110 protein-coding genes, 1 tRNA gene, 2 pseudogenes and 2 riboswitches (1 of these 115 running past the window's edge) are annotated in these 115,343 nt (G+C 61.0%); of the genes and pseudogenes, 36 read left to right on the top strand and 77 right to left on the bottom strand.

What is annotated here, in order from left to right; genetic code table 11:
* The 17 genes from KI811_RS13255 to alr form a co-directional block, all read right to left on the bottom strand.
* Positions 1-503, bottom strand: partial view of a glycosyltransferase family 2 protein gene (locus tag KI811_RS13255; protein ID WP_214186956.1) — the 5' portion only. 448 nt of this gene lie to the left of the window's left edge; the window shows 503 of its 951 coding nt (coding positions 1-503); its start codon is at positions 501-503; the stop codon falls past the left edge of the window.
* Positions 504-511: 8 nt separating this feature from the next.
* Entirely contained in the window at positions 512-2,011 is a 1,500-nt protein-coding gene (locus KI811_RS13250) for a hypothetical protein (protein WP_214186955.1), read from the bottom strand.
* Positions 2,011-3,042 (bottom strand): glycosyltransferase, encoded by a 1,032-nt coding sequence (locus KI811_RS13245; RefSeq protein ID WP_343213605.1) that lies wholly within the window; start codon positions 3,040-3,042, stop codon positions 2,011-2,013. The genes KI811_RS13250 and KI811_RS13245 overlap by 1 nt, the downstream gene beginning before the upstream one ends.
* Positions 3,043-3,070: 28 nt before the next feature.
* Entirely contained in the window at positions 3,071-5,329 is a 2,259-nt protein-coding gene (locus tag KI811_RS13240; RefSeq protein WP_214186954.1) for a hypothetical protein, read from the bottom strand.
* Between the two features lie 84 nt (positions 5,330-5,413).
* Positions 5,414-6,118, bottom strand: coding sequence for a cytochrome c3 family protein (locus KI811_RS13235; protein ID WP_214186953.1), 705 nt, complete (start codon positions 6,116-6,118; stop codon positions 5,414-5,416).
* A gap of 384 nt (positions 6,119-6,502) precedes the next feature.
* The gene (locus KI811_RS13230) at positions 6,503-7,606 is read right to left on the bottom strand and encodes a 6-bladed beta-propeller (protein ID WP_214186952.1); all 1,104 of its coding nucleotides are present in this window, start codon (positions 7,604-7,606) and stop codon (positions 6,503-6,505) included.
* A gap of 66 nt (positions 7,607-7,672) precedes the next feature.
* Positions 7,673-8,665: a cytochrome c3 family protein gene (locus KI811_RS13225; protein ID WP_214186951.1), complete on the bottom strand. Its 993-nt coding sequence runs from the start codon at positions 8,663-8,665 to the stop codon at positions 7,673-7,675.
* Between the two features lie 11 nt (positions 8,666-8,676).
* Positions 8,677-9,687: a cytochrome c3 family protein gene (locus KI811_RS13220; RefSeq protein WP_214186950.1), complete on the bottom strand. Its 1,011-nt coding sequence runs from the start codon at positions 9,685-9,687 to the stop codon at positions 8,677-8,679.
* A 178-nt stretch (positions 9,688-9,865) separates the two neighbouring features.
* A complete protein-coding gene (gene ccsB / locus KI811_RS13215; protein WP_214186949.1) occupies positions 9,866-10,720 on the bottom strand; it encodes a c-type cytochrome biogenesis protein CcsB in 855 nt (284 codons plus the stop codon).
* A gap of 18 nt (positions 10,721-10,738) precedes the next feature.
* Positions 10,739-12,097: a cytochrome c biogenesis protein ResB gene (resB, locus tag KI811_RS13210; protein ID WP_214186948.1), complete on the bottom strand. Its 1,359-nt coding sequence runs from the start codon at positions 12,095-12,097 to the stop codon at positions 10,739-10,741.
* A 193-nt stretch (positions 12,098-12,290) separates the two neighbouring features.
* Entirely contained in the window at positions 12,291-12,563 is a 273-nt protein-coding gene (locus tag KI811_RS13205; protein ID WP_214186947.1) for a cytochrome c7, read from the bottom strand.
* 141 nt (positions 12,564-12,704) lie between these two features.
* Complete coding sequence (gene purE / locus KI811_RS13200; RefSeq protein ID WP_214186946.1) at positions 12,705-13,214, bottom strand: 5-(carboxyamino)imidazole ribonucleotide mutase; 510 nt, start codon at positions 13,212-13,214, stop codon at positions 12,705-12,707.
* A gap of 41 nt (positions 13,215-13,255) precedes the next feature.
* Positions 13,256-14,527, bottom strand: coding sequence for a phosphoribosylamine--glycine ligase (gene purD, locus KI811_RS13195; protein ID WP_214186945.1), 1,272 nt, complete (start codon positions 14,525-14,527; stop codon positions 13,256-13,258).
* 94 nt (positions 14,528-14,621) lie between these two features.
* Positions 14,622-16,187 carry a bifunctional phosphoribosylaminoimidazolecarboxamide formyltransferase/IMP cyclohydrolase gene (purH, locus tag KI811_RS13190; RefSeq protein ID WP_214186944.1) on the bottom strand — a complete coding sequence of 522 codons (1,566 nt, stop codon included), beginning with the start codon at positions 16,185-16,187 and terminating at the stop codon, positions 14,622-14,624.
* Positions 16,188-16,321: 134 nt separating this feature from the next.
* Positions 16,322-17,638, bottom strand: coding sequence for an ASKHA domain-containing protein (locus tag KI811_RS13185; protein ID WP_214186943.1), 1,317 nt, complete (start codon positions 17,636-17,638; stop codon positions 16,322-16,324).
* Positions 17,625-18,656, bottom strand: coding sequence for a selenide, water dikinase SelD (gene selD / locus KI811_RS13180; RefSeq protein ID WP_214186942.1), 1,032 nt, complete (start codon positions 18,654-18,656; stop codon positions 17,625-17,627). The genes KI811_RS13185 and selD overlap by 14 nt, the downstream gene beginning before the upstream one ends.
* A gap of 5 nt (positions 18,657-18,661) precedes the next feature.
* Positions 18,662-19,801 carry an alanine racemase gene (alr, locus tag KI811_RS13175; RefSeq protein ID WP_214186941.1) on the bottom strand — a complete coding sequence of 380 codons (1,140 nt, stop codon included), beginning with the start codon at positions 19,799-19,801 and terminating at the stop codon, positions 18,662-18,664.
* A gap of 146 nt (positions 19,802-19,947) precedes the next feature.
* Positions 19,948-20,050: riboswitch (TPP riboswitch) on the top strand.
* Between the two features lie 62 nt (positions 20,051-20,112).
* Between alr and thiD the strand changes: the two genes are divergently transcribed.
* From thiD to KI811_RS13145, 6 genes are all read left to right on the top strand, one after another.
* A complete protein-coding gene (thiD, locus tag KI811_RS13170; RefSeq protein ID WP_214186940.1) occupies positions 20,113-21,606 on the top strand; it encodes a bifunctional hydroxymethylpyrimidine kinase/phosphomethylpyrimidine kinase in 1,494 nt (497 codons plus the stop codon).
* A 32-nt stretch (positions 21,607-21,638) separates the two neighbouring features.
* Complete coding sequence (gene thiC / locus KI811_RS13165) at positions 21,639-22,949, top strand: phosphomethylpyrimidine synthase ThiC (protein ID WP_214186939.1); 1,311 nt, start codon at positions 21,639-21,641, stop codon at positions 22,947-22,949.
* 242 nt (positions 22,950-23,191) lie between these two features.
* A tRNA-Thr gene (locus tag KI811_RS13160) sits at positions 23,192-23,266 on the top strand.
* Positions 23,267-23,438: 172 nt separating this feature from the next.
* Positions 23,439-24,098, top strand: a complete 660-nt coding sequence (locus KI811_RS13155; protein ID WP_214186938.1) for a hypothetical protein — start codon at positions 23,439-23,441, stop codon at positions 24,096-24,098.
* 347 nt (positions 24,099-24,445) lie between these two features.
* Entirely contained in the window at positions 24,446-25,042 is a 597-nt protein-coding gene (locus KI811_RS13150; protein ID WP_214186937.1) for a hypothetical protein, read from the top strand.
* An 18-nt stretch (positions 25,043-25,060) separates the two neighbouring features.
* Positions 25,061-25,627 carry a FlgO family outer membrane protein gene (locus KI811_RS13145; RefSeq protein WP_214186936.1) on the top strand — a complete coding sequence of 189 codons (567 nt, stop codon included), beginning with the start codon at positions 25,061-25,063 and terminating at the stop codon, positions 25,625-25,627.
* A 224-nt stretch (positions 25,628-25,851) separates the two neighbouring features.
* On the opposite strand, the gene KI811_RS13140 is transcribed toward KI811_RS13145, so the two are convergent.
* The 6 genes from KI811_RS13140 to KI811_RS13115 form a co-directional block, all read right to left on the bottom strand.
* The gene (locus KI811_RS13140; RefSeq protein WP_214186935.1) at positions 25,852-27,267 is read right to left on the bottom strand and encodes an FAD-binding oxidoreductase; all 1,416 of its coding nucleotides are present in this window, start codon (positions 27,265-27,267) and stop codon (positions 25,852-25,854) included.
* A 123-nt stretch (positions 27,268-27,390) separates the two neighbouring features.
* Positions 27,391-28,986: an FAD-binding protein gene (locus tag KI811_RS13135; RefSeq protein ID WP_214186934.1), complete on the bottom strand. Its 1,596-nt coding sequence runs from the start codon at positions 28,984-28,986 to the stop codon at positions 27,391-27,393.
* Between the two features lies 1 nt (position 28,987).
* A complete protein-coding gene (locus tag KI811_RS13130; RefSeq protein WP_214186933.1) occupies positions 28,988-29,662 on the bottom strand; it encodes a 2Fe-2S iron-sulfur cluster binding domain-containing protein in 675 nt (224 codons plus the stop codon).
* Between the two features lie 142 nt (positions 29,663-29,804).
* Positions 29,805-30,038: a hypothetical protein gene (locus KI811_RS13125; RefSeq protein WP_214186932.1), complete on the bottom strand. Its 234-nt coding sequence runs from the start codon at positions 30,036-30,038 to the stop codon at positions 29,805-29,807.
* A gap of 47 nt (positions 30,039-30,085) precedes the next feature.
* A complete protein-coding gene (locus tag KI811_RS13120) occupies positions 30,086-30,478 on the bottom strand; it encodes a response regulator (protein WP_214186931.1) in 393 nt (130 codons plus the stop codon).
* 56 nt (positions 30,479-30,534) lie between these two features.
* Entirely contained in the window at positions 30,535-30,750 is a 216-nt protein-coding gene (locus KI811_RS13115) for a hypothetical protein (RefSeq protein ID WP_214186930.1), read from the bottom strand.
* Positions 30,751-31,298: 548 nt separating this feature from the next.
* On the opposite strand from KI811_RS13115, the gene KI811_RS13110 reads away from it, so the two are divergent.
* Positions 31,299-32,222, top strand: coding sequence for a hypothetical protein (locus KI811_RS13110; protein ID WP_214186929.1), 924 nt, complete (start codon positions 31,299-31,301; stop codon positions 32,220-32,222).
* A gap of 21 nt (positions 32,223-32,243) precedes the next feature.
* On the opposite strand, the gene KI811_RS13105 is transcribed toward KI811_RS13110, so the two are convergent.
* The 7 genes from KI811_RS13105 to KI811_RS13075 form a co-directional block, all read right to left on the bottom strand.
* Positions 32,244-33,011 (bottom strand): M90 family metallopeptidase, encoded by a 768-nt coding sequence (locus tag KI811_RS13105; RefSeq protein ID WP_214186928.1) that lies wholly within the window; start codon positions 33,009-33,011, stop codon positions 32,244-32,246.
* A 130-nt stretch (positions 33,012-33,141) separates the two neighbouring features.
* On the bottom strand, positions 33,142-34,383 hold the full coding sequence (locus KI811_RS13100; protein WP_214186927.1) for a methyl-accepting chemotaxis protein: 1,242 nt from the start codon (positions 34,381-34,383) through the stop codon (positions 33,142-33,144).
* A 73-nt stretch (positions 34,384-34,456) separates the two neighbouring features.
* Positions 34,457-37,957: an alpha-amylase family glycosyl hydrolase gene (locus KI811_RS13095; protein WP_214186926.1), complete on the bottom strand. Its 3,501-nt coding sequence runs from the start codon at positions 37,955-37,957 to the stop codon at positions 34,457-34,459.
* Complete coding sequence (locus KI811_RS13090) at positions 37,954-38,358, bottom strand: glutaredoxin family protein (protein ID WP_214186925.1); 405 nt, start codon at positions 38,356-38,358, stop codon at positions 37,954-37,956. The genes KI811_RS13095 and KI811_RS13090 overlap by 4 nt, the downstream gene beginning before the upstream one ends.
* 52 nt (positions 38,359-38,410) lie before the next feature.
* Positions 38,411-40,321: an Lnb N-terminal periplasmic domain-containing protein gene (locus KI811_RS13085; protein WP_246551744.1), complete on the bottom strand. Its 1,911-nt coding sequence runs from the start codon at positions 40,319-40,321 to the stop codon at positions 38,411-38,413.
* 275 nt (positions 40,322-40,596) lie between these two features.
* Positions 40,597-41,061: a DUF3015 family protein gene (locus KI811_RS13080; protein ID WP_214186923.1), complete on the bottom strand. Its 465-nt coding sequence runs from the start codon at positions 41,059-41,061 to the stop codon at positions 40,597-40,599.
* Between the two features lie 76 nt (positions 41,062-41,137).
* The gene (locus KI811_RS13075) at positions 41,138-41,995 is read right to left on the bottom strand and encodes an alpha/beta hydrolase (RefSeq protein ID WP_214186922.1); all 858 of its coding nucleotides are present in this window, start codon (positions 41,993-41,995) and stop codon (positions 41,138-41,140) included.
* A gap of 187 nt (positions 41,996-42,182) precedes the next feature.
* On the opposite strand from KI811_RS13075, the gene KI811_RS13070 reads away from it, so the two are divergent.
* Positions 42,183-43,814: a sensor histidine kinase gene (locus tag KI811_RS13070; RefSeq protein ID WP_246551743.1), complete on the top strand. Its 1,632-nt coding sequence runs from the start codon at positions 42,183-42,185 to the stop codon at positions 43,812-43,814.
* A 91-nt stretch (positions 43,815-43,905) separates the two neighbouring features.
* Here KI811_RS13070 and KI811_RS13065 read toward each other — a convergent pair whose 3' ends face one another.
* Positions 43,906-45,318, bottom strand: coding sequence for a sigma-54-dependent transcriptional regulator (locus tag KI811_RS13065; RefSeq protein WP_214186921.1), 1,413 nt, complete (start codon positions 45,316-45,318; stop codon positions 43,906-43,908).
* A 480-nt stretch (positions 45,319-45,798) separates the two neighbouring features.
* Here KI811_RS13065 and KI811_RS13060 point away from each other — a divergent pair, with 480 nt between their 5' ends.
* The 14 genes from KI811_RS13060 (at position 45,799) to KI811_RS12995 (ending at position 57,062) form a co-directional block, all read left to right on the top strand.
* Positions 45,799-46,038 (top strand): hypothetical protein, encoded by a 240-nt coding sequence (locus tag KI811_RS13060; RefSeq protein WP_214186920.1) that lies wholly within the window; start codon positions 45,799-45,801, stop codon positions 46,036-46,038.
* A 31-nt stretch (positions 46,039-46,069) separates the two neighbouring features.
* Positions 46,070-46,462 (top strand): response regulator, encoded by a 393-nt coding sequence (locus KI811_RS13055; protein ID WP_214186919.1) that lies wholly within the window; start codon positions 46,070-46,072, stop codon positions 46,460-46,462.
* A gap of 49 nt (positions 46,463-46,511) precedes the next feature.
* Positions 46,512-46,742: a hypothetical protein gene (locus KI811_RS13050; RefSeq protein ID WP_214186918.1), complete on the top strand. Its 231-nt coding sequence runs from the start codon at positions 46,512-46,514 to the stop codon at positions 46,740-46,742.
* Between the two features lie 63 nt (positions 46,743-46,805).
* Positions 46,806-47,858 carry a cytochrome c3 family protein gene (locus KI811_RS13045; RefSeq protein WP_214186917.1) on the top strand — a complete coding sequence of 351 codons (1,053 nt, stop codon included), beginning with the start codon at positions 46,806-46,808 and terminating at the stop codon, positions 47,856-47,858.
* A gap of 2 nt (positions 47,859-47,860) precedes the next feature.
* Complete coding sequence (locus KI811_RS13040; protein WP_214186916.1) at positions 47,861-48,535, top strand: cytochrome b/b6 domain-containing protein; 675 nt, start codon at positions 47,861-47,863, stop codon at positions 48,533-48,535.
* A 175-nt stretch (positions 48,536-48,710) separates the two neighbouring features.
* A complete protein-coding gene (locus KI811_RS13035) occupies positions 48,711-49,700 on the top strand; it encodes a cytochrome c3 family protein (RefSeq protein ID WP_214186915.1) in 990 nt (329 codons plus the stop codon).
* A 121-nt stretch (positions 49,701-49,821) separates the two neighbouring features.
* The gene (locus tag KI811_RS13030; protein WP_214186914.1) at positions 49,822-50,670 is read left to right on the top strand and encodes a HAMP domain-containing protein; all 849 of its coding nucleotides are present in this window, start codon (positions 49,822-49,824) and stop codon (positions 50,668-50,670) included.
* Positions 50,671-50,682: 12 nt separating this feature from the next.
* Positions 50,683-51,240 carry a menaquinol oxidoreductase gene (locus KI811_RS13025; protein WP_246551742.1) on the top strand — a complete coding sequence of 186 codons (558 nt, stop codon included), beginning with the start codon at positions 50,683-50,685 and terminating at the stop codon, positions 51,238-51,240.
* Between the two features lie 118 nt (positions 51,241-51,358).
* Positions 51,359-51,464: riboswitch (TPP riboswitch) on the top strand.
* 99 nt (positions 51,465-51,563) lie between these two features.
* Positions 51,564-51,761: a sulfur carrier protein ThiS gene (thiS, locus tag KI811_RS13020; RefSeq protein ID WP_214186913.1), complete on the top strand. Its 198-nt coding sequence runs from the start codon at positions 51,564-51,566 to the stop codon at positions 51,759-51,761.
* 15 nt (positions 51,762-51,776) lie between these two features.
* On the top strand, positions 51,777-52,559 hold the full coding sequence (locus KI811_RS13015; protein ID WP_214186912.1) for a thiazole synthase: 783 nt from the start codon (positions 51,777-51,779) through the stop codon (positions 52,557-52,559).
* Positions 52,552-53,193: a thiamine phosphate synthase gene (thiE, locus tag KI811_RS13010; RefSeq protein ID WP_214186911.1), complete on the top strand. Its 642-nt coding sequence runs from the start codon at positions 52,552-52,554 to the stop codon at positions 53,191-53,193. The genes KI811_RS13015 and thiE overlap by 8 nt, the downstream gene beginning before the upstream one ends.
* Before the next feature lie 3 nt (positions 53,194-53,196).
* Positions 53,197-54,156 carry a tRNA modification radical SAM protein MnmL/YtqA gene (gene mnmL / locus KI811_RS13005; protein WP_214186910.1) on the top strand — a complete coding sequence of 320 codons (960 nt, stop codon included), beginning with the start codon at positions 53,197-53,199 and terminating at the stop codon, positions 54,154-54,156.
* Positions 54,157-54,195: 39 nt separating this feature from the next.
* Positions 54,196-54,852, top strand: coding sequence for a fumarylacetoacetate hydrolase family protein (locus tag KI811_RS13000; RefSeq protein WP_214186909.1), 657 nt, complete (start codon positions 54,196-54,198; stop codon positions 54,850-54,852).
* Between the two features lie 515 nt (positions 54,853-55,367).
* Positions 55,368-57,062, top strand: a complete 1,695-nt coding sequence (locus tag KI811_RS12995; RefSeq protein WP_214186908.1) for a methyl-accepting chemotaxis protein — start codon at positions 55,368-55,370, stop codon at positions 57,060-57,062.
* Positions 57,063-57,071: 9 nt separating this feature from the next.
* Here KI811_RS12995 and KI811_RS12990 read toward each other — a convergent pair whose 3' ends face one another.
* From KI811_RS12990 to recO, 5 genes are all read right to left on the bottom strand, one after another.
* Entirely contained in the window at positions 57,072-59,162 is a 2,091-nt protein-coding gene (locus tag KI811_RS12990; protein WP_214186907.1) for a methyl-accepting chemotaxis protein, read from the bottom strand.
* 194 nt (positions 59,163-59,356) lie between these two features.
* Positions 59,357-62,023: a pyruvate, phosphate dikinase gene (ppdK, locus tag KI811_RS12985; protein ID WP_214186906.1), complete on the bottom strand. Its 2,667-nt coding sequence runs from the start codon at positions 62,021-62,023 to the stop codon at positions 59,357-59,359.
* 140 nt (positions 62,024-62,163) lie between these two features.
* Entirely contained in the window at positions 62,164-64,227 is a 2,064-nt protein-coding gene (glyS, locus tag KI811_RS12980) for a glycine--tRNA ligase subunit beta (protein WP_214186905.1), read from the bottom strand.
* 90 nt (positions 64,228-64,317) lie between these two features.
* Positions 64,318-65,187, bottom strand: coding sequence for a glycine--tRNA ligase subunit alpha (glyQ, locus tag KI811_RS12975; RefSeq protein ID WP_214186904.1), 870 nt, complete (start codon positions 65,185-65,187; stop codon positions 64,318-64,320).
* Positions 65,188-65,323: 136 nt separating this feature from the next.
* On the bottom strand, positions 65,324-66,058 hold the full coding sequence (gene recO / locus KI811_RS12970) for a DNA repair protein RecO (protein ID WP_214186903.1): 735 nt from the start codon (positions 66,056-66,058) through the stop codon (positions 65,324-65,326).
* A 303-nt stretch (positions 66,059-66,361) separates the two neighbouring features.
* On the opposite strand from recO, the gene KI811_RS12965 reads away from it, so the two are divergent.
* Positions 66,362-67,621 carry a porin gene (locus KI811_RS12965; protein ID WP_214186902.1) on the top strand — a complete coding sequence of 420 codons (1,260 nt, stop codon included), beginning with the start codon at positions 66,362-66,364 and terminating at the stop codon, positions 67,619-67,621.
* Between the two features lie 61 nt (positions 67,622-67,682).
* Here KI811_RS12965 and KI811_RS12960 read toward each other — a convergent pair whose 3' ends face one another.
* The 5 genes from KI811_RS12960 to KI811_RS12940 all read right to left on the bottom strand — a co-directional run bounded on the left by KI811_RS12960 (position 67,683) and on the right by KI811_RS12940 (position 72,884).
* Positions 67,683-68,126 (bottom strand): tetratricopeptide repeat protein, encoded by a 444-nt coding sequence (locus tag KI811_RS12960; protein WP_214186901.1) that lies wholly within the window; start codon positions 68,124-68,126, stop codon positions 67,683-67,685.
* Positions 68,127-68,343: 217 nt separating this feature from the next.
* Entirely contained in the window at positions 68,344-69,333 is a 990-nt protein-coding gene (locus tag KI811_RS12955) for a zinc-dependent alcohol dehydrogenase family protein (protein WP_214186900.1), read from the bottom strand.
* Between the two features lies 1 nt (position 69,334).
* A complete protein-coding gene (locus KI811_RS18915; RefSeq protein WP_214186899.1) occupies positions 69,335-70,477 on the bottom strand; it encodes an HAD-IA family hydrolase in 1,143 nt (380 codons plus the stop codon).
* Positions 70,474-70,959: a dihydrofolate reductase gene (locus KI811_RS12945; RefSeq protein ID WP_214186898.1), complete on the bottom strand. Its 486-nt coding sequence runs from the start codon at positions 70,957-70,959 to the stop codon at positions 70,474-70,476. The genes KI811_RS18915 and KI811_RS12945 overlap by 4 nt, the downstream gene beginning before the upstream one ends.
* Entirely contained in the window at positions 70,956-72,884 is a 1,929-nt protein-coding gene (locus KI811_RS12940; RefSeq protein WP_214186897.1) for a carbon starvation CstA family protein, read from the bottom strand. Before KI811_RS12940 ends, KI811_RS12945 begins: the two co-directional genes overlap by 4 nt.
* A gap of 224 nt (positions 72,885-73,108) precedes the next feature.
* Between KI811_RS12940 and KI811_RS12935 the strand changes: the two genes are divergently transcribed.
* From KI811_RS12935 to KI811_RS12925, 3 genes are all read left to right on the top strand, one after another.
* Positions 73,109-74,473, top strand: coding sequence for a sigma-54-dependent transcriptional regulator (locus KI811_RS12935; RefSeq protein WP_214186896.1), 1,365 nt, complete (start codon positions 73,109-73,111; stop codon positions 74,471-74,473).
* Between the two features lie 211 nt (positions 74,474-74,684).
* Entirely contained in the window at positions 74,685-74,900 is a 216-nt protein-coding gene (locus tag KI811_RS12930; RefSeq protein ID WP_214186895.1) for a Franean1_4349 family RiPP, read from the top strand.
* Between the two features lie 74 nt (positions 74,901-74,974).
* Positions 74,975-76,636, top strand: a complete 1,662-nt coding sequence (locus tag KI811_RS12925) for a methyl-accepting chemotaxis protein (RefSeq protein WP_214186894.1) — start codon at positions 74,975-74,977, stop codon at positions 76,634-76,636.
* On the opposite strand, the gene KI811_RS18910 is transcribed toward KI811_RS12925, so the two are convergent.
* From KI811_RS18910 to KI811_RS12895, 6 genes are all read right to left on the bottom strand, one after another.
* Positions 76,617-77,489 (bottom strand): EamA family transporter, encoded by an 873-nt coding sequence (locus tag KI811_RS18910; protein ID WP_214186893.1) that lies wholly within the window; start codon positions 77,487-77,489, stop codon positions 76,617-76,619. The two genes, KI811_RS12925 and KI811_RS18910, sit on opposite strands and share 20 nt — an antisense overlap.
* Before the next feature lie 72 nt (positions 77,490-77,561).
* Positions 77,562-78,440: an AraC family transcriptional regulator gene (locus tag KI811_RS12915; protein WP_214186892.1), complete on the bottom strand. Its 879-nt coding sequence runs from the start codon at positions 78,438-78,440 to the stop codon at positions 77,562-77,564.
* Positions 78,441-78,599: 159 nt separating this feature from the next.
* Complete coding sequence (locus tag KI811_RS12910) at positions 78,600-79,154, bottom strand: cysteine hydrolase family protein (RefSeq protein WP_214186891.1); 555 nt, start codon at positions 79,152-79,154, stop codon at positions 78,600-78,602.
* A gap of 220 nt (positions 79,155-79,374) precedes the next feature.
* Entirely contained in the window at positions 79,375-79,902 is a 528-nt protein-coding gene (gene hemG / locus KI811_RS12905; RefSeq protein ID WP_214186890.1) for a menaquinone-dependent protoporphyrinogen IX dehydrogenase, read from the bottom strand.
* Positions 79,903-79,994: 92 nt separating this feature from the next.
* Entirely contained in the window at positions 79,995-80,639 is a 645-nt protein-coding gene (locus tag KI811_RS12900; RefSeq protein ID WP_214186889.1) for a hypothetical protein, read from the bottom strand.
* Positions 80,640-80,683: 44 nt separating this feature from the next.
* Positions 80,684-82,516: a GAF domain-containing sensor histidine kinase gene (locus tag KI811_RS12895; protein ID WP_246551741.1), complete on the bottom strand. Its 1,833-nt coding sequence runs from the start codon at positions 82,514-82,516 to the stop codon at positions 80,684-80,686.
* Positions 82,517-82,820: 304 nt separating this feature from the next.
* Between KI811_RS12895 and KI811_RS12890 the strand changes: the two genes are divergently transcribed.
* Complete coding sequence (locus tag KI811_RS12890) at positions 82,821-83,525, top strand: YkgJ family cysteine cluster protein (protein WP_214186888.1); 705 nt, start codon at positions 82,821-82,823, stop codon at positions 83,523-83,525.
* On the opposite strand, the gene KI811_RS12885 is transcribed toward KI811_RS12890, so the two are convergent.
* The 9 genes from KI811_RS12885 to KI811_RS12845 all read right to left on the bottom strand — a co-directional run bounded on the left by KI811_RS12885 (position 83,511) and on the right by KI811_RS12845 (position 90,364).
* On the bottom strand, positions 83,511-84,104 hold the full coding sequence (locus KI811_RS12885; RefSeq protein ID WP_214186887.1) for a DNA-3-methyladenine glycosylase I: 594 nt from the start codon (positions 84,102-84,104) through the stop codon (positions 83,511-83,513). The two genes, KI811_RS12890 and KI811_RS12885, sit on opposite strands and share 15 nt — an antisense overlap.
* Before the next feature lie 47 nt (positions 84,105-84,151).
* Positions 84,152-84,937, bottom strand: a complete 786-nt coding sequence (locus tag KI811_RS12880) for a class I SAM-dependent methyltransferase (protein WP_343213604.1) — start codon at positions 84,935-84,937, stop codon at positions 84,152-84,154.
* A 41-nt stretch (positions 84,938-84,978) separates the two neighbouring features.
* On the bottom strand, positions 84,979-85,452 hold the full coding sequence (locus KI811_RS12875) for a YehS family protein (protein WP_214186885.1): 474 nt from the start codon (positions 85,450-85,452) through the stop codon (positions 84,979-84,981).
* Positions 85,449-86,195 carry an RluA family pseudouridine synthase gene (locus tag KI811_RS12870; RefSeq protein WP_214186884.1) on the bottom strand — a complete coding sequence of 249 codons (747 nt, stop codon included), beginning with the start codon at positions 86,193-86,195 and terminating at the stop codon, positions 85,449-85,451. The genes KI811_RS12875 and KI811_RS12870 overlap by 4 nt, the downstream gene beginning before the upstream one ends.
* 40 nt (positions 86,196-86,235) lie before the next feature.
* The gene (locus KI811_RS12865) at positions 86,236-86,736 is read right to left on the bottom strand and encodes a DUF4124 domain-containing protein (protein WP_214186883.1); all 501 of its coding nucleotides are present in this window, start codon (positions 86,734-86,736) and stop codon (positions 86,236-86,238) included.
* 54 nt (positions 86,737-86,790) lie between these two features.
* Complete coding sequence (locus KI811_RS12860; RefSeq protein ID WP_214186882.1) at positions 86,791-87,267, bottom strand: hypothetical protein; 477 nt, start codon at positions 87,265-87,267, stop codon at positions 86,791-86,793.
* Between the two features lie 101 nt (positions 87,268-87,368).
* The gene (locus tag KI811_RS12855) at positions 87,369-88,370 is read right to left on the bottom strand and encodes a type I restriction enzyme HsdR N-terminal domain-containing protein (protein WP_214186881.1); all 1,002 of its coding nucleotides are present in this window, start codon (positions 88,368-88,370) and stop codon (positions 87,369-87,371) included.
* Positions 88,371-88,463: 93 nt separating this feature from the next.
* The gene (locus KI811_RS12850; protein WP_214186880.1) at positions 88,464-89,615 is read right to left on the bottom strand and encodes an ATP-binding protein; all 1,152 of its coding nucleotides are present in this window, start codon (positions 89,613-89,615) and stop codon (positions 88,464-88,466) included.
* Entirely contained in the window at positions 89,612-90,364 is a 753-nt protein-coding gene (locus KI811_RS12845; protein ID WP_214186879.1) for a class I SAM-dependent methyltransferase, read from the bottom strand. Before KI811_RS12845 ends, KI811_RS12850 begins: the two co-directional genes overlap by 4 nt.
* A 122-nt stretch (positions 90,365-90,486) precedes the next feature.
* Here KI811_RS12845 and KI811_RS12840 point away from each other — a divergent pair, with 122 nt between their 5' ends.
* The gene (locus KI811_RS12840) at positions 90,487-92,001 is read left to right on the top strand and encodes a B12-binding domain-containing radical SAM protein (RefSeq protein ID WP_214186878.1); all 1,515 of its coding nucleotides are present in this window, start codon (positions 90,487-90,489) and stop codon (positions 91,999-92,001) included.
* Between the two features lie 11 nt (positions 92,002-92,012).
* Here the strand turns inward: KI811_RS12840 and KI811_RS12835 are convergent, their stop codons facing one another.
* The 4 genes from KI811_RS12835 to KI811_RS12820 all read right to left on the bottom strand — a co-directional run bounded on the left by KI811_RS12835 (position 92,013) and on the right by KI811_RS12820 (position 96,284).
* On the bottom strand, positions 92,013-92,318 hold the full coding sequence (locus tag KI811_RS12835) for a HigA family addiction module antitoxin (protein WP_214186877.1): 306 nt from the start codon (positions 92,316-92,318) through the stop codon (positions 92,013-92,015).
* An 11-nt stretch (positions 92,319-92,329) separates the two neighbouring features.
* Positions 92,330-94,807, bottom strand: a complete 2,478-nt coding sequence (locus KI811_RS12830; protein WP_214186876.1) for an endonuclease MutS2 — start codon at positions 94,805-94,807, stop codon at positions 92,330-92,332.
* A 181-nt stretch (positions 94,808-94,988) separates the two neighbouring features.
* Positions 94,989-95,351 (bottom strand): peptide chain release factor family protein, encoded by a 363-nt coding sequence (locus KI811_RS12825; protein WP_214186875.1) that lies wholly within the window; start codon positions 95,349-95,351, stop codon positions 94,989-94,991.
* 3 nt (positions 95,352-95,354) lie between these two features.
* Positions 95,355-96,284: a DMT family transporter gene (locus KI811_RS12820; RefSeq protein WP_214186874.1), complete on the bottom strand. Its 930-nt coding sequence runs from the start codon at positions 96,282-96,284 to the stop codon at positions 95,355-95,357.
* A 129-nt stretch (positions 96,285-96,413) separates the two neighbouring features.
* Between KI811_RS12820 and KI811_RS12815 the strand changes: the two genes are divergently transcribed.
* Positions 96,414-97,052: an O-methyltransferase gene (locus KI811_RS12815; RefSeq protein ID WP_246551740.1), complete on the top strand. Its 639-nt coding sequence runs from the start codon at positions 96,414-96,416 to the stop codon at positions 97,050-97,052.
* Between the two features lie 30 nt (positions 97,053-97,082).
* Entirely contained in the window at positions 97,083-97,496 is a 414-nt protein-coding gene (locus tag KI811_RS12810) for a hypothetical protein (RefSeq protein WP_214186873.1), read from the top strand.
* Positions 97,497-97,661: 165 nt separating this feature from the next.
* Here the strand turns inward: KI811_RS12810 and KI811_RS12805 are convergent, their stop codons facing one another.
* The 5 genes from KI811_RS12805 to KI811_RS12785 all read right to left on the bottom strand — a co-directional run bounded on the left by KI811_RS12805 (position 97,662) and on the right by KI811_RS12785 (position 103,462).
* Positions 97,662-98,519, bottom strand: coding sequence for a L,D-transpeptidase (locus KI811_RS12805; RefSeq protein WP_343213603.1), 858 nt, complete (start codon positions 98,517-98,519; stop codon positions 97,662-97,664).
* Positions 98,520-98,564: 45 nt separating this feature from the next.
* Positions 98,565-99,305, bottom strand: coding sequence for a DUF4197 domain-containing protein (locus tag KI811_RS12800; RefSeq protein WP_214186871.1), 741 nt, complete (start codon positions 99,303-99,305; stop codon positions 98,565-98,567).
* Positions 99,306-99,411: 106 nt separating this feature from the next.
* On the bottom strand, positions 99,412-100,440 hold the full coding sequence (locus KI811_RS12795; protein ID WP_214186870.1) for a GGDEF domain-containing protein: 1,029 nt from the start codon (positions 100,438-100,440) through the stop codon (positions 99,412-99,414).
* Positions 100,441-100,601: 161 nt separating this feature from the next.
* Positions 100,602-103,280, bottom strand: a complete 2,679-nt coding sequence (gene polA / locus KI811_RS12790; protein WP_214186869.1) for a DNA polymerase I — start codon at positions 103,278-103,280, stop codon at positions 100,602-100,604.
* Positions 103,277-103,462, bottom strand: coding sequence for a DUF4177 domain-containing protein (locus tag KI811_RS12785; RefSeq protein WP_214186868.1), 186 nt, complete (start codon positions 103,460-103,462; stop codon positions 103,277-103,279). The genes polA and KI811_RS12785 overlap by 4 nt, the downstream gene beginning before the upstream one ends.
* 272 nt (positions 103,463-103,734) lie before the next feature.
* Here KI811_RS12785 and KI811_RS12780 point away from each other — a divergent pair, with 272 nt between their 5' ends.
* Positions 103,735-103,908, top strand: a complete 174-nt coding sequence (locus tag KI811_RS12780; protein ID WP_214186867.1) for a hypothetical protein — start codon at positions 103,735-103,737, stop codon at positions 103,906-103,908.
* A 133-nt stretch (positions 103,909-104,041) separates the two neighbouring features.
* Positions 104,042-104,485, top strand: coding sequence for an Hsp20/alpha crystallin family protein (locus KI811_RS12775; protein WP_214186866.1), 444 nt, complete (start codon positions 104,042-104,044; stop codon positions 104,483-104,485).
* 49 nt (positions 104,486-104,534) lie between these two features.
* Here KI811_RS12775 and larE read toward each other — a convergent pair whose 3' ends face one another.
* From larE to KI811_RS12750, 5 genes are all read right to left on the bottom strand, one after another.
* On the bottom strand, positions 104,535-105,344 hold the full coding sequence (gene larE / locus KI811_RS12770) for an ATP-dependent sacrificial sulfur transferase LarE (protein WP_214186865.1): 810 nt from the start codon (positions 105,342-105,344) through the stop codon (positions 104,535-104,537).
* An 85-nt stretch (positions 105,345-105,429) separates the two neighbouring features.
* On the bottom strand, positions 105,430-106,353 hold the full coding sequence (gene cysK, locus KI811_RS12765) for a cysteine synthase A (RefSeq protein WP_214186864.1): 924 nt from the start codon (positions 106,351-106,353) through the stop codon (positions 105,430-105,432).
* Between the two features lie 15 nt (positions 106,354-106,368).
* Positions 106,369-106,833, bottom strand: coding sequence for an RrF2 family transcriptional regulator (locus tag KI811_RS12760; protein ID WP_214186863.1), 465 nt, complete (start codon positions 106,831-106,833; stop codon positions 106,369-106,371).
* Positions 106,834-106,977: 144 nt separating this feature from the next.
* Positions 106,978-107,376, bottom strand: coding sequence for a cytochrome C (locus KI811_RS12755; protein ID WP_214186862.1), 399 nt, complete (start codon positions 107,374-107,376; stop codon positions 106,978-106,980).
* Between the two features lie 86 nt (positions 107,377-107,462).
* On the bottom strand, positions 107,463-107,672 hold the full coding sequence (locus tag KI811_RS12750; RefSeq protein WP_214186861.1) for a hypothetical protein: 210 nt from the start codon (positions 107,670-107,672) through the stop codon (positions 107,463-107,465).
* A gap of 152 nt (positions 107,673-107,824) precedes the next feature.
* Here KI811_RS12750 and dapF point away from each other — a divergent pair, with 152 nt between their 5' ends.
* The 4 genes from dapF to KI811_RS12730 all read left to right on the top strand — a co-directional run bounded on the left by dapF (position 107,825) and on the right by KI811_RS12730 (position 111,074).
* On the top strand, positions 107,825-108,673 hold the full coding sequence (dapF, locus tag KI811_RS12745; RefSeq protein WP_214186860.1) for a diaminopimelate epimerase: 849 nt from the start codon (positions 107,825-107,827) through the stop codon (positions 108,671-108,673).
* An 87-nt stretch (positions 108,674-108,760) separates the two neighbouring features.
* Positions 108,761-109,174, top strand: coding sequence for an HIT family protein (locus tag KI811_RS12740; RefSeq protein WP_214186859.1), 414 nt, complete (start codon positions 108,761-108,763; stop codon positions 109,172-109,174).
* 202 nt (positions 109,175-109,376) lie between these two features.
* Entirely contained in the window at positions 109,377-110,246 is an 870-nt protein-coding gene (locus KI811_RS12735) for a deoxyribonuclease IV (protein WP_214186858.1), read from the top strand.
* A gap of 3 nt (positions 110,247-110,249) precedes the next feature.
* Positions 110,250-111,074: a nitroreductase family protein gene (locus tag KI811_RS12730; RefSeq protein WP_214186857.1), complete on the top strand. Its 825-nt coding sequence runs from the start codon at positions 110,250-110,252 to the stop codon at positions 111,072-111,074.
* A gap of 50 nt (positions 111,075-111,124) precedes the next feature.
* Here the strand turns inward: KI811_RS12730 and KI811_RS12725 are convergent, their stop codons facing one another.
* The 7 genes and pseudogenes from KI811_RS12725 to KI811_RS12695 all read right to left on the bottom strand — a co-directional run.
* On the bottom strand, positions 111,125-112,462 hold the full coding sequence (locus KI811_RS12725; protein WP_214186856.1) for an HD-GYP domain-containing protein: 1,338 nt from the start codon (positions 112,460-112,462) through the stop codon (positions 111,125-111,127).
* Positions 112,463-112,620: 158 nt separating this feature from the next.
* Positions 112,621-113,004: a hypothetical protein gene (locus KI811_RS12720; RefSeq protein ID WP_214186855.1), complete on the bottom strand. Its 384-nt coding sequence runs from the start codon at positions 113,002-113,004 to the stop codon at positions 112,621-112,623.
* A gap of 121 nt (positions 113,005-113,125) precedes the next feature.
* A complete protein-coding gene (locus tag KI811_RS12715; protein ID WP_281874741.1) occupies positions 113,126-113,605 on the bottom strand; it encodes a hypothetical protein in 480 nt (159 codons plus the stop codon).
* A gap of 73 nt (positions 113,606-113,678) precedes the next feature.
* Positions 113,679-114,005: a type II toxin-antitoxin system HicB family antitoxin gene (locus KI811_RS12710; protein ID WP_214186854.1), complete on the bottom strand. Its 327-nt coding sequence runs from the start codon at positions 114,003-114,005 to the stop codon at positions 113,679-113,681.
* Positions 114,002-114,142, bottom strand: a pseudogene (locus KI811_RS12705) (type II toxin-antitoxin system HicA family toxin); the annotation flags it as partial. The pseudogene KI811_RS12705 and the gene KI811_RS12710, both read right to left, overlap by 4 nt.
* Before the next feature lie 36 nt (positions 114,143-114,178).
* Positions 114,179-114,601 (bottom strand): hypothetical protein, encoded by a 423-nt coding sequence (locus tag KI811_RS12700; protein WP_214186853.1) that lies wholly within the window; start codon positions 114,599-114,601, stop codon positions 114,179-114,181.
* A gap of 137 nt (positions 114,602-114,738) precedes the next feature.
* A pseudogene (locus tag KI811_RS12695) lies at positions 114,739-115,266 on the bottom strand (transposase); the annotation flags it as partial.
* Positions 115,267-115,343: the final 77 nt, after the last annotated feature.

Here is a 115,343-nt window from a genome sequence, read left to right as displayed (position 1 = left end):
TTGACCCCGTCGAGAACCTCCCTGCGGTAGGCCTTGAGGGTGCAGCCGTAGTCATGGAGATGGACCCCGGTCATGCGTGAGATGAGCCCATTGGCGATAATGGAAGGGAGCCGGCGGTTGATGAAGGTGTCCTGGCGATCCTTGCGCCAGCCGGAAACCACGTCGTACCCTTCGTCGATCTTCGCCAGGAGCATCGGGATGTCGGCGGGGTCGTTCTGGAGGTCGCCATCCATGGGGACGACAACTTCTCCCCGGGCGGCGTCGAAGCCGGCGGCCATGGCCGCTGTCTGGCCGAAGTTGCGGCGGAAGCGGATCACCTTCACCCGCGGGTCCCTCTCCGCAATCTCCCGCAGGAGCACGAAGGAACCGTCGCTGGAGCCGTCGTCCACCAGGATCAACTCGTAGTCGACCCCTGCCCCGGCCATGGCTTCGCTTACCCGGCCATGGAGATGGGGGATGTTTTCTTCTTCGTTGTAGATCGGTACGACAATGCTCAAGTCCACCAAAAACCTCACTGAAGTCCCTTCTGCGCGGCAAACCGCTCGCGGAGGGCGGGAAGATACAGCCGAATCTGGGCGGCTTCCTCGGGATATTCCATGGCGCCGAAGGAGGCGAACATCTCGTAGTTTCGCACCGCCTCGGCCAGGTTGCCGAGCCGCTCCTGGGCCTTGGCCAACGTCACGTAGGCCCTAGTGTTGAAGCGGTTGAGCCGGAGCGCTTCCTCGGCATGCCCCACCGCTCTCCCGTAATCGCCGGTCAGCAGATAGCTCAGGGCCACCGTCTCCTGCACCCACGTGGAGTCCGGATTTACCGTGACTGCATGCCGCCAGAGGGTGTGCTCGTTGCGCCAGTATCCGTTTTGTACCACGGTGAGCCCGGCAAACACAACCAGGACCAGGCATGTTCCGGCCACGAACAGCCGTTTCGGCCACCGCTGCAGCAGCCCGGCCAGAACAAGGCCGATGCCGGGAAGGCAAAGATACATGTAACGGTCTGCCGCAAGATAGCCAACGGGAACGAGGTCGGATATCGGAAGCCAGAAAACGATAAACCATCCGATGCCCAGCGAAACAAGGGGAAGACTGCGGCGAACCGATGCGGCACAGGCTGCCGCTCCCGCCAGCAGCGTAAGCGACAGCAGCGCCTGCGGTTGCCAGAGGCTTTCGGAGAGCTGGAAGGTATACTCGGGTGCCAGGCCCGCCGGCAGGATGATCTTGCCGAGATAAAACCCGAAGGCCTTCATGGCCCCCATGAAGAGGGGGATGTAGCTTTGGGAAGCGCCGAAGCTGTTTTTGGAATAGACCGTCAGCAGCTGGTCTGCCGAGAATATCCACCGGAAGAAGTAGATGAACACTGCACCGGCTACAATGGAGACCGCCAGCGCGAGAAGGGGTTTTCGCAGCAGCACCCGCTTTTCTCGCTCGACCAGGAGTAGTTCCCAGAGGACCGCCACAAGGGGAAGCGTCACTGTCGTTTCGTTGGAGAGGAGTGCGCCGCCATAGGCGATGAGAGCCCCCACGCGGAGCAGAAGGCGTCGAGCCCCGACGGACGTGAAACTCTTCACGTAACAGAGCAGGGAGCCAAGGGAGAAAAAGAGGGCCAGCAGTTCCTTGCGGTTGGCGATGCTGGCGACCGACTCAGTCTGGAGGGGATGCACCAGAAAGAAAAGCGCTCCGAGAAGGGCAACGGGAAGTTCGACCCCGAAGGCGTGAAAAAGGAGCACCAGGAGGAAGCCGTTCACCCCATGCCAGGCCAGCTGCTGAACCCGATAGCCTGCCGGCTTGTCACCGAACAGGATGTGGTCGGGAATATAGGTCAGTTCCCTCATGGGTCGGCCGAGCCGCTTATTCTCCAAAAAACCGCTGAGAGAATGGGCGTCAGGGTTCTTCAGGACGACGGGGGGATCGTCATAGGACCACTGATTGACAAACGTATTCCCGAAAACCGCGGACGTGACCAGCAGCAGGAAGAGCAACACTATGCCCTTGCGGGGGGAGCTGATGAGACTCATCACCGGGCCTCCGGAAAATGTTCGGCCCAGGGGAAGCCGAGCGCCTTCACGCGGCGGAGCGAAACGTCGGCCGGCGCCCCCCCTTGTTGGGCAAAGCGCGGAAACAGCAGCCCCTTTGCGAACCCGAAACCATAGCAGAGATGGAGGGACGGATAGAGGACCATGAGCCAGGGGATGGCCGAAAAGAGCCGTTTCCCGGCGGCGCCAGCCAGGGAAGATACAGCGGCGACAGCACCGTAGATGCAAAGGGGAAGCAGGGCCGGCCACCACGGAAGCAGCGGCAGCAGGAGAAGATAGGCGAGAAAGAGCGTCGGCAGGAAATCGACCACCGAACGCACCCCGGCGATCCTCGTTTGTTCGCCCCGCCCCCGGCCATACCCGCAGAACTGGCGGAAGAACGCCCGCAAGGTCGGGCGCTGGCTTCTCTGCACAGCCAACTCCGGATCATGGCGAAGGCCCAACCCCGCTTGTGCGATGCGGTCCAGGAGTTCGTTCTCCTCGTTGGGATAGAGCCGCTCGTCAAGCCCCCCCATGGTTACAAAAATTTCCTTCCGGAACGCCAGATTGCAGAGGATCAGTTCCCGTTCGCTCGTGGCCCGGGCCGTGCCGGCCGCGCGATAACGGTTACGGGCTCCGCCGCCCCCCAGCGGCGACGCCAGGGCAATCCCAACAGCCCGTTGGAAGAGCGTGTTAGTCCCGGGGGTGAGGGACGGCCCCCCCACGACCGCCACGGACGGGTCGGCAAAGTGCCGGGCGGCGCGCTGCAGGAATCCGGGTTCGGTCAGGGAGTCGTCATCCAGAAAGTAGAGCACTTCGCCCGTGGCCTCGGCGGCAGCCAGGTTGCGCTGGCGGCTCGGTTTTCGCCCTTCGGCCACCAGAACCTCGAAGCGCTCCGCCGGGTAGTCGACGCTTTGCCGGAGCCGTTCGAGGGCGCGCACGACTCCGGCCGGCTTGACCGGGATGATTATGGTAAAGGTAAGAGAATCGTCCATGATGACAAAAGAAAAAACCGGGGTTAACCCGGTCTCCATGCATTGGTCAGGTAATAAGGCGACGCGGTCAGAACAGCTTTTTCACGTTGGCGGCAATCCGCTTTTCAATCCGATTGTCATCACCGTTGCGCCGCCCATAGGAATATTCGAGATTCGCCTGGAACTTGCGGAAATTAAGACCAACCACCCCTGTGTAGTACTGCTCGGTGACACCGGACGGGTCAATCAGCGAGAAACGGGCGTCTCCCCCCAGAAACAGGCTGCGCAGAGGGTAGTAGCGGGCTCCAAGGGTAAAGCGGCGGGTGGTATTGACGTCGGAGTTCAGTATCCCGAAATTTTTTGTGCGATTATAGGTGAACTCCTCGTAAAGTTCCATCAGTTTCCTGCTGATGCCTGAACTTGCGTAGATCGAATATCCGAGACGCTGCCTCAGGTCGATGAACTCGCTCTTGGCATTCGCATCAATGTCTCCCACGCTGTAGGTATACGTAAGGAGCCCCTCAAGGTGGCGGTTTGGACGATATTCGACCGTACCGATGCTCTCCATATAGTTCAGCGACTGACCGTCAATCATCCTGATGTTGTAGCTGTTTCGTAACCGCGCCAGGAACGTGGATACGTTGTAGTCGATGGAGTTGCGGAAGGTGGTGAGATAGTCGGTTCCACCCTGTGACTGCATCAGAATATCCTCGCTCACGGAGAAGCTGATCGAGGTGCGGGAAGTGGGACTCCACGAACTATTCACCGTCGTTACGGAGCGGACATATTCGTCAATGTCGTTGTTACGGCGCTGGAAAGAGGTTCCCGATCCGGAGATGCCCGAATTGCCGCCATAGAAGCCGCTGTTGATGGTGATCGTATTATTGTTGAAGTCCTTGGGGTTGCTGCCGCTTGCGGAGGAAAGGTCCTCGGTCACATCTAGCCGGAATGTGGGGGAGGCGGTATAGGCAACCCGACCGGTAAGGTTTTGGTTCAGATACCCCCCACCTCCGGAGTTGTTGTCGAGGGAATCGAAATACTTGATCGTGTAACTCCCCGCCACGCTGTAATCCCTCGAAAACCGGGCTGTGCTCGCCGTTTCGACTCCCCCCTCAAGGGAGAGGAGCTTCGATCCGTAGTTCGTGGAGGTTTCAGCCTTGGCCGATACTCCCAGGGTAAAGGGAGCGCGCCTGAGCATGTCGGCGCGGAGCGCTCCGCTGTAATCGGAATTGTTGACCACATTGCCGCCGAGTTCCCGAATCCTTTTCTCGTTGGCGTAGAGGCTTCCCTTCCACTCAATGTCGGCGCCGATGACCCCTCTTCCATAAACGGGTATCATCCGCTCAAGGGTTATCCCCGTTCGGTCCACAAGGCGCGAAAAACGGGAGAAGGTGCGGGCATCCCAGTCCCTGCGGGTAGCAATGGCAAAGACATTAAGGTCGTAGGCCTCGAAAGAATCGACCGGCGTGGCGCTGTCGTGTTTGGTGAACTGGCCGTCGGCGGAAATCTTCAGCCAGTTGGTGAGGTCGATCCAGCGCCTGGTCAGGGCCTGATCGATGGTTCCCAGTTGCACCTGGGTCTCCTTGAACGACTGGTTCGGGTTGATGTTGTCGATGAAATCGGTGGTACGGTAATGGAACCAGTTGTCGCGCTTGTTGAGGCTCACGAACGCCAGGCGGCGCATCCGCGTATCAATGGGAGAGAGGCTCTTCAGGTCACGGACGATATCGTCCCTGTAGTCGAGCATGACCAGGGGGATGTGCCGGAAAATGGCGTTGTAGCCGTTGGTCAAACCGCTCTTGACACCGAAAAGAAGCGTAGCACCGCTGGTAATGCGGGTCCCGTCCCGGAGGTCCGAGACAAGGCGTGAATCGATGATATTGCTCCCCCCCCGGAGCGTCAGGTCCTGATAGAGGGCGATCCGGTTCATGTCGTAGCTGTAGGCCCGCAGCCTGAGAGGAAGTTCCTGAGGATCGACGATCACCTCGCCCCGGTACAGGAGATGGCCGGCACTGGCGGACCGGCTGTCACTGCCCGGAGGGATGACGACGTTCGCCGGCGATTTGATCTTGGTGTCAAAAGAACCCCACTCATAGCCGAGGGACAGATCGTAGCGACCGACCCTGCCATTGTAGAGTTCCCCTCCCGTTGCGTACATCAGCGAATAGCGATGATAGAAGGAACTACCCTCCACGGCCTTTGCCCCGTTCACTTCGGCATCATAGCGCGTGTATCCCAACTCCGCCTCGCCCGATAGTTGCGCCTGAACGGGAGTTGGTGCCCCGACTGCCGCAGCGAGGAGGAGTGACAGCGCCAGAAGGCCTATGTGAAAGCGTCTCTGATTCATGTGGTCATTGAAGGGCGCCGGCCCAGGCTGAAAGAGCGTAAAAAAAGGGTGGACCGGAGTCCACCCTCCATCCTTAGCAGCCGCTTACTTGATGTGGCAACCGAGGCAGAGCTTGCTGCCCGCCATAGTGGTGCGAAGGAACGGCGGATCGGTGTTGTCGTGGACGGCGTGGCAGCTGCCGCACTCAAGGGTCGTGGCGCCACGCCCCGACTTGAAGAGCGGGAAACCGTTCGTCACCGAGCCGGTCTTCATGGTGGCGCCGGTGACCGTACCGATGTTGGGGTCGGCGCCGCTCGTCACCAGGAAGTTGACTGGGTGGTCATCGGCGAGGTTCGTGGTGAGGTTATACTTGCTGGCACCATCCAGATGCCCTGCGCTGGTTCTCCCGGCAACATCGGCAACCGTAATGCCCGTGGGCTGGTCAACCGGGTTGTTGTGTACCGCTGCGGCACCCAGAGCGGTGCTGCCGTCGTGACAGCTCATGCAGAAGAGGGAGATGGAATCGGTGGTGAAGCCGTTCTTCACCGGGGTGTTCTGCATACTCACGGAAGAGTAGAGGGTAAAACCTGTGGCGACCGGGTTATTGCGGTTCCAGAGCGGAATATTCTGCGTGGCATTGTGGGGGGTATGACAGTAGACGCAGATCTGGTCGGTGTTACCCTTGACGGTGGCAGCACTGCCGCTGCTCAGGTCGTGCTTCGAGTCCTTGATCGAGGTGGCTGCCGAGGCCGCCCCCGCGATCGCCATGGCCAAAACCATGGCCAAGCCTATCCTTGCTTTGCTTCTCATCGTCTTCTCCTTTCCCGTATGGGTGCTGTGTAGTTACTTCATTCGGCAAGTCGATAGTAAGTTTCGTCCAACAATCTGCAAACAGCACGCCAACTTGCCCAACAAACGACATACAGAAAAAAACGACGGACTATTAATCACTTTCGCCTCTGAGCACATCAAGAACAGCACACCATGCATTACAGGAAGTTATCAGCCCATTTCCGCACAGCGTCATACCCAGCCATTTAACGTTACATATTTTTGACACCGGCCATAACCTCCGATTTTACAGGAACCAGCCATCACAACAGACGAGTCATTCCGGCGAGATAGCCATTTTTAAACAAAAAAAGCCCCCGGAGCCAATGGCGCCGGGGGCTCTGTCCAACCGGTGAACAAAAGCTATTTTAGACCCTCCCCTTCCATCCGCAGCCCGGGAATCGGATTACGAGCCAGGAAGGCATCGGAGAAGTACTGGAATACCTGGAAGCGACGATTGAGCTGGTCGACCACATAGACGAAGTCTTTGTCGTCAATATATATCCCCTGGGGAATAACAAACCCGCCGGGGGCCTGCTTGCCGCTGGTAATGGACGAATAGAGTCCTCCCACCGTAAGAAGATACTCGCCGTTGGTCCCGAAAATGACCAATTTGTGCCCCTTCCCCTCGGTGACATAGATGTGATCCTCTGAATCGACTGCGACCCCCTTGATGATCTGAAAATCTGCCGGCCCATCTCCCCGTTGACCGAACTTGCGCAGGAACTTCCCGTCGCTGTCGAAGATCTGGATGCGGGCATTCATAGCATCGGCCACAATGATTTCCCCTTGATGGTTAAGGGTAACCGCAACCGGGAAATTGAACTCGCCGTCCCCGCCGCCGCGCTTGCCGATGGTCGTGATGAGGTTTCCCTGCATGTCAAGGACGACAAGCCGGTGTTCGCGCGTGTCAACCACCAGCATCCGCTGACGTTTTTCGTCCAGAGCGACGCTGCCGTTACGTGTCACATGGGGCTTCGTGTCGACAACGCGACGCGGCGTTCCATCACTGTCAAAAATCAGGATACGGCCTTTATTGGAATCGGAAACATAGATCAACCCCTTGGAATCGCCAGTAACGGCCACCGGCGACGTAAACTGAATTGACGCATTTTCCCCTCCCAGCATTGCAACCTGCCGCTCCTTCATGTCGAAGACCATGACCCCTTGCAGACCAGGGTCAGCCACAAAGACCTTCCCCTTGCCGTCAGAGTAGATATCGACCGGCTTGGTGAGACTCATTCCCTCCTCGCCCCCGACTATCTTCTCCATGAACGCAGCAAATCCCTCCTTAGGGAAGTCGTTCTGGTTGCTGTAAGCTCCCAGCCACTCGAGTCGGGGGCGCTCAGGAAGTGGCGGCCAGAAAAAGCGTTGCTCACTCTTTACCTGCTGACCGGCACAGCCGGCAAAAAATGCCGCCATTGCCGCAACGACAACAAACTTGCTGATGAATCGGTGAATTTTCATATTCTCTCCTCACTCCTTGAGAATGTAATCGCCCCAGGAAGGTTTTACCGGTCCCCAGTCACTAGATTATTTATTATGACACATCTGGCAAAGCAGCAAACGATCTTCGGCGTTATTCACGAAGAAATACCGCACATCTCCTGCATGGGGGTTGTGGCATGAGATGCACGACATCTCCCGGCCGGTCTTGGGGGCCGACGGGTCCTTTGCCCCGCTTACCGGGTGTCCAGTACCAGTGGTTGTGCGCACCACGTGGGGAGTTTTCTTGATGGATTCGTGACACGACAGACAGAGCTCATTGATGGGAGCCTTGAGCTGGGAGTAATTGGCGCTGCCGTGGGAATCGTGGCAGACCTCGCACATCCCGCCGGCAATGGGGCCGTGGATATACTTCCGCTTGGCAAACTCGGCGGCCTTGTCGCCATGGCATTCGTTGCACAGGGCCGCCTCCCGCTTGGTCACCGCGAACCGGGGAGTCGCCTTTTCCTTGTGGCAATAGCCGCAGGAGTAGGTACCGGCGGGGCCATGGACGAATTTCACGTCGAGCATTTTTCGGTGGCAGCCGATGCAGGGGTTTTCCTTGGCCAGGGTGCTCAAGGACTTGTCGGACGAGGGGGCCATGTCGTGACATCCGACACACCGGGCCTCCAAATCCGGCTGGTGAAACGAATTTGCCTTGAATTCCGGAGGAATATCGGACGCTTTGGCGCCAGGAGCAAAGTAGACCGATGCCTGGGCAGCTTCCGCCCGGTTGTTGCCGATAAAGGTTTCCACCGTCACTTCATTGCGACCCCGATCCCACACCGGTTGAACGATTAGAATATCCTGGAAGGCCCGTCGGTACTCCGGCGAGCCGACCACGAGGAGATCGCTGACAACGCCGTTTACCCCGACACGGACGCCGGTGACCTCGGTGCTGTTCAGCTTGAGTATCAGATGATTGGAGTTCTCTACCCAGGTATTCGGCGCGGGATAGATAAAGGAGACCCCCCCGAACGCCACGGCTGCCCACCCGAGAAACACAGCTGTCACGACTCCTGTTATCCCTTTACGGGACATGGTTCCTCCATCTAGGGATTTCTCACTGCACGAAGCCGGTCGTACGACTTGGGCTTGTGACACCCTGCCACACAGGTGCCCCCAGTGTCGGTTTTCGTATAACGGATGGGAATCTCCCACGTGCCGAAACCGGGAATCCTCTCCTTGATGAGCCGCGGCTGCCGTGCCGCATGGGGATCGTGACAGGTCTTGCACGAACGTCCCTTGTCGGGCTTGTTGATGTGAAGATTGTGCAGGTTACGGTCGCCATTACGGAATCCGGTAATGGTATCGGTGCGCTTGTCCTGGGCAAGATCCTTTGTGTGACAGTCGAAGCAGAGGGCAAAGTTTTCCTGGGCATAGGGGAGATAGAACTGCTCGGGAAAAGCGTTTTTCAGAATCTTGTAAAAGGGCGAACCATGGGGGGCGTGACAGTCGGTACACCCGCCTTCGGCTACCGGACCATGAATTGACACCCCCTCTGCCATTTTTTTGTCATGGCAGATAAAACAAAGCCCTGCGCCACCTCCCTTGAGGAGCGCGCGATTATCGGACTGATGGGGGTCGTGGCACCCGAGGCAGGAGCCTTCAGCCACCGGCGCATGACGATGCGTTGCCTTGAATTTTTCCGCATCATGACAGCCGAAGCAGAGCGCTGCCCCGCCAGCCTTGAGCTGCATCGGGTAGGGGGACTGGTGCACATCGTGGCAATCGAGGCATGCCCCCTTGGCTACAGGCGGGTGGACCACCTTCTTATCAGCCTTTCCTTCGTGGCAGACATAGCAAAGCTTCGAACCTTCGGCAACCAGGCGGAAGGCCCCGCGCTGCTTCGGATGCTCCAGGCCGGTGGGGTTATGGCAGGAGATACAGTCATCGGACCCCACGGGGCCATGCACAAACGCCTCCCGCACCTTGCTCTTATGGCAGCGGGTACCACAACCGTCAGGCACTCCGGGCAGTGAAGAGGCAGCAGCAACGCCGCCCGTCAACAGCAGCCAGAATGCGGCCGCGATAACGGAAAGGAAGAGGGAGGATGCTGTCATGGGACGTATGCTTGGCTCCGGGGAATAATCTAGGGAATGTGCCATTGAAGTTTACGTGGGCTACACCCCGCCGTAGCTCTTAATGCAAAATGGCTGCCGTCCCGAGGCGGGACACAAAAAACCCGGCCTGTGGGATATCGCAGGCCGGGCATGGGGAGGTGATTCCCTTTTGAGAAGGCTACCCTCCTCCACCGTAGCTGTGGAGCCCGGAAAGGAACAGGTTAACCCCGAGATAGCAGAAAATTGTTGCGGCAAATCCGACAATGGAAAGGATGGCCGCCTTCTTGCCGACCCACCCGCGGGTGAAGCGGGCATGGAGGAAGGCGGCGTAGATGAACCAGACGATGAGGGACCAGGTTTCCTTCGGGTCCCAGCTCCAGTAGGTACCCCAGGCGTAGTTGGCCCATGCGGCGCCGGTTATGATGCCGAGAGTAAGAAGCGGAAAGCCGATGATGATCGCCTTATAGTTAAGGTCATCGAGAATTTTTATGGACGGAAACATGGCGATTATTCCGCCGGACTGGGCGCTCCCCACCGACTCATCCTTGCCCGCCTTAATAAGATACATGATGGAAATGCCGCAGGCCACCGCGAAAGCGGCATAGCCCAGGAAGCAGGTGATGACGTGGTAAAGGAGCCAGTTGCTCTGAAGCGCCGGCACCAGTGGCTGGATGCCGCTATCCATCCCCAACTGGGCCCAGGCCATCCCGAGAAGTGCAAAGGGAACCACGAAAGCGCCCACGACCCGGTACTTGTACTTGAGGTCAATGATTCCGAAGATAAGGATGATGGTCCAGGCGAAAAAGACGACCGACTCGTAGAGGTTCGACAGGGGGGCATGGCCCATCCCGATGTCGTAGGATTCTTTCCAGCGAAGCAGAATCGCGGCAGAGTGGACGATGAAGCCGAAGTATGCCGCAAGGCTTCCGGCAAGTCCCACGTGCTTGCTCTTCACCGCCAGAAATGTGAAGAAGGCGAGCATGGAAACCAGGTAGGAAAAAGTTGCGATATTGAACAGCATGGAACTGGTCATTGAGTGGTCCTCCGCCCGTTACTGTTGTTTCAATTTGTCGACCAGCGCATCAAAGGCAAGCTGGAAGCCCGGTTGGTTCTTGTTCGCACTGCCGCCAAGGGTGACCTCCCCCTTGCGCACCCGAATCCAGACACGCCTGTGGGACATGAAGAATGCCATGCAGCAGCCGGCAACCATGAGGAAACAACCGGCCCAGACGACCCACACCCCAGGGTCCTTGGCCACCTGGAGGCCGGTGAACATCTTTTCTTCGGAGCCGTCATAACTGAAGATCAGATCGCCGCCACGCTGGGCATCGAACTCGGGGTAATTCTGGAAGACAATGAAGACCTGGGGGGCGCCGCCTCCCTTGGGGGTCACTTCGATTCGCGCGGCCGGCCCCTGGAACTGGGGAATGAACTTGCTCACCTCCTGGGACGACTCGAGAACCTGCATGGTTGAGCCGTCGGAGAGAAGTTTTCGCTCACCCTGTTGGATTGAAATCTTTACCGGCGCACCACCTTTTCGCTCGCGGACCGTGAAATGGTAGAGTCCCGCGTCCTCGGCCGGCCTGTAGCTCGCCTGGTAGAAGGTGATCCCTTTGTAGGTGAGTGGATCGTTGACGATGACCGGCCGCTTGTCGAACACCACCTTGCCGCCGTCGATGACGGTCAGGAGGCTCTTGAACTCCTTCGGAGCGCCGGTATCGTAGAACGAAACCGTAAATTTATCGCACCGGACGGTGAAGCCAAGATCAATCGGCTTCATGTCCGCACGGTTGTGAACGACCGACGTGCTGGTGCCCTCGGCGATTTCGACGTAGGCCTTGTACCCGAAGAATGAGCCGATGAGGGCACCAATAAAGATGACGATAATGCTCAGGTGGACCACATAGACCCCGAGCCGGCTGTAGGGAGACTTCTGGGCAAAGAGGTGGAACTCGCCGTCCCGCTCGGTCACTACCGGTTCGGCAAACGCCCCCTTGAGAAAGGCCACCATCTTGTCCCGAAGCGCTGCGGCATCACCGTCCATCCTGAAGTCGTGGGTCAGGCTCAGTGTTTTTTCAAATTTGTCATCCATGACAAGGGTAGGCTCGGAAATGGCCTTCCAGACCCTCGGCAGGCGTTTGATGGAACAGGCAACAATATTGACCGTAAAGAGGTAGAGGAGCAGGATGAACCACCAGGAGTGGTACATGTCGAAAAAGCCGAGTGCCTGGTAGAACTTGTATTTCCCCGCACTGATCGTCTGTAGATACTCGGGGGGAGGAGTCCCCTGCGGGATGATCGTGCCGATGATCGATGTGGCTGCCAACAGGATGAGAAGGGATATGGCAAGTTTGAGAGAGCAGAAGAAATCCCAGAGGGTTTCCAAAAAGCCGCGATTGCTGGTTGTCAACGTAACGCTCCCAGGTTCCTATGGATTTAGTCAAAAAAAATGTCCTCGCGGACGGTTCTCATTATAAGCAAAGTTCGCGCGAAAAAACAAATATTTAATTTTTTCTCACACAAAATCAACAAAAAAGAAAGGGGATAACTGTCGTCCGTTATCCCCTTTCCGTTACCGCAGGTAACGCCGGATTGCTACACTATTACTTCTTGTGGCAATCGCCGCACTTGGTCGGACCCTTCTTCATTTCTTCGTGGCAGCCTTTGCAAGTCTTGTGAGCCCAATCCTTGCCAAAGCCCTCGATCTTGCCCGCGCCCTTCTCGTGGCACTTCTTGCAGTTGCCCACCACTTGCTGGTGCTTTTTGTGCGGGAACTTGACGTCACCGTTCTTTGCCTTGAAGGCGATATCGTCAGCGGCGAAGGCAAGGCCGGCGCAGAAGACGGACAGGGCAAGAGATGCGATGATTCTTTTCATTGTTGTACCCCCTTTTACTTTGAAGCGTTTGGTAAAAAACCGTCTGAAACTTATACCCGAGCAATTTTGTTTGTCAAGAGCAACCCTGCAAGTCAAAAAGTTGTCCATTCCGGTTGAAATGCAAATAATTACTACACAGAACTAGGATCTGCGCAATCGCTCCTGGAGAGCTTTGTCTTTCGCCTCCACCTCGTCGGCCATGGCCTGCTTGTGGGCAATAAGCTCCGCGGTGAGCGCCGGGTCGCCGAGGGCAATGATCTGCACCGCAAGAAGTCCTGCGTTTTTGGCCCCAGCCTTGCCGATGGCCATGGTGGCCACGGGGATTCCGCCCGGCATCTGGACCATGGCGTAGAGGGCATCGACGCCGTTAAGGGCTCCGCCGGGGATCGGCACGGCAATGACCGGCAGAACGGTATCGGCGGCGATAACCCCCGCCAGGTGGGCAGCCATGCCGGCACCGGCGATGATCGCCTTGACCCCCCTTCCCGCAGCGCCTGCAGCCAGTGCCGCAGCCTTCTTCGGCGAACGGTGAGCCGAGGCGACGCGCATCTCCCACGCCACACCGAACTCGTCGAGAACCTTCGCCGCCTCCTCCATGATGGAGAGGTCCGAATCGCTCCCCATGACAATAAGAACCTGTGGATTACCCATACGTACCCCTTGTGGTATGAAGTCTCGATTCCGTGCGCCGGTTACCGCTTCAGCGCCTTTGCCCCGATATCCTTCCTAAAATGGACCCCTTCCCAGCAGATCTTCCCGACCCCCTGATAGGCCCGATCGATGGCGTCCTTCACGGTGTCGCCGAGGCCGGTAACCCCCAGCACCCGACCTCCGGCAGTGACGATCTTCCCGTCCCCGGCAGCAGTGCCGGCGTGGAAGACGAAGAGGTCATCGATGGCGGCAGCCTCGTCGAGCCCGCGGATCTCGTCCCCCTTCCGGTAGTCCCCCGGATACCCCCCGGCTGCCATGACGACGCAGACGGCCGCCTTGTCGTGCCACTCGATGGCAACGCCCGACAAGTCACCCCTGGCCACGCCGAGGAGCACCGGCACGATGTCCGACTTCATCCGCATAAGAAGCGGCTGGCACTCGGGGTCGCCGAAACGGGCGTTGAATTCCAGCACCTTCACGTCGCTGCCGTTGATCATGAGCCCCGCATAGAGGACCCCCCGGTAGGGGCGTCCCTCAGCGGCCATGCCGTCCACGGTCCGGCGCATCACCTCGGCCATGGCGAAGTCGTGGATGGTTTGGGTAACCACCGGCGCGGGCGAATAGGCCCCCATGCCCCCGGTATTGGGCCCCTGGTCGCCGTCGAAGACCGCCTTGTGGTCCTGGGCGCTGGCCAGGGGAATGATAGTCTTCCCGTCGGTAAAGGCAAGGAACGACGCCTCCTCTCCCACGAGGAACTCCTCGATCACCACCCGGGAACCGGCTGAGCCGAAGGCGTTGCCGGAGAGCATGTCGTTCACCGTTGCCACCGCCTCGTCACGGCTCTGGGCAATGATGACCCCCTTGCCGGCAGCTAGGCCGTCGGCCTTGATGACAATGGGGACGCCGACCTTGTCGATGAAGGCGACAGCCGGCTCCACCTCGGTGAAGACGTCGTAGGCGGCCGTGGGGACGCCGTACTTTTTCATGAGATCCTTGGAGAACGCCTTGCTCGCCTCGATGATGGCCGCGTTCCTCCGGGCGCCGAAGACCAGAAGACCATGTTCCTCAAAGAGATCGACAATGCCGAGGGAGAGCGGCAACTCCGGCCCCACCACCGTAAGGCCGATTTCCTTTCCCTTGGCAAAGGCCAGGAGGCCGGGGAGGTCGTCCACCGCCAGGGGGACATTCTCGGCAATGGCGCCGATGCCGGGGTTACCCGGGGCACAGTAGACCTTTTCGACCAAAGGGGACTGGGCGATCTTCCAGACAAGGGCGTGCTCCCGCCCGCCGCCGCCGACAACGAGTACTTTCATATATAACCTCCGGAAGAATTCAGGAGTCAGAATTCAGTAGAAAACCAAAACCCCTGACTCCTGTATTCTGAATTCTTGATTCTTCTGCTTGCCTTCAGTGCCTGAAATGCCGCATCCCCGTGAAGACCATGGCCATGCCGTGCTCGTCGGCGGCGGCGATCACCTCGGCGTCGCGCATGCTTCCGCCGGGCTGGATGACCGCCGTGATCCCCACGGCGGCGGCATTGTCGATGCCGTCGCGGAAGGGGAAGAAGGCATCGGAGGCCATGACCGCCCCCTGCACCTGGAGCCCCGCGTGCTCCGCCTTGATGGCGGCGATGCGGGCCGAGTTGACCCGGCTCATCTGGCCGGCCCCGACGCCGATGGTCATGCCGTCCTTGCCGTAGACGATGGCGTTGGACTTCACGAATTTGGCCACCCGCCAGGCGAACTGGAGGTCGATCATCTCCTGCGCCGTGGGCTGGCGCTTCGACACCACCTTCAGCTCGGCCGAGAGGGCCAGATCGGTGTCCTGGACCAGAAGCCCGCCGTTCACCCGCTTGAAATCGAGGCGCTGGGCCGGCTGGGCCGGCCATACGCCGCACTCCAGGAGCCGGACGTTTTTCTTGGCCGCCACCACTTCCACGGCCCCCGGGGAAACCGCCGGAGCGATGATCACCTCCACAAACTGGCGGTCGCAGATGGCCTTGGCCGTCTCGGCGTCCAGCTCGCCGTTGAAGGCGATGATGCCGCCGAAGGCCGATTCGGGGTCGGTGGCATAGGCCCGGTCGTAGGCCTCCAGGAGGTTCTTCCCGATGGCCACGCCGCAGGGGTTCGCGTGCTTCACGATGACGCAGGCGGGCCCTTCGCTGAACTGCTTCACGCACTCCAGGGCCGCGTCGGTATCGCCGATGTTGTTGTAGGAAAGCTCCTTCCCCTGGAGCTGGCGGGCCGTGGCCACCGACGCCTCCTTCACCTGCCGCTCCACGTAGAAGGCGGCCGACTGGTGGGGGTTCTCGCCGTAGCGCATCTCCTGGGCCTTCTTGAACTGGAGGGTGATGGTGTCGGAATATGCGGCCACCCCCTCCCCGGTCCGGGCGCCGAGCCAGTTGGAGATAGCGCCGTCGTAGGCGGCGGTGTGCTGGTAGACCTTCACCGCCAGGCGGAAGTTGGTCTCCTTGGCAACCGAACCGCCGGAGGCCTTCATCTCGTCAAGGACCGTCCGATAGTCGGCCGGGTCCACGATAACCGTCACATCAGCGTTGTTCTTGGCCGCGGAGCGGAGCATGGTGGGGCCGCCAATATCGATGTTCTCGATGGCGTCCTCAAGGGTGCAGGCAGGGTTGGCCACGGTGGCCTCGAAGGGGTAGAGGTTCACCACCACCATGTCGATGGGGAGGATGCCGTGCTCTTTCATGGTAGCCACGTGCTCCGGGTTGGAGCGCATCCCCAGGAGCCCGCCATGGACTTTCGGATGGAGGGTCTTCACCCGTCCGTCGAGCATCTCGGGGAAACCGGTGTGCTCGGAAACGTCCTTCACCGTCAGGCCGGCTTCCCGGAGCAACTTCGCGGTGCCGCCGGTGGAGAGAATCTCGACGCCGTAGCCTGCTAGTTCCCTGGCGAACTCGACGATGCCGGTCTTGTCGGAGAGACTGATAAGTGCCCGTGTAATTTTTGCCATGGTTGTATGCTCCTTGAAAATCTGAATTATCCACGGATACGCGGAGGCACGGAGAAGACAAGAAAAGAGAAAGGGGACAAACAGAGTAAGCGGACAGAACCCGAATCCATGCCTAACTCTGATCCCCCCAGATTTTAAATTCTCAGCTTTTCTCCGTGGCTCCGTGTCTCCGTGGTGGATGGTCTACGGAATTGTGGGAAATTGATATGCTGCAGAAAGTGCTTCTCGAAGGCAGGGGTGCCGGAAAGCGGTATGACACGGAGCTCCCCGGCAAGGCGGTCGACCGCCGCAAGCCCCCCGGGAGCAAGGAGCGCGCGCTCGACGCCGCACAGTGCCCCCTCCCGGACGAAACGGGTCGTTTGTACCATGTTTTCCGTGAAGATTCCAATGGTTTTTAGGCTTACCGGATCGAGGACAGCACCGAAGGAACCGGTAAGAACCACGCTCCCCACCTCCCCGCTTCCGATACCAGCCCGATCGAACAGAACCTCCATGCCGGCCCGGATTGCCCCCTTGGCCAGTTGCACCTGGCGGATGTCCTCCTGGGAAAGCCAGACCGTCCTCGTCGCGTCCCGATGGAGCACGAAGGCCAGCTCATCCCCCATGGTCGTGACCCGGTTGCCGATACTCGACGGGATCGCCTCCGGCGGCAGGAGCCGCCCGGTGGGGTCGATGACCCCCTGATCGAGGAGCAATGCAATGGCCGAAAGGACGCCGGAGCCGCAGATGCCAGTGGCCGGTTTCCCCCCGACGGTCGTGATGATGAGGCGCTCACCGTCAAGAGTCACCCCGCTGATGACACCGGGAAGGGCCGCCATGCCGCACGAGAGGTTCCCCCCCTCAAAGGCGGGGCCGGCCGCTGCGGAGGTGGCGAGGAGCTTTCCGTCCGCCGCCAGGGCGATCTCGCCGTTGGTTCCCAGATCGAGGTAGAGGGAGGGACCAGAGGGTGTGGAAAAGACGTCGGCAACACCATGGAGAAACGCCACGGTATCCCCGCCGACAAAGCCGCCGGGGAGGGGAAAGAGGAAAACTTCCGCCGGAAGGTCCCAGCCAAGTTCGGAGGGGGGAACGGTTTTGCCGGCGATAAAGAGGGGACGGTACGGGGGGAATGCGAGGGAGGTGACCGGAAAGCCCAGAAGAAGGTGCTCCATGGCAGGGTTGCCGGCCACCGCCACGGCGACAAGATTGTCAGTCGACCTCCCGGCGCTCTCCAAAAGCTCATGGGCCAGGCGGCGGATCTCACCGCGCACCAGTTCCGCCATCCGGTGCCGGGCCTCCTCCGACCGGCAAGCGGCATCGAGGCGCGAGACCACGTCGGCGCCGAACTCCCGCTGGGGATTGAGGCTACCGGCCACGGCCAGGCGCTCGCCGCTGACCGTGTCGAGGAGTGAGGCGGCCAGGGTCGTGGTGCCGAGGTCAACGGCGATGGCAAGCCGATCAGACAATGGCAACGGCGTGCTCCCGGGCGGGGAGGACCTCCCCCACGGCAACGGCGAAGAGCCCCTGGTCCCGGGCCATGGAGAGGAAGGAGTCGGCGGATTTCGGCGAAAGGGTGATGAGGAGTCCCCCGGAGGTCTGGGGGTCGAAGAGGGGGATGAGCCGGTCTTCCTGTGCGGAGGAACGTGCAACGAACGGTGCATAGTGGTCACGGTTGCGGTAGCAGCCGGCAGGCACGAGACCATCGGCCACCAGGTCCATGATCCCTCCCATGACGGGAACGGCATCTAGGGCGATTTCGAGGGTCACGCCGGCCCCCCGGGCCATCTCGCAGGCATGACCCACCAGGCCGAAACCGGTGACATCGGTGCAGGCGCTGGCCTCGCACTCCAGCATGAGCCCGGCGGCAGCAGCGTTTAGAGCCGTCATCCAACGGATCGCCTCGTCGGCAACGCCGGGTGCAACCATGTCGGCCTTGATGGCCGTGGAGACGATCCCTGTCCCCAGGGGCTTGGTGAGGATGAGCCGGTCGCCGGGTCGAGCCGTGCTGTTGCGCACGATCCGCCCGGTGCTGATGAGGCCGGTGACCGAGAGACCGTACTTCAACTCGTGGTCCTCCACCGTGTGCCCCCCCACAAGGCAGGCCCCCGCCTCCCGCACCGCGTCGAGGCCGCCGGCCATGATGTCGGCCAGGATCTGTCCCGGCAGGGTGCAGGCCGGGAAAAAGGCCAGGTTCATGGCGGTAACCGGCCGTCCCCCCATGGCGTAGACGTCGGAGAGGGCGTTGGCCGCCGCAATCCGGCCGAAGGTGAACGGGTCATCCACTAGAGGAGTGATGATATCCACCGTATCCACTAGGGCAAGCCCCTCCCCTATCCGGTAGACCCCCGCGTCGTCGGCGGTCTCCGGCCCCACGAGGAGGTTCGGATCGTCTCCCTTCCCCAGGATGCCGCTCAGTGCGTCCTCCAGGCCCGCCGGGCCCAGTTTGGCCGCTCAGCCGGCCGCTTTGACGAGGGATGTCAGCTTGATCATCACAATCACCGGGTCGCGTTCAGGTAGACCCGCGGCACCCGCTTACTGATGCCGCAGAAGATTTCGTAGGGAATGGTGCCGGCCCATGAGGCCAGTTCCTCGGCTCGAACACAGTTTCCCTCTCGGTCGCAGCCGAGGAGCGTCACCTCGTCCCCTACGGCCACGCCGGGGACGGCGGTCACATCCACCATGATCCAGTCCATGCAGACAGTCCCCACCACCGGGGCCCGCTCGCCCCGGATGAGGACCTCCCCCCGGTTGGTCAGTGCCCGGCTGTAGCCGTCGGCGTATCCCACGGGAACGCTGGCGATGAGGCGCCGGTCCGGGGCCGTGTAGCGGCGGGCGTAGCTGATGCTCGTGCCGGGTTCCACCCACTTGAGCATGGCCACGGTGCTCCGTAGCCGCATGATGGGGCGAAGCGCCAGCTTCCCCTCGAAGTCAGCCGACGGAAGCGCCCCGTAGAGGACGATGCCGGGGCGGGCCAGATTGCAGAAGGGGAGATCCATGCCGAAGGCAGCGGCGCTGTTGGCGATGTGGACGTAGCGTGGGTCGAGCCCCAGGGACCGCGCCTCTGCCACCGCCTGGGCGAAGGTTGCAGCCTGGCGCTCCGAGAAGCGGCGGCCGTCCTCGTCCAACTCATCGGCGGAGGCGAAGTGGGAGATGATTCCCTCCAGTTCCACGGACTTCATTTCCCGCAGTTCCCGGAAAAAGGCCGGGGCCTCGGCGGCGGCGACCCCGAGACGCCCCATGCCGGTATCAATCTTCACGTGGATCTTCGCCTTGCGGTAGAGACGGGCGGCGGTGTCGTTCAGGACCCGCGCCTGGTCCAGGGAGAAGACGGCGGTAGAGAGGTTGAAGCCGACGCACTTGCGCTCCTGCCCCGGGTAGACCCCGCCGAGGATCAGGACCGGCCGGTCGATGCCGCTCTTGCGCAACTGGATCCCCTCGGCCAGAAACGCCACGCCGAAGGCGGTCACCCCCAGGGCCTCCAGCTCCCGGGAGATGTCCATGAAGCCGTGGCCGTAGGCATCGGCCTTCACGATGGCCAGGAGGCCGCATCCGGCGGGAACGGCGCGCTGCACCTGGGCGAAGTTATGGCGCAGGGCGGCAAGATCGATTTCGGCAATGGTGGGGCGACTGTCCATGCCCCTTTTCCTACCACTTCTCCCCGGTGGTGTAAAGCACGAACCTGCCAACAATGGCACTCCCCTTGAGAGGGGAAACCTCCCGGGGTCAACGGGTTAAATCCATTGACTTAACGGGAAAATTCGGTTAGTTTTGTCTACACGAAACAGCCTGCTGGGGGAGTTCTTCGAGAACTGAGACGGGCCCCGCCCGAACCCTTACCACCTGATCCGGGTAATGCCGGCGTAGGGAAGCGGCCAGAGACCTCGTTTACCTCGTTGAGTTCTGGGACCGTGACCATCGTCACGGTTTTTTTGTTTGGGAGATCACCATGGGCAGCAACGGCCACAATCTTCGGCTGGTCGTCAACCGCGACAAGCAAGACTCCCCCATCCGGGGGCTGTACCTGATCACCGACCACGGCGACCGTCTTGCGGAGCGGGTCGAGGCGGCCATCGACGGCGGGGTCCGCATCGTCCAGTACCGGAACAAGGGAAAGGACCGCGCCCAGCGCTACGCCGTAGGGGAAGAGCTGCGGGATCTCTGCCGCCAGCGGGGGGTGATCTTCATCGTCAACGACGACCTGGATCTGGCGCAGCAGCTCAAGGCCGACGGCATCCACCTGGGACAGGAGGACGGCGACCCCCGCATTGCCCGGCGCGAGCTGGGACCGGGGAAAATCATCGGCGTCTCCACCCACACCATGGAAGAAGCCCTGGCGGCCCAGGCAGCGGGAGCCGACTACATCGGCTTCGGCGCCATGTTCCCCACCAACAGCAAGGAGATCGAGCACCTGGTCGGACCCGAGGGGCTCGCCGCCATCCGCAGCCGGATCATGATCCCCATCGTCGCCATCGGAGGGATCACCCGGGACAACGGCCCGCGGGTGGTCGACGCCGGGGCCGACGCCCTGGCGGTCATCTCGGCGGTCCTCGCCCATCCCGACCCGTTCCTGGCAGCAACGGAACTGGGGCTCCTCTTCAACCGCCGCGCGGCATACCCCCGGGGAGCGGTCCTCACCGTTGCGGGAAGCGATTCAGGGGGCGGAGCCGGCATCCAGGCCGACCTCAAGACCGTGACGCTGCTGGGGAGCTACGGATCATCGGTCATCACGGCCCTCACGGCCCAGAATACCAGGGGGGTCTCGGGCATCCACGGCGTCCCTCCCTCTTTCGTGGCCGAACAGCTCGATGCGGTCCTTTCCGACATCCCCGTGGACGCGGTGAAGACCGGCATGCTCTTTTCCGCAGAAATCATCGCCACCGTGGCCGAAAAGCTGGCCGAGTACCGGAAGCGGATCGTGGTGGTGGATCCGGTCATGGTCGCCAAGGGAGGCGCACCCCTCATCGACCGGGGGGCCGTGAACGTCCTCAAGGACCGCCTCATGCCCCGCACCTACCTCCTCACCCCCAACATCCCCGAGGCGGAACGGCTCACGGGGCTCACCATCGTCGACGAAGAGGGAATGCAGGAAGCGGCCCGGCGCCTCTTCCGCCTCGGTGCGCGCAACGTCCTTGTCAAGGGGGGGCATCTGGTGGCCGGTGATGCGGTGGATATCCTCTTCGACGGCTCCGCCTTCCACCGCTTCACCGCCCCCCGCATCCTCAGCAAGAACACCCACGGAACCGGCTGCACCTACGCCTCGGCCATTGCCACCTACCTGGCCCAGGGAGAGCCGCTCCGGGAGGCCGTCGGCAGGGCCAAGGAGTTCGTAACCGTTGCAATCCGCCTGGGCCAGCCCCTGGGTAGGGGGCACGGACCGGTGAACCACCTTCTCGCCGCAGACGAAGTCAGGGACCGGAATCCGGAGACCGAGAACCAGTAGAACCCCCATACACAATCAAGGAGTATCAGCACATGGCAACAACGCAGCTTGAATACGCCCGCCAGGGAATCATCACCGACAAGATGAAGGAGGCCGCCCTGGCCGAGGGGGTTTCCCCCGAGTTCATCCGCGAGGGGATCGCCGCCGGCACCATCATCATCTGCCACAACATCAAGCACGGCAACGGCCGCCCCCTGGCCGTAGGGAAAGGGCTCCGCACCAAGGTGAACGCCAACATCGGCACCTCGGCCGACGACACCGACATCACCAAGGAGCTGGAGAAGGCCCGCGTTGCGGTGCGCCACGGCGCCGACGCCATCATGGACCTCTCCACGGGCGGCCCCGTTGACGAAATCCGCCGCGCCATCATCGCCGAGACCAGCGCCTGCATCGGAAGCGTCCCCCTCTACCAGGCAGCCCTGGACGCGGTCCGCACCAAGAAGAAGGCCATCGTCGACATGACCGTGGACGACATCTTCGAGGGGATCATCAAGCACGCCGAGGACGGGGTCGACTTCATCACCGTCCACTGCGGCGTGACCCGCTCCACCGTGGAGCGGATGAAGAACGAAGGGCGGCTCATGGACGTGGTATCCCGGGGCGGCGCCTTCACCGTGGAGTGGATGGCCTACAACAACTGCGAGAACCCCCTCTTCGAGCACTTCGACCGGCTCCTGGAGATCACCAAGGCCTACGACATGACCCTCTCACTGGGTGACGGCTTCCGTCCGGGCTGCCTGGCCGACGCCACCGACCGGGCTCAGATCCATGAGCTGATCATCCTGGGTGAGCTGACCCAGCGGGCCCAGGCGGCCGGCGTCCAGGTGATGATCGAAGGGCCGGGCCATGTACCCCTCAACCAGATCGAGGCCAACATCCTTCTCCAGAAGCGACTCTGCCACGGGGCCCCCTTCTACGTCCTTGGCCCCCTGGTCACCGACATCGCTCCGGGCTACGACCACATCACCTGCGCCATCGGCGGGGCCATCGCCGCCTCGGCCGGCGCCGACTTCCTCTGCTACGTGACACCCAGCGAGCATCTGCGCCTGCCGAGCGTCGAAGACGTCCGCGAGGGTGTCATCGCCTCCCGCATCGCGGCCCACGCCGCCGACATCGCCAAGGGAGTCAAAGGTGCCATGGAGAAGGATATCGCCATGGCCAAGTGCCGCAAGAAGCTCGACTGGGAAGGGCAATTCAACCTCTCCCTCGACCCGGAGAAGGCCCGGCGGCTGCGGGCCGAATCGGGGGTTGCCGAGCACGGCGCCTGCACCATGTGCGGCGAGTTCTGCGCCTACAAGGTCATGGACGACGCCATGGAAAAGCAGCGGGCCGCCGGCCACTAAGGGACTCAGAACAAACAAATATACCGTTTTACATCTCATCTTCAGGCCATCTTTGCCGCTCCCTCAATCGCAATATCCTCGACGTAGCCCTGCTACGCCTTGCGGTTTTGCTCAATCAGGAACGACAAATTTGTCCCAAATCTGAGCGAAAAACTTGGCATATCCGTTTATTCCGAGTCCCTAAGCGGCCGATTAGCCGTTGACTTGACGGACAAAGTACGGTATTTATTTTTTCCTCATTCGCCACCGTAGCACAGGGGTAGTGCAGCCGATTCGTAATCGGCAGGTCAACGGTTCAAATCCGTTCGGTGGCTCCACCAACAACTAAGGTCCACGGCTTTTCGCCGCGGGCCTTTTTTGTTTCCCTCCCCGCCCCCCACAGCAGTCGCCACCATTGCCTTACTTGTACTCGGGCCGCCCTATGATATTTTATGAATGTATTTATGCATGGCGACGCTGAAACGATACAGCGGGATGAGGGAGGCAGCAATGAAACGAGCGATTTTCGCGGCAATGATGGTCTGGCTCGTCATCGCCATGACCGGCTGTGGCGATGGCCACAGCAACCCGCCTCAGACCTTTGTTTCGCAGATTCTCAGCGACCCGGCCTTTGACGGCGACATTGAACAGACTTCACTCAATTCCTTCACGATAACCCAGGGGATGTCTTCAACCGTCCAAAGCGTCTTTGCCGGCATTGATCCCGTGGCACTCACGGAATTCCGGGCATTTCTCGACTTTCCCCTGAGGGGTACCGGTGGAGTCCCGACTAACGCCATTGTCGATTCGGCATTCCTCGACATAGTCATAAACAGCATCCAGCCCGCCAACGGCGTCATACCGATTCGCATCGAGCTCGTATCCTTTCAGCCGCCGACATTGCTCTCAACCGATTTCGACCGTACGCTCCAGCCGCCCCTGGCCTTCATCACCGTCGTGCCGCCGATTTCTCAAACCGACGTCGGCAGGCACGTTTCGGTTGACGTGACCCCACTCATGGTGGAAGCGCAACGACTGGGACTGACCGACTTCCAGGTGAGGATTTTAGAGGATCTGGGACCTGTTTCCCCCGGCCTCATCGAAATTTCCGACACCACCGGCGCGAACCGGGGGGTTCTGGCGCCACTGCTGCAGGTAACCTATTTCTGACAATTCGAAAGAGCTGGAGCGGGAACTGGCCAGCGACAGGGCAACCAGCCTGAACGCCAACATCACCTCCCGCTAAATGATCAACTGGATTCATGCAGGCGGTGCTCATCAACCTCTCTCCCTAGGTATGTGTCGTTTTTTTGGGCTCTAAATCCCCTTGAGACTCAATGCAGTTTTTAATTTTTTTGTTTACATTAAACAGTTTAACTGTATTATTTTTGTGTCTCAAGACGTTGCATATTTTCGGGAAACTGCCTGAAACAGCATTAGTTTCTATGATGACGGCAGGTTGCATTCCTAACAGACTTGGCTGAAGTGAATCGCAAACACATCTCTGCGGAGGGAACATGAAAAATTTCGCTATGTTATTTTTACTTGTATTGCTGGCATCTTGCGCCCAAGTACCCCGACAGGCAAGTTACCCCCTCAATTACCAGAAAACCATGCAAGCCAGTGAGCATTGGAACGATTTAGCATGCAGAATAGCTGCAAAGGTGCAGCCTGCTGTTTCTCCAGACAATCCAGTTTTTATTTCGGATTCGGACGTTTCGCCGTTCGGAATTGCAATGAGATCATTTCTGAAAACACAACTCCAGAAGCGGGGTATCCATACTACCGAAAACAGAAGTAACTCTTATGAACTCGTATGGGAAGTTCAACAAGTATATTTTAACGCTGATAGATTTAACCATGGTCACGGTCTGCCGATTGGTTTATCTGACGTTATTCAGAATATATTCATTGGAGGAGTGGACTTTGATTTCTATAAACCACATTCTGAAATCATAGTATCATTCGAGCTTTTACAGAAGGACAAAGACCTTCAACTCAGCGTTTTCCCTGTTAGGGATACATATGTATTTTATGTGAACGACTATGATAGAGATAAATATATTAAAGAAAAAACTCTCGAATACCATGAGTATAAACTGACATCAAATTGACAGCCAAGGAGGCATAACGTGAGAAAAGTAACTATATTATTAATATTGATATGTAGTGGATTGCTTACCATGGCTGGCTGTGCATCAAATAAAAACAATATTTTGGATTCTCAATCAGCCAATGTTTTGCCTGATAGCGATATAGTTAAATCGGCTTACACTATAGCAGATGGATTGTTGTCTCAATTAAAAGCCAATATACATAAAGACAGCGCAATTATTGTAACATCATTTGTGAATATAGACAATTTAAAAGAATCTTCTACCACTGGTAGAATGCTTGCCGAACATGTAGCTTCAAGACTATCTCAAAGAGGGTATAAAATTATTGAGATGAGACTCAGAACTTCATCTGTTTTCATGGAAGAAGGCAAGGGAGAGTTTCTTTTGAGTCGTGATTTGCAAGAAGTCAGCAAAAATCAGAACGCTGCTGCTGTAGTCGTAGGGACTTATGGGGCATTTGCCAATGGCGAACTATCTGTTTCTGCTCGCATAGTTAGCCCATCAGACAGCGTTATAATATCATCGTGCGACTACGTTTTAGCCAAAATAGACAAACCAAAAGAAAGGGTTAGTGCTTGGTAGTTGTGTATATCACAAGTAAAGTCTGCTCTTGTGTATTCTGCGTCGGTCTGGACTTCCTCCCGATTTTTCTAGACTGAAGCCTGTCAAAAACTCTTCATAGCTTTTTATTAGACAAAAGCCCCTTGCAGAGACAAATTAATCTCTGCAAGGGGCTTTTTTGTAACAAATTCTTGTCTCCTCAAAACCGAAGAGAAATCAAATTTGTGGAGAGTGGCCGTATAGTTTCAAACCGGCTTGATGTTACGGTTCGTGCGGAAGACATTCTCCGGATCCCACTTTGCCTTGACCCGGGCGAGCCGCTGGAGAGCCTTGCCGAGGGCGGCCTCGGTGCGTTCGGGCCCTTCGTCCTGGGTCAGGAAGTTGATGTAGGTGCCTCCAGTCGAGAACTGCTTCATCTGGTTCCACGCCTCGCGGGCCCATTCGATGTTCGCCGCGTCATCCTCCGCCCGCTCCCATGAACCCGCCACATTGAGAACGTAGCGGGCGTCGCGGTTTCCCATGGGGGAATGCTCGGCATCAAGCCGGTTCAGGGCGCCTCCTATCTGGAAGAGGATCACGGCGGAGTTGGGGGAACGGATCTTTGCCGCATGCTCGATGGCCTTCTCGCACAGGGCCGGTTCGATGCGGGGGAGATACTCGCTCTTCCAGTAGTAGCGCCGTCCCTTGGGCTGCGTGGCGTCGAGGAGTGACTGCAGCTGCGCGTAGGGCCGACGCACGAGGATATCCCCGACGGGGCTACCGAACGTCTTGATGGGGGCGACGGCCTTCTCCCCTTCCTCGGGTGTCCCGCTGTGGCAGGCGAGCAACGCCACGATGAGCTTTCCGTGCATCTCCTTCGGAAGCCACGGCGCAGGGGGTGCCGGACGCATGAACGCTACGAGGGTGAGTTCGGGGGGCGCCTCCTCGGCCAGGGTCCGGTACAGTTCAAGCACACCGGGTGCCTCGCTTGCGGGCCAGGCCACGATCCCGCCGACGACCTCAGGCCCGACAGGGTAGAGACGGTAGTCGATGCCGGTCACGACGCCGAAGTTCCCGCCGCCCCCCTGCAGAGCCCAGAAAAGGTCGGGATTCTCTTCGCTGCTCGCCCGCACCAGCCGCCCGTCGGCGGTCACCATGTCCATCCCGGCAACGTTGTCCGACGTCCACCCCCAACGCCGCGTCAGGTAGCCGAACCCTCCGCCGAGGGTAAGCCCCGCGACGCCGGTGAGGGAGATGAAACCGAGGGCTGCGGCGAGTCCATGGAGCTGGGTTTCGCGGTCCACGTCGCCGAGAATACAGCCGGCCTGGGCGTGGGCCACCTTTCTCTGCGTATCCACCCAGACGCCGCGCATGGGCGACATGTCGAGCATCAGGGCGCCGTCGGCCGTGGCGAGCCCCGCGATATTGTGCCCTCCCCCCTTGATGCAGAGGAGGAGATCGTTTTCCCGCGCAAACCGCACGGAGGCGATCACATCGGCGGTGCCGAGGCAGCGCGCGACAATGGCGGGCCTTCTGTCGATCATGCCGTTCCAGACGGTCCGGGACTCCTCGTAGCCGGCATCGCCGGGAAGAAGCACCGCCCCCCGGATTCGCGTCCTGAAACTGTCGACGGCGTCCTGTTTCAGTTCGATCTCGCGACCATCCTTGGTCATTGCTTTCATAAGCGGCCTCCATGCCGATGGATCTCTGGGCCTGTCCACTGGCCCGGTACTGTGTCGGATGTCACCCGGCTTCGCTCCGCGTGCCCCTCGCACCGCCGATGCGCCATCCGACACGGATTCAAGTTACAGCTTGCTCACGATGAACTCGGGGAAGAGGGTAGGCGATGTGGCAACGCTGGATATCCGCAGCGACTTCAGCCGGTCATAGTAACGATACACATGGCCGAGGGTCACATTGCCCGGCACGTTGTACTTGCGCTTTGCCGCCTCAAGCCCCGCTCTGCGGCCGAACACGAAGATATCGAGCAGCGAGTTCCCCATGGCCCGGTTCCGGCCGTGGATTCCCCCCGCAGCCTCGCCAGCCGCGAAGAGATTTCTCACCGTGGTCTCGCCCGTCTCGTCGATGAGGATTCCGCCGTTCTGGTAGTGGAGGGTGGGATAGGTCAGGAGGGGCCGTTTGGAGATGTCGATCTTCACCCGCATGAAATGCCGGTACATGGAGGGGAAGCGCCTCTTGAGAAATCCCGTGCCGTGGGTCTCTTCGATGAGGGGGGTGTCGAGCCAGACACCGACCTTCCCGCTCGGCGTCCTGACGCCGTTTCCCTCCTCGCACTCCCGGATGATGGCGGCGGAGCAGGCATCCCGTGTTTCCAGCTCGTTGATGAACCGCTCCCCCTGCGCATTCACCAACTGGCCGCCGAGGCTCCGGGCCGCCTCGGTCACCAGGACCCCTACCATGTGGTCGGGGAACATGACCCCGGTCGGGTGATACTGGAACGAGTCGATCCCCTCCAGCCTGGCCCCGGCGCGGTAGGCGAGGACAATGGCATCCCCGGTGGCGCCGAAGTTGTTGGAGGAGGGAAACCCCTGGAGGTGAAGCCGCCCCGAGCCGCCGGTCGCCAGGATGACCGCCCGGGCCCGCACCACGAAATGCCGCTTTCTCCCCAGGTCGAAGAGCACGGCGCCGTTGCACTCGCCAAACCCGTTGGTGGTGAGTTCCACCGCCGGGGCGAATTCCATGACTTCGATCCCCTCCCCCTTGCGGATCTCGTCCTTCAGCACCTTCATGATGTTCAGGCCGGTATAGTCGCCGATGGAGATGATCCGCGGGGCGGTGATCCCCCCGGCCTTGCGGGTGGCGAGATTCCCCTCCTCGTCCCGGTCGAAGTCGACGCCGATCTCCAGAAGCCACCTGACGATGGCCGGCCCGTCCTCCACCATGGTCTTCACCAGCTCCCTCTTCCCGGTGAATTTCCCCGCCGCCAGGGTGTCGACAAAATGCCTGACGGGTGAATCGTCCCCGTGGACCGACGCCTGCAGCCCGCCAAGTGCCATGATGGTGTTGGAGTTGCCCAGCCGCAGCTTCGTGGCCAGGATGACCCGCGCCCCCATGCTCTCGGCGAAGAGGGCCGCCGTCACTCCCGCCCCCCCTCCGCCGAGAACCAGCACATCCGTGTCGAATTCGGGGTCAAGATTGATCTTCGAGTGGTCCAGGTCGCTGAATGCCTCCAGGAGGTCGGCGATCTCGTGGGTCGTGCGGTCGCCCCGGTTGGCGCCGATACGCAGGTTCCGAAATCCCGCCTCCCGGTAGTCCGGATGGTAGCGCCTGAGGAGCCCCTCCGTCTCTGTGCCGGGGAGCTTTGGCAGCGCCTCCCCTTTCCGCTTTTCCCGGGTGGCGTCGACAATGGCTATGGAATCGCGCAATGACTCGGGATACATGCTACAAGCCCTCCATGGCCGCGCAGAGGGCCTTCAGCTCATCATCTCCCATGGCGGCGATCCGGCTCCATTCTGTCTCGTAGGCCAATGATTCCACTTGGGCCAGCCGCTTTGCGAGATTGGGGGGAAACGGCCGCTCCCTGGCCAGGGCCCGCTGGATATAGAGGGCCACATACTGGGGCGCGATGCTCCTGGGGCAGCGGGAGGCACAGAGACCGCACATGATGCAGTCGGTCACCCGGGATGCCGCGGCCTCGTAATCCCCATCCTTGGCGAACTTCATCACCCCTGCGACGTTGATCCACTCCGGGCAGACGTTGCACGCCCCGCAGTCGTTGCAGGTGTAGAGCTCGGGATAGTGTGCCCCCAGTTCCTCCAGGGGATGCGCCATGGCCTCCATTGCGTAGCGGGCAGCCCGCGATGGAAAACAGGGCATCATGATGACATTCAACCCTTCCTCCGCCACCTTCTGGCAGCCGAGGCCAAACTTCACTTTCGTGCTCCCCTTCTCAATGAAGGCCACCGTGCAGGCGCCGCACAGGCCCGAGAGACAGCCGATCCCCCGCTTCACGTCATACCCCGTGTCCCAGAGGGCCTCGATCACTGTCAACCCTTGCGGGATCCTGATCTTCCGCCCCTCAAGCTCCACGATGATGAACTTTGTCGAATTTTTCATGGGATACCCCGCCAGATAGTTCCTGCATTGAGTATAGGGCGGGTTGAAGACGATGCAAGCGCCAGGAATGGAGAGAAAAGCAGAGGGGGGTGACGCTGGATCACCCCCCTCTTTCATGATACCCGGATTGTTGTGCTGCCGATCAGTGGGTTGCCTTCTGCTCCTGGGGCGACTCCTTCTTGAGCCCCTTGGCCATTCCCAGCATCATGAGCACTGCCGGCACGAGCTGCAGGACCACGATCAGGGCACAGAACCCGAGGAAAATCCAGACGAAGATGCCGCTGTTGTCTTCCCGTGCGCCCGAGGCTGCAAAGGCAGACGAGACGGAGCCAAAGAGGAGTACCAGAGCGTTGATGATGGGGGCCGAGCTTTTCATGACATCCTCCTTTACCTTAATACTGTGAACGTTGGGAGCGTTGCAGCCTATCGCGCCGCATGGCCTTTCATGCCGCTGCCAAAGGCGCACCGGACTGCCTGGCATATCTCCTCCACATCTTCAGGTCCCGACGGTTTGAGAGCGTGATAGAAGATTCCGCTGCTGCGGACCTTGCGCAGGAGCGGCAGGGGGAGTTCATCGGACACCAGAATGATGGCCAGCTTTTGGTTGCACTTTTTCATGAGGTCAATCAGGTCGAAGGTGGGGAGTTCATCGAATTTCGCCCCCAGCAGGACGACCCGCGTCACCTTTTTCAGAATATTGGAAAGGGTGTTGGGGAGAGAGTCGGTGACCGTGACCGCATACCCTTCCTTTATGAAGTGTTCCGCCATCTGCTGGCGGGTAGCCGGATCCTTTTCAGCAATCAGCAGTTCTTCCATGACGGGTTCCCCCTTTCCGCACCGGATGCGAGTTGCGGGCAGCAACCATTCTCCCGCTAATTGCGGGATTCCGCATCCTTGCCGGAGAAAAGCCCTTTGAGCATCGATCCGAACAGCGCAAGTCCCGGCAGCATCTGGAAGACGATGATCAGAGCGCCAATGCCGATAAAAAGCGCTAAGAGAATGCCGCTTCCATCGGACTCCGCTCCGCTGGCGGCAAATGCTATTGAGGCGACGATCAGGGTAATCATGGTGGCAAGCGTGGTTTTCATGGCATCCTCCCGGTCTTGCGGGTGAGATGAATTCGACAACTCTTAACCTTTTCTATAGCAGCCGCCGTGCCAGAATAATAAACAACCTCAAATTTATACGTAACAAGCTGGAATATCTAAGTAATTCCATAGTCGTCCACTGATTGGAATGTGCCGGAGAGGGAGGTGAACCGTATAGAAAGTATGTACAAGCTTTAACGCATGGATCAGGTCAAGAGAGATGGCCCTCGCGCGTAACCTATTGATATAACAAACATTGCAACGCAATGGGGTGGGTGTATAAAAATATTGGCCCCAGATGTATCTCCGCATGCGGATCGCGCCTCTAAGGTCTTGACGATCCTATGCCACTGAGGGTATCGTTGCTCTCCGTCTTGTCAGCAGAAATGGCGTTACTCCTCAAGGATTACGCTTCGTTGTCATTGATGCTGAACCTCGCGAAACGAAATACTGGAAATTAGCCCTGATTCATGTAATATGAGCACCCTCTCATGCCCAAAAATCATCGTCACGATACGACAAACCACTTTCAATAAGGAGATCAACCCGTGTCATTTCGCACGAATTTCATGAATGGCGTGAAACGCTCCCTGGTCCTTGCCGCCGGTCTTGCGGCCGTCAGCTCACCGGCGTTCGCCCAGGTTCCACCCGCAGAAAAGGGGACCGGATACCTGGCGGTCGAAGCGCATGAGACGTCCCCCGAGAACCGTGAGTTGGTCCAGATCTTCGCTCCGGCCATCAGTCATCGAGAAGCGAAGGTGACTGCGGGCAAGGGGGGGACGCGGCTCCTCACCTTCACCACGGATTCCATTCTTAACGGAAGGGCGGTCCGCAAGTTCAACCAGGGGCTTCTGCAGCGGGGGATCAACGTCTACGGCGCCGCCTACTATGGCGATTTTTCCTGGGACAGAACCGTCATCGACGCGGCCATCACCATGACCCGCCCGGTGGCCGGGGTTCCTGACACCATTGAGATTTCCGAAGGTATCGCCCGGGACCCTCAAACCAATCTCCCCCTCATGCCCCTCTCCGTCTCCATCAATGATCTCACCATCCCGCTGAAGGAGGATTTCGGAAAGACCTGGAAGCGGGTCGTTATCATCCCGGCAGAGGAACCCGCTGCTCCCGAACCGAAAACCGGCCGCTATCCCGGTTCCAAGGTGAGGACGGTGCTCCAGAACGACGGCGAGCGCCGCCAAGTCGTCTATGCCGTGAAGGGGGATCTGAAGGCGGTGGAACAGTTCTTCGACACCAAGCTCAAGGAACTCCACCGGACCGTCATCGTTTCCGGCGATGCCGACAGCACTCCCTCGCCGGCCGAGGTGTTCGGCATCAAAACCTCGGCCCAGGTCATCGTCCTCTCCGGGTACAGCTACATCGACAAGAAGCTTGCCTATACGGAAGTGACCCTGCGCCATGCAAGCGATCCGAACCTTTCACCCTACGTGGAGATCGAGGTGGCGGAAAACTGATCCGCCACCGCCCTTTTCCTTTCACCGGGCCCATGATGCCGGGTCCTGACGGTAGTAGAGACTGAGGGCCTCGTAGAGGTCCGGATGCTCCCGCCTCATCTCCCCCGGCATCTCGAAGAAGGTTTCCGTGGCCACCGCGAAAAATTCGGCTGGACTCTCCGCCCCGTAAGGGTCAAGGAGAGTCCAGCGCCCCGCCTCGTCGTCGGCCATGAGCCGCTCGTACTCCCCCTCGAACACCTCCCGCCACCGAGCCCCTTCGGGAAGCCCCGGAAAGAATCCCTCGCTGTCGGTAATCCCTTCCTCCTGATCCAACTGATGGGCAAACTCGTGAAACACCACGTTGAAGGCGTCGTCGGGAGCGGCGGCGTCCAGGAGCACATCCTTCCACGAAAGGACCACTGTCCCCTGCTCCCACGACTCGCCGATGCGAGACTCGGGCCCCTCGGTGACAACCCCGGCCTCGTCCCAGCGGCGGCGTTCCCCCACGTACTCGTCGGGATAGATGACGATGGAGGAGAGGAGCGGGTAATAGTCGGTTGTGCGGTGGAGAAGAAGGATACTGGCAAGGGCGGCGACGGTCACCCGCACCTCGTCGGTCACCTCGGCGCCGCCACAACCCTCAAAGTGTTTTTCGGCCAGGAATATCTGCACGTGCCCCAGAAGTTCCTGCCGGTCCTCCGGCGGAAGCATCCGGTAAAAGGGAACGTTTCGCTCGATAATCCCGAGCCACGCGGAGGGAAACTCCCGACCGGCAAGCCGCTTTCGCCTTAAACGAGCAAAAAACCCCATGACCTGCTCCCTCGTGTCGGTGTTGCGATGGTTCTGGCGCAATAACCTGAACGGCACCGGGACAGTCTACAAAAAAAGCGGCGCCCTTGCTGGAACGCCGCTTTATCTCACCCTGACCGCTCTTCCTCCATCAACCGGCCAGCCGGAACCGTCCGGTGAGCTTCTCCAGCCCGCCGGCCAGCTGCGCCAGTTCCCCGGCAGACCGGGATGTATCCTGGGCGCCGGCAGCGCTTTCCTCAACGACCGTTCGGATCTCACGGATATTGTGGACGATGGCCGTGGTGGTTGCCGACTGTTGTTCCACGGCGGTGGCGATCTGCTCCACCTGGCCGGTGAGGGAATCGATGTGCGCGAGAATGTCGCGGACGGCCTGCTCCGACTGAACCGCATCGTCGGCCCCTGCCCGCACCTCGCTTACCCCCTTTTCCATGGCCGCCACGGCGTCGCGGGTCTTTGCCTGGATATCCTGAATCATCCTACCGATCTCCCGGGTCGCCGCGGTGGTCCGTTCGGCCAGCGCCCGGACCTCGTCGGCAACCACGGCGAAACCGCGCCCCTGCTCGCCGGCCCGGGCCGCCTCGATGGCCGCGTTGAGGGCCAGAAGATTGGTCTGGTCAGCGATGTCGCCGATGGTGCCGACGATCTCGCCGATCTGCTCGGAACTGGCACCGAGATCCCCCACGGCCGAAGCACTGGCGGTCACCATTTCCTCGATCTTCCCCATGAGCTCCATGGTGCGCCGGATTACCTCCGCCCCGTTGCGGGCGCAGTCGTTGGCCTCCCGGGCATTGGCGGCAACGGAGCCAAGGGTCCCGGCTATCTCATGGCTTGTGGCCGACATCTCCTCGCTGGCGCTGGCGACCGATGCCGTCTGGAGCGCCATCTGGCCTGCACCTACCGAGATCTGCGAGGAGGTGGCGGAGAGTTGTCCCGACGCAGAGGCAATTGCTCCCGCACTCCCGGCGATCTGGGAAATGATCCCCTTCATCTCATCGCGCATCCGGGCAAGCCCCTGGGCCAGTTCTCCCATCTCGTCGGTGCCTTTGACCCCCGAATGGACCGTGAGGTTCCCTCCGGCGAGTTCATTGAGCACCTCCAGGAGCTTGTGAAACGGCGTGAGCACCGAACGGGAGATGATCACGCCGAAAAATATGCCGAGAACGATGGCGATGCCGCTTGCGCCGGCTATGAATCCGATCATCTGCCGGGACAGCTCCATGTCCCGGGTTGCTGCCGCGGCGTGCCACGTGCCGTAGATGCCAAGGGCGGCCACTACCACGAGCCAGCCGATGAAGCAGATCACAAACAGCAGCAGCTTTGTCGCCAGCCGCAGATCAAGGTACCAGCGCCAGATTCCTCCCACCATGCCCATCTTCACACCTCGCCGATAAAGTCAGTGACAGCGATGCCGCACGGCTGAGAATCCGGGCAAAGGACGATCTGTTCTACCCCTGCCGTGATTCCTCTTCCGGTCTGCCGGAAGATGGGGTCACAAGGGCAAGGAAAGCTTTGACCCGGTAACCGGCCTCTTCTGCCAGAGCCATCAGCGACGCACGCACCCTCATTAGTTTTGCCAGTTCTGTGCCAAATCCGCTGAGTGCTCTTCCAACGGGAGGTTGCGTCACCGCGGCAAAAAGAACGAGCCAGGAAAGGAGTTCCTCGAACGGTTCTTTGACAAACCACTCGACGACGCCGCTACGGTTCACGCCGATGAACCGCCTGACCCGACGGTCGTCCATAAGGCGTTGGATAGCCTCCGCCCCCTCGGAACTCCCCGGAAGGCACCCAAAGCCGGAATAAGACAAGACGATATCCGCCAAAAGGGCTAGACGGTCGGGATCCCCGTGGCTGGGGTCGTCCCCTTCCTCGACGGTCTCGCGGATGATATCCACCAGGGCACGCCTGAGACCGAAGGTGCCGAACCATTGGACAGAGCGGGCAGGATACTCCGCGTCGTCGCCACCAAGCCGGCCGGTCTCGTGGAGGACAAGGAGCATCGCACAAAGCCACCGGTCAGGGGAGTCTGCCGGGAAGAGCGGCTCTTTTGCCCCAGGCTCCTCTTTTTCCAGAGACTTCCAGAGACCAGGGAGGCGATCGAGGCGCTCAGTCACGGCGTCGGCCGTCGCGGCACCATCGCCGTCAACACCGGCAACCGAAGCGAGTTCCTCAAGAAACGCCGCGAGGGCCGCCTGAAACGCTTTCGAACGTTCCAAAGACGTCTTCGGCGCTGCTTTTCCCCCCACAAAGGGAAAGAGTTCCCGGAACCGTTCCACCAGGGATGCGTAACGGATAAGCTGCACCTCCTCGTCGATGCTCGGTACCCCTCGCCCCTCCAGACCGAAGCAGAGCTTGCCCCACGTGCCGTAGTCGTCGTCGCGGATCTCGCGGAAATCGAGGAAGGCGTGGTACTCGTAGGCCTCCAGCTCCACGAACAACCCCTTCTCGGCAATCTCCCTGCCGTGGCGGATGAATTCCAGACCGGTGGCGTAGTCGCGGAAGACGTAGTAGTGGCGGCCATCGGCGTTCACCCCCAGGGCCTCCCCCAAGTCGGTCTGCCGCAGCACCGTCTCACCAGAGTCGATCCGCACGAGACGGGACGTGGAGCTCCTGATCCAGCCGGCGGTGCTGGCGTACCGGTTGTGGTAGAGGACGAGGCCCCGGTCGTTGCCGCGGCGGTTGGAGTAGGCGAAGACGTTCTCGTTCACCACCCCGTCCACGAAGAAGTCGTAGAGGACGAAGTTCTCGGAGCCCGAGAAGAGGCGCCGGCGCCGCATGAGGGGGAAGATGCGCCGCTCGTGCTCCGCCACCAGGTGCTCGTCCACCGGCTCGTCCCAGTAGGCCCGCTTGTACTCCATGCCGTACTTTTCGTGGAACCCCTCCACCTGGCCGTGGCCGAGCATGGGGAGCCCCGGCATGGTCACCAGAAGGACCGCCGCGCCGAAGTACTTGTTCTCCTTGCCGAACTGCTCCACGGCGGTTTTTTCGTCGGGGTTGTTCATGAAGTTGACGAAGCGCTTCAGGATCTCGTGGTTGAATTCGAGGACGTTCTTGATGGTCTGGCGGTACTTGGCGTTCTCCTCCATCTTGAGCATGTTCATGAAGGCGCTGTTGTAGACCCGGTGCATCCCCAGGGTCCGGACGAAGTACCCCTCCATGAGCCAGAAGGCCTCGGCCAAAAGGAGGGTGTCCGGCGTCTCCGCGGCGGCCCGGTCCACCACCTGGCGCCAGAACTCCTCGGGCATGGCGGCGTCGAAGGCAGCGCGGGTCAAGCCGTGCTCGGCCCGGGAGGGGACGCCGCTCCCCATTCCCGGCTGGGGGAACCAGAGGCGCTGGTAGTGCTTCTTGGCCAAGGTCATGGCGGCATCGAAGCGGATGATGGGGAAATTGTGGGCCACGTGGAGGATGGTGCGGGTCACCGCCTCCCGCACCTCGGGGTTCAGGTAGTCCAGCTGGGCCGTGTCGTTCCAGGGAGTGCTCGTGCCGTCGTTGCCGTGGTAGATGTAGCGGGTCCGGCCGTTGCGGTGGTCGTAGTGCTTGAAGACCACGGCGGCGTCGCTCTTGTTCCAGTAGCCGTCCTCGATGTGGACAGAGACCTCGGGGGACGACGAGAGATCGGCGCCGGTGAAGCGGTAGGTGGGGTACGGCGGATAGTCAAGCTGCACGAACCAGTCGGGGTGCTCCACGATCCACTTGGAATAGATGCCGGTGTGGTTTGGCACCATGTCGCTGGCAAGGCGAATCCCCCGTTTCAGGGCCCGCTCCCGCAGGTCCGCCAGGGCCTCCCATCCCCCAAGGTCGTGGGCGATGGTGTAGTCAAAGAGGGAATAGGCCGAGGCGATGGCCTCGGGGTTGCCGCACATCCGCTTGATGGTCTGGGAGGCGGGAGAGCGCTCCCAGATGCCGATGAGCCACAGCCCCGTGACGCCCCAGCGGGCGAGCTTGTCCAGTTCCTCGTCGGGGATCTGGTCGAGGCGTTGGATATCCTTTCCGTACCAGCCGGAGAGCTGGCCAAGCCAGACGTAGACCATCTTGGCCATGAGGACCACGTTGGGCATCCAGTCCACGTCGGCGGAGAACTGCTCGGGCTCGGGGTAGTGGTCATCGGGGGCCGGGAACCCTGTGCCGGGGCCGAACTCCAGGACCGGCGCGGGTGCCCCGCCGCCGCCACTCCAGAAGGGGCGGGTCTCCTCCTCCACGATGCCGAAGGCCACCTCCAACTGGGCCAGAAGCTCCTCGGGGAGAAGGGGGCTCCACGCATCCCGCATGTATGCCAGCTGTCCCGCCAGGGATTCAGGGGCGGCCCGCAGCGGCGCCCGGAGAAGCTCCGTCAGCGACACGCCGAACCCGGCCACGGGGAGGGCATCGGCCAGGGACCTTTCCAGGCCGGTCACGGCAGCACGGTACGGAGTCGTGGCCGCCAGTTCGGTGTCGTCCACCAGTTCCCGGAAGCTGTCCAGGGCGCTGTTTTCAGCCGAGAGGGAGAGAAGGAGGAGCTCTTCCACGGCCTGGAGCCGCCGTGAAGTCCCGCCAGCCGCAAGCCAGGCCGCGGGAGACTCGGCATCGCCATAGAGGAGCGCCGCCGGCGGAAAGAGGACAGCGAACCGCTCCAGAAGAGCTGCCAGCTGCGGTGAGTCAAGGGGGAACCCGGCATCGGCCAGGGACTTCTCCAGGACACCCGGAGCCTGTCCCTGTGCGTAGCGGGTGATCAGATGCCGGAAAATGGCCCCCTGGAGTGAGTAGAGATTGAGAACTCCCCCCTGAACCGGCCGACCCGCCCGCTCAGGCAGGCGGTTGAGCCGTGCCGCCAGCTCCCGGCAGAACAGGATGGCCGGTCGTCCCAGGCGCTCCAACTCCCGGGCCGAGGGCGCCAGATCCAGGGTACGCCAGAACCGCTCGGCAACCTGCAGATTGAAAGGGAAATACGTGGAGTTGCTGGTAATGGTCACTGTTTACTCCCTGCTATTGATGTGCGCTCCACCTCGGCCAACGCCGCCTCGACCTCCTGCCGATCAAACCCTCTCAGCACACGGTCACCGATCACGATAAGCGGGACAAGGGGCTCCTCGTCCGGAAACCGGCGGACATGGATATCGAGCATCTCCACCAGGGCGCTCCGGTCGGCTGCCACGTTGCGCTCGCGGACCGGCACTCCACGGGCGGCGAAAAACTCCCGCGCCTCCAGGCAGAAGGAACAGCCGGTTCTGACATAGACGACCACCCCGTGCCGGTTCCCGGCCGCCGCGCCCGCAGGTGCCGGCGGGACCACCGGCCGGGCTGGGGTGCATCCTGCCAGCAAGGCAACAGCCAGGGCAGCCGTGAGCAGCGCAACGATAATCCGCAGAGTCATGTACGTTTTCCTCGTCCGTGAAGAGTATACCGGAATTGACGGGAAGCACCCATCAGAAATAACGATTGACCATCAGCATCGCCTCGGCCCGGCTACGGTCGAAGCTCCGCTCCCAGGATGCCGTGAGGCCGAGGCCGAGGGTCCGGCTCAGGGCCAGATTCTGTTCCAGGGCCAGCCGGTAGTATTCATGGTATTGGAGGCCGTAGGCAAGGGCGCTCCCCGAGAGGGCCACCTTCCAGCAATCGACGGGGGAGACGATCACCCCGGCGGACACTCCGGCACCGAGCACCGCCTTGTCCCGCAGGCGGTCGCTCAGGTTCAGGTCCAGCTCCGCCATGCCGTAGACGACCCCGTTGCCGGGGACGGACCAGGCCATGCCACCGCCGGTGTTGAGCCGCAAGAAGAGGCGATCGGAGCCGTCGGCAAAGGGTCGGCGGAACAGGCCGCCGTTCACCTTCCAGGAAATGGGCTTGAAGAACTCATCCCGGGGTGCCAGGGAGACGATATCCACCGCCGTGAACCTTTGGAGCCTGATGGAGTGCCGCTCCGGGTAGTAGCGGCCCACCGCTTCGGCAAAGATGATCTGGGAGTGGGGACTGTATCCTTCATCGGCATCCAGCAAGGCGTGGTACGCGGGACGAATGCTCGCCTCCACGAAGGGGGTGTCGTGGCGGTAGCCACCGCCAAGCCCAACCCGACCCGGCAGGTGCCCCGTTTCCGGCGCGGGAGGGACCGGGACCTCCCCGGCGTCCGATTCGTCGGGCCCCAGGGGGCTGCGAACCTTGAGCACCTCCAGGAACTGCCGCTGGAACTCCGGCTGCTCCAGCTCCTTGCGTGAATAGCGGTACTGCACGTATTCGGCGGCAAGATTGAGTATCTGGCGGCGCTCCTCCGGCGGGCGGCCGGAAGCTGCAACCGCTTGTGCACGCTGGGGCGAAAGGGCCGTCTGCAAGGCCTCATGGCGGGCATCCGGCGACAGGAGCGATGCCCGGTGCAGGATGCGGGTCGCCTGGGCAGGGCGGTAGGTCTGTTTCTCGATGAGCCCCGCCCGCCCGATGACCGCAACCGTATCGGCCGGCATCACCCAGAAGCTGGAGCGGTTCCAGAACTCTTCGGCAAGCCTTAGCCGGGGCCGGGCCGCCTCAAGGAGGAAGAGAAGATTGAAGGAACAGTTCTCGTCGAAGAAGTAGTAATCGGAGGCGATCCCCCGCAGCTCCCAGATGTGGAGCACCATCCGCCGAACCTCGTCGGGGGCGAGGGTGAGGGGATACTCCCAGACGTCCCGGTGCTCCAGGTCATTGTACTCCTTGACCTTCTCGTAGTAGGGAAGGATCGAGTAATAGCCCGAATACCCCCCGAAGATACCCTTGAAGGCGTAGACAATGCCGTTGGTGTCGGTGGTGTGGGAGGCATAGTTGACCGCGTAGGAGAGAAGGTCGCTCCGGTAGGTGCTCCCTACCCGCAGGAGGGTGTGGCCGAACATGGAGGCGGGGCCGTTGGGATGGGCTGCGGGGAACACCAGCACCGCCGACCGGGGATTGACTGCCGCCAGGGCCTCGTCCAACTGGGGGCAGGCCATGGGGGGGAGATGGCCGGCATCGATGGCCAGTTCCTCCGCCAGCCAGGCGGTGCGGGCCGGGAAGCGGCAACGGGGATGCTCGTCGCCGCTTGCATCCGTTGAAAAGAGGCTCCGCAGGGTCGCCGACAGCTCCGCAGCAGGGTCGGTCTTCCCGCCGGGAGCGAGAAAAAAGCGGGGATCGTCCACCAGGCTTTCACGCCCGTCGCCCCGGGGCCGGTAGTGGAGGAGCACCTCCCAGGTGCGCTCCCGGTGTAGCTGGCGCTCTGCAGCCCGACTCTGAAGTTCCGCAAGGTAAGGATCGTCGGTCCCGGAGCAGACGCCGGCAAGAGCCGCCAGGTTTACGATCAACACCAGCAACCATATCAGCAGGGGATGTGTCCCCATTGCATCGCAACTCTTCCGGAACGGGCAATAGAGCATGGGCATAGTCACAATCATTGCAAAGGGCCGCGTCGCCGCCTGGAGGGTAGTAACTTATTCCATTTTGCATTCAAGATGACATCACGGCGGCGGGGAGGAAGCAACGCCGGCGTACTCGACAGTACGCTGAGGAGCTGACGACGAAGCCAACACAGGTGCCGCTTGAATGCGAAATGGAATACAGAAAAGGGGCGCGCCACGGGACGCGCCCCTTAGTTGGACTGGTCACAATGGACTATCTAGTTGGTAAGGGCAACGGCGTTGTCGATCACCTCGGCCACAACCACGTTCTCGGAGGTGAAGACCGACGCGAAGTTGCTCTGAAGCGCGGCATAGAAGCCGGGACGCTTCTCGGCCGGCACCTGGAGGAGCTCGGCAAAGGCGTCGAGGGACTCACCGCGCCCCTGGGCGATGTCACGGGCCAGGTTGTCCATGTTGGCTCGGACGAAGTGGTTCAGGCGCTCGTTCTGCACCACCTTGCCGGGGGTGCCGCACTCGAGGGTGCCGGAGGTGATACCGAAGGTCTGGTTGCCAAAAGTCTGGTTGGTGGTTGCCTGTAAGGCCTGGGAGAAAACCGAACTGTCTGCCCGGCCTTTCCACAGGACCGTTCCGAGACCACAGCCGGTATTGACCTTGCCGCTGGCCGCAAAGGCAGAGGCGGCAGTGACGACTGTGATTGCCACGGCGAGAAGAGCTCTCTTCATATACTACCTCCTTGTAGAAATTTCTTTCCTGTATTTTCCTTCTGTTGATTCAACCCTACCACAGCATGAAGTGTTGTCAACGCCTCTGCGTGTCGGCGCCGGGAGCAAACGCCTGGTCAAGACGCTCCACGAGGGCGCGCCGCAACGCCGGGTCGGCAAAGGAGCCCACATGCCCCAGGCCCGATGTGGTCCAGAGATCCGCGAAAGGGCCTGCCGCCTCGCGCAGTAACCGGCCGTGGCGAGACGGGACTATCGGATCCTGCTCGTCATTGATGATGATGAGCAGCACCGGCGCCACCTCTCCCACGAAACGCAGGGGGCTGTAGTCGTCGTTGAAAAGAAGGGAAAGGGGATACTGGAGGGGCCAGGTGAGGAAAAACCCGCCGAGCTTTTCCCGGGCAATGAGACGGTAGTCGGCGAAGGGGCTGTCGACGACCAGAAGCCTGACCGCCTTTTTGTGGGGCGTGGTCGCTACCAGATGGATGGCAATGGCGCCCCCCAGGCTCTGACCCAGCACCGCAACCCGCTGCGGGTCCACCCCCGGCAGGGTGAGGAGGGTCGCAAGGGCCGCCTCGGCATCCCGATGGACCCCGTCGATGGTCGGCGTCCCCTCGGAGAGGCCGTAGCCGCGATAGTCGATGATGAAAACCGCAAATCCCTCCTTGATCAGCCAAAAAACGCTGTTCACGTGGGTGCTGATGTTTTCTGCGTTGCCATGGAGGACGAGAATGCTCCCCCGCGGCTGGCCGGAGGGGCGAAGGAGCCAACCGTGCAGCCGGACGCCGTCGGATGCGCGGAATGAGATATCTTCGGCGGGAAAACGAACGAGCAGCGGATTGTCCACCAGTTGCCGCTGAGGGTAAAAGATCAACGAGGAACAGCCCGAGCACAGCAGAAACAGGGCCATAAGGGCGACAACAGAGGATATCCGCATGGTCTCTCCGGCACGAACTGATAGCCGATGGTAACTGATCCCGCATACTCCGTCAACGCCGCCGTCCCCTTGCCGGACCACGGCGGGTAATCGCCTGGAGCTTGACTAATATTGCAGCAAAGATTAAGCTGTATTTAAATTTACTACACCCCCATTAATCCTTACCGCAACAGTACCACCCGAGGTCATGCCCTTGCGCCTGTCGCTCATTGCCAAACTCTCCCTCGCCATAAGCCTCATCCTCCTCGCCACCATGGGGCTCTTTGCCTACATTAACGTGGAGCAGCTCGAAAAACTCCTCTACGAGGAGGCGGTCATCGATGCCGACAAGCTGAGCGAGACCATCATCCGCACCACCCACTACCACATGCTTGAAAACAACCTGAAACGGGCCTACCAGATCATCGACGAGGTAGGGTCCCAACGGGGAATCATCGACCGCATCAGGATGGTGAACAAATTCGGCCTCGTTACCCACTCCACGGACTCAAAGGAGAAAGGCCTCTACCTGGACAAGAAAGCCGAGGCATGCAGCATGTGCCATTCAGGTCCATCTCCCCTTGTCCATGCCACCACCATGAACCGGAGCCGTCTCTTCACCAACAGGGAGGGAAGAGAGGTTCTCGGACTCGCAAAGGCAATCTACAACGAGGAGCGCTGCTACACGGCTCCCTGCCATTTTCACCCCAAGGAGGCCAAAGTCCTCGGCGTACTGGACGTCATCGTTTCCCTCGACCAGATGCACCAGAAGGTCTACGCCTATCGCAACGAGATCATCGTCCTCACGGTCCTGCAGATCGGCCTCATCGCCATCTGCCTCACCTTCCTGACCCAGCGCCTGGTCAACCGGCCGGTCCGCGCGCTGGTCCACCATGCCCACCTGATCGGCGGAGGAGATCTCGACGCCACGGTGAAGGTCAAGAACCGCGACGAGCTCGGCGAGTTGGCCGATGCCTTCAACGGGATGACAAAAAACCTGAAGAAAGCCCGGGTGGAACTGGAAGATTGGGGAAAAAACCTTGAAGACAAGGTGGAAGAGCGGACCCAGGAGATCAAGAAGATCCAGTCGCAGTTGGTCCACTCCGAGAAGCTCGCCTCCCTGGGTGAACTCGTGGCGGGGATTGCGCACGAGATCAACAACCCCCTGACCGGCATCCTTGTCTTCGCGTCGCTGCTTGCCAGTGATTCGAAGCTCGATCCATCCCTGAAGGGGGACCTGGACCTGATCGTCAAGGAAACCCAGCGCTGCGCCCGGATCGTGAAGGGGCTGCTCGATTTCTCCCGGGAATCGATGCCCCAGAAAAAGCCCTCGTCCCTGAACGCCATCATGGACGCAACGCTGACGCTGGTCTGCAACCAGTCGAGCTTCCACGATATCAACGTCATCAAGGAGTACAACCCCGACATCCCCGAGATGAACCTCGATCCGAACCAGATCGAGCAGGTGTTTATCAATCTGCTCCTGAACGCCTGCCACGCCATCGGGGGACCAGGGGAGATCAGGATCAGGACCGGCTTCGACCAGGAGCGGGAGGAGGCCTACGCCGCCATTACCGACAACGGCTGCGGGATTCCCGAGGAACATCTATCCAAGATCTTCGACCCCTTCTTCTCTACCAAGGAAAACAAGGGTACCGGCCTGGGACTTTCGGTTTCCTACGGGATTATTGAGGGTCACGGTGGGAGAATCGAGGTCCGGAGCACCGTGGGAGCGGGGACCACCTTCACCTGCTGGCTGCCGATCAACCATGACAGGGCACCGGCTGCGGCCGAAGCGACAGCGGTCAATCAGACGGCTCCCGTGCCGGAATCCTCCTGACTCTCCATCCGCTTTCAGAGGCATAAGAAAAGGGGTCCACGGATTGTGGCCCCCTTTTTCGTTTCAACCGCCCCGCAGCAGCGGCTTCGCGTCAACTGTTCATCTGACTTCGCACTGAGATCCGCAGTTTCTTAAGCAATGCCTGGAAGTTGGGCCGAAGCATACCCGTTTCCTCAGCAGCCCGGGTAATGTTCCAGTTGTTGCGTTTGAGGGCCTGGAGGACAAAGGCCTTTTCGATGGGTTCCACGGCTCGCTCCCGAATCTGCCGCTTGGTCTCCTTCAACTCCTCGACGTTCTGGGGGACATAGGCTGCAACTCCGGTCCCCTCGCTTCCGGAGAGCCGCAGTTCCAGATCATCCTTCTGGATCAAGTCCTCCTCGGCAAGGACCACTGCCCGCTCGATGATGTTCTCCAACTCCCGTACGTTGCCGGGAAACGTGTAATCCTCCAGGAGTGCCATGGCGTCAGGCGCCAGGCCCCGGATTTCCCGCCCCATCTCCTCGGAAAACTTTTTGAGGAAGAAGGCGATGAGGAGCGGCAGATCCCCCTTGCGCTCACGCAGGGGAGGAAGGTCGATGGGAATAATGTTCAGGCGGAAGAAGAGGTCTTCCCGGAAGGTCCCCTGGGCGACCAGGGTCCGGAGGTTCTTGTTGGTGGCGGCCACGAGGCGGATGTCGATGGGGACCGGCTGGGTGCCCCCGATGGGGGTGATCTCCCGCTCCTGGAGAACCCGCAGGAGCTTCGCCTGGGTGGTGAGGCTTATATTGGATATCTCGTCCAGGAAGAGGGTGCCGCCGTCGGCCACCTTGAAGAGTCCGGTTTTGGTCTGGATCGCGCCGGTGAACGACCCTTTCACGTGGCCGAACAATTCGCTTTCCAGGAGGTTCTCGGCTAGGGACGTACAGTCGACGGCAACGAAGGGATTTTCGCGGCGGTTGCTGTGGTTGTGGATGGCCCGGGCAACCAGCTCCTTCCCGGTGCCGCTCTCGCCGGTGATGAGAACGGTGCTGTCGGTGGGGGCAACCTGGATGATGCGCCGGTAGACCTTCTGTATTTCCTTGCTCTCCCCCACGAAGAGGTCGAAGCCGTGGTGTTCTCCCAGCTCCTTCTTCAGAAAGATGTTCTCGATCAGGACTGCACGCTGATCGAGAGCTTTCCTCACTTTCTCCGTAATCTGCTCGGGGGTAAAGGGTTTGGCGATGTAGTCGAAGGCACCGTTCTTCATGGCCTCCACAGCGGTGTCGACGGTTGAGAAGCCGGTAATGATGATAACCGGAACTTCGGGCTGAAGAACCTTGATTGCCTTGAGGACCTCCATGCCGCTCATGCCGGGCATCTTCAAATCGGTAATCACAAGACTGAAGTTCTCCTCCTGCATCCGCTCAAGGGCAATCTGCCCGCTGGCGGAGGTCTCCACATGGAATCCCTCCTTCTCCAGGATGCGCCGCAATCCCTCGCGAATCACCGCTTCATCGTCTACCACAAGGACATCAATGTTTTCCATCGCCACCTTCCCTTTTCATCCCCCCATACGGTTGGGTTACTCATTCATAACAGACCGGCGACAAAGCAACAGACGATTAGTAGTTTCTAAATTACATCAACCATCATGACAAGTCAAACACCTTATGGAGCCACAACTATCGTGCGGAACTCGACCTGCTGAAGTTTATTTAATAATTTCAATATGATACAGCCAAAGCATGACCGTATAATATTTTATACACCTCACCATCCAGCACAATACCAAACGATTTCGGCACGTTAGCAACAAACGCCCACCCAGCCGGCTCCGAGCCTGCCCGACGCCTGTATAAGCACTTTATACACAATCACCCCATCCCCGCCATTTCAGGCTTTGGCAGTGAAGCGAATTCCTCCCAATTTTCAACAATTTAAAATAATTTAATCAACCTGGCATAACGGATGCACATGAAAGATCAAGACAGCAACACACCCGTACTCACATACCTGGGGGAATGTCATGAAAACCTTCACGAGAGCACTCTTTGGACTTCTTGCAGCATCTGGAACAGCCCTGGCGGCAAGCGGTGCCGAGTCCGAAGCAAACGGCTTCCTGGTGACACTTTTTCTGGCGTTCGGCGCCCTGGTCATAGCTTTCCAACTGGCCCCCGGCCTGATCCTGTTCGGCTCCATGATGAAAGGGCTTTTCTCCAGGCCGGCCGACGAAACCGTCATGGGCGACTCCGGCAACGAACGGTAGGTCTGGCGATTCCGACGGAGAGAGGACAGCCATGTTAGGACTTCTCATCGCAGACAACGATACTGTTGCTCGCAAGGAACTGGCGGATCTTTTCATCGAAGCAGGCTACAACGTTACCGTGACCAACTCAGCGGCCAACGCCCTCTATGGGATACTCAAAAAAACCGCGCAGGTGGTCCTTATCGGGAGCGAATTCGACAATTTCAAGGCCGGCGACCTGATACCGCTCCTCAAGCAATGCGATCGGAACGTGACGATTATCCTCGTATCCGATGAGGACTCCCTCCCGGTCATGCGTAAGCTTCGCAAGGAAGGGATATTCTATCACGCACTGAAACCGGTCAAACCGGAGGACAAAGAGGAAATCCGCCAGGCCGTGCGATGCGCCTTCGAAAACCTCCTCAGCGCGCGACCGGCAAGATAACGCTTTTGGTTAACCAACCACGGAATAGAAAGGAAAAAAGGAGGACACCATGAAACGCTCATTGGCACAAGCAATCGCAGTTTGGCTCGGTATGGCGGTTCCGGCGCTGGCAGCATCAGGGGCGCGGGAAGACAACAGCGGCATCTTCGTTTGGATCTTCCTCGGATTTTGCGCCCTTATCGTCGTCGCCCAACTTCTTCCGGCACTGCTCATGATGCTAGGCTTCGCCAAGGGGCTCAAGAAGGAACAGCCCATGGCCAAAGAGTCTGCGCACCACTAAAGAATGCCGCACCGCATCACGAGAAACCAACGTATTCACCGCACAGGAAAAGGAGGCGACGTAATGACAACCCTACGATCAGCAACTCTCGTGCTATCGATTCTCCTGGTCTTCCCGATGGTGGCCCTTGCCGCCGCGGCTACCGAAGACGGATGCATCGGCTGCCACGGCGACAAGAATATCAGCGGCAAGAGCGGGTCCCATCTCTTCATCGACCCGGCCCAGTACAAGAAAACCAGCCATTCGGTCATCGGCTGCACCTCTTGCCATGAATCGCTGACATCCAATCACCCGAATGACGGCATCAGGCCGTCGCGGGCCACCTGCAAGGAGTGCCACAGCCCGATCCACCAGGAGTATGCCGCGAGTCTCCACGCCAATAACGCGGCGTGCGCCGACTGCCACAATCCCCATACGGTGAAGCCGCCGGCGATGACGTCGGCCCGGGACATGAACGCCATGTGCGCCAAATGCCACGAAACCGCCAAGATGGTCAATGTTCACGCAAAATGGCTTCCGCAGGCAGACCTCCACATTGATGCCCTCCCCTGCATCACCTGCCACACCGGTTCTCAGAACTACGTCATAACCATGTACATCGAGAAACGGCTGGGGACAAAAGAGCACAGCGACTTCAAGGTGGCCGGCTTTGACGAGCTCACCCAGCTCGTGCCGGGCGACAAGGACGTGAAATCCCTTATCGACACCAATGGCGACAATTTTATCTCTCTGGCTGAGCTTCGGTCCTTTAACCGCAATTCAAAGCATGACGACATGAGACTCTGGGGAATGATGACCCCCGAAAAGGTAACCCACAGCTACCAGATCCTGGATAACCGCTGGGACTGCACTTTCTGCCATGCCTCCGGCCCCAGGGCCATGCAGACGAGCTTTGTCGCCTTCCCGGAAAAGGGGGGCACCTACACCCGCGTGGCCGTTGAGAAGGGAGCCGTCCTCGACGTCCTCTACGGAACTCCCGATTTCTACATGATGGGCTCCACCCGCAGCACGGCGCTCTCCATCGTCGGCGGCCTCATCGTCCTCGGCGGCATGGGGTTTGCCGGAGTGCACGGGACACTAAGATTCCTCACCAGAAACAATAGAAAGGAGCACTAATCATGAGCGCCCACAACGAGCAAGCATTGCATACAGAGCATGCGGAACACGCTGAGTATATTTACCTTACCCCAATGCCGGTCAGAATCTGGCACTGGATCAACGCCCTCGGCATCGTCACTCTCTGCGTCACCGGGCTCCAAATAAGGTTCCCCGAGTACGTGAACATCTTCGGAACCTACAAGGCTGCCATCAGGCTCCACAACACCGCCGGCATCACCGTTTCCATCTTCTACGCAATCTGGTTTGCATACTACCTGATCGTAAAGGGGAATCTCTTCAAGCTCTACGTTCCCAACACCTATGACATCAAGATGGGAATTTTCCGGCAGGTGCTCTTTTACTTCTACCATTTCTTCAAGGGTGGCCCGAGCCCGCACCACGCCACCCCCGACGACAAGTTCAACCCGATGCAGAAGGTGGCTTACATGGGACTCATGCTGGTGTTGATGCCCCTGGTCATCCTGACCGGCATTCTCATCCTCAACGTTGCGCCCCTCAGGGAAATGATCATGCTGCTGGGAGGCCTCAAAATTCTCGTCAGCGCCCACTTCCTGATCGCCTGCTGCTTCTGCGCCTTCCTCTTCGTCCATATCTACCTGGCAACCATGGGGCACACGATGCTCGCCCACTTCAAACCCATGTGGGACGGTTGGGAAGAGGTCAAGCACCACTGATTCATGGGAACAGATCTCCCAAAGGCGAAACGGCCTGCCGTTTCGCCTTTCTTTTGCGCCACCATCCAAACTGAATGGGAAGCAGGGTATTTAAAATTGACTAATCTGGCTTCATTACCTATAATTCGGCCAGTTTCGGTGTATACAGTATTCAATCATTCCTGAGGAGGCTAACATGAGATTCCGCTTCACCCTTCCCCTCGTGGCCTGTACACTTGCCGTTGCCGGTCTTGCGTTCGGCATCAGCATCAAGGACGTGGTCTTCACCACGAAGGACGCTGGCAAGATCGTCTTCAGCCATAAGGTCCACATCGGCAAGAAGGGGATCGAGAACAACTGCAAGGCCTGTCACCCTGCCATCTTCGACATGAAGAAGAAGGTAACCTACACCATGGCCGACATGGAAAAGGGAAAATCATGCGGCGCCTGCCATACCGGGAAAGATGGCGTATTCCCCCTCAAGGATTGCGCCCGATGCCATGCGGTGAAGGAAATCACTTACCAGGTGAAGTCCGCGGGTCCCACCCCCTTCAGTCACAAGAAACACCTGGCCAAGTACTCAGACTGCGGCGCCTGCCATCCCAAGCTCTTCAAGGCTGGCCGCAACAAGCCGGTCACCATGGCCGAAATGGAGAAAGGGAAGTCCTGCGGCGCCTGTCACAACGGCAAGTCGGCCTTCAGCGTGGATGAATGTGCGCGCTGCCATCTCGTGAAGGAAGTGGGGCTTACCTCAAAGGAAACCGGCAAGATTATTTTCAGCCACAAACTCCATGCAGCAAAGAGGAAGTGCGGAGAATGCCATAACAAGCTCTATGAAGCTGGCCGCAACAAGCCGGTCGGCATGGCTGCCATGGAAAAGGGGAAATCCTGCGGGGCCTGCCACAACGGCAAGGGACTCTTCGACGTGAAGCAGTGTGCCAAGTGCCACCCGGTCAGAGCTGTAAAATTCAAGGTATCGGGAGCAGGGCCGGTCAAATTCAGCCACGATGTCCACCTTGCCATGTACAGCTGCAACGCCTGCCACACCAAGATCTTCAAAGCGGGCCGCAGCGCCAGGGTAGTGACCATGCTCGAAATGGAGAAGGGAAAATCGTGCGGCGCCTGCCACGACGGCAAGAAGGCCTTCAGCGTGCGCGAGGACTGCGTGAAATGCCACGACATGTAGTAATCCAGGTCTCTTGCTGACGAAATGGTCATCCAGGGGCGGGAGTTCCAACTCCCGCCCTTGCATTATCGGCCGAAAGGGTTATTCTCTAACTTAAAAGAACCTCATCCAGGGAGCGCCCATGCTGAAAAGCTTCGCCGCCAAGGCAACCGTGCCGCCCGCCATCGCCGTAACCGGATTCGTCGTCGTCTGTTGCATCCTCCTCTACTCGGTCATCAAGACCGATATGCTCAATGATGCCATAGAGCACGAAACCAATCTGGCCGGAACCATCGTCAAATCGGCCCGCTACGCCATGCTGAAGGACGACCGGGAGACATTACGCAACATCATTGACAACATAGGCCAGCAGAAGGGGGTCGAGCACACCCGCATCTTCAACAAGAAAGGGGTTATCATGTTCTCGGCCCACACCGAGGACGTGAACAAACTCGTCGACAAAAAGGCCGCTGGATGCATCGCCTGCCATACCGGCCCGGTCCCCCTCACCAGCATGGGGAGGATGGAACAGGCCCGCCGCTACATCAACGAACAAGGCCATAGCGTCATCGCCATCACGGTCCCCATCTACAACGAACCCGACTGCTTCAACGCCGCCTGCCACGTCCACAGCCCCAACCTGAAACTTCTCGGCACCCTGGACATTGGCCTCTCGGAGGAACCGCTCCAAAAAACGCTCGGCACCCTGCGCGGCAGAATGATCGTCTTCTGCGTCATGGTTCTCATTCTCACGGTTGGGGGAGTCTCCGCGCTCCTGCTCCGCAATGTCCTTCTCCCCATCAAGGAATTGGCCAACTATGTCGCTGCCATAAAGAGAGGCGACGCGAACAGAAAAGCTCCTGCCTATCGTGATGAAATCGGCGAACTGGCCTGCTCGTTCGAAGAGATGGCGACCAGGCTGAAGGCGACTCAGAGTGAACCGGAACAACTGCGGTCAGCCGAAGGCGACGGCGCCGACAGCCGTTCCTGATATTAGTCGTTCATGGCCGACACCCGTGACCCATCCTCCATGAAGCGCTTCCAGCCCCCCCCTCCCAAGCCCGACGCAACGGGTACCCCCCCGGACAGGGACGCGGTGCGACAGGAAACCGTTCAACGGATCAAACGACTCCGAAGCAAGTCGAACCGCGGCCTCTGGGCCATGGCTCTCTTCATCGCCGTCAGTATCGTTGCGTTAGGGGACTTCAGCATCCTCCCCCCCCTCCCCCCGTCAATTCGCGCTGCTCTCGGAAAGGCCCCCTCGGCCGTCATGATCAGCGGCGGCCTCGTTCTCTATACCTTTTCGGCCATCATCCTCATCCTTTCGCGCATGATGGGAGGAAAGGAAGAGTACAGCGGCTTCGCCCATGTGGGATACCTTGCCGCCTTCTACGGCTTCTACCATTTCGCCAAGGCCCTCAATGAGAATTTTTGGGCGGTCTTTGTTGCGGGCATCACCATCCTGGGGCTCGAAAGCTACCACATCTGGAACTTCTGCAATGAAGCGATCCGCCGCGAGCAGGAGGTTCTCGACTCCATCGAGCGGTTAAGAAAATCGTAGCATCTCCGCGCTCCTTCCCCCCATCCCCGTCACAGGAGTTCGGCTGAAAACCCTTGACGAATTCAGGCATACTTGTTAGCTTTGTTCCGAGGTTACGCTGTTTTATAATCACATAGAACCAACTCGCTAGGGGAGTTTCGACTGAGAGTCCGACGCGCTGCTACGGACAACCCTTTGAACCTGATCCGGATAATGCCGGCGTAGGGAAGCGTTCCACCATGGTCTATTCCACGACCACGGGCCGCTTCTGCGGCCTTTTTTGTTTACGCGATCACATCAGGGAGCCGGTTTCGACGAACCGGCACCCATACTCGGAGAACACAATGGAAATCATCGTCAACGGCGAAGCACGGGCTGCCACCCCCATGTCGATGCTTGAACTTCTTCGCTCCCTCGACATCGACCCCCGCCGGGTGGCGATAGAACTGAACCACGACATCCTCCCCAAGGGTGAATATGAATCCACCATCCTCAACGACGGAGACCGGATCGAGATCGTCCACTTCGTGGGCGGGGGATAACAAAGGAGACTTCCCATGTCCACTACGAACGACAAGCTGATCATCGCCGGCCGGGAGTTCAGCTCCCGCCTCATGGTCGGAACCGGCAAATACGCCAGCAACGAGCAGATGGTGGCGGCCCTGGAGGCCTCGGGAGCCGAGATCATCACCGTGGCGGTGCGGCGGGTGAACATCACCGACCGTTCCAAGGAGTCGCTCCTGGACTTCATCGACACGAAGAAATATACGCTTCTTCCCAACACCGCCGGCTGCTACACGGCCGACGACGCGGTCCGCACCTGCCGGCTCGCCCGGGAGGCGGGGATGAGCGACATGGTGAAACTGGAGGTTCTCGGCAACGAGAAGACCCTCTACCCCGACAACGAGGAACTCCTCAAGGCGGCCAAGATCCTTGTCAAGGACGGGTTCACCGTCCTTCCCTACACGAGCGACGACCCCATCGTCTGCAAGAAGCTGGAGGACATCGGCTGCGCCGCAGTCATGCCGCTTGGCGCACCCATCGGGAGCGGCCTCGGCATCCGCAACCCTTACACCATCCGAATCATCATGGAGACGGTAAAGGTGCCGGTCATCGTTGACGCCGGCGTGGGAACGGCCTCTGACGCGGCCATTGCCATGGAACTGGGTGTTGACGGCGTCCTCATGAACACCGGCATCGCCGGCGCCCAGAACCCCATCGCCATGGCCGAGGCCATGAACCTGGCGGTGCGGGCCGGACGGCTCGCCTACCGGGCGGGGCGCATCCCGAAAAAGCTTTACGCCACCGCATCGAGCCCCATCGAGGGGATGATTGAGTAGGATTGACTTTTCCCTCTACCTTATTACCGACCGTCGCCAGACGACTGGCCGGGACCTCCCCGCCGTGGTGGAGGAGGCCCTGGCAGGGGGAGTGCGGGCCGTACAGCTGCGGGAGAAGGACCTCTCCCCCCGGGAGCTTCTGGAACTGGCCCGTGCAATGAGAGAGCTGACCGGCCGCTACGGCGCGAAACTCATCATCAACGACCGGGCGGATATTGCCCTGGCGGCGGGTGCCGACGGGGTACACCTGGGGGAAGCAAGCATCCCCGCCGACACGGCACGACAGATTGTCGGTGCCTCCAGGCTCATCGGCGTTTCCTGCCACAGCAAGGAAGGGGCACTGGCCGCCGAAAAATCGGGAGCCGACTTCATCACCTTCGGCCCCGTCTACCCCACCCCTTCCAAAGCGGCCTACGGCGCACCGATGGGAGTGGAGCGGCTGGCCGAAACGGTGGCGCTCCTCCGCATCCCGGTCTTCGCCCTTGGCGGGATCAAGCGGGAGAACGCCCCGGAAGTCCTGGCAACGGGCGCAGCCGGCGTTGCCCTCATTTCGGCCATCATCGCCGCCGTCAACCCCAACGAAGAAGCCCGCGCCTTCCAGACTCTCCTGGAGCAGGGACGACGCACCGAGTAACCGATGCCCGATTCGCTCATCAACCCCGATCTCCGCTTCAATTCGTACGGCACCTACCTGCGCCGCCGCTTCGGCTGCCGCGTGAGCAAGGTGAACGTGGATGGCGGATTCACCTGCCCCAATCGCGACGGCACTCGGGGGACGGGGGGGTGCATCTACTGCGACAACGCCTCCTTCTCGCCGGGGGGCACCGTGGCCGAAATACCGATCGAGCTCCAGATGGCCGAGGGGATGGCCTATCACCGGAAACGCCTGGGGAGCGAGAAATTCATCGTCTACTTTCAGAAATTCACCAACACCTACGCCCCGGTGGAGCGGCTCCGGGACCTCTACACCCGGGCACTGGCCCATCCGGACGTAATCGGCATCTCCATCGGCACTCGCCCCGATTCCCTGTCGAACGAGGCCCTGGACCTTCTGGCCGATCTGGCAAGACGTCACTACGTCTGTATCGAACTGGGCCTCCAATCCATGGACGACGAAATCCTCCAACAGATTGGCCGTGGCCACACCCTGGCCGAATACCTGGAGGCGGTTGCACGGATCGAGGGACGGGGGATCGAGCTCTGCACCCACCTGATCTACGGCTTCCCCGGCGAGACCCGAGAGGGGTTCCTGCGAACCGCCGACCTGATGGCGGGGCTTCCCGTGAACTCGGTGAAGCTCCACCAACTCCACGCGGTGAAGGGGACACGGCTGGCGGAATTGTACCACCAGGGCGACTTCGTTCCCATCACCCACCAGGAGTACGTGGCCACCGCCTGCGACTTCCTGGAGATCCTGCCGCCGCGCATCGCCATCCAGCGACTCTACGGCTCGGCCCCCCTCGCCATCCGAGTTGCTCCCACCTGGGATCTGAAGAACAACCAGATGTGGTTTTCGATTGTAAACGAGTTGAAGCGCCGCGGCACCTGGCAGGGATGCCGGCTTACCGACTCATGCCTCAAGGCGGGTAACTTGTAGGGCGGGTCTCACACCCTCCCTTTTTTCAGGAGGAACATCATGACGTTTGCCACCCTGGCAGGAAGCTCCACAGAATACCCCGTCGGCAAGATCCTCTGCATCGGCCGCAACTATGCGGAACACATCAAGGAACTGGGCAACGAAGCCCCGGATGAGCCGGTCATATTCACCAAACCCGCCACGTCGGTCATCGGTGATGGCGACGCCATTGTGATTCCCCCCTACTCCAGGGACTGCCACCACGAAGCGGAACTGGCGGTCCTCATCGGGACAGCGGGGAAAGATATCCCCGTTGAACGCGCCCTGGAACACGTGGCCGGCTACGGCGTCGCCATCGACCTGACACTGCGGGACGTGCAGGCCGAGCTCAAGAAGAAAGGGCTCCCCTGGGACATCGCCAAGGGGTTTGACACCGCCTGCCCCCTCTCCCCCTTTGTGCCCGCCGACCGGGTCGCCGATCCGCAAGACCTGCGGATTATCCTGACCGTCAACGGCGAAACGCGCCAGGACGGCTCAACCTCCCTCATGATCCACACGGTCCGCGAAATCATCGGCCATATGTCGGGGATATTCACCCTGGAACCGGGGGACGTGATCCTCACCGGCACCCCCTCCGGCGTCAGCCCCATTGTTTCGGGAGACCGTCTCGTGGCTGAGATACCGGGCGTTGCCCGACTCCAGGTGTCAGTTAAATAATTCAAATACTCGAATTATTGATTTTATTCTCCGCACCGGGTTATTCTTGCTGGAATCGATATTGCCAGCACATTTACAGGAGGTGGGCAATGGAAACCCAGAAAACCTGCCCGGAGTGTCAGGGGACGATGTTCCTTCTTCCCGGCTGAGGGACCCTCTTCTGGCGGTGCCAGAAGTGCGGAAAGAAAATGCCGTTCTCGGATAAGGAGCCGGCAGGATGTTGCGGATGAACGGAAGGGGATGGAATCCATCCCCTTTCTGTTTTTTTGCCGTCACCATTTCGATTTCAGGCCTTGTCGCCGCTCTCTCCCGGATGGTAGAATCGGCGCCGCCCTTCTCCCGCGATCCGGGAGGATTCCGCTGTTATGCCAGGAAGCGGTTATCCTCACGGGATCGAACACATGCTCGGGTACGTCCTTTGCATATTTCCGGAGATAATCCGATTTCATGCATCAAACTCTGGACTGATTCATCCCCGATAAATCCTGGGTACGCCATCGCAGAAGGAGACCCCGATGACCAAAAATCTGCGCCTCGGCTCAAAGCTGATCCGCTCCTCGCTCCTTGCGGGCTTCGTCATTGCCCTGGTGGGCATAATCTGCGCCTATAATGCCGGCGGCACCCCCGCGACCCAGGGATACGCCCGGCTGACCCTGGGCATCTCCCTCATCAATGCGCTTCTTTTTCTCTTTGTCCTCTGGATGTTCACTGCCAGAAAAATGGTCGTCCGTGTCGGCAAATTGGCCGGTGCCATGGATCGTGGCGCCGAGGGCGATCTGACAATCTCGGTACGGGATGATACCGAGGACGAACTGGGACTGCTGACTACCAACTTCAACGTCATGCTCCAGCACCTGGCCGCGACGGTCACCAAGGTGAAGTCATCGGTTACAGAGTTGCGCGCCATTGCTGCGACGGTACGGGATGCGGCCGACCGGGGCGTTTCGACCGCGGAGATACAGGCCGAGGCGGTCCAGGGGACCACCGACGGCATCCACGCCATCGACCGGTCGGTTACTGATGTGGCTCTGTCAGTGGAACAGCTTTCCCGCACCGCCATGGAGAACTCCTCTTCCATCCTCCAGATGTCGGCAAGCATCGAGGAAGTGGCCGACCACGTGGAATCCCTGGCCAATGCCGTTGAAGAGGTGAGTTCTTCCATCATCCAGATGGCGGCGGCCGAGAAGGAGATAGGCTCCAACGCCTCCACCCTCATGAACGATGCCATGCGCACTGCGTCGCTGGTGGCCGAGCTTGATACCTCCATCAAGCAGATCGAGAAAAGCGCCGTGGAAACCGCCGCAATCTCCGAAGAAGTGCTGCGGGACGCGGAGCAGGGGCGCGAGGCGGTGGAAAGCACCATCTCCGGCATTGACGAGATCCGCCGCTCCTCACGCTCCGTGGGTGAAACCATCGAGACCCTGTCACAGCGGGCAGGACACATCGGCACCATCATTTCGGTCATCAACGACATCGCGGAACAGACTAAACTTCTGGCCCTGAACGCTTCCATTATCGCGGCCCAGGCGGGGGAGCACGGCAAGGGGTTTGCGGTTGTCGCCAACGAAATCAAGGAGCTTGCCAAGCGAACCACCAGTTCAACCGGCGAGATCGGCACCATCATCATGGGATTGCGGGAAGAGAGCGAGCGGGCGGTTGCTGCCATCAGGCACGCGGAACTGCGGATCACCGAAGGGGAGAAGCTTTCGTACCGTTCGGGGGAAGCGCTCCACAAGATCGTCGACGGGGTGAAGATGGCCGCGGGACAGGTGAACGACATCGCCCGCACTACCGTTGAGCAGGCCCAGGCCAGCGAGCACATGCGGAACGCCGTGGAGCGGGTGGCGGGAATGGTGGAACAGATCGCCCGGGCCACCGAAGAGCAGGCCTACGGCACGGGACTCATCACGGACGCCGTGGCCCGTATGAAGAGCGTCACGTCGCAGGTGCGCCAATCCAGCCAGGAGCAGCGCAACGCGAGCACTCTCATCGTCAGGTCCAGCGAGGGGATCACCGGGATGATCGCCACGATCCGCCAGGCCTGCCAGATCCAGACCCAGAGCACCGAAAAGATTGTCCAGGCGGTGGACAACATGGCGCGGACATCCGAGGGAAATGTGGAGACCACCCGGGTCATGGAAAATGCCGTCAACGGCCTCACCCGCCAGATTGACGAACTGAACGAGGCAATGACCGGGTTCCGGGTTTAGGGATTGCTATCAGTCGTCGGCCCGGTAGCCGATCCTGACCGCTCCCCAGTGTTTTCCGCCGACGGTTATGGGCGTTGACAGGTCGTTCATGACCTCCCCCGTGTCCCGCAGATAGGTCTGGAGCAGGAAACTCTGGGTGTGGGTGGCGCAACGGATGCCGGTCCGGTCGTTGAAGATCCGCTTGGTGCGGTTGTGGTCCTTGTCCACGGCGGCATCGCCGGTCAGGGGACGGGAATAGCGCAGGTTGTGGGAAGGGCAGTACCCCTCGCGATCGACACAGATGGCATAGTACATCCCACTGTCCCGGCCCAGGACCTCCTCCTGGACCGGCGAAACGAGTTCGTCAAAGAGCCGGTCGAAGGGGGTACGGTACTTCTGGGGAGCGGTGTTCGGAATCGGCGTGTAGTCGGTGCTGAAGAGGGCATCGATGGTGATCTTCCGGGCCTCCAGCGCCTTCTCGATGACCGCCGTCGCCCGGTCTCGCAGCTCCGCGGCATACCCCTTGACGGCATCATGGTAGCACCCCACGCTGAACCGGCCCACGGTTCCGTAGATTTTCTCGGCCGTTTCCGACAACTCGCGGAATATGTGGGCCGTCTCCTCCATCTGGCCATTCACCGCCCCTGCCGTGGCCGACACCTGGCCGATCTTCTCCGTGATCTCCACGGTCGTGGCGCTCTGCTCCTCAGTGGCCGTGGCAATCTGGCTGATCATGTCCGTTGAATCGGTCGCCAGCCGCAGGATCCCCTCCAGTTGCTGGCGGGCATGCCCCGCCTTCTCGACCCCTTCCTCAACCCTCGTTTTTCCCTCGTCGATGGATGTCACCACCGTCCCGATCTCTTCCTGGATGCTCCGGACAATGGCGGCGATCTGCCTTGTGGACGTAGCGGTGCGATTTGACAGGGTCTTCACTTCGTTGGCCACCACCGCAAACCCCCGCCCTGCATCGCCGGCCCGGGCAGCCTCGATGGCCGCGTTGAGGGCCAGAAGATTGGTCTGGTCGGCGATATCCTCGATAATTCCCACGATCTCACCGATCTGCCCCGAAGAAGTCTCCAGTTTCCCCATGGCTTCCAGGGTGCCGAGGACGCTGGTTCGGATCTGGTCGATGCTCAGGGAGGTCTCCTCCACGGTCTCCATCCCCACCTTTGCGGCCTGATCCACATTAATGGAAAGCTGTGCCGCCCGCTGGGTGGTGGCTGCCACATCGTTCAGGGTAGCCGACATCTCCTCTGACGCCACCGCCACCGAGGTGGAAAGGTCCTTCTGTTCCGCCGTAGAGGCGACAAGTCCTTCGGTCCCCTTGACGGTACGGCAGGCCGATATGGCGATGTGTCCCGCCTGGCTGTAGAGGGATGTCACAATCTCCCGCAGCTTGGCGATCAGCATGTTGACCCCCTCGGCAAGCTCTCCGAGCTCGTCGCTGGTCCGAACCGGCATCTGTGAGGTCAGGTCCCCCTCGCCGTGGGCGATGACCTGGATCCTGTCGGACAGCTCACGGATGTTCCGCACGATGGTCTGCCGGAAGAAGAGGTACAAGGTGCCGAGCATGATCAGGAAAAAAACAAAGCCGGTTGCAACAAGGGCAATGGTAAGGTTCCGCGCACTGACATAACCATCCTGAAGCGAGGTGGTGAGAAGAATCGCACCGGTGTACCGGGCTCCCTTCTCGTGGCAGGTGGTGCAGCGTTCCTCGTTCACCAGGGGGACGGCAAAGCTCAGGACATGCCTCCCGTCACCCAGGGTATGGCGCAGTTCCCCGGCACGGCCTGCCGCAATGGCTTCCGCAACCACCGGATCAGCAGCCGCACCCTTGTCCCCCGACGGCTTGCCTGCGGGACCGAACACCTTGAGATCGAGCACCTGCCCCTTCCCTTTCACCCGTGCGACATATCGGTTTATCACCGCCATGTCGCCTGACATCATGTTTTCAGCGATTTCCTGGGAGATGAGGGTTGAGAGGCCGCGGGTATTGGCAGCCTGGAGTTTCATCAGGGCGGTGTATTCAAGCCAGATGGCGGTTACGCCAAGGATGGCGAATCCCACGCAAAGGGTTGCCCCAATAATCCCCAGCACCTTGAACTCGAGCCTGTTACGCATCACGACACCTCTCTCCGATAACATGACTGCTAGTATCTTATCGGTACCGAGGGGCACTTCTTTAATTAATTTCAGAAACGTGTTTGATTATTAAGTTTTTAGGACAGGATAACGAAGTGTTACGGGCGGGTTCAACAAGGAAAGCCCCGGCGTGACCGGGGCTTTCCTTTGCAACACGGAAGAGTAACGGAAACTCAGTTCCCTTCGCCCAGGGCCGCGTGGGCAGCGGCAAGGCGGGCGATGGGCACCCGGAAGGGGGAGCAGGAGACGTAGTCAAGGCCGATCTTGTGGCAGAAAATGACCGACGACGGGTCGCCGCCGTGCTCGCCGCAGATGCCGAGCTTGATGCCGGCGCGGGTGGCGCGCCCCTTCTCCACGGCCATCTTCACGAGAATACCGACGCCGTTCTGGTCCAGGGAAACGAAGGGATCCTCCTCCAATAGCCCCGATTCCACATAGAACGGCAGGAACTTGCCGGCATCGTCCCTCGAAAGGCCGAAGGTGGTCTGGGTCAGGTCGTTGGTGCCGAAGGAGAAGAAGTCTGCCTCGCGGGCGATCTCGTCGGCGGTCAGGGCGGCCCGGGGAAGCTCGATCATGGTGCCGATGAGGTAGTCGATCTTCACGCCGTAACGGGCGATGACCTCCTCGCAGACCCGGACGGTGTTTTCACGAAGCCGCGCCAGTTCGCTCACCACACCCACCAGCGGGATCATGATCTCGGGGACGATGGTGAACCCTTCATTCTTGGTCAGCTCGCAGGCAGCCTCCATGATGGCCTGGACCTGCATGTCGTAGATCTCCGGGAAGGTGAGCCCCAGGCGGCACCCCCGGTGACCCAGCATCGGGTTGAACTCGTGGAGGTAGTCCACCTTGTTTTTGAGGGTCTGGGCCGTCACCCCCATGGTCTTGGCCAGGGCGTCCACATCCTTCTCCTCCTGGGGGAGGAACTCGTGGAGCGGCGGATCCAGGAGGCGGATGGTGACCGGCAGGTCCTTCATCTCCCGGAAGATGCCGAGGAAGTCACCCTTCTGCATGGGGAGGATCTTGGCCAGGGCCTTCGTGCGGCCTTCCACGTCCTCGGAGAGGATCATCTCACGGACGGCCGCAATCCGGTCCGCCTCGAAGAACATGTGCTCGGTGCGGCAGAGGCCGATCCCCTCGGCCCCGAACTCGCGGGCCACGCGGGAATCGTTGGGGGTGTCGGCGTTGGTCCGGACCTTGAGCGTGCGGTACTGGTCGACCCATCCCATGAGAACGCCGAAATCGCCGGTGAGCTGCGGCGCCACGGTGGGAACCTCGCCGAGCATCACCTCGCCGGTGGAACCATCCAGGGTAATCGTGTCGCCCTTTTTCACCACCTGCCCCTTGGCGGTCACGAACTGGCTGGCGGCATAGTCCACCTTGATGTCGCCGCAGCCGGCAACGCAGCACTTGCCCATGCCGCGGGCAACGACTGCCGCGTGGGAAGTCATGCCCCCCCGGGCGGTGAGAATCCCCTGGGCCGCATGCATGCCGTGGATATCTTCCGGGGAGGTCTCGACCCGGACGAGGATGACCTTGAGCCCCAGGCGACCGGCGGCCTCGGCCTCGTCGGCGGTGAAGACCACCTCGCCCGATGCCGCACCCGGCGATGCGGGAAGCCCCTTGGCGATGATCGTCCTGGGAGCCTTGGGATCGAGGGAGGGGTGGAGGAGCTGGTCCAACTGGGAGGGAGAGACACGCAGCACGGCGGTCTTCTCGTCGATGAGCCCCTCCTTCACCATGTCCACGGCAACCTTGATGGCCGCCTTGGCGGTCCGCTTGCCGTTGCGGGTCTGGAGCATGAAGAGCTTACCCTTCTCGATGGTGAACTCGATGTCCTGCATGTCCCTGTAATGCTTCTCCAGGATGCCGCGGATCTGGACCAGCTGCTGATAGCACTCGGGAAGCACCTCTTCCATGGCGGGGAGGGTGGCGTCCTTGCTGTTGGCGCGGTTGATGGGCTGGGGGGTCCGGATGCCGGCCACCACGTCCTCGCCCTGGGCGTTCACCAGGTATTCGCCGTAGAAGTAGTTCTCGCCGGTGGAGGGGTCCCGGGTGAAGGCGACGCCGGTGGCGCAGTCGTTCCCCATGTTGCCGTAGACCATGGACTGGACGTTGACGGCGGTCCCCCAGTCGGCGGGAATGCCGTTGAGGCGGCGGTAGGTGATGGCCCGCTGGTTCATCCACGAGCCGAACACGGCGCCGATGGCCCCCCAGAGCTGGTCCTGGGGATTCTCCGGGAAATCAGTACCGAGGGTCTCCTTGATCTTGGACTTGAAGGCCCCCACCAGTTCCTTCCAGTCGGCGGCGGTGAGGTCGGTGTCCAGGTGGACCCCCTTCGCCTCCTTCTTCTCCTCCAGCAGGTGCTCCAAGGCCTCCTTGTCCATTCCCATGACCACGTCGGAGTACATCTGGACGAAACGGCGGTAGGCGTCATAGGCGAAGCGCTCGTCGCCGCTCTGGGCGATGATCCCCTGCACGGTCTCGTCATTTAACCCCAGGTTGAGGATCGTATCCATCATCCCCGGCATGGAGGCCCGGGCACCGGAACGGACCGACACCAGGAGGGGATTCTTCGGGTCGCCGAAGGTGCGCCCCATGATGGCCTCCACCCTCTTCAGGTTGTTGGCCACCTCGGCTGCCAGGACCGATGGATAGCTCTTCTGGTTGGCATAGTAGTAGGTGCAGACCTCGGTGGTGATGGTGAAGCCGGGGGGAACCGGCAGTCCGATCGCGGTCATCTCCGCCAGGTTGGCCCCCTTGCCACCCAGCAGGTTCTTCATGTCGGCTTTGCCTTCTGCCTCGCCGTTCCCGAAGAAATAGACATACTTTTCAGCCATTGTACTCCTCCTCTGTGGTTGTGACGGTGACACCGCCGTTTACTGAAAGTCAAAACCCTTCAGCTGTATTAAATGTAATTAAGCGTAACTCAACAGAGATTCAGCCGGACTAAAACATAAAAAAAGCCGCCTAGCGTGGGCTAGGCGGCTATCTTGGCGAAGTCGGCGATGGCGCCGAGCATCCTGGCGATCCCGGTCAGGAGCGCCAGGCGGTTGGTCCGCACCCGTTCGTCCTCGGCCATGACCATGACCTTGTCGAAGAAGGTGTCGACGGGCCCCCGCAGGGCGGCAATCTCCGTGAGGGCTTCCAGATAGGCTCCGGCTGCGATCTTCTCGCGAACCGATGCGGCAACTCCTTGGACGGCATCGTTGAGGAGACCCTCGGCGGCGTCCTGGAAGAGAGCCGTATCCACAGGGGCGTCCAACCCTTCCTTCACGATGTTCCCGACCCGCTTGAAGGCCACGGCCAGGGGCTCGAAGTCGGGATGGGACTTGAACTCCGAGAGGGCCGCAATCCGGGCAGAGGCATCCACCAGGTCGGCACAGCCGGCGGCCACGACGGCATCCACCGCGTCGGCGGCATGGCGGTCGGCCATGAGGTTCACGAAGCGGCCCCGGAAGAACTCCAGCACGTCGGCTTTCACGTCGGCGGCCGAACGGGTGAGCTTCGCGGCCAGAAGCCCCAGGGCCGCGTCCACCTGCTCCTCCAGGGAGAGGCGGTACCCCTTGTCGAGGATGATGTTGATGATCCCCAGGGCCGAACGGCGCAGGGCATAGGGGTCGGCGGAACCGGTGGGGATGAGCCCCACGCCGAAACAGCCGCAGATGGTGTCCAGCTTGTCGGCCATGGAGACGAAGGCGCCGATGTCCGACGATGGCAGCTCGCCCCCGGCCTGGGTCGGGAGGTAGTGCTCGGCAATGGCCGCGGCCACCTCGGCGTCCTCCCCCTCGATGAGGGCGTACTCGCGCCCCATGATCCCCTGCACCTCGGGGAATTCTCCCACCATGCCGGAGACGAGATCCGCCTTGCAGAGGAACGCGGCCCGGGAAACCTTCGCTTTCACCGCCGGGTTCAGGAGGTCGGCCAGTCCCTCGGCCAGGGCGCGGAAACGCTCCATCTTCTCGAAGGAGGTGCCGAGCTTCTGCTGGTAGACCACGTTTTTCAGGGATTCGACCCGGGTCTCCAGCTTCACCTTCTGGTCCTCCTCGAAGAAGAACCGGGCGTCGGAGAGGCGGGCCCGGAGCACCCGCTCGTTCCCCTTGACCACGACGGTGGGATCCTCGGTGAGGGTGTTGTTTATGGTGATGAAGCCGGGCATGAGCTTGCCGGCGTCGTCGACAATGGAGAAGTAGCGCTGGTGGCTCCGCATGGAGGTGATGAGGACCTCCCGGGGAACCTTCAGGAACTCGGCGGAGAAGGTACCGTGGACCGCGCTCGGGTACTCGCAGAGGAAGGAGACCTCGTCCAGGAGCCCCTCGTCGGGGAGAAGATGCCCGCCAGCGGCCTTGGCCACCCGGTGGATCTCCCGGCGGATGATCTCCTGTCTCCGCTCCGGGTCGGGGATGACGAAGTGGCGCTCGCACTCCTCCAGGTAGTGGGCGTAGTCCCGCACCGGGAAGGGCTGGTTGGCCATGAAGCGGTGCCCCCGGGAAATGGTGCCGCTTTCGATGTTCCCGAAGGTGAAGGGAACCACGACACCGTCAAACAGGGCCACGATCCAGTGGATGGGACGGGCGAAGCGGACGTCAAGAGCACCCCAGCGCATGGACTTGCGAAAAGGAATAGTAGCAACAAGCCGCGGCAGGATCTCGGCCAGGAGCTCCGGCACGGGGCGGCCGCTCTCCTTGCGGACGGCGGCCACGTACTCACCCTTTTCGGTAGCGACAAGGGTCAGGGACGCCACGTCCACTCCCTGCCCCCGGGCAAACCCTTCGGCAGCCCTGGTGGGCTTCCCTTCGGCGTCGAAGGCCACGTTCTTCGCCGGCCCCATGGCCGTGATTTCCGCGTCGGGCTGGACCGCCGGAAGCCCCTTCGCCGCAAGGGCCAGGCGCCGGGGGGTGCCGAGGGTCCGGATGTCGTCGAAGGAGATGCGGGCATTCTCAAGCTCCTTCGCCAGAAGGGCCTCCATATCGGCCATGGCCTTCGGGATGAAGCCCGCCGGAATCTCTTCGGTGCCTATTTCAAGGAATAACTCTCTTGCCATGAATAACTCCGGAATTCAGAATTCAGGAGTCAGGAGTCAGGAGCCAGAACGAAAAAGCTTTTCTTCTGGATTCTGAATTCTGACTTCTGGCTACTTCTTCAGCAGCGGGAAGCCGAGGCTCTCGCGCAGTTTCAGATACCCTTCGGCACAGAGGCGCGCAACGTTCCGCACCCGGCCGATGTAGGAGGCCCGCTCGGTGACCGAGATGGCTCCCCGGGCATCCAGGAGGTTGAAGGTATGGGAACACTTCATGACGTAGTCGTAGGCGGGAAGCACGAGTCCCCGCTCCACCAGCCGGACGCACTCCTTCTCGTACATGGTGAAGAGTTGGAGGAGCATCGCCACGTCCGCCTCTTCGAAGTTGTACGTGGAGAACTCCACCTCGCTCCGGTGGTGGATGTCGCCGTAACTGACCCCCTTGACCCACTCCAGGTCGTAGACATTGTCCACTCCCTGCAGATACATGGCGATCCGCTCGCAACCGTAGGTGATCTCCGAGGAGACCGGCTTCAGGTCGATCCCGCCGGCCTGCTGGAAGTAGGTGAACTGGGTGATCTCCATGCCGTCGAGCCAGACTTCCCAGCCAAGGCCCCAGGCGCCCAGGGTCGGGGACTCCCAGTCATCCTCCACGAAGCGGATGTCGTGCTTCTGGGGATCGATGCCGAAGGCTCGCAGTGAATCCAGATAGAGATCCAGGATGTTCAGGGGGGACGGCTTCATGATGACCTGGAACTGGTAGTAGTGCTGGAGCCGGTTGGGGTTCTCGCCGTAGCGGCCGTCGGTGGGGCGGCGGGAAGGCTCGACATAGGCAACGTTCCAGGGCTCGGGTCCGAGGACGCGGAGGAAAGTGGCAGGGTTGAAGGTACCGGCACCCTTCTCGGTGTCGTAGGGCTGCTGTATCACGCACCCCTGCTTGGCCCAGTACCCCTGGAGGGAGAGAATCAGGTCTTGAAAGGTCAAAACGGCTCCTCCGTCGGCATAAAAGATGAGAGTTCTTTACCCGTTATAAACAGTGTTTGATGAAACTTAAAAAGAGTCCAAGTTACGGGCAATTAGAGTCGGAAAGATTACATTGTCCGGCGGGTCGTGTCAAGGATTAATCGGGTTCAATCTGTTTCAGAAAGACGAGGGAGTTGAGGGGACGGGTGAGGTGGGCGGCAATGGCGCCGTCCAGGAGGGTGCCGGCCTCCCGCAGGGACTGAGGAGAGAAGAGCACAGCCCCGAACCGCCCCGTGGCGAGGCACCGACCCAGGAGCGCCGCCGCTTCCGGCCCGACCGATGCGCCGTACCGTCCGCAACTGGCGCAGAGGATCATCCCCGATGCTCCGGCGCGCCGCTCGGCAGTTGCCGGAAGCTCCACGCCGCAGGAGGCGCAATGGTCCAGGGATATCCGGTAGCCAAGGATATTGAGGAAGTTGGCCTCGAAGAAGCGGCGGTCCGACGGCAGCGGCTCCCCCTGGTCGAGCCGCTCCAGATAGGAGGACAGGAGCCGAAAGAGCCGGGGGGTCGGCGCCCCGTCGGGAAGGTAGCGGTCCACGAGCTCCACGGCGTAGCCGGCGAGGCCGATGGCGCGGAGGTCACGCCGAATACCGGGATAGAGGGTGACGATATCGGCCCCCCGGAGAGAGGAGAGCCCTTCCCGCACCACCAGCTCCACGTCGATGCGGGCGAAGGGCTCAAGGGCCGGGCCGAAGCGGCGGGCGCTCCGCTTGGCCCCCTTTGCCACCCCCCGTAGCTTTCCGTACTGGAGCGTGAAGAGAGTGACGATGCGGTCGCTCTCCCGGTAGTCCATGGCGGCAAGAACGATGGCTTCGGTGCGGGTCGGTTCCATGTGGGATACGGTAGCACCGTGACGCCGCCACCGTCAACGTCCGCCAAAACATTGGAAACAAATAATGCGCTACCCCCTTGACCGCCCCCGCCAGCTCATGGTAGTTGAAAAAGACTTTCATTTTTATCTCCAGTTGCGGTACCACAGCGCTTCCCCCCAAAGCGCGCGATAACAGCCGTACGGGGAGCAGTGCACCCGCACACTGAATATGAATTTCATTTTCTTGACTTTTTTCGGAGAGATGGGCTCCGCCAAACGGTGAGTCCATCCCCTAATGCACCCCATCACAGGAGGAATTTCACCATGAAGAAACGCTTCATCATCCCCGCAGCCGCGTCTATCCTGTTCGCTGCCGTCCCCATGGCCCGGGCCGCCACAGTGGAGGAGCTCCAACGCCAGCTCGACGACCTGGGCAGTCAGGTCAAGACACTCCAGGCGGAAAAGGCTGCAAAGCCCCCGGCCTCAGCCCCACAGGGCGAAGGCTACCTGAGCAGACTCTGGGACCGGACTCGAATCGGCGGCTACGGCGAGCTCGACTACATCATGAAGAGCGACAACGGCAACGGCAAGGGGGGCAACACTTTCGACCCGCACCGCTTCGTCCTCTACGTCAACTCTGATCTGGCCGACTGGATCACCCTCAATACGGAGCTTGAGTGGGAGCATGGCGGGGTCAACGACGAGGTGGCCGGCAATGAACTCTCCGGCGAGGTGGTCGTCGAGCAGGCGTTTCTCGACTTCAAACTGTTCCGCCCCCTCAACGTAAAGGCAGGAATCATGCTCGTGCCGCTGGGGGCCACCAACCTCGACCACGAACCTACCAACTTCAACTCCACCGAACGGCCGGAGCTTGACCGGTACCTCATCCCCTCCACCTGGCGGGAGATGGGAATCGGCATCCACGGCGCCCTCGGCGACAGGGCCGACTACCAGCTCCTCGTCATGAACGGCCTTGACGGCAAGGGGTTTTCCGCCCAAAACGGTCTGCGCGACGGCCGCCAGAACCTGAACCAGGACAGCAACCGCGGGAAGGCGGTCACGGGACGCCTGGAACTGCGCCCCCTCACCAACCTCTATACCAACTTCTCCTTCTACACCGCCAATTCGGCATCCAAAGGGTCGGACAACGCCTATACCACCCTCCTTGCCTTTGACGGCAAGTACCGCATCAGCGACTTCGAGATCGCCGGCGAGTACGTCCAGGTGATTCAGGACAAACCGGCCCTTCTGGCAAGCGACATCGGCCACCGGATGTCGGGCTACTGGGTCGAAGGGGCCTACCACCTGATGCCCGCTGCCCTGAAACAGGGAAAACTTGCCGAAGCCGACCTGGTCGCCTTTGCCCGCTACTCGGAATTCGACACCCAGCAGGGGAGCATCGCCGACCCCACCACGGCGAGCGGCAAATATGACCGGAACTACACCACGTTCGGCGTCTCATTCAAGCCGGTCCCCACCGTAGCCATCAAGGCCGATTACCAGATCTACGACGATCACCGCGGCGCGGGTGAAAAACCGCTGGACAACGACAAGTTCCAGCTAACCCTCGGCTTCGTCTTTTAGCAGGCCCCCAATAGCGAAGGGCGCCCGGCCATCCGGACGCCCTTCGTTGTTTCCCACTCGCCTATCGCATCCTGAACCGCGCCAGGAGCTTCCCCACATATTTATTGATGGGATGGTTGCGGTGGAGTCGCCGGAAGGGTGGCGGCTTCCGGGTGCCGATCCGGTTCAATTCGGCGACAGCCTCCTCTCCTGCCCCGCGCCGCACCCCCTCACGCAGAATCTCGACCGCCTCCATCCTCATGCCGGCCAGACTATAGATGCGCCCGAGGTTCTGGTAAAGGAGCGGGTTGTGGGGCTCACGGGCAATGGCCTCCCGGGCCAGCGCGATGGCATCGCTGAACTTCCCGCGGGTTTTCGCCTGACAGAGGGCAAGGTATGAACTGGCAGCGGGATGCTGATTCACCCGGGCCACATGCTCGAAGCAGCTCCGCGCCAGATAAACCTGGTCGTGCCCCAGGGCCTCTATCCCCCGCTCAAACCACTCCTCCACACGTGACGTTTCCATGATGCGCCTCGCGGTTTCCGTTGCAACACTGACAGAACTTGATTCAACCTGTCTAATTCAAGATTCAAGCCAGTGATATAACGATATCCCGTAAGTCGCAAAACGCCTCAAAATCACTACAACTACTTAAAAAATAAATTCATTATCACTACTAGGCATTAACAAATCGCGACACTCACTCAGCTATTTAACAACAAAACAGTCTTACCTATACAAATCACGACCCCACCACGAGCACCCCCGCCCCCCGGATCGCCCCTCGCCGGAGATCGGCCAGGGCCTCGTTGGCGGCCTCCAGGGGATAGGGCTGCACCTCGGTCCGGACCGGCACCCGGGGGGCGAGGGAGAGGAACTCCGCCCCGTCCCGGCGGGTAAGGTTTGCCACCGACCTGATGCTCCGCTCCCCCCAGAGGATGTCATAGGGGAACCGGGGAATGTCGCTCATGTGGATGCCGCCGCAGACCACGATGCCCCCTTTTCCCACGGCCCGCAACGCCGCCGGCACCAGTTCCCCTGCCGGGGCGAAGATGATGGCGGCATCCAGCTCATCCGGAGGCCGTTCCTCGGCGCTTCCCGCCCAAACGGCCCCCATCTCCCGCGCAAAGGCCTGCCCCTTGGCATCGCCGGAGCGGGTAAAGGCGAAGACCTGCCGCCCCTGGAACCGGGCCACCTGGGTGACGATGTGGGCCGCGGCGCCGAAGCCGTAGACCCCGAGACGCTCCGCATCCCCCGCCATGGTCAGGGAACGGTAGCCGATGAGCCCGGCGCAGAGAAGCGGCGCCGCCTGCAGGTCCGGGTACCCGTCGGGAATGGGGAAGCAGAAGCGGACGTCGGCCACCGTGTACTCGGCAAAGCCGCCGTTACGCTGGTAGCCGGTAAAGAGGGCGTGGTCACAAAGGTTCTCGCGCCCGGACCGGCAGTGGCGGCAGGTGCCGCAGGTGGCGCCGAGCCACGGCACCCCCACCCGGGTTCCCTCCGCGAAACGGCCGACGCCGGCGCCGCTCCGCACCACGCTCCCCACGATCTGGTGACCGGGGATGAGGGGAAGCTTCGGCTCCGCCAGCTCGCCGTCCACAATGTGGAGGTCGGTGCGGCAGATGCCGCAGGCATGGACCTTCAGGAGCACCTCCCCGGGACCCGGCTCGGGGACCGGCACCTCGGCAAGTCGCAGGGGCTTCCCCGACCCGTCGAAGATCATCGCGCGCATGTCATACCTCCACGAACCGCTTGAGCTCCTGCCTGAACCGCGCCTCGTCGTCGAACACGATCCCACGCATCCCCCGGCTCTCGGCCCGCACCACGTTGGCGAGCATGTCGTCCACGAAGACCGCCTCCCGGGGGACGATCCCCAGCTCCCGGGCCACGTCGTCGAAGAGGGACGGATCCCGCTTCCCCTTGCCGAGCCGGTAGCTGTTAAAGACCCGGTCGAACTCCCGGAAGAAGCCATCACGCCGGTCGAGCCATTCGAGCCAATCGGTCTGGTCGCTGACGATGGCGGTAATGTACCCCTTTGCCCGCAGGGCCCGGACGAGTTCCAGCATTTCGGGGCGAAGGACGAAGCGGTCGAGGACGAGGGCCGACAGCTCCCGATCGCTCCCCCGCAGGCCAGCCCGCTCCCGCATCAGGCTCCAGAATGCGGTTTCGCTCCCCTTGCCGAGGACGTAGCCGCTCCCGTAGACCACCTCCATGCCGACGCCGTGCACCGCGATGGGGTCGAGCCCCTGGCGCCGAGCGATCTCGAAGAGCCCCTCCCGGAACCCCTCCTCGGCCAGCACTCCCCCATAGTCGAAGAGGACCGCCCGGATATCCTCCGCCGTTTCTCCGAGCCGCACCCGAAAGAGGGTCTGCCACCGCATGGCATCGCGCCAGCCGGTGACCGGGTCCGGGGCCACAATCTTCACCTCGTCGAAGCGCATCTCCTCCCGGTCCAGGGAGACGGTGCCGGCCGCCATCTCCTTGGCCGCCAGGGGGATGTCGGCATAGAGGAGCGACAGGTGCGGCACGAGTTCGTAGCCCGAATCCCGGGCAACCGCACCCTTCACCGCTTCGTGGAGCCTGCGCAGCCGGGGATCCTCGCCGAAGGAAACGAAGAGGGTCTTGAAATACTCCTCGGTTACGCCAAGCCCTGTCACTCGCAGGGTGATGGGCCCTGTCTCCGCCGCGGCCCCGGCAAGGGCCCGACGCACCGGTTCCAGCTCCGCATCCTCGGTGTAGTTCCCGCCATAGACCGTCACGTGGGGCTCAAAGAGGGGTGCGTCGTAGCGGGCGGCAAGCTCGGCGATTACCCCCTCGGCCCAGCGGCGGTCATCCTTGGCAGGGACGAGGAAGACGGAAAAACGGCGGCTGTTCACGGCGTCAGTTCCCTCCGGCGCTCGAAGGTGACGAAGGAGTGGCTGGGCTCCCCCTTCCCTTCCTCCCGGGACGTTTCCTCGAAATCGGCGGGAAGCTCGGGAAAGGTGGTGTCACCCCCAAAGGCGTGGTGAATAACGGTAAGATGGATGCGGTCGGCCAGCGGCAGCGCCTCCCGGTAGACCTGTCCGCCGCCGCAGATGAAGACCTCTCCCACCGGGCCAGCCAGGGCCAGGGCCTCGGCAAGGGTCCGGGCAACGGCCGCCCCCGCGGGGGCGTACCCCTCCTGCCGGGTGAGGACAATATTCAGCCTCCCCGGCAGCGGCCTTCCAATGGCTTCGAAGGTCTTTCGCCCCATGATGACCGGATGCCCCATGGTTATGGCCTTGAAGCGGGCGAGATCGTCGGGGAGGTGCCACGGCATGGCCCCCTCCTTCCCGATGACCCGGTTCTCAGCCATGGCGGCGATGACGGTGACGGTCATGCCGGCTCCTCGAACTCCATCACCTCGCTCGTGGTGATGGGTCTCCGCTCGGTGAGGTAGCCGTGCCACTTGAGGAGCATGTCGAGGAGGGTCACCACCGCCAGGATGGCCATCAGCACCACCAGGCCGGCGTTCATTCTCAAGGTGAAGGCCTCGGCGGCCGTGGCGGCTGCGGCGGCCTTGCCGAGGAAGCTGCCGGTCAGTTTCCACGCGGCGGTGAAGGTGGTGGCGTACATGAACGCCATGGGGAGGACCGTGGTCCAGGCATAGCGGGCCTTGCCGCTCTTGATGAGGATCGTGGTGCCGATCCCCAGGGCGATGGCTGCCAGGAGTTGGTTCGATACCCCGAACATGGGCCAGATGGTGGAGACGTTGCCGGACCAGATCAGGTACGACCAGGCAGCCACCACGAGAAAGCTGGTGATGATGATACCGTGGAGCCAGTTCTGCTGGCCCAGGCGGGGGAAAGCCCGGCTCCCCAGCTCCTGGAGGAGAAACCGCGCCACCCGGGTGCCGGTATCGACGGTGGTGAGGATGAAGAGGGCCTCGAACATGAGGGCGAAGTTGTACCAGTAGGGCATGAGCCCCTTCATGCCGGGGAGGGACGAGAGGATGGAGGCCATCCCTACGGCAAGGGAGACGGCGCCGCCGGGGCGGCCGGCCACGTCGGTCCCCACCATGGCCGACAGCTCACGCACCCGTTCCACCGGAAAGCCCAGGGCCGCGATGGCGTCAAAGGAGAGCTTCGTGTTGATGGCGAAGTAGTCCCCCGGGATGAGAATCGTGGCCGCCACCAGGGCCATGACCGACACGAACCCCTCGGCCAGCATGGCACCATAGCCGATCATGGGGATCTCCCGCTCGCTCATGATCATCTTCGGCGTGGTCCCCGAGGAGATGAGGGAATGGAACCCCGAAACCGCCCCGCAGGCGATGGTGATGAACATGAAGGGGAAGAGCTTCCCCGGGATGATGGGGCCGCCGCCGGCCACGAACCGGGTCATTGCCGGCATCTGAATGGTGGGGGCCATGAAGACGACCCCGAAGGCCAGGAGGATCACGGTGCCGATCTTCATGTAGGTGGAGAGGTAGTCCCGGGGGCAGAGGAGCATCCAGACCGGGAGGATGGAGGCGATGAGGCCGTAGGCGGCCATGGCGAGGGTCAGCCCCCCTTTACCAAGGCTGAAGAAGGGCTCCAGGGGGGAGCCGGGGATATAGTGGCCACTGAAGACCGCCGCCAGGAGGAGCACGAAGCCGATGGCGCTCACCTCCCCCACCCTGCCGGGACGGATCCTGTAGAGGTAGAGCCCCATGAAGAGGGCGATGGGAATGGTGAGGAAGATGGTAAAGGTCCCCCAGGGGCTCTTGGCCAGGGAGTTCACCACCGCGAGCCCCAGACCCGCCAGGGCCACGATCAGGATAAAGAGGATGGCCAGGGAGGCCGCCAGCCCCCCCACCGGGCCGATCTCGTCCTTGGCGATCCGGGCCAGGGACCGGCCGTTGCGCCGCACCGACGCCGCCAGGATCACCATGTCGTGCACCGCCCCCACCAGCACGGCCCCGATGAGGAGCCAGAGGAACCCGGGAAGGTAGCCGAACTGGGCCGCCAGCATGGGGCCGATGAGGGGGCCGGCCCCGGCGATGGCGGCGAAGTGGTGGCCGAAGAGGACCCAGCGGTTGGTGGGGTGGTAGTCCATGCCGTCGGCCAGGCGCCGGGCCGGCGTTATCAGGCGGGGATCGAGGGAGAGGACTTTGGCTGCCAGGAAGGCGCCGTAGAACCGGTAGGCAACCAGGTAGAAACAGGCGGCGGCCGTCACGAGCCAGAGGGCGTTCACCTTCTCCGCCGGGTTCGCGACGCCGGCCACCACGGCAAGGGAACCGGCCGCAACCGCAGAAATCACCAGCCAGACAAGCTTTCCGACCATCTATCCGCCTCCTTTGCCGTACGTCGGGCCAAGACACAGGACGCTTCCGCCAACGCACTGCCATACACCATGTAAAAAACTTAACAGAAAGTCGAACAAGCCTCAACGATTAATGGAGTGCCTTGATTTTATTAAATTTTTACAGACTGTCTTTTTCCCTCTGAACCAAACTTCATCCTCGCCGATAAGAATAGAGAAACGCCATCGTAGGGGCCATCAAAACCATGGGCAGTTCGAAAATTCTTGTAGTAGACGATCAACCGGTCTTTCTGGTTGTCCTCGAAAAGCACCTCCGTGGGGGTGGATTCACCCCCGTATCCGCTTCGAGCGGGACAGAGGCATTGGCCATCCTCGAGCAGCAGGAGGTTGACCTGATCATCTCCGATCTGATGATGCCGGGCATGGACGGCCTTCAACTCATGGAGCAGGTGCGCACGCGCCATCCCGGCATCCCCATCATCGTCCTCACCGGCCACGGCAGCGTCGAAAGCGCCGTGGGGGCCATGCGCCGGGGAGCCTACGATTACCTGGAGAAGCCCTACAACCCGGACGTCCTGCGCATCACCATCCGGCGCGCCCTCGACCATCATCACGCCATCCGCGAAAATCAGCAGATCGCGGGGCTGCTGCGGGAACGGTTCACGTTCCAGAGCATCGTCACCGTCAACCCGGCCATGAAGGATATCCTGGGCTTGGCGGCCAGGGTCGCGTCGGTCCGTCAGACCACAGTGGCCATCTACGGAGAGAGCGGCGCGGGCAAGGAGGTGCTGGCGCGGGCCATCCACTTTGCCGGCAACGGGCTTCCCGCCGGCTTTGTGGCGGTCAACTGCGCCGCCATTCCCGAGCATCTCCTGGAAAGCGAGCTCTTCGGCCACGTCCGGGGAGCCTTCACCGGCGCCGACCGGGACCGGGAAGGAAAGTTCAGCCTGGCCCGTGGCGGGACGATTCTCCTGGACGAGATCGGCGACATGCCCCTGCCGCTCCAGGCAAAGCTCCTGCGGGTCCTCCAGGAGCGGGTCTTCGAGAAGATCGGCAGCAACACCCCTGTTCCGGCCGACTGCCGGGTCATCGTGGCCACCAACCGCAACCTGGCCGGACAGGTTGCCTCCGGACGGTTCCGGGAGGACCTCTACCACCGGATCAACGTCTTCCCCCTTACCATCCCCCCCCTCCGGGAACGCAAGGACGACATCCCCCTCCTCTGTGAGCACGTGCTCGATCAACTGCGCCAGCACCTGGGCAAACCGCTCCCCGGCATCTCCCAGAAGGCGATGGATGTCATGCTCGACTACCGCTGGCCCGGCAACGTCCGGGAGCTGCGCAACTGCCTGGAGCGGGCCGCCATCCTCACCGACGGCGAACTCATCCGCCCATCCCACCTGGGGATCGGCATGGCGGCCGACGACGATATCCAGGCCGGGAACAACGCCGACACCATCACCTACAACCTGTCACTCCCCGCGGACCAGATCTCCCTCGACGCCCTCACCGCCCGGATCCTCGCCATCACCCTGGAGCGGTGCGGCGGCAACAAGTCAAAGGCCTCCCAGCTCCTCGGGATCAACCGCAAGGCCTTCTATCGTTCCTGATTCGCCCCCCCTCACTCCCCTCGGGAAATATCCTCTCCGCCCCATTGTCCCCCCCATGACCACACTGTCCCCGCAGGGGACAATTGTCTGAACGCCGACCAGCACAACCGCCTGAAATTTGTAGCTTTCGTGGTTTGGCACTGGTCCTGCGAGGTAAAGAATAGCAGCACAGTCAACTGTCCCGGTGCGGGACAAAAAAGGAGAGGGAACCATGTCACAGGAAGGGGTGGAAAAATTCTTGGGGCGCCTGCTGACGGACGATGCCTTTCGGCACAGGGCGGAGAGTTCCCCTGCCGATGCCTGCCGTCTGGAAGGATACACTCTCAGTGTCGAGGAACTGCAGGCGATCCGGGGGGAAGATTTCGCGCGGATCGATTCGATTGCACGGCTGCTCGACAGCCGCATCAAGCGCTTTTCCCGCGCGTAGCACGGAAGACCGGACAAGAGCAAACAGCACCGCATCATCACGCAATTCACGCGAAAAATATCGGAGGTATCATCATGAAATGGTTCAACAATTTCAAGGTTGGCACGAAGCTCATAGCAGGATTCGTCTCGGTGGCCATGATCGCCGCCATTATCGGCTTCATCGGCATCTGGAAAATTAACCAGGTGGACAATGGGGGGGCCAAGCTCTACGAAAAGATCACCGTTCCCCTGGGCGACCTGGGAAGCATGGCGGTCGCCTTCCAGCGAGTCCGGATCAATATGCGCGACGCAGTGGAAACGAAGGACCCGTCACAACGGCAAGGCTATGTGGAGAACATCACCAAGCTTCGCCAGACCATAACCGAAAGAGGGGAAAGATTCGAAAAAACCATTCTGACCGATGAGGGAAGGAAACTTTACAACGAATTCAAGGAAGCCAGGAAGATCTATGGGGTACTGATCGATAAGGTGCTGCAGCTCAATGAGGCCGGCAGGAACGCCGAAGCGGTTGCGCTCATGCATGGCGACGCCAAGAAAGCGGCTTTTCACGAGCAGGAGATACTGGACAAGCTGACGGAATCAAAGGAGAAGCAGGCCAAGCTGACAGCGGAGAATAACAATGCCGTTTCCGCGGCGGCCTCGCGGCTCATGACCACCCTCGCGGTGATCGGCGTGATTCTGGCCGTCGGCCTCGGTCTCTTCATCTCCCGGATGATCACCACCCCGTTGGGCAAGGCGGTCGAGGTCGCCAACCGATTGGCCGATGGCGACCTGACGGTTAACGTCGTCGCAACGTCGCGGGACGAGACCGGGCAACTCCTCTCCGCCATGGAAAACATGGTGCGGAGCCTTCGTGACATGGTCACCCAGACCGTCACCATCTCCACCGGCATCGCTGCCGCCTCCTCCCAGCTCCATGCCACGTCCGAGCAGATCGCCACCGGCGCGGAGGAAGTTGCCTCCCAGAGCGGCACCGTGGCCACGGCCAGCGAGGAGATGGCCGCCACCAGCTCGGACATAGCCCGCAACTGCGGTGCCGCGGCCGAGGCGTCCATGCAGTCCACCGCATCGGCCACCGCCGGCGCCAGAGTCGTCCAGGAAACCATAACCGGCATGGGGGTCATCGCCAACCGGGTGCGCCAGACATCGAAGACGGTCGAGGCCTTGGGTACCCGTTCGGAAGAGATCGGCGAAATCGTCGGCACCATCGAGGACATTGCCGACCAGACGAACCTCCTGGCCCTGAACGCCGCCATCGAAGCGGCCAGGGCCGGGGAGCAGGGGCGCGGCTTCGCCGTGGTCGCCGACGAGGTGCGGGCCCTGGCGGAGCGGACCACCAAGGCCACCAAGGAAATCGGTGCCATGATAAAGGCGATCCAGGGCGAGACCCGGGAAGCGGTGCGCGCCATGGACGAGGGGGTTCAGGAGGCCGAAAAGGGTGCCGTATCGGCCCATAAATCGGGAGAAGCGCTGGAAGAAATCCTCAGCCGCATCAACGAGGTGGCCATGCAGGTGAGTCAGATCGCCACGGCGGCCGAGCAGCAGACCGCCACCACCAGCGAGGTGACCACCAACATCCAGCAGATCACCGAGGTGGTGCACCAGACAGCCAATGGGGCCGAGGAAACGGCTGGAGCGGCAGCCCAGCTCGCCCGGCAGGCCACCGAGCTGCAGACCCTCGTGGGGCGGTTCACTCTGGCGAGAGGTGGCGGGATTATCCCAGCCGGATCATGATCGCCCCGGCGAGGATCACCAGCGCCGCGCCGAGGCGAATCCGGCCGCACGATTCGCCGAGGAAGAGGATGCCGATGAGCACCCCCATGAGGATGCTCACCTGCCGCACCGGCACGGCGTAGCTCATGGGGGAGAGGTTCAGGCCATAGCGGAAGGTGAGAAACGACGCCATCATCACCGGGCCGCTTACGAGGATGAGCGGCCAGTGCTCACGGAACTCCTCAACGATGAGGGGGCGGTAGCAGGGACGGAGAAGATTGACCGACATGAGCCCCAGCATGATGAGGACGAGGAAGTAGGTGAAGTAGAGGGGGGTGTAGTCCCGCACCCCCACCTTCTCGGCGATGGAGCCGAGGGAGTAGATGAAACCCGCCGTCAGGGCGTTCCGCACCGTCGGGGAACCGAGATTGCGGAAGGGGCGGAGGAACTCGTCCAGCGAGAGGCGCTCCATCTGCACCGAGAAGGCTCCCAGGACCACCAGGAGAATGCCGGCGATCCCCGGCATGGTCAGCCGCTCCCCCAGGATGCTCATCCCCCATATGGGGACGTAGACCATGGAGGTCTGGGAGAGGGGGTAAACCACCGACAGGTCCCCCCCCCGGTAGGCGCGGCCGTTGAAGAGGTGGTAAAGGACGAAGCAGACCGCCCCGGCCGTCGCCAGGAGAAGGGTTGTCGGATCGGGCCACCGGAACCGCTCCGGCAGGAGCGGTATCGAGAGGGTGAAGAGGGTGCTGGAGGCGACGAACATCCACCAGATGAAGACGGTCTTGTGCCGGCTCCGCTTCACCAGGAGGTTCCAGAGGGCGTGCATCACGGCGGAGATGACGATGAGGGTAAAGGCTAGAGTGCTCACCGGTGAAGTATAGCGAAACTAAAATTTTAGCGATACTAAAAAATCTACAGACTAGCTGCACTCCTTAAATAGTCACTCAACCGGCACCCATATCTCGGTGCGGAGATTTTCGGGCTTGGTGCGGCGCGGGTCGCGGTTGAGATAGAGCTCGAAGCAGGGGGCATCCCGCAGCTTTTCGCCGCTTTCCGGGAGCCAGCGGGAGAAAATCGACCGGTAGGTCTGGGCGAACCCCTCGTAAGGCCCCTTGTGGAGAAAGACGGCATAGCGCCCTCCGGCGATGGTCTTCACCCCCACCTCCCCTTCCGGCTTCACGTCGCCGGTGAAGATGATGCAGGCATCATAACGGATGCTCTCCTCGGGGGTAACGGACGGATCGTCGTGGGAAATGCCGATAAGGAGGGTATCCTTGGTCATGAGGCGCCGGGAGTAGGCGAACTTCATGAGCACCTCCCACGCCCCGGCGACAGCCGCTCCGTAGGGTCCTGTGCTCCGTGCGAACAGCACCCTCGTTTCCGGAAACTTCCGCATATCCGCCTCGATCGGCATCGTCTCTTCCGCCGCTGTCACCCCTTCCGTTCCTTCCCGCTCCAGACATCTTTCCATGGTCCTCTCCTTTCGGTAGTCGGTGGGACTCACGCCGAAGCGCTCGCGGAACGCCCTCGTGAAGGCGGCAGGCGTTTCGTAGCCGGCCTGCAGGGCAACCCCGGTGACGTTCTCCTCTCCGTGGGCAAGCCGCATCGCCCCGCGCTCCAAACGAAGCCGCCGCACGTATCCATGGATGGTCTCCCCCACATGGGCTGCGAAGAGCCTGTGAAAGTGGAACGGCGAGAAGCAGGCGATCGCGGCCAGGGTCTCAAGGGAGAGTGGTTCGTCCAGGTGCTGCTCGATATGGAGCAGGACCCGCCTAATCCGCTGCCGGTGGTCGTCAAGGGTTATGTCGCGTCGTGGCATGGCGTGACCTCCGGGACAATAACTACCATGAAGGGAAAAATTGCCGCTATTCCGATCTTGCGTTTTTCGACACCTCCATCACCCACCCATGCAGTATTTCACACTTCCCGCCACATGGATGACTGTCGTATTGAGGAAGGGGGCACGTCCAGTCGCCACCTATCCCTTTTCAAGAACTCTTATCCATTCAGCGGCATTCATCACCGTGGCGAACATGAGCTGCTGGGTCACCAGCACCGCCCGGTGAAGCTCCTCGGCGGTGACGGAACCGGCGTTGTTTGTAAACGCCAGCGTCCCCGTGGCATCGGAGAGAAATTCCACGGCGAAGCCCCGGTGGAACGCCTCGCGGGAAGTGGTGTCGCAGCACATCTGGGTCATGTAGCCGCTGATGACCACGGTGCCGATTCCGCGCTCCCGAAGCCAGGTCTCCAATTCCGTGTTCGTGAAGCTCCCCGGCAGCTGCTTCTCCAGCAGCAGCTCATGGGGGCGCCGGGCCACATCGGGGTGAAGGTCCCAGGCCGACGTTCCCGGCTGGAAACTCCCTGCACCGGGTCGGCTGGACGAATGGCGGACGACGACCACCGGAATTCCGTTCACCGCGGCGGCATCCATCGCCGCGAGGATGTTGGCGAAGCTCCCCGCCGGATGGGTCACCGGCAGCGCGCCGGTGAAGTATTCGTTCTGCACATCGATGACCAGCAATGCCTTTTTCATGAATTCTCTTCCTTTCCTCTTCGTGAATCTGTGACGGATGCCACACCGACGGAGCGACTGTGCCCGAGCACCAGCCGCTGTAGGCGAAATGGAGCGGCCACCGGCCTGATTGCCTGAACCCGCCAGGGCGAGTTTCAGGCCGGTAGCGAAATGAACCGTACAGCGGCAGTGCGAAAGGCACGCGGAGCGAAGTGGGGTGGCATCCGTCACAGATTCAGGTTCACATATCGCTTATCACTCTCCCGAAGGCCTCGACCTGGTCCCAGTCGGTGAATTCCACGACGGCTTTGGGGTCGGTCGGCCCCTTGGTCATCCACATGATCAGCCGTATCATCAGGCGATCGATAAACCGGTAGCTCGGATAATCTATCTTTCCGGCGAAGACTGCCAGCCTTCTCGGTTTCCACTCTATTCGATTGAGGAATTTCTGCAGGTAGGGATTGTGCTCGGGGTTGCTCTTCTCGGGTTTGCGCGCAACGACATTCACCGAAAAAAAAGCGTTCGGCCTGCTCTCCAGCAATGGCCGGTTCTTCTCGATGAAGTCGACAATCAGCGGGTTGTGTTTCCCATAGCGGATGCTGGCTCCGATGACGAATTTATCGAAGGCTGTCACATCAATGCGCGGTGCATCCTGAATGGGAACGAGTGTTACATGGTGCGCCTGCTGCTCGATGACCGCTTGCAGTCGCTGGCATATTCTTCTGGTTTGGCCGTCCGTGGTTGCATAGATGATGAGAATGTTTGCCATTATCGGAAGAAGTTTCCTCTCGGGATATAGTCCAACAGCGTGAAGGTGTGTTGCTGCGCGCCCGGCCAGGGCCGTGTCCCTGGCTGTTGCGGCTAGAATTTACTCCGGTCACCGCCCGAGGAACGCTCCAGTTTTTTCTCGCGGACTCGCCGGTCTTCAACCGCCGCCTTTTCCGCAAGCTTGTCGTCAACGTACAGGACGACCACCTCTCCGCCCATCATTTTCCAGTGCGATTCCATCGTTACCGTGTCGCCGCCCCCCTTCCAGCTGCGGCGCTTGACATCACGCACCTTGTCGACCAGTCCTCCGATCATGCTTTCCGCTGCAGGCTCACCCTGGTCCTTGTATTTGGTATCGAGTTGCCGGGCAATGGTATCAGCCAAAACATCCATATCCGCCTTTTCCGAAGACAGGGGCAGCACTACCGTCACACGCAGCGTGTGGAGTACTCGACTCAAGGGCGCAAACGAAAACAGTATTTTCGCATCATACCCCATGAGTTTGGTGTCGCATTGGTATTCAACCTTTACGGCCAACTCCTCGGGTTCCTTTTTTGAAAATAACCCGCCACCCGCCAACTTGACGGAAACATCCTTCTTTTTCCCAACCTCAATGACCCGGTCAGGTTTCATGCCTGATTTCCACACATCGAATACGAATGCATCCGCCGATGCAGAGGCAATCAGCAGGAGTCCTAAAGCCGGGATTATGCGTTTGGTTGCTGCCATGTGGGTCATATGGTTCCTCCTGATTCGGTGACAGATGCCGCGTTTCAGCACCGTCACACCTCGATCCTGAATTCGGCGCCGTCGGCCGTGTTGCACACCGTCAGCTTACCCCCCATGTTGTTCTCGATGATCGTCTTCGCCATGAACAGCCCCACCCCCGACCCCTGATGGGGCCCCTTGGTGGTGAAGTAGGGATTAAAAATCTTGTCCATGATCTCTTCCGGGATACCGCCGGCATTGTCGGCAATGGTCACGACCGCCTTCCGGCCTTCGGCGCCGATGGCGATGGTGATCTTCGGGTGCTGCACGCCCCTCTCCGTCAGGGCATCCCTGGCGTTGATCAGGATGTTGAGAAGCGCCTGGGCGAATTCGTTCTCATAGCCGGTGATGACCACATCATCCAGCACCTTCAGCTCAACGTCGATCTGCTGGTGACGTAGATTGTCCCCGATGAGCGACAGGGACCGGGCGATTGTCTCGCGCCCGCTGAAATCGATCAGAGCCTTGTCCGGCTTGAAATAGTTCCTGAAATCATCGATGGTCTTGGACATGTACTGGATAAGCTCCATCGACCGGTTGACCGCCTGCTCCAGAAATTCCCTGCTGAGCTCGCCAAGATCGTAGAGCAGAGGCAGTTGCTGGATGGTTATCCCCAGGGTGTTCAGGGGTTGCCGCCACTGGTGGGCGATATTGCCGATCATCTCACCCATGGCTGCCTGACGCCCCTGCACCAGCAGCATCCGGTCCTTTTCCCGCAACTGCGCCGTCCGTTCGGCGACCCGCTGTTCCAGAATTTCGTTGAGCTTCCTCAGCTCCTCTTCGGCCTGCGTGCGCTCGATGAGGTCGGTGACCTGCCGGGCCAGCAGGTCCAACCGCCACAGGTCGTGCTCATCGGGCACGTGCGGCGAGTCCCACTGCGTGGTGAGAACGCCGAGCAGCCGGCCGGCGCGGGTGAAGAGCGGAGTGGATTGCACCGCGCGCACCCCGGCCGCGCGCAGCACCGGCAATGACGGCGTGCCGGCGAACAGCGGGTTATCCTCAACATCGCGTATCACCACCCGTTCGCCGCACTGCATCGCCTCGCCGCACACGGAGGCGACATTTTCGGCAGCCATGAAGAAATCCAGGAAGGGCCGCTCGTGGCCGTGATGCGCAACGATGCGCAGCGTATCGGCCTCGAGCAATTGCAGCGTCCCCTTGGCCGCGCCGACGATGCTTACCGCCGCGTCCATCGCCTCCTGGAGGAGCGGCTGGAACCCCGCGGTTTCCAGCAGTCTGCCGCTCAACTCGTGCATGCGCGTAAGGGCGGCCAAGTCCGCCTTCAATTCCTTCTCCGCCTTGCGCCGCAGCATGGCGACAGCCACATGGTCGGCGACGGTTTTCATCAGTTCCAGGTCGTCGCTGCTGAACGAATCCCTGTCGGTCGCCCCGAAGGATAGAGTCCCAATGGCTTCGTTGGCCGGCCCCAGTAGCGGATGGCAGGCATAGGCGCGGACGCCGAGGCTTCGGACCAGCGAACTGCGCGGATCATCGCTGGACCCGAGACGTTCCGCATGGACCCGGCAGCAGTTCTGGGCGGCCGTGCCGCAGAGAGAGGCGGAAAGTTCCAGATCATCCACAAGCCGCGCCACCCGCTGGTCCACGCCACCGCAGGCGTTGAACTTGAGCCTCCCGGTGTGCGGATTAAGGAGGTAGTTGAAAAAGACCGCGCAGTGCAGGAACTCCCGAACCTCATTGCATAATTGCTCGACCACGTCCTGGGGATCGACGGCGGTCAGCAGGGCGCTGATGGTGCGTGACAACAGTTCCGAACGTTCCTCGCTCTTGCGCAGCGCCTCCTCGGTTTTCCTGCGTTGGGTAATGTCGGTTTTAGCGTCCACAGTCATGGTCAAAAACCTTTACGCCAGTCCGACGGCAGACAGCCGGGACTGTAGCCGGTGCAGCCGCGCAACGGCGGATGGGATGGCTCTACGGGCGAAGGGGCACGATGAACAGCTTTTCATTCAAACAATAATAAAGTGGTACCCTTGAGAGTCAAGGTGCTCCGTGTTCTCCGTTTCTCCGTATTATGCAGTGTTTATCCCGGATTCATCTGCCAGTTCCCGCGCCGCCATTGACACAAAATGGCCAATCAATTACTGTCGCCAGTGCCGGCACGGACACCAACCGCGGCATACGAAGGAGCGAGTCATGTGGCAGGAACTCTTGGATGAAGTCAGGGACCAGCAGGCGCTGTTCGACGTTGCCGTCAGGGAGTGGGTTGCCGGATACGCCCTGAAAAAGGGGACGCTTCACTGCGGCCGGGGATGCCATGCCTGCTGCAGCCTGGCGGTGAACTGCACCTTCACCGAGGCTCTTGCCGTCTCCACGGCCCTTGCCGACCGCCATGCCGCGGCCCTTGCACATCATGCGGCAGCGATCCGGGCCGCCGCCTTTGCCGCCCCCGATTTCCCGTCGTTTCTCCGGGCGCGCCGTGCTCTGGGCGATTGCCCCTTTCTCGATGACGACGGCGCCTGCGGCGTCTATGGCCGGCGCCCCTTTTCCTGCCGCTCCCTCCTCTCCACGAAGGAGAGCCGCTGGTGCGGAGCCGACTTCGCAACCCTTTCCCGGGAAGAAAAACGGGCCTTCATGGAGAGCCTTGACCAGACCGTGACGGCCTTTCCCATGCACTACGTGAAGGCCACCCAGGACATGGGGCAGGAGTTCGAGGAGCGCAGCGCCGGCCGCATGATCGAGGCGTTCGGCTTCAGCCTCTACGGGAACCTCCCGGCCCTGGTCTTTCTGGAGCGGGAGCATAGGCTGAGCGAGGCGGCCGCCACGGGGAGGGATGCGGTGCGAGAAGTGGTGGAGCGAGCGGGGTACAGTCACCCCTTCCTCGTGTCATTTCTCCCCTGATCTCTGCCGGACCAGTTGCCTGATCTCCTCGTGCCGGTAGCAGGAGGTCACATGGTCATTCACCATCCCCACGGCCTGCATGAACGCGTAGCAGATGGTCGACCCCACGAAATTGAAGCCCCTCTTTTTGAGATCCTTGCCCATGGCATCGGACTGCTCCGTCCGGGCCGGCACCTCGGCCTGGGAGCGCCAGCCGTTCTGCCGGGGCCGGTGATCCACGAAGCGCCAGAGGTACGCATCCAGCGACCCGAACTCATCCCTGATTTTGAGGACTCCCTTGGCGTTCCTGATGGCCGACTCGATCTTCAGTCGGTTCCGCACGATTCCCGCATCGGCAAGGAGGCGCTGCACGTCCGGCTCGGACCAGGCAGCGACCGTTTCCACATCGAAATTGGCGAAGGCCCGGCGGTACGCCTCGCGCTTGCGGAGAATCGTCAGCCACGAGAGCCCTGCCTGGGCACCCTCAAGGATCAGCATCTCGAAGAGGTGCCGGTCGTCGTTAACCGGCACGCCCCACTCGTCATCGTGGTAGGCGATGTAGAGGGGGTCGGTGCCGGCCCATGCGCATCTGTTTTTCATGTCAGGCTCCGGCGTAATGGGGTAACGCCGCGGGGCTTCAAGGGGATTCATCGCGGCTTGCGGCAGATCAACTGTATCGGGTGGGTACGGCCTTCTTCGATGTTCCGCGCGGCATTCTGCATCTTCTGCACCATGGTTTCGCCCATGAAGAGATGTAACCCCAACGGCGGCAAGGCGCCTTTTTCGGCCCTTTCGATCACCTTCCTGTAACCGATGACACACTTGGTCCCGGTATCCTCAATGGCGATGGCTTCGAACCCGGTCTTTTCAAGAATCGCCCGGGTTTCGGCTGGCGCGACCAGATAGGCGCCGGTGCCATCCTCCGACCAGGGGACGGGATAGAGGGGATTCCCTTCCGGACCCAAACCGTGCTCGGAAAGCGCGAAGAAGGCGCCGGGCTTCAGCACCCGATATGCCTCCGCGAAAAATCCAGCGCGATCCGCCACGTTCATGGTGACGTCCTGCGTATAGGCGCCATCGAAGCGCGAATCCGGATACGGCAGGCGCTGGCCGTTGCCATGGGCAATCGTCACCTGCCGTTCCATCTGGAGAAGCGCCGTCAGCTTGTTGGCCGCCTCCACGAACGGCTCGGTGATGTCGATGCCGCTCACCCGGCACTGGAACCGTTTCGCCATGTACCGGGCCGGACCGCCCAGTCCGCAGCCGATGTCCAGGATCTGCTCGCCAGGATTGATCCGGAGCCAGTCGGCAAACTCCACGGTTGCGGGAAAGCCCCGGGAATGGAAATGGTCCACCGGCGCCAGCTCTTCAACGGTCAAGCCTTCCAGAGGCTTCGACATTCTGTTCAAAGCCGACACGATCAGGCCGTACACATCGCCTCTTCCCCAATGGTCTGCTATTGCTTTTGCGTCTGTCATATCGCTCCCGGTCCCCCAAGCGTCAACCCCCGTATAAAGTTGCGGAGGAACTGGTCGCCGCAGGGCTTGTAATTTCGGTGCCCTTTGGCGCGGAACATCGCGGACAATTCTGATTTCGAGATCTGGACGCCGACTTTTGCAAGGAGCGCGAGCATTGCCTCTTCATTCAACTCCAGCGCTATCCTGAGCTTCCTCATGATCAGATTGTTGTTCAACGCCCCTGCCGCTTCCCTGCCCGCATCGGGCTTTTGCTCCTGCGCCCCTCGCCGGGAAATGATCAGGCCATCCAGGAATGCCCCCATCACAGAGTCATCGCAGGCAGCAAAGCCCGGTTCTTCCTCTTTTTTCAGCAGCTTCAGCACATCGATCGGTTTGATGTCATGTCCGCCCAGCGCGCATAATCCGGCAATGGTTTCGCCATTCAGGTTCAGGGCGTAGCGGAGTCTGCGGAGCAGATCGTTATTGGTCATGGTTTGTCCTTTGTGAGAGTCCCGACCGGTGCGGCTGCCGACATTGCGATGCTTCCGACCAGGCGGGTGAAATAATCGGGGACGGGGGTTTCGAAGGTCAGTCGTTTGCCGCTGACAGGGTGGGTGAATGAGAGCGAACGGGCATGCAGCGCCAGGTTGCCATGGGCCTCGCTCCCCTTGCCGTATTTTCTGTCCCCCACGACGGGGTGGCCCATTTCCGACAGGTGCACCCGTATCTGATGCTTGCGTCCGGTAAGGAGGTGGATCTCCAGCAGGCTGAACCCTTTCGCCTCCTTGATGACCGCATACTCCGTATGCGACAGCTTCCCCTGCGCCGCATCAGGGGTTGAATAGACCTTAAGGGCGCTGTTCTCGGCCAGGCAGCTGCTGATCGTCCCTGCCTTCACCGCAAGCCTGCCATGCACAACCGTTAGGTAGCGCTTGTCGGTATCCTGCCAGTGTTCCTGCAGATACATCTTGGCGGCTTCGCTCTTGGCGAGAATCAGGATGCCGGAGGTATCCCGGTCCAGGCGATGGACGATGTAGATCCGGTTTCTGGAGCGGGGATCACCCTTGCGGACGTACTCATTGAGAATGGTATGAACCGTTCGCGACTTGTCCCGGTCCGTCCCTATCGTCAGGAGGCCGCACGGCTTTTCCACCACGATGACATCCTTGTCCTCGTAAAGGACCGTAAGTCCTTTGGGGTGATGTTTGGTTGGCGGGCGTTTGGCGGCAGGCATGGCACTCTTTCTCCGGGATGGAGACGGTTCCCCTTTTAAATCAGTTATTCAGATAATATTCCAGAGTCTCCGGAGAGAAGCCGGACATTTTGTTCGATCCGATGATGATCAATGGCACACCGCGGCCTCCAAGCTCCCTGTGGCGCTCACGGGCGGCACTGTCCTTTTCGATGTCGTAGGCCACGTAGGGGATGCCCTTGCTCTGCAGGTACTTCTCGGCTCGTTTGCAGTAGCCGCACCAGGAGGTCACGTACATCTCCACCGTGCCGGTGAAGCGTTCTTTTTTGGGAGTTGCGGGTTGCGATTCCGCTGCGGCAGCACCCTTGGCACTGCGCTTCGCGGGCGACGGCTGAGCGGGAGGCGCGGGAGCGAAGTCGCTGTCGGTGTAAACCTTCACCTTCTTGCGCTTCTTGGCTGGGGGAGGAGGCGTGTCCGTGATGACCACGGTGCCCTTCCCGTCCACCCACTGGTACATCTCGGCCCCGGCGAGGGAGAAGGAGAGAAGCAGGATGAGGATGGAAAGTACTGTGTTGATCCGCATTGAGCCTCCTGAGGAGTGGAAAGGTTATAGTTGCTGATCCGCTGGAATGAGAGGTTAGCCCGCGGTTTTATAAAGCGCATACGCTGAACTGCCAACGAAACCGACAATAAGCAACCATTTTATTGTGGAAGCTATGCCGGCGGCGAAATAGAGAGATTGGCTGAATGGGCCTGTGCCGAGCAAGAACAGCAAGTGCAAAGAGTTTTCTATCGCATCCGCCGCGGCGGCAAAAGGCAGTGAGAGGGCAAGGAGCGACCTGACCCGTCGTGTATGCCTCTCAAACAGGTTTGTTTCTCGTGATACCAGATAGCCGAGCGCCCCATAGCAAACGAGAAACGGGAAATCTGTGGCAAAGTGGGTCTTGAATATATGGACGCCCGCAGGTTTCCATTCGGCCAGAATCGACGTGAATGCCGATTCGGTAAAAGTCAACTGAATGGCGGGAATGCCAGGTTTCAAGGGCCACGTGTAGACCGCCATCGCTGCAAAGAGTAGTGCTGAGGCTATGGCCACTGCGCGAATGCGTCGCATAGCATTAAGTTCTCCGGGCATAACGGTGCGCGTCCTTAACCCGCGCCGGGGCGTTTCTCATCTCCGGCCGGTGTCCAAGGGCCTGGTTGGAACTCCCTTAGTCATAGAATGCGAATTCCAGAGATGTACACTTGTCCGCCAAGTTTACGACTGAGAAACCCATTTTTGAGGAGTTGAGCACTAATGTTTTTCCTGCTGGGGAGATACTTATCGTTACCATTATTGTTTTTTCTATACCAATCGGTAAAGGCACTGTAAATCTCTTTGAACATGGTTTCAGTATTGGAATCACATTGCTCGCAAATCTGATTCAAGAATGCCTGAAAAAGCTCCTCACCTCTACGAACAGCATCAGTAGTTGCATTCCCCTCTACAACTGTAGCTGTGTCAAATAACAATGAAAGTAGATTGTCCCAATCGCCATTTCCAACTGTACTCGGAAGAATAATGCCAGTTCCGATAGCTTGTTTTCTAACCGCGCTGTAACTCAATAAACTTGTATTAGACAGTTTCATAGTTTTGTTCTTTATGTAAAGGCATGACACTGTGTTTGAAATTCTACTCAGTCCTGTAATACCCAATGATGCCATTAATGTTTTAGCTATTGAATCATCTACTTTTGTCAATTGGCCATATGTTGTGCCATTTGTATCATGTTCACCGCAATATACCGGCAAATCCGATATTTGTGTAAAACTACCGTTAGGTTCGCGCATAAAGACTTTTCTACTGTGGAGGGATACTACCATCCCAAACCTTGCACCCGCTGCATGCATATAGGATTGAAGTTGTAGGATAGAATTATCGTCTATAACTTGCTTAACCTCAATTACAGTCTCCAAATTATTATTGTTGTCTGTGATTGCTATATCTGCACGTTTTTTTGTCACACCCATTTGAACAACGTATTCTTGTAATAACCTGCCATATGGATAATGATAATGGCACCTGAGTTGTATCATGACTAACTGACGAATGACTTCTTCAGGATTTGCTCTCTTTGGCTTATCTGACGGATGAGAAGAAACACGAAAAGTCCCCGTTTCATCTTTCGATATTGCAAGTTCAGCCAACAGCTCTGGTGCGAGAAACCATAAGTTCATATAAAATTCAGCTCCTTAAAAAAACCAACTACATGTTGACCAGCCCCACGCACGCGTGCGCGTGAACCGCTCATCCCCCCGAATGGAACATTTCTATTTCAATTTCTCCGCAGGCAGACCGGGAATCTCCGCCAGCGGCAGCATGGTGATCTTTTCATGGACAGCGTAGCGCACCGCGCCAGGATACACCACCCAGAGATGAGCCAGGGAGAGGTCCGTCAGAGCGCTCTGCATGGATTTGGTGACTTTCGGTGCTTCGTTGAACTTGAACTCCACGCCAAATCGCCTTCCGCCCGAGAAGAAAAGCAGATCCAGCTCCGCTCCACCCTGGGTAGCCCAGAAATAAACCTCTTGCGTGTTCAGAGCCGCCACCACCTGTTCCAGGCAGAACCCTTCCCATGATGCACCGAGCCGTGGATGCGCCCAGAGTTCTCCCATTCCGGGAATATTCAGCAGGCTGTGCAGCAAGCCGGTATCGCGCAGGTAAATCTTGGGTGACTTTATCTGGCGTTTTTTCAGGTTTTCATGCCAGGGCTGCAACTGCCTGACCATATAGGTGCCGGTGAGGATGTCCAGGTAATGGCGCACGGTTTTGTCCGACAGGCCCATGGAGCGACCTAAGTCGGAGGCGTTCCATGTCTGGCCGTGGAGGTGCGACAGCATGGTCCAGAACCGGCGCATGGCCGTGGCGGGAATGGTTATCCCAAGTTGCGGGATATCGCGTTCCAGGAAGGTACGGATGAATCCTTCCCGCCAAGCAAGGCTGTCTGCCTCGCTGCCGGCGAGAAACGAACGGGGAAACCCGCCGCGCAGCCAGAGACGGTCTCGCTCTTCCGGCGATATTTCCGCAAGATTGAACCCGGACAAGTCAACAAACTCGATCCGTCCGGCAAGGGTTTCCGAAATCCTCTTAATGATATGGGGAGACGCGCTACCCAGTACCAGAAAGCGGACAGGCTGCCCCGGACGGTCCGCCAGCACCCGCAGAATGCCGAATAGTTCGGGGACAAGTTGAATTTCATCGATAATTACCAGTCCCGACAGAGAGCCGAGCGCAAGTTCGGGGTTTTGGAGGCGCTGCCGGTCAACGGGCGACTCCATGTCAAAATAGTGTCCTTCCCGCTCTTGGCCGATCAACCGCGCCAGAGTTGTTTTTCCGCATTGGCGCGGGCCGAGCAGGGCGGTGACCGGAGAACGCAGCAGCGCTCGTGAAACGGCTTCACTGTAAAGGGGGCGTGGTATCATGGGGGAAACATATCATTGCAAACTCGGAGCGTCAATCCGAATTTGCAATGTTTGTGGCTGGAGTAAGCCACATCCCGCCGCAAAACATTCACCCTCCTCCCCGCATCGAGCACAACCCCCTCCGGCACCCGATACCGGGCAAGAAACTCCCGCACTTCCCGCCGGTAATCCTCCGGCTTCTGCCCGAAGCCGGGAAGTTTCGTGGCGATGAAGTCATCCTCGTCGGCAAATAGGAACTGAACTTTGAAGATAATCGTCTCCCCCACGATCCAGCCGCAGAGCCCGTGCATGGCCCGGATGGCGGCCTCCCGGCCGGGGCGCTCGTCGCCGCTGCCGGCGCCGAAGCGCTCCTTGGCCTCGGTGAAGGAGCCGCCGTCCCCCGGCTCCACCACGACGATGACGCCCCCATCCCGCAGGAGGCCGGCGGCGGCGCGAAGGCTTTCGTTCATCCGATCGAGGGGAACATGGTGAAGGGAGAGGGTGTAGATGACCACGTCAAAGGAAGCGGGGGGAAAGTCGAGGATGCCGTCGGGCATGGGAAGGAAGCGTACGTTGGGGGCGGGGACGGCGGAGCGGGCCTTTGCCAGGGCGGCTTCGTCGGGGTCCACAGCCACCACCCGGAGGGCGTGGCGGGCCAGGTCCCGGGTGATGCGGCCGGTGCCGCACCCCACTTCAAGGACCTCTTTCCCCGTCAGGTCGCAGTGGGCGGTGATGGTGCGGATGTACTCGTCGGTCGGGTCCTGAAGCACGGCAATCCCTCCATCCGCACACCTTTTACACAAAAATTACAGCGGGGCAATTTGCCGGCGGGTACAATTGAACTCCAAACCGATCCCACCGGACCGGGAACCCATGGATCACGGAGGATCCCATGAACGTTCTCCTCGTCTACCCCCGCTACCCCGATTCCTTCTGGAGCTTCAGCCACGCCCTGAAATTCGTCGGCAAGAAGGCGGCGTTTCCGCCTCTGGGGCTCCTCACCGTTGCCGCCCTCTTCCCCGAGAGCTGGGACACACGCCTCATCGACCAGAACGTCCGGGAGGTCACCGACCAGGACCTCTCCTGGGCCGACATGGTCTTTGTGAGCGCCATGACCATCCAGCGGGACGCGGTGCGGGACATCCTCGCCCGCTGCCGCCGGTTGGGGGTCACCACCGTGGCCGGAGGCCCCCTCTTCACCACTGCTCCCGAGGACTATCCCGAGGCGGACCACCTGGTGCTGGGAGAGGCGGAGTTGACCTTCCCCCCCTTCCTGGACGATCTGGCAACGGGTAGCGCCCAACGCATCTACACCACCGGCGGGCGGGCCGACCTGGCCCTGACCCCGCTTCCCCGGTGGGAGCTTCTCGATATCCGGGACTACGCCGCCATGAACATCCAGTACTCCCGGGGATGTCCCTTCGACTGCGAGTTCTGCGACATCACCCAGCTCTTCGGCCGCAGGCCCCGCACCAAGACCCGGGAGCAGCTGATCGCCGAACTGGACGCCCTCCACACGCGTGGGTGGAAGGGGGGGGTCTTCTTCGTGGACGACAACTTCATCGGCGACCGGAACAAGCTGAAGCGGGAACTCCTCCCCACCATCATAGCCTGGCAGGAGGAGCACGGGCGCCCCTTCTCCTTCTTCACCGAATCCTCCATCGACCTGGCCGACGATTCCCGGCTCATGTCCCTCATGGTGCAAGCCGGGTTCACGGAGGTCTTTGTCGGCATCGAGACCCCCCACGAGGAGGGACTCGACGAGAGCGGCAAGGTGCAGAACCGCAACCGCGACCTCCTGGAGAGCGTCAAACGGATCCAGCGTGCAGGGCTCCAGGTGCAGGGGGGGTTCATCGTCGGCTTCGACAGCGACCCGGCCTCCATCTTCGAGAAGCAGATTCGCTTCATCCAGGAGAGCGGCATCGTCACCGCCATGGTCGGGATGCTCACGGCCCTGCGGGGGACCAAGCTCCACCAGCGCCTGGCCGAGGAGGGGCGGCTTTTGCGGGACGCCTCGGGGAACAACACTGCCATCGCCCTCAACTTCGTCCCCCGGATGCCGGCGGACGCCCTCATCAGCGGCTACCGGCAGATCCTCAAGGGGATCTACGCCCCCCGACCCTACTACCGGCGGGTCATCACCTTCCTCAAGGAGTACCGGACCCCGCCGGGAGGGTTCCAGCCGAACCCGGCACACCTGCGGGCCTTCTTCACCTCGATCCTGTTCCTGGGGGTGCTGGGGAGGGAGCGGTTCCAGTTCTGGAAGCTCTTTGCCTGGTCCCTGGTGCGGCGGCCCCGGCTCTTCCCCCTTGCCATCACCCTGGCCATCTTCGGGTTCCACTTCAGGAAGGTGGCCGAGAGCATCAGCGCCACCGGCATGTTCGAGGGGAAGGAATGTGTAGAGTGAGTTCTGAGCGTCTACGCCACGAGGCGGGTATGGACTTCGCGCTCGATCTTTGAGCCCAACTCCCGTTCGGCGATCTTGAGGTCGTAGCTGGTCTGCAGATTAAGCCAGAACTGGGGTGTCGTGCCGAAGTACCGGGCCAGCCTGAGCGCCGTGTCGGGCGTGACGGCGCGGCGCTCGCGCACAATGTCGTTGATGCGCGGCGCCGGCACCTTGAGTTCGAGCGCCAACGCATGGGCGCTCATCCCCAAGGGGATCAGGAACTCCTCGCGCAGCACTTCACCGGGATGAATGGGGCGCATTCTGTTTATGTGATTCATTGTGTTTTCTCCTACCGTAGCAACACCACCGTGGCCCCCTCCCCCCCCTCGAAGGGCTCGCCGGGGCGGAATTCCCGCACGAGGGGGTGGCCGTCCAGGTACTCCCGCACCCCCCGCATGAGGGCGCCGGTCCCCTTGCCGTGGACGATCAGCACCTCGCCGTACCCTTCCAGGGACGCGTGGTTCAGAAACGGCTCCAGCCGCCCCAGGGCATCGTCCACCCGCAGGCCGATAAGGTTCAGCTCGTGGGGTGTGGACTCCCGGGACGGGGCCGCGATCTTCGCGGCGGGCTTGGTCTTGGGCTTCTTCCCCCCCTTTTCCCGCGCCGGGGACACATCGGCGGCCTCCACCACCAACTCGAAGGTGCCGGCCCGGACCTTGAGTGTCTCCCCCTTCCGGTCCACGGCCAGGACGGTAACGTCGTGGCCCAGGCGCTTCACGTGGACCGCGTCCCCCTCGTTGACGGACTCCAGGGGGAGGCGCTCCTCGGGGTGGAACTCCTGGAGCTTCTCCTCGACCCGCGCCTCGGCCTCGTCGATCTTCTTCCGAGCCTCGCGGCTCTTCTCCTTCCGCGCCTCCTCGATGATGGCGTTCACCTCCCGCCGGGCACCGCGCACGATCTCCTTCGCCTCCTGGAACCCCTTCTCCATTGCCTCCCGCCGCTTCGCCTCGGCTTCGGCCAGGCGCTCCCGGGCGATCCGGGCCTTCTCCTCGGCATCCCGCCGCAGCCGCTCCGCCTCGGCCAGGGCCTCTTCGTGACGCCGGCGTTGGTCCTTCAGCTCGGCCAGGAGTTCGTGGAACTCAGTCTCCATGCGGGAGAGCATGCCGGTGGCGAACTCCACCACCCGGTCCGGGAGGCCGTAGCGGCGGGCGATCTCCAGAGCGTGGGACTGCCCCGGCTCCCCCTTCTTGAGGCGGTAGAGGGGGGTGAGGGTGGCGCGGTCGAACTCCATGGAGGCGTTCACCATCCCCTCCCGCTTGTGGACGAAGCCGATGATGTCGGTGAGGTGGGTGGTGGCGATGATCCGCGCCCCCTTCTCCTGCAGGTCGGCCAGGACCGCGCAGGAGATGGCCGCCCCCTGGACCGGCTCGGTACCGGTCCCCAGCTCGTCCAGGAGGACCACGGTCCGGTCGTCGGCTCGTTCGAGAATCCCCGCGATATTGGAGACATGGGCCGAGAAGGTGGAGAGGCTCTGCTCGATGGACTGCTCGTCGCCGATGTCCACCAGGAGATCGGAGATGAGGGGGAACGACGAGGTGGAGGCCGCCGGCACCGCGATCCCGGCCAGGGCCATGAGGTGGAGGAGGCCGGTGGTCTTGAGGGAGATGGTTTTGCCGCCGGCGTTGGGGCCGGTGATGACCATCACCTGATCCGCCTTTTTCCGCATACCGGCGTTGGCTTCGTTGTCGGCTCCTCGACGTACCTTCTGGTACGCCTGCGTCGCCTCCGCCTCGCCGCCTTGGTCTGCGAAAAAATGCGAATCAGTAAGATCATTGTCACCCAGCGCCAGATCGAGGGGCACCACCCTGCCGGCCCCCCGCTCCCGCGCCATGAGGGCCAGGAGGGGATGCCGCCCTTCGTTCACCCGGATGAAGCGGGCGTCATTGATCTCGGGGGTATCGGCACTGAGGGAATCGGCAAAGGAAGCCACGGCGTTCAGGAGGTCCAGGTGGACCAGGGTCCGGAACTGGTCCGCCAGGGGGTCGGCCTCGCGGCGGAGCATCCGGCAGATGGCCCGGACGATGCGGATCATCTCGGCTTTTTCCTCGGCCACCAGGTTCTCCAGCTCGTTGGCGAGGCCGATGATCTCCAGAGGCTCCATGAAGGCGGTTTCGCCGGAGTTGGAAACGTCATGGACCACGCCGGGAACCATCCCCTTGGAGTCCATCCGGACCGGGATCACCCACCGCCCTCCCCGCTGGGTGATGAAGTCGTCCTGGAGGAAGGTGGTGACGCCGGTTTCGCGGACGATCTCAGCCAAGCGCCGCCGGATCCGCTCCGTGAGGGTGCGCTTTTTCTTGCGCAGATCGAAGAGGAGCGGCGAGGCTGAGTCAAGGATCTCCCCCTCGCTGTCGAGGGAAACCTCCAGTTCGTCCAGGATATCGGGGAAACCGGTCACATGGCCCGCCAGCTCCTTCAGGAGCGGGATGTCGGACCGGTAGGCGAACTGCTTGGCGATGGCGGTCATGGTCCGCAGGACCGGAAAGAGAATCACCAGCTCCGTGGGGTCGAGGACCGCTCCCTCGGGACGGACCGCGTCCAGAAGCGGCGTGATGTCCTCGAAGGAGGAGAGGGGAATGGTGATCCCCAGATGGGTCATGCGCCGGATTTCGTCAACCTGGCCGAAGCGCCGGGTTATGGCAGCGCGGTCGTCCAGGGGGCGGATATGGGCAATCTCCTCCCGGGTGGCGGTACTGTGGCCGTAGCCGGTTATGGCCGCGAGGATCTTGTCAAATTCGAGGGTGCGGAGGGTTTCGTGTCGTATCATCGGTGATTCCTTAATAAACCTCTTGAATAAGTTACTGCTGTTCACACCCCCCTGCATCGCTTACGCTCGCTTCCCCCCTACAAGGTAGGGGGGACTGAGGGGGGTCCTTTCTCGGTCTGACTTACGTTTAGTTGACAAATCGCCAGCACGCAGGTGCTTGGCGCTAATAAGCCTCTTGCCTTTATTTCTCGTATTTCCCGCTCGCGCGCCGTTTGCGCCGCGCCTTCTGTTTTTTCAGCTTCTCCACCTTGGGGTCCCGGAAGCTCTCCCCCTTTTGCAACCGCTCGATCCGCTCCAGAATCTCCCGCCGGGCCAGAAACCGGTTCACGGACTGGCTCCGGTCCTTCATGCACTTGACCTCGATCCCGGTGGGCCGGTGCTTGATCTGGACGCAGGTGGCGGTCTTGTTCACGTGCTGGCCGCCGGCGCCGGAGGAGCGGACAAAGGTCTCCTCCAGGTCGGCCTCGGCCACCCCCAACTCCGCCATCTTCTCCCGGAGCCAGCGGTTCTTCTCCTCGCTGACGGCAAAGGCGGGCGTGGCCATGGGCTACGCCTCCTCCACGTCGTCAAGGTGATAGAGCCTCCGGTGGCGCTGCTCCAGGTAGAGCCTCCCCAGGAGCGGGCCGGCCACGGCCACCAGGATCAGCATGCACCCCGCGAGCTCCCGGGGGGTGAGGCGCTCCCCCAGGATAAAGACCCCGGCCAGCATGCTCCAGACCGGGTCGAGGGTGTAGATGAGCCCCGCCCTGGTGGGGGTGGTGAAGCGTTGGAAGGCGTTCTGGAGCGTGAAGCAGATGACCGTGGGGAAGACGGCGCAGTAGGCCAGGGACCATCCCCCGGCCGCGCCGATGGTGAACGCCGGCCACGGCATGGCAAGGGTGATGGCCGCCCCCGCGAGGGCCACGGTGGAGAACTGCACGAAGGTGACCAGGTAGACGTCCTCGTCCCGCAGGACCCGCGACACGGTGATGATGTGAATGGCAATGAACACGGCGCAGACCGTGGAGAGGAAGTCACCTCGGTTGAACCCCTCGGCGCCCCCGCTGGCCAGTTCCCAGAGACCGGCGACCGCCAGGAAAACCCCGGCAAAGGTGATCCGGTCGAGGCGCTCCCGCCAGAGCACGAACGAGAGAAGCGGAATAAAGAGGACGAAGAGATTGTTGAGATATCCGGCCCGGGAGATGGTGGTGCCCGAGACGCCCAGGACAAAGGTGAGGTTCACTGCCGCCAGGGCCACCCCCACCATGGCTCCGCGCTTTACGATGTCCCGGTTCAGCCGGGAAAACCGCGGGATGCAGATGATCCCCATGAGAAGCGCCGCCAGGGCGAAGCGGAAGAAGAAAAACTGGACCGGGGGAATCTCCCGCATTCCAATCTTGTTGAAGAGGAAACTCCCTCCCCACAGGAGCGTAGTGAAGACGAGGATTGCAGTGACCTTCCCCTGGGGCATCGGTGCCGATTCGCGCGCGTGTGTCATTGGGTCATTAAAGACCGGGGGGCTGAGGAAGTCAACACGCAGTTTTTACCCTTTTTCCCGGCTCGAATTGCGCATCCCGGCGAAAGTGTTAGACTTGAAAGACGTATGGGTTAAGGATACCTGGAAGGAATGCGAACGATGATCCCCATAACCGATCCCCGCATCGAGGAGTACCTCATGGGGCTGGCGCCCGAGGATAACCCCAGCCTCCTCGCGATGGAAAGCAGGGCCAAGGCATTGGGCTTCCCCATCGTTGACCGCCTGGTGGGGCGGTTCCTCTATATCCTCACACGCCTCAAGCAGCCCCGGCTCGTGGTGGAACTGGGCTCGGGGTTCGGCTACTCGGCCTGGTGGTTCGCCCGGGCCATCAGCATCACGGGAAAGGTGGTCATGACCGACTACTCCCCCACAAACATCGCCTACGCCAAGGAGATGTTCCAGGAAAGCGGCCTCATCGACCGGGTGGAGTTCCGGGTCGGCGACGCCCTGAAGATCGGCCGCGATTACCGCGACATCGACATCCTCTTCATCGACCTGGACAAGCACCAGTACCGGGAAGCCCTGGAGGCCATGATCCCGCACCTTGCCCCCCATGCCCTGGTCATCGCCGACAACGCCCTCTGGCACGGCAAGGTGGTGGAGGGTGAGGACGACCCCGAAACCCGCGGCATACGGGAATTCAACGATTTCTTGACCGGCCGGAAGGACTTTTTCACCTCCATCCTCCCGCTGCGGGACGGGGTGATGCTCTCCTATCGCCTGTCGTAACGCCAGAACGGCACCACAAGGGGGAAAACCATGAAGCGAATAGTCACTGCGGCAGTCATCCCTTTTCTCGCCCTCACGGCGGGGTGCGCCACCAAAACATTCGTCCAGGAGCAGACCGCTCCCCTGTCGGATCGGATCAACGGACTGGAAAAACGGCTGAATACCATCGAGGCCCAGGTTGCCGATCTGGCGAAACGCCCCGTGGTCACGCCAGCCGACCTGGATGCGGTGAAACGCGAAAACGCCGATGCCCGCGACCAGATCCAGCAGGCGGCCCAGAACGCCCAGAAATCGGCGGAAGCGGCATCCGCGGCTGCAACCAGGGCGGAGACAGCCGCATCAAAGGCTGAAGCGGCCGCAACAAAGGCAGAGGGAGCCGCCCAGCAGGCGGAGCAGTCGGCGGGGAAATCAGCGAAGGCCTTCGAGCTCCAGCAGAAGAAATAAAACCTTTCAATAACACGGAGAAACAGAGAGTCCGATATTCGAGTTCAAGGACCATCCAGATTTTCATCACCTGCGGGATCGACAATAAACTTAGCCGATCTGTTGGTTTCTCCGTGCTCTCAGTCTCTCCGTGTTATCCAACTACCGCGGTTGTAGGATTAGTGGTCAGCGACCGATATCGACCGGCATCCCCCGTTTCTCGGCCAGGGCCCGGAAGAGACGCGGGAAGTCCACCTGGTCAAGCCTCCCCCGCGCCAGGATAAGGCGGGTTGCCTCCGCCGCGTAGTCGATACCGGCTCCGTCATCCCGATGGACCTCGATGAGGAGTCGCCCCTCCTGATCACCCACCTTCACCGGCTCCCGGACGATGGCTACCGGGGTCCCGAGCGTAACGAGCCGAAAGAGGACGGGGATATCCTCGGGATAGAGCCGGATACAGCCGTGGCTCACGGCTCGGCCAACTCCCCATGGCCGGTTGGTGCCGTGAATCATCAGGCCGTCGTCGGTCAGCCGCAGGGCGTGGCTTCCGAGGGGATTGTCGGGTCCGGGGGGGACCACGGCGGGTAGGCGGGGCCGCTCCTGGCGAATGGATAGGGGAACGTGCCAGGCGGGATTGGCGCGCTTCTCCGTCACCCGGTAGACGCCAAGGGGGGTTTCCTTCCCCTCGCTTCCCGTCCCGACCGGGAAGGAGACAATACGCGGCACGCCCCCTTCCGGAACGAAGTACAGGCGAAGCTCGGACAGATTCACCACAAGCCGCCCCGGCACCGCCGCCACGGGAACCACATGCCGTCCCGGGATGGCCACGGGGCGGCCGGCGCTTGGGACAAAGGGATCGAGACCGGGATTGGCCGCTGCAATCTCGTTGAAGCCGAGGTCATGGGTCCGGGCAAGCTCAATGAGCGATTCTCCTCCCCGGATTTCCTGCAGCGAGCTTTGCCCCACCACCTCGGCCGGTCCCGGAAAGATGGTCGCTCCCGCCGGCAACGCCCCCAAGAGCGTCCCACACGCCAACAGCGGCACTTTCAGGCTCCACTGAATCCCGGAACTGCACCACACCCTTCACTCCTATTTACCGAACACCGTCTTCAGCAGGTCAGTGGTCCTCGCCGCCGGGTTCGTCCTGATCTTCTTCTCCTCCGCGGCCACCATGGTGAAGAGTCCGTCCAGGGCCTTGTTGGTCACGTAATCGTTCAGGTCCAGGGACGGCTTGCCCCCGAAGGCGGCCAGGGGGAGCGCCTGGTACTTCCCCACCATATCCTGGAAGGCCTTGACGGTCCCCACCTCTCCCATGGTTTTACCCACGGTCGGCTTAAAGGCGTCGTAGAGCTTGCCGCGGGTCTTCTTCTCGAAGAAGTCGGTGGCGGCTCGGTCGCCGCCGTTCAAGAGCCCCCGCGCATCCTCCACGCTCATATCCCGGATGGCGTCGCCGAAAAAGCGGGCCGCCTGGGGGGCCGACTTCTCCGCCGCCCGGTTCATGCTCAGCACGAACTCGTCCACCTGCTTCTGATAACCCACGGTACCCAGGAGGTCGGCCACCTTCTGGAACTTGTCGGGGAGCATGATCTTGATGAGGCTGTTGCCGAAGTAGCCGTCGGGCTTCGCCACCTCGTTAACGGCCCGCTCGGTGCCGGTGGCAAGTGCCTCCTTGAGTCCCTTGACGATGGTGGAGTCGTCCAGACTGCTCCCCATCCCCCCTTGGAGGAACGGAGCCGCCTGTCTGGTGAGATCATCCAGGAATCCGGCGTGGCTTGGGGATGCGGAGATGATAAGCGAGAGAGAAAGGATGGAGACGAGGATGTTGCGCATGGGGCACCTCCCGGTGGTTAATCAACTCACTGAGGAAGTATGCCCCGATTTTGATTCAACGCAAGCAGGAGATGTATTGATGTCACAGGCCTTGGCCCGTGGCGGGTTACTTCATGACGACCTTGTTCTTGCCGGTGTACTTGGCCTGCATCTGGCACTCGTCGGCCTTGCGGACCAGCTCTTCGAGGGAATGGTCCACGTCGGGGCCGAAAGTTCCCTGGGCCACGCCGATGCTGATGGTGACCGGGACGAGCCGGGCGCTCGCCTCCTCCACCTGGACCCGGAGGTTCTCGGCCACGGACTTGAGGGAGGCCGGCTCCACCGGCGAGAGATAGACGATGAACTCGTCACCGTCATAGCGCCCCACCACGTCGGAGCGCCGCAGGTGCGACGTGATGGTGTCGGCCACCACCTGGAGCACCCGGTCGCCGGTCTGGTGGCCGTAATTCTCGCCCAAGAGCTTGAAGTAGTCGATATCGATGAGCATGATGGCCGAGTTGTTCCCGTTGCGCTGGGCCGCATAGGCCAGGGGGGGAACGGCCTGGAAGAAGCCGGCCCGGGTGAGGACCCCGGTCAGGGCATCCACGTGAGACTGGGTTGCCAGCTGCCGCGCCTCATTCCAGAGTCGGAAGAGGGCTTCGCCCAGGAGCTCCGATTCGGCCGTGGCCATGCCGCAGACGCCGACCCCGTCGATAAACCGGCGCAGATACCGGCCGTAGCCCAGGTCGTTGGCATCCTCGCCGGTGACATCCTTGGTCATGCGGCAGAGGCTGGCGAAGGCGGGGTGGAGGAGATAGAGCTGGAGCCGGAACCCGAGGAGGCAGGAGGCCTCGGGGGTGGGAGATTCCTGGTAGAGTTCGAACTGCTCGTCGATGTTTCGCTCGATCATCTCCAGCTCTTCCCGAGTCTCGGCCGGCTTGTAGATGACGAGGGGAGCGGTCCCCCCTTCGGCAAGAGGCGTGTTGAGGCGTTCGTAGAGGGCGCTGTGGTGGTTGGTTTCATCGGCCACGGCCTCCCAGAAACTCCGGGCGTCGTCCCGGACGGCATGGGCGGCAAAGGCCCTGAAGATGGCCGCAGCCTTTTTCTCCAGGGACAGGCATGATTCAAGGATCTCCTGCAAAATATCACACCCCACAACCGCCTCCTCTCCCCGCCATGGGCAGGGGCCGGGTTTTCCTCAGTACAAGGACGTAAACACTATCACGAAAGAGGCCCGCTATTCCACGCAGTTATTCTTAATAAAACCCGTCTATAGAAGAAGCATCAATCCCTGCCCCTACCGGACTCTGGCATGGCCTAGTGGGCCTCGCTCCAGTTCCTGCCGTGGCTGATATCCACCCTGAGAGGCACGCGCAGGGGCACGGCGTGCTCCATCTCGTGCTGCACGAGCTGTTCCATGGCAACCACCTCATTCTCCGGAACCTCGAAGACCAGTTCGTCGTGAACCTGCATGATGAGCCGGCTCCGCATGCCGTCACGTCCCATCCGGGCAGTTACCCTCACCATGGCCTCCTTGATGATGTCGGCGGCGGACCCCTGGATCGGGTAGTTGACGGCGTTGCGCTGGGCAAAGGCCCGGATGTTGCCGTTGGCGCTCTTGATGTCGGGGATCGGGAGCCGGCGGCCCAGGAGCGTGGTCACGTACCCCTTCGCCTCCGCCTCCCGCACGCACCCGTCCAGGAAGGCCCGGGCCCCGGGATGGCGGGCGAAGTAGTTGTCGATGAACTCCCTGGCTATCTTTGTCGCAATGCCGAGCTGCTTTGCCAGACTGAAGGCCCCCTGGCCGTAGATGACGCCGAAGTTTATGGCCTTGGCCTGGCGCCGCATCTCGGGGGTCACCATCTCGGGGAAGAGGCCGAAGACCTCGGCGGCGGTGCGGGTGTGGATGTCCTCGTCCTTGGCAAAGGCGTCGCAGAAGACCCGGTCCTCCGAGAGGTGAGCCAGGACCCGGAGCTCGATCTGGGAGTAGTCTGCGGAGAGGAGCAGGTGCCCCTCCTCGGCGATGAAGGCCCGGCGGATCCGCCGCCCCTCCTCGGTCCGGACCGGGATGTTCTGCAGGTTCGGCTCCGACGAGGAGAGCCGCCCCGTGTTGGTGACGGTCTGGTTGTAGGAGGTGTGGACCCTTCCCGTTGCCGGCTGCACCAGCTTGGGGAGGGCATCGGTGTAGGTGGATTTCAGCTTCGCGAGCCCCCGGTACTGGAGGATGAGGGCCGCGATCTCGTGGCCCGCCTCGGCCAGCCGCTCCAGCTCCTCCACGTTGGTGGACCAGCCGGTCTTGGTCTTGGTCTTCTTCCCGGTGGGGAGCTTCAGCTTCTCGAAGAGCACCTCTCCCAACTGCTTGGGTGAGTTGATATTGAAGGGCTCCGGCGCAAGCCCCGTGATCCGCTCCTCCAGTTCCGCCAGCTGCTTCCCGAAACCGGCGGAGAGTTCCCCGAGAAGGGGGAGGTCCAGCTTCACCCCGGCAAGCTCCATCTCGGCCAGAATCGGCACCAGGGGCATCTCCACATCAAAGAAGAGCCGCTCCATCCCCCGCTCCGCCACCCGGGGGAGGAAGAGACGGTGAAGGAGCCACGCGGCGTCCGAGTCCTCGCAGGAATAGATGGAGGCCTTCTCCACCGGCACCTGGGAGAAATTCACCTGCTCCTTCCCCTTCCCCGCCACCTCCTCGTAGGAGATCATCCTGTGATCCAGGTATTCCACGGAGAGGGAATCGAGGCCATGGCTGGAGCGGACCGGGTTCAGGAGGTAGGAGGCCACCATGGTGTCGCACCAGACCCCGGCCAGCTCGATGCCGTGACGGCGGAAGACCTGGTAGTCGTACTTCAGGTTCTGCCCCACCTTGCGGATTTTCGGGTCGACGAGGAGGGGGCGCAGGGCGTCCAACACCCGCTGGCGCGGGAGCTGCGACGGCGCGCCAAGGTAAAAGTGCCCCACCGGGATGTAGCATGCCTCGTGGTCCCGGAAGCTGAGGGAGATGCCGACGATCTCCGCCTCCAGGGGGTTCAGGCTCGTGGTCTCCAGGTCCACGGCAAAGGTGCCGGCAGCCTTCAGATCCGCCAGGAGCGCTTGAAACTCCTCTTCCGCAACAATCGTGCGGTATTGCTCGGTGGAGAGGGTCGCCTCGCTGGTCAGTTCCTTCATGAGGGTGGTGAAGCCGTATTCCTTGAAGAGCTCGGCCAGCCGCCGGTTGTCGGGGGAGGATGCGGCAAAGGCGTCGAAGTCGAATGCCATCGGCACGTCCCGCACGATGGTGGCCAACTGCCGGGAGAGGCGGGCCTGGTCGGCGAACTCCCGGAGCTTCTCCCCGGTCTTTCCCTTCACCTCGCCAGCCCGCTCCAGGAGGGCATCAAGTGAGCTGAACTCCTGGATCAGCTTCATGGCGGTCTTCTCGCCGATGCCGGGCACGCCGGGGATGTTGTCGGAGGTGTCCCCGGCGAGGCCGAGGATGTCGATCACCGCTTCCGGCCCGACACCGAACCGCTCCCGCACCTCGGGGATGCCCGAGGCCTTCTCCTTCATGGTGTCGAGGAGCGTGACCCGCTCGCTCACGATCTGCATCAGGTCCTTGTCGCCGGTGACCACCACCGCCTCCATCCCTCGCTCTTCGCACTCCCGGGCGATGGTGCCGATGATGTCGTCGGCCTCGTACCCCGCCAACTCCAGCACCGGGATGTTGAAGGCCCGGACCATCTCCTTGATGGGGGCGATCTGGGGAACGAGATCGTCGGGCATGGCGGAGCGGTTGGCCTTGTAGTCGGGGTAGAGCTCGGTGCGGAAGGTGGTCCGCCCTGCGTCGAAGACCACGGCGATATGGTCCGGACGGCGGTCCTTGATGACCTTGAGGAGCATCTGGGTGAAGCCGTAGAGGGCGTTGGTTGGGAACCCCTTGGGGGACGAGAGGTGCCGGATGGCGTAGTAGGCCCGGTAGATATAGGATGAGCCGTCGATGAGGTAGAGGGTCTGTTTCCCGGTCATGGCGCCACCTCCCGTTCCTCCCGCGTGAAAAAGACAAAGGCCATGGCGGGGCGCCGGCTCGCATCCCGCATGGCGAACTGCATCCCGTCGAACCGCCACCCCTTGGCGGTCCACTCGTTGAGAACCTCCTCCAGGACATCCTCGGTAACCGTATTTATCTCAACAACCTTGTATATGGGCATTGCGCACCTCTCCGTACTATCTTCGAACCTCGCAGGATAGTAGCCCATATCGCGCCGTCCATCAAGGCATAAGGCCCTGCGGAACGACAATACCATTGCTCCATAACTCATTAATAATGCTGATAAAATTTTAATTTTCCGTCAATTGCATCTCCTGGATGCCATGGTATCATGGAGTCACACAGAAGAAAGGAGGTGCCCAGAGGGATTGCTCATTGTGGACCAACCGGCGCGCCCCACGGCGTGCCCATCAACGACACGAGGTGTGCGGCATGATGGAAAAAGAAAACGAAACGATCGAAAAGCTGGCTGAAGACGCTGAAATCAACCTCTCCACCGACTATGACAAGAGGGACCAGAAGGAACGGCGGGGGGTCCTGAAGGGGAATCTCTACGACGGCTCCAAGAAGCTCAAGCACAGCGTGCCCAAGGGGAAGCGGGTCTGACAGCCTGACAATGAAATAGCAGCACTGATGCGGAAATGAGGGGGGAGGAACGCACACGGCGTCCTCCCCCCTTGACTGTGGCGGATGAGTGATTATGTTATGGGTAACACAACCACCAGGAGGTGCATGAACCATGGCAATCGTCAAGTACAGCCCGTTTGGGGACCTCAGGAACCTGCAGGAGCAGATGAACCGGCTCCTGGACATGGCGTGGAGCAGGGAGAGCGGCGAAGAACTCCGCGAAGGGGTATGGCAGCCGCCGGTGGACATCTTCGAGGATGAAAACGGCGTCGTCATCAAGGCCGAGCTCCCCGGCATCGACCAGAAGGACATCGAGGTAAAAATCGAGGACAACACCCTCACCATCCGGGGCGAGCGCAAGCACGACCAGGAGGTGAAGAAGGAGAACTACCATCGGGTCGAGCGGTACTACGGCTCCTTCATGAGGAGCTTCTCGCTCCCCACCACCATCGACCGCGATACCGTCAAGGCGGTCTGCGACAAGGGAATCCTGACCATAACCCTTCCCCGGCGCGAGGAAACCAAGCCGAAGCAGATCAACGTGGAAGTGAAGTAAACGAAAAGGCCGGGGAAACCCGGCCTTTTCGTTTCATGCCTCACTTTTTTCAGCGTGAACCTTCGTTCATGCTTCCCGTGCGATACCCTTCCAGATCAAGTGCCACATAGGTAAACCCCGCTCCCTTGAAGAAAGTCGCCACCTTTCGGCGCATGGCCGGTTCCAGAAACCGCGGAATTTCCGCTTCGCCCAACTCGATGCGGGCCGTATCGCCGTGGTAGCGGACTCGGTACGTGGAAAATCCTTCCCCCTTCAGGAACTCCTCGCACTCTCCCACCTGCCGGAGGCGCTCCGGCGTGATTTCGGTCCCGTAGGGGAAGCGGCTCGACAGGCAGGCAAACGCCTGCTTGTTCCACGTGGGAAGCCCCAGTTCCCGCGAGAGCTGCCGAATCTCCTCCTTGCCGAGCCCCGCCTCCAGGAGCGGGCTCCGGACACCGAGCTCCTGGATCGCCTGCCGCCCGGGACGGAAATCGGAAAGGTCGTCCACGTTGCTCCCGTCGGCGGCCCAGGCGAGCCCCAGCTCTGCGGCCCGTGCTCCGGCCAGTTGGAACAGCTCCTTCTTGCAGTGGTAACAGCGGTTGCGGGGATTCCCGGCAAAACCGGGAATCTCCAGCTCATTGGACTCCGCCACCACCTGCCGGGCGCCCATCTCCATGGCAAAGGCCACCGCCTCCCGTAACTCGGACTCAGGATAGGTGGGAGAGGTGGCGGTAAAAGCCACGGCCCGGTCGCCCAGGACATCATGGGCAACCCGGAGCAGGAACGTGGAGTCGACCCCGCCGGAGAAAGCAACCAGCACCGACCCCATCTCCCGGAGAATGGTTTTGAGCTTTTCGTATTTTTCGTGAACCGCGTCCATGTGACTCCCCTGAAAAACAAACGCCCCGAAACGGGGCGATTGACGGGGCACCCCGCGGAGTGCCCCTATCCTTTGCTATGGGCGACTAGTCGAACACACCGGTCGAGAGGTACCGCTCCCCGGTGTCGCAGAGGATCGTCACCACGCTCTTGCCCGGTCCCAGCTTCTTCGCCACCTGGAGCGCGGCAAAGACGTTGGCGCCGGAGGATATCCCCACGAGAACCCCTTCTTCCTGGGCCAGGCGCCGGACGGTTTCGTAGGCGTCCTCGTTGGTCACCCGGATCACCTCATCGTAGACCTTCGTGTTGAGCACGTCGGGGACAAAGCCGGCACCGATCCCCTGAATCTTGTGGGGACCGGGCTGCCCGCCGGAGAGGATGGGGGAGGAGTCGGGCTCCACCGCCACGATCCGCACGGCGGCGTTGTGCCCCTTCAGCACCTCGCCGACGCCGGTGATGGTGCCGCCGGTTCCGACCCCTGCCACGAAGGCGTCGATGCTCTGGCCCCTGAGGGCCTCGACGATCTCGGGTCCGGTGGTCCTGCGGTGTGCCTCGGGGTTCGCCCCGTTCTTGAACTGCTGCATCATGATGTGACCCGGCTGGGCAGCCAGCTCTTCCGCCTTCTGGACGGCGCCCCGCATCCCCTGGGCCCCCGGGGTCAGGATGAGCTCGGCCCCGTAGGCTGCCAGGAGCCTGCGCCGCTCCACGGTCATGGTGTCGGGCATGGTGAGAACGAGCTTGTATCCCTTGATGGTGCAGATCATGGAGAGGCCGATGCCGGTATTGCCGCTGGTGGGCTCCACCACGGTCATCCCCGGCTTGAGGGAGCCGTCTTTCTCGGCCGCCTCGATCATCGCCAGGCAGATGCGGTCCTTCACGCTGCCGCCCGGGTTGAAGAACTCCGCCTTGCCGTACACGGCCGCGAAACCGGGCGCCTCAAGCCTAGCCAGACGCAGCAGCGGCGTGTTGCCGATCTGCTCGATTACCTTGTCGCTGTTAAATACCGGCATCTCCGTCTCCTTTTCTCAGATGAAATACATAAAACGGTGGTCCTGCTCCCGCTTGATCCCCATGGATTGGCCCCGGTCGCACAGATCCTTCACCGTGATGGCCGAAAAATACTCCACAAGCCTATTGCTTGCCTCGCACCAGAGTTCCTGGGTGACGCACGTGCCGTCGAAGCCGCACTCGACTTTTTTCTTACGCTTGCTGGTGCATTCCACAAGGTTCATGTCCCGTTCCGTCGCGAGCAGAACATCGGCCACCGTGATCTCCTCGGGTTTCTTGGCGAGACAGTATCCCCCCTGGGGCCCCCGCTTGCTCTTGAGGATGCCGGCCCGCTTGAGCCCCTGGAAGATCTGCTCCAGATACCGGGGCGAAATTCCCTGCCGACGGGAGATATCCTGGACCTGTGCCGGGAGATTCCCGGAATTGTAGGCTATGTCGAAGATTGCCCGCAGACCGTAGCGGCTTTTCGTAGAGAGCTTCACACGATCCTCCTTCAGCGTTTTACGTCACTATACGTTCCTTTACCTGCAGCGTCAAGAATATAAACAATAGACTCAAAAGTTTCCACGGAAACAACATGGGAATTCCACGATAAACTCTTCCGGAACGGCAGAACGTGAAAGGTGTTACTGGATATGGCAGGACAAACAGAGGCTGCCGGTGGCAGGATTTACGGCCAGATGAAAGGGGGGTGGATTGCCGAGGTTGTGGCAGGAAATGCAGACGACCATCCCGTCCGCCAACTCGATTCCCGCCTCCCGGAGGAACTCGACCGGACGGTATGCAGCTTCCCGCCCCGGCGGAGGGTAGCGGCGCATGATGGGGTGGGGGGTCCTGAACGAACAGTTCTCGCGGCAGTATGCGACGTCCTTTGCGATGGTTCCGTCGTGGCAGGTAACGCACTCCTCGACCGTGGCGCGCCGGTCGACCATGGCGCCGTAATGGTCGACCGATTCGGCCCGGACAGGCGCCGGACCCGCCAACAACACCACCACTGCCAGAACCGCGGATGCGACGGGCTTCACCCCATGACGGCACCTCCTCATCGGGATCGTACCCGACAAGGATACCACGGGGCGGACCCAGCGCAACGGCGCCGCAGCGCCCCGTCTCACCAGAACGTTTGGGGGGGCTCCACCCTGCCGAGATACTTGATCTCGCCGTCTTCCACCTTGAAACTGTCGCCAAGGACATTGATCCAGGCGTCTCCCTCCTCAAGGGGAGAAGGGACCTCGCGCCTCCCCAGGTACATCTCCTCCTCGCCCACGTAGGCAAACCAATCCAGGTTGCCGGTCATCCAGATTTTGTTTTTAAGTTCCATGGGAACGTTCCTCCCTGCGAATATTTATACGCATCATACTCAAGAATCGGCGACGCGGTCAAGGAGGGGAGATTTTTCCTTGTTGGCAACGGGCGTTTCTGGTATTTCTACGGGGATTCGATTCACTTTCTTCAATAACGAGGGGAACTTCCATGAAATTTACCAAGATGCACGGCGCCGGCAACGACTACGTCTACGTGAACTGCTTCGAGGAGCGGGTCGACAATCCGGAGCAGGTGGCCATACAGGTTTCCAACCGCAACTTCGGCATCGGCTCCGACGGCCTCATCCTCATCATGCCCTCCGACAAGGCCGACGTCCGGATGCGGATGTTCAACTCCGACGGCTCCGAGTCGGAGATGTGCGGCAACGGCATCCGGTGCGTGGCCAAGTACGCCTACGATCACGGCATCGTCTCCAAGAAGGAGATCACCGCCGAGACCGGCGCCGGCATCCTGACGCTGCAGCTGGTCCCCGGCGCCGACGGCACGATCGAGAAGGTGCGGGTCAACATGGGCGTTCCCCGACTGAAGCGGTCCGAGATTCCCATGGCGGGCGAGCCCGCCGACGGGCAGATCGTCAGCCAACCCCTCAACATCCTCCACACCACGTTCAACATCACCTGCGTCTCCATGGGTAACCCCCACTGCGTCATCTTCGTGGATGACGTGGAGAGCTTCCAGGTGGAAAAGTACGGTCCCCTCATCGAGAATCACGAGCTCTTCCCCCGCCGCACCAATGTGGAATTCGTCCAGATCATTTCCCGCACCGAGGTGCGCCAGCGGACCTGGGAGCGGGGCGCCGGCGAGACCCTGGCCTGCGGCACCGGCGCCAGCGCCGTCTGCGTGGCCGGAACCCTCAACGGCCTCACCGAGAAGAAGATCCTCAACCACCTCTCGGGCGGCGACCTGGAGCTGGAGTGGGCCGACGACGGATTCCTCTACATGACCGGCCCGGCCACGGAAGTCTTCTCCGGCGAAATCGACCTGGCGAAACTGTAGTACCGGCTCACACAAACGAACAAAGGGCCAAAGGCGGATCGGGGGTAAGTCCCGGCTCCCTTTGGCCCTTCGTCCTTGGAGGTATCCATGTCCCCCTGCCCCATGTGCACCAAATGGCACGACGAACCGGCCCTGCGCATCGCCGAGCTGGAGCACACCCTGGTCATGCTGAACCGCGACCAGTTCTTCCCCGGCTACACCTTCGTCTTCACCAAAGAGCACGTCACCGAGCTGTTCCACCTGGATCGCGCCATCCGCCAGGGGATCATGGAAGAGGTCACGGCCGTGGCCTCGGCCCTTTACACCCTCTTCAAGCCCGCTAAAATGAACTACGAGCTCCTCGGCAACATGGTTCCCCACATGCACTGGCACCTGGTCCCCCGCTTCGCCTCCGATCCCCTCTGGCCCCGCCCCATCTGGAGCGAGCCCCACGGGGAGGTTATACTCAGTGATGGGGAGTATGTCGGGCGGATCGAGCTGATCAGAAAACAACTCGCTTGAATAACACGGAGCAACGGAGAACACGGAGAGAACCAACAACCATTTGTTTACAGGTATATTCAGGACAACGAACCCCAAAAATCGTTACCGATCGTATGGCCTAAAAAGCCTTCAATCCTGAACATCCTGCTTATCCCTGTTTTTGCTACTGTTCTCCGTGCCCTCCGTCTCTCCGTGTTATCAAGAAAAGAAAGGTATTCCCATGGATTACTTCGGCGCCCACATGTCCATCGCCGGCGGCCTCCACAACGCCCCTGACCGGGGGGTGAAGGTGGGGTGCGGCGTCATCCAGATATTCACCCAGAACTCCAACCAATGGCGGGGGAAAATCCCCAGCGACTCCGACGTGGCCCTCTTCCGGGAAAAGTGGGAGGAATCGGGGCTCCACGAGATCGTCTGCCACGACATCTACCTCATCAACCTGGCCGCCGCCCCGGGGGAGACCCGGGACAAGAGCCTCCTCTCCTTCCGGGAGGAGATGGAGCGCTGCGCCCGCCTCGGCATCACGAAGATCGTCATGCACCCCGGCTCCCACGTGGGGGACGGGGAAGAGACCGGCATCAGGCGCATCTGCGAGGCCTTCGACGCGCTCATCCCCGCGGTCCCCGAGTTCACCGGGAAGATCCTCCTGGAGACCACTGCGGGCCAGGGGACGAACCTTGGCCACACCTTCGAGCACCTGCGGGCCATCATCGACGGCTCTGCCCACCCCGGCCGCTTCGCCGTCTGCTACGACACCTGCCACACCTTTGCCGCCGGCTACGACATCACCACGCCGGAAGGATACCGGCAGGTCTTCGCCGATTTCGACCGGATCATCGGCATCGACCGGCTCCAGTGCTTTCACATGAACGACTCCAAAAAGGGGCTCAACTGCCGGGTCGACCGCCATGAGCACATCGGCCAGGGGGCCATGGGGCTCGAAGGGTTCCGCTCACTGGTGAACGACCCTCGTTTTGCCAAGGTCCCGAAAATCATCGAAACCCCCAAGGGGGACGATGACGAGTTCGACGTCATGAACCTCAAGACGCTCCGGGGGCTCGTGGCCACGGGAACGAAGGAAAAGAACTGACCGATGCCCGACCTGATCGTAACCGGTTCCCTCTGCACCCGCTGCGGGGCCTGCGTCGCCGTCTGCCCCCTGCGCATCGTCGAGTTGCCGGAGGCGGGGCTCCTGCCGCGCTTCACCGACACCGGCGCCGGCCGCTGCATCGTCTGCGGCCACTGCGAGGCGGTCTGCTCCACCGGCGCCCTGGCGGTGGACGCCCCCCGCCTCGACCCGGCCACCTACCCGCCGCCCATTACGCCCATTGCGCCCGAAGACCTCGACGCCTACCTGCGGATGCGGCGCTCCATCCGTCACTTCCGGCCCGACCCGGTCCCCCGTGAAACCATCGAAACCCTCCTGGATGTGGTCCGGTTCGCCCCCACCGGCAGCAACCGGCAGGGGGTGAAATGGCTCGTCATCCACGACACCGCCGAGGTGCGGCGGCTGACGGGGCTGGCCGTCGACTGGCTCCGCTCCCAGCTGGAAGGGGGCTCACGCCTGGGGCCCCACTTCAACGTCGCCGGCATGATCCGCTCGTGGCGCAAGGGGAACGACCCCATCTGCCGCAATGCCCCTCACTTGGTTATCCCCTACTCGGACCGCCAGCACCCCACAGCCGACGTGGACGCCATCATCGCCGCCGCCCACCTGGAAATCGCGGCGCCGGCCCACGGCGTGGGCACCTGCCTGGGGGGGTTCTTCCAGATGGCCGCCGAGTCGTGGGAACCGCTCCGGCGGGCACTGAACCTCCCCCCGGGGCACCGGCCCGGCTACGCCATCCTCCTCGGCTACCCGGCAACTGGCTACCACCGCCCCCCCAAACGCAACCGCCTCGACGTCACCTGGCGCTGAACTGTTCCGCCCCGTTCCTCAACGGTGGCCGCAGCCCGCCTAAATACCTGTCAGCTCCCGTTGATGCGGGAGAGGAGATTCGCCACCGCCTCGTTTACCGTATGGTGAATGCCGTTCGTTGCGATCTCTGACTTGAGCGCCTCGTATTCGCTCTCCGTGACCGCCATGAAGAGATCGACGATATCCGGGTCGAAGTGGTTTCCCCGCCCCCCGAGAATCACCTCCTTCGCCGCATCGAAGGCCATGGACGAGCGGTAGGGGCGGTCGCTGACCAGGGCATCGAACACATCCACCACCGCGAATATCCGGGCAGAGACCGGAATGCCGGTCCCCCGGAGCCCCTCGTTGTAGCCGCTTCCATCCCATTTCTCGTGGTGATAGCGGATCACCTCCGCTGCCGGCTCCAGGAACTCGATGGGGCCGATAATCTCAAGCCCCTTTTCCACATGGGAGCGAATCTTCTCATACTCGCCGGCGGTGAGGGGACCGGGCTTGTGGAGGATGCTGTCGGGAACCCCTATCTTACCTATATCGTGGAGATAGGAACCGAGCACCAACCGGTCCAGATCGGGCTTTGTGATGCCGAGGCGCTCTCCCACAAAGATCGACAGGGCCACGACCCGTTCGGAATGCCCCTCCGTTTCCATGTCCCGGAGTTCCAGGGCCTTGATGAGGCTCCGGATGGTGTCGAAATAGCTGTGGCCGAGGTTACTGTAGGCCTTCTCCAGCTTCTCGTCATACCCCAGCAACTCCGTAGTGGCGCGTCGGAACTGGCCGGAGAGCAGAAGATAGAGCAGGATGAAGAGAATGACCGTGATGGAAAGAACAAGGGCAATGTGGGTTTTCAGAAGCGTGAACTTGGGTGCCGCCCGATAGACTTCAACGGCACCGATGACCTTTCCCTCCGAGATGATCGGCGCGTAGACCTCCACAAGCTTGCCGTGATCCCTGAGATACCGGGAATCGTCGTCATCGGAGCTCTCCAGCTCCACCACCGTTTCACCGGATGCGAGAGCCTCGTGCAACTTACTGTTGTCGGAGAATTTCTTCCCAATCAGTTCCTTGGCGTTATAGGCATAGACTAGGGTCGCGTCCGCCGTCCAGAGCTTGAACTCGACCAGCTGGCCGAATTTCATGAAGACATTGATGTGCTCCACCGCCGCGTCACGGCTTCGCTGGTTCTCCATGAGATATTCGGGCCTGAAGCAGAGGTCTTCGCTGATGAAGCGGTTGAGTATCTCCGCGGATTCGAGCTCGTACTGGTGGATGTGGTAGTGGTAGATGACCGGCGGGACGGTCAGCGAGATGATCCCGCAGAAGATGAGGGCAATCCAGAGACTTCTCCGGAAGAACGTGGTCGTCAGGTTATCGGCAAAGCGATTGGCCATGGCAGGAGGTCACCGGTAGCAGGGGGAGTGTGAATGCTTCTCTCTGTTCATATCGGCAGCGCCGCAAAAACTCTCCAGAAAAAAGGGTGCCGTTTCCACGGCAAAAAAAAGGCGGGCCATGGAAGACCCGCCTGAAGGTACAACCGGGAGAGCAACCGTTACGATCCGGCCTTTTTCAGCTCCTTGCCGCAGGGGCACTTGCCGGGAATCTGACTGACGGTGTTGCATTGGCACGAGGATTCGCAGGCACAGGCATACTTTCCGGTCGTCTTCATGGTCCGCTCGTGGCTGTTGACCGAAACCGTGGCCGTCCCCTTCTCCACCTTCGTCACCTTCCCCTTGGTCATCTTCTTGAGCTCATTGGAGCAGGCGCACTTGCCACCCTTCCTCGACATGGTGTCACAGGGGCACTTCTCGCCGCAGGCGCAGGTGTAGACGTCATCGCCGGCCTTGAGTTTCATGGCGGCACCGCCGCCCCCGTAGGCCACGCACCAGAGTCCCATGACCAGCGCGGTAATGCAGAGAAGGGAAAACTTCTTCATGTGATGCCTCCTGAATGTTTCGTCGTGGATGGAACTGTGTCCGCAAATACTAGCGCATATCCGGAAATGGTGGCAATCCCCAAAATCGTCCCTGGAATCGTGGCGAGGCATTCGCCGGCAGTCAGACGTTCGTGTCGGTCTTCCCGACGCTCGCATGCGCCCCGCCCGGCGATGCGGCGGCCTTCGCGAACGCTTCAATCTCGAAACGGTTGTTGAGGTAGGGGTTACGCCCCCGCAGCTTTTGAACGGCACTTGAACCGAGGTAGAGGGGAATGAGCAGGAGACCCCACCGCTCGTACTGGCGGACATGGGCGTGCTCGTGGGTGCGCAGATGCGCGAGAAGGGAGTGATCGAGCCCGATCACCACATGGCCGAAGGTAATGGCCTCGAAATGAAAGACTCTGGGGAGCAGGGGAAAGAGGCGGGTGAAGCGGCCGCCGGCAACCTCAACCACCCCGTTCACCACACGGCAGGTGGCCCCCAGGCAGAGGGCGACAGCCGCCAGGAGAAGCCCCAACGCGCTTGCGGGCGCGGCCCATGCGTAGCGGATAATGAGAAGCAGACGGTCCATGGCGGGGAAGAGAACGGTTCCAGGAAGCACGGCATCACCCAACATCAGGCGTCAGGGGCCGGCGCGGTAGCGACGGTGCACTGGAAGTACCCGTTGGAACAGTTCAAGACACTTTCGAAAGGACGTCCGTTGCCCACTGGTTGAGACTCATCCCGTGCGCTTCGGCCATCATGGCAGCGCGAGCATGAACTTCGGGAGGAACGCGCAACATGAGTTTCCCTGAATATGGCCGTTGCGGTGCCCGGCCCAGCTTCTCGCACGTTGCCAGATAGTCGTCTACGGCCTCTTGAAATGCCTCGCGCAATTCCTTGACACATTCGGCGTGGAAGCCGATGACGTCCCTGATTCCAGCGATCCGGCCAATAAAGCAACCGTCTTCCTCGCTGTACTCGATTCGAGCTGCATACCCTTTGTAAGTCATCGTGCTCATGGCGTTACTCCCGCGTTCTCCAAAAAAGTCCGTGCATCGTGCACCTGATAGGGTTTCGCCTCCTTTGCCGGATGCGGACGGTGAAACGTGCCGATAACACCGTTCAAAACAAAGCGAACCCGCGACCCGCTCCCTGGCGCGACAGCGACGGCCCCCTGGAAGTACCCGTTGGCTTACTCAAAAAAGCTACGAATGTTGTCGTCAAAATTGAAGGTGTTGAGAATCCACTTGCCATTGGGGCAGTAAAATATGAACTTCCAACTCATGACGTGTTTTTCAAATTTCTGGATTTGAGTTATCTGTAGCATCGATTTGCCAACAGCCTTTTCACTGATGAACTCGGTTCCAAGGATCTTACCAAACCTACCTTGTATTACTGGTAGCTGTAATTTTGTCTGCTCCAGCATTACATTAAATTCTGACTCAGGGATAATCACATAAGGTTTCATCAACAAGAGACCACCTTCTATGTCACCTGTTGCAACTTTGGTCATGATCTGGTCTGTAAGGTTTCTTGCAGCCTCTTTAGAGTTTAGCATGGCTGCTTGAGATGTTGTTGTTACCAACATAAATAATAACGCCAAAAATATTTTCATCCACTTATCCCTTGCCAACGTCTGGCTTCAGGGGCCGATAGAGACTGCCGCCTGGAAGTATCCGTTGGAAATATTGTCGCTAGTAATTATTGAATCTTTAGCTAATTAGTCGTCCCTGAAAAAGTCCCCAAACGGTCTCAGTTGGTCTGAAACCGGCGGGGTAAGTACTCCATCAAGGGCATCAGGTTCAGATTGATGCCCCTGAATCGCTCTTTGAAAAGCCACAAAAGGATAGCTCTGAGGAGCTTCCTGATGTTGAAGCCGCACCCGGCCAGGATGGCGTTGATTTTGTCGCCTTCTTCGCCCTTCAGGTAGTTGCGGTCCATCCGGTGGTCTTGCTTGACGTGGCCGATGATCGGCTCGATGCCGCTGCGCCGGCGGTACCATTTCCAGGCGCTGGCCTTCATGCTTTTCTTTTTCTTGTTGGCCAGATGGATCTCGGTGTCACCGAGTGCTGCCGGGGCGCCCTTGTAGCCTTTGTCGCAGTAGGCATGCTGGGGCCGCCAACCGCTGATGGCCTGCGCCTGATCGAGCGCATCCTTCAGGGTGTGGCCATCATACGGGTTGCCATGGACGGCTTGGACGCCCACAACCCAGCTGTCTTCCGAGGTGCTCACCAGCGATACCTTGCAGCCAAATTCGTATTTCTTGTGGGCCTTGCCCTTGGTGTCAATGGGAACGTAAAAGTGTACCAGTTACGGGAATTGAAAAGTGTACCACTCCCTGGGAGAGAACTTCTCAA

Source organism: Geobacter hydrogenophilus (genome assembly GCF_018501225.1).
Taxonomy (GTDB): domain Bacteria; phylum Desulfobacterota; class Desulfuromonadia; order Geobacterales; family Geobacteraceae; genus Geobacter; species Geobacter hydrogenophilus.
The sequence above is the reverse complement of the archived record's forward strand: the minus strand, read 5'-3'. Positions and strand labels throughout refer to the sequence as shown.

Coding starts and splice junctions, on each gene's coding strand:
- KI811_RS12730 (WP_214186857.1), top strand. CDS start 110,250: ATGCCCGACCTGATCGTAACCGGTTCCCTCTGCACCCGCTGCGGGGCC.
- KI811_RS12990 (WP_214186907.1), bottom strand. CDS start 59,162: ATGCGTAACAGGCTCGAGTTCAAGGTGCTGGGGATTATTGGGGCAACC.
- alr (WP_214186941.1), bottom strand. CDS start 19,801: ATGGACAGTCGCCCCACCATTGCCGAAATCGATCTTGCCGCCCTGCGC.
- KI811_RS13090 (WP_214186925.1), bottom strand. CDS start 38,358: ATGACTCTGCGGATTATCGTTGCGCTGCTCACGGCTGCCCTGGCTGTT.
- KI811_RS13080 (WP_214186923.1), bottom strand. CDS start 41,061: ATGAAGAGAGCTCTTCTCGCCGTGGCAATCACAGTCGTCACTGCCGCC.
- polA (WP_214186869.1), bottom strand. CDS start 103,280: ATGACCGGGAAACAGACCCTCTACCTCATCGACGGCTCATCCTATATC.
- purD (WP_214186945.1), bottom strand. CDS start 14,527: ATGAAAGTACTCGTTGTCGGCGGCGGCGGGCGGGAGCACGCCCTTGTC.
- KI811_RS13205 (WP_214186947.1), bottom strand. CDS start 12,563: ATGAAAAGAATCATCGCATCTCTTGCCCTGTCCGTCTTCTGCGCCGGC.
- hemG (WP_214186890.1), bottom strand. CDS start 79,902: ATGGCAAACATTCTCATCATCTATGCAACCACGGACGGCCAAACCAGA.
- KI811_RS12820 (WP_214186874.1), bottom strand. CDS start 96,284: ATGACACACGCGCGCGAATCGGCACCGATGCCCCAGGGGAAGGTCACT.
- KI811_RS13245 (WP_343213605.1), bottom strand. CDS start 3,042: ATGGAGACCGGGTTAACCCCGGTTTTTTCTTTTGTCATCATGGACGAT.
- KI811_RS12955 (WP_214186900.1), bottom strand. CDS start 69,333: ATGCGCGCGATGATCTTCGACGGGTCGGGGAAGCCCCTGCGACTTGCC.
- KI811_RS12725 (WP_214186856.1), bottom strand. CDS start 112,462: ATGGCCAATCGCTTTGCCGATAACCTGACGACCACGTTCTTCCGGAGA.
- KI811_RS13025 (WP_246551742.1), top strand. CDS start 50,683: ATGGCCGACACCCGTGACCCATCCTCCATGAAGCGCTTCCAGCCCCCC.
- KI811_RS12860 (WP_214186882.1), bottom strand. CDS start 87,267: ATGCGACGCATTCGCGCAGTGGCCATAGCCTCAGCACTACTCTTTGCA.
- KI811_RS12735 (WP_214186858.1), top strand. CDS start 109,377: ATGGATTACTTCGGCGCCCACATGTCCATCGCCGGCGGCCTCCACAAC.
- KI811_RS12825 (WP_214186875.1), bottom strand. CDS start 95,351: ATGGCCACGCCCGCCTTTGCCGTCAGCGAGGAGAAGAACCGCTGGCTC.
- thiD (WP_214186940.1), top strand. CDS start 20,113: ATGGGCAGCAACGGCCACAATCTTCGGCTGGTCGTCAACCGCGACAAG.
- KI811_RS12875 (WP_214186885.1), bottom strand. CDS start 85,452: ATGACCAATAACGATCTGCTCCGCAGACTCCGCTACGCCCTGAACCTG.
- KI811_RS12870 (WP_214186884.1), bottom strand. CDS start 86,195: ATGCCTGCCGCCAAACGCCCGCCAACCAAACATCACCCCAAAGGACTT.
- KI811_RS12965 (WP_214186902.1), top strand. CDS start 66,362: ATGAAGAAACGCTTCATCATCCCCGCAGCCGCGTCTATCCTGTTCGCT.
- KI811_RS12855 (WP_214186881.1), bottom strand. CDS start 88,370: ATGAACTTATGGTTTCTCGCACCAGAGCTGTTGGCTGAACTTGCAATA.
- mnmL (WP_214186910.1), top strand. CDS start 53,197: ATGCCCGATTCGCTCATCAACCCCGATCTCCGCTTCAATTCGTACGGC.
- dapF (WP_214186860.1), top strand. CDS start 107,825: ATGAAATTTACCAAGATGCACGGCGCCGGCAACGACTACGTCTACGTG.
- KI811_RS13000 (WP_214186909.1), top strand. CDS start 54,196: ATGACGTTTGCCACCCTGGCAGGAAGCTCCACAGAATACCCCGTCGGC.
- KI811_RS12940 (WP_214186897.1), bottom strand. CDS start 72,884: ATGGTCGGAAAGCTTGTCTGGCTGGTGATTTCTGCGGTTGCGGCCGGT.
- KI811_RS12910 (WP_214186891.1), bottom strand. CDS start 79,154: ATGAAAAAGGCATTGCTGGTCATCGATGTGCAGAACGAATACTTCACC.
- KI811_RS13075 (WP_214186922.1), bottom strand. CDS start 41,995: ATGCGGATATCCTCTGTTGTCGCCCTTATGGCCCTGTTTCTGCTGTGC.
- KI811_RS13125 (WP_214186932.1), bottom strand. CDS start 30,038: ATGAAAAGCTCGGCCCCCATCATCAACGCTCTGGTACTCCTCTTTGGC.
- KI811_RS12830 (WP_214186876.1), bottom strand. CDS start 94,807: ATGATACGACACGAAACCCTCCGCACCCTCGAATTTGACAAGATCCTC.
- ppdK (WP_214186906.1), bottom strand. CDS start 62,023: ATGGCTGAAAAGTATGTCTATTTCTTCGGGAACGGCGAGGCAGAAGGC.
- KI811_RS13060 (WP_214186920.1), top strand. CDS start 45,799: ATGAAAACCTTCACGAGAGCACTCTTTGGACTTCTTGCAGCATCTGGA.
- glyS (WP_214186905.1), bottom strand. CDS start 64,227: ATGGCAAGAGAGTTATTCCTTGAAATAGGCACCGAAGAGATTCCGGCG.
- KI811_RS13045 (WP_214186917.1), top strand. CDS start 46,806: ATGACAACCCTACGATCAGCAACTCTCGTGCTATCGATTCTCCTGGTC.
- KI811_RS13085 (WP_246551744.1), bottom strand. CDS start 40,321: ATGGGGACACATCCCCTGCTGATATGGTTGCTGGTGTTGATCGTAAAC.
- KI811_RS13225 (WP_214186951.1), bottom strand. CDS start 8,665: ATGTCCCGTAAAGGGATAACAGGAGTCGTGACAGCTGTGTTTCTCGGG.
- KI811_RS13115 (WP_214186930.1), bottom strand. CDS start 30,750: ATGAAAACCACGCTTGCCACCATGATTACCCTGATCGTCGCCTCAATA.
- KI811_RS13155 (WP_214186938.1), top strand. CDS start 23,439: ATGAAACGAGCGATTTTCGCGGCAATGATGGTCTGGCTCGTCATCGCC.
- KI811_RS13035 (WP_214186915.1), top strand. CDS start 48,711: ATGAGATTCCGCTTCACCCTTCCCCTCGTGGCCTGTACACTTGCCGTT.
- KI811_RS12750 (WP_214186861.1), bottom strand. CDS start 107,672: ATGGAACTTAAAAACAAAATCTGGATGACCGGCAACCTGGATTGGTTT.
- KI811_RS13030 (WP_214186914.1), top strand. CDS start 49,822: ATGCTGAAAAGCTTCGCCGCCAAGGCAACCGTGCCGCCCGCCATCGCC.
- KI811_RS12775 (WP_214186866.1), top strand. CDS start 104,042: ATGGCAATCGTCAAGTACAGCCCGTTTGGGGACCTCAGGAACCTGCAG.
- KI811_RS12895 (WP_246551741.1), bottom strand. CDS start 82,516: ATGACTGTGGACGCTAAAACCGACATTACCCAACGCAGGAAAACCGAG.
- larE (WP_214186865.1), bottom strand. CDS start 105,344: ATGGACGCGGTTCACGAAAAATACGAAAAGCTCAAAACCATTCTCCGG.
- thiC (WP_214186939.1), top strand. CDS start 21,639: ATGGCAACAACGCAGCTTGAATACGCCCGCCAGGGAATCATCACCGAC.
- cysK (WP_214186864.1), bottom strand. CDS start 106,353: ATGCCGGTATTTAACAGCGACAAGGTAATCGAGCAGATCGGCAACACG.
- KI811_RS13100 (WP_214186927.1), bottom strand. CDS start 34,383: ATGGGCATGGTGGGAGGAATCTGGCGCTGGTACCTTGATCTGCGGCTG.
- KI811_RS12995 (WP_214186908.1), top strand. CDS start 55,368: ATGACCAAAAATCTGCGCCTCGGCTCAAAGCTGATCCGCTCCTCGCTC.
- KI811_RS12840 (WP_214186878.1), top strand. CDS start 90,487: ATGAACGTTCTCCTCGTCTACCCCCGCTACCCCGATTCCTTCTGGAGC.
- KI811_RS12865 (WP_214186883.1), bottom strand. CDS start 86,736: ATGCGGATCAACACAGTACTTTCCATCCTCATCCTGCTTCTCTCCTTC.
- KI811_RS13105 (WP_214186928.1), bottom strand. CDS start 33,011: ATGGGGTTTTTTGCTCGTTTAAGGCGAAAGCGGCTTGCCGGTCGGGAG.
- KI811_RS13070 (WP_246551743.1), top strand. CDS start 42,183: ATGCCCTTGCGCCTGTCGCTCATTGCCAAACTCTCCCTCGCCATAAGC.
- purH (WP_214186944.1), bottom strand. CDS start 16,187: ATGGCAAAAATTACACGGGCACTTATCAGTCTCTCCGACAAGACCGGC.
- recO (WP_214186903.1), bottom strand. CDS start 66,058: ATGGAACCGACCCGCACCGAAGCCATCGTTCTTGCCGCCATGGACTAC.
- KI811_RS13250 (WP_214186955.1), bottom strand. CDS start 2,011: ATGAGTCTCATCAGCTCCCCCCGCAAGGGCATAGTGTTGCTCTTCCTG.
- KI811_RS13235 (WP_214186953.1), bottom strand. CDS start 6,118: ATGAGAAGCAAAGCAAGGATAGGCTTGGCCATGGTTTTGGCCATGGCG.
- KI811_RS12925 (WP_214186894.1), top strand. CDS start 74,975: ATGAAATGGTTCAACAATTTCAAGGTTGGCACGAAGCTCATAGCAGGA.
- KI811_RS12700 (WP_214186853.1), bottom strand. CDS start 114,601: ATGAAAATATTTTTGGCGTTATTATTTATGTTGGTAACAACAACATCT.
- KI811_RS12935 (WP_214186896.1), top strand. CDS start 73,109: ATGGGCAGTTCGAAAATTCTTGTAGTAGACGATCAACCGGTCTTTCTG.
- KI811_RS13135 (WP_214186934.1), bottom strand. CDS start 28,986: ATGTATCCCGAGTCATTGCGCGATTCCATAGCCATTGTCGACGCCACC.
- KI811_RS12835 (WP_214186877.1), bottom strand. CDS start 92,318: ATGAATCACATAAACAGAATGCGCCCCATTCATCCCGGTGAAGTGCTG.
- KI811_RS13220 (WP_214186950.1), bottom strand. CDS start 9,687: ATGACAGCATCCTCCCTCTTCCTTTCCGTTATCGCGGCCGCATTCTGG.
- KI811_RS12785 (WP_214186868.1), bottom strand. CDS start 103,462: ATGCCCATATACAAGGTTGTTGAGATAAATACGGTTACCGAGGATGTC.
- KI811_RS12710 (WP_214186854.1), bottom strand. CDS start 114,005: ATGAGCACGATGACTTACAAAGGGTATGCAGCTCGAATCGAGTACAGC.
- KI811_RS12800 (WP_214186871.1), bottom strand. CDS start 99,305: ATGCGCAACATCCTCGTCTCCATCCTTTCTCTCTCGCTTATCATCTCC.
- KI811_RS12740 (WP_214186859.1), top strand. CDS start 108,761: ATGTCCCCCTGCCCCATGTGCACCAAATGGCACGACGAACCGGCCCTG.
- thiS (WP_214186913.1), top strand. CDS start 51,564: ATGGAAATCATCGTCAACGGCGAAGCACGGGCTGCCACCCCCATGTCG.
- KI811_RS13240 (WP_214186954.1), bottom strand. CDS start 5,329: ATGAATCAGAGACGCTTTCACATAGGCCTTCTGGCGCTGTCACTCCTC.
- KI811_RS12850 (WP_214186880.1), bottom strand. CDS start 89,615: ATGATACCACGCCCCCTTTACAGTGAAGCCGTTTCACGAGCGCTGCTG.
- KI811_RS12810 (WP_214186873.1), top strand. CDS start 97,083: ATGAAGCGAATAGTCACTGCGGCAGTCATCCCTTTTCTCGCCCTCACG.
- KI811_RS13120 (WP_214186931.1), bottom strand. CDS start 30,478: ATGGAAGAACTGCTGATTGCTGAAAAGGATCCGGCTACCCGCCAGCAG.
- KI811_RS13065 (WP_214186921.1), bottom strand. CDS start 45,318: ATGGAAAACATTGATGTCCTTGTGGTAGACGATGAAGCGGTGATTCGC.
- KI811_RS13055 (WP_214186919.1), top strand. CDS start 46,070: ATGTTAGGACTTCTCATCGCAGACAACGATACTGTTGCTCGCAAGGAA.
- KI811_RS12945 (WP_214186898.1), bottom strand. CDS start 70,959: ATGACCGTCACCGTCATCGCCGCCATGGCTGAGAACCGGGTCATCGGG.
- ccsB (WP_214186949.1), bottom strand. CDS start 10,720: ATGACCAGTTCCATGCTGTTCAATATCGCAACTTTTTCCTACCTGGTT.
- KI811_RS12885 (WP_214186887.1), bottom strand. CDS start 84,104: ATGAAAAACAGATGCGCATGGGCCGGCACCGACCCCCTCTACATCGCC.
- KI811_RS12780 (WP_214186867.1), top strand. CDS start 103,735: ATGATGGAAAAAGAAAACGAAACGATCGAAAAGCTGGCTGAAGACGCT.
- KI811_RS13150 (WP_214186937.1), top strand. CDS start 24,446: ATGAAAAATTTCGCTATGTTATTTTTACTTGTATTGCTGGCATCTTGC.
- KI811_RS13140 (WP_214186935.1), bottom strand. CDS start 27,267: ATGAAAGCAATGACCAAGGATGGTCGCGAGATCGAACTGAAACAGGAC.
- KI811_RS12720 (WP_214186855.1), bottom strand. CDS start 113,004: ATGAAGAAGTTTTCCCTTCTCTGCATTACCGCGCTGGTCATGGGACTC.
- KI811_RS12900 (WP_214186889.1), bottom strand. CDS start 80,639: ATGACCCACATGGCAGCAACCAAACGCATAATCCCGGCTTTAGGACTC.
- KI811_RS13230 (WP_214186952.1), bottom strand. CDS start 7,606: ATGAAAATTCACCGATTCATCAGCAAGTTTGTTGTCGTTGCGGCAATG.
- KI811_RS13040 (WP_214186916.1), top strand. CDS start 47,861: ATGAGCGCCCACAACGAGCAAGCATTGCATACAGAGCATGCGGAACAC.
- KI811_RS12890 (WP_214186888.1), top strand. CDS start 82,821: ATGTGGCAGGAACTCTTGGATGAAGTCAGGGACCAGCAGGCGCTGTTC.
- KI811_RS13050 (WP_214186918.1), top strand. CDS start 46,512: ATGAAACGCTCATTGGCACAAGCAATCGCAGTTTGGCTCGGTATGGCG.
- KI811_RS13130 (WP_214186933.1), bottom strand. CDS start 29,662: ATGAAAAATTCGACAAAGTTCATCATCGTGGAGCTTGAGGGGCGGAAG.
- KI811_RS12930 (WP_214186895.1), top strand. CDS start 74,685: ATGTCACAGGAAGGGGTGGAAAAATTCTTGGGGCGCCTGCTGACGGAC.
- KI811_RS13015 (WP_214186912.1), top strand. CDS start 51,777: ATGTCCACTACGAACGACAAGCTGATCATCGCCGGCCGGGAGTTCAGC.
- KI811_RS12815 (WP_246551740.1), top strand. CDS start 96,414: ATGCGAACGATGATCCCCATAACCGATCCCCGCATCGAGGAGTACCTC.
- purE (WP_214186946.1), bottom strand. CDS start 13,214: ATGGGTAATCCACAGGTTCTTATTGTCATGGGGAGCGATTCGGACCTC.
- KI811_RS12960 (WP_214186901.1), bottom strand. CDS start 68,126: ATGGAAACGTCACGTGTGGAGGAGTGGTTTGAGCGGGGGATAGAGGCC.
- KI811_RS12915 (WP_214186892.1), bottom strand. CDS start 78,440: ATGCCACGACGCGACATAACCCTTGACGACCACCGGCAGCGGATTAGG.